Origin of the sequence: Bacteroides muris (ex Fokt et al. 2023), assembly GCF_024704895.1 — a bacterium.
Taxonomy (GTDB): domain Bacteria; phylum Bacteroidota; class Bacteroidia; order Bacteroidales; family Bacteroidaceae; genus Bacteroides; species Bacteroides muris.
In genome coordinates, this window is the sequence record NZ_JAMZEE010000009.1 from 1 (window position 1) to 111132 (window position 111132).

Genomic DNA, 111132 nt, shown 5'->3' on the forward strand with positions numbered 1-111132 from the left:
CTACCAAAAGAATCGGCAACTTTTTCAAGCTGCCGATTCAACTGTTTCATGGCGTTCCTTATCCCGAACTCACGTTATAAGGGTAGGCTTTGGGGCTGTGAACATAGAGTACTTTCCCTTCGTATGAGTTTGTTTGGTTCTCTTCAATCACCACATTGCCGTCTTTGTCCGTCACGGTAATGTCGGCTTCGTATAGGGGGAATGGAAAAACGATTTGTAGGTAGTTTTCGTCACCAGTGACTTCTATAGTATAGTCTATGGGAACACGGGTGGTGACTTTGGAGCGACTTGTTTCTTTGTATATTTTGATTTGTCTCTTCTTGTGATGGGTAGTAATGGAACCATTAATAGGTAGGATAAATAGTAAGGCTCCTAAAATCATTAATAACTTTGCTTTCATTCCTTTTAATTTTTATTGGTTTAACAGCGGCAAAGTTAGAGGATAATGATGAGATGGAGGCATAAAATGAATCACACTATAAAAATGCAATATGCAGATTTATAGTGTGATATGATTTTGATAAGTCACAATTGGGTTATTTGCTTCCGTTCATGCGCTCTTTCATGCGGTATTTTCTTTGAGAGACTATATGTGCGTCGGTATTGCCGAAGCAAAGGGCGATGGTTTGATTGGAGAAGCCGACTTTTTCTAAACAGAGGCAGAGCAAGTCTTCGTCTGTCAGTAGAGGATATTGAGTTTTTGTATCAGATATATGGTCGGCATAGAGTTCCATGACAATTTCTTTAAGAACTTTCTGTTCGTGGTTTGCCAGTACGGTGAGTTCTTTTTTACTGGTTGCTTTTTGTTTGGACAGCTTTTCTACTTTTTGATAGATGCTGCTTTGCTTGAACAGCCAGGTGCGCAGGCTTTCCTTTTCTGTTTTCAGTTTTTCGATGGCGGTTTCCCGTTCGGTTATTTCTTGTTTGTACTTTTCTGCCTCTTGCGAAAAGCCGGATTGTTCTTTCCGTAGCAGAGTGATGATGCGCTGGCTTTCGTTGATGGAGTACTTCAGGTTGTTGTATTTCTCTTGGGCTTGCGCTAATTTTTGTTCGTTGATGGCTCGTTGTTTGTCTCGTTTATTGATACGATATTGGAAAAATACAATAAGAACAAGGCAGAGAATAAGGAAAATTCCGATTACGTTTTTCAACAGATACTTGCTTCTCCTTTGTTCTTGGTCAACCTTTTGCTTGATGTCGTATTGGTGAATCAATTGCCGTATTTTGGTGGATTGTTCACTGAAATAAGTGGAGTCTGCAATCTCTATGAATTGATACAGTAGTTCGGTAGTTGCTTGGTAGTCTTTTTGCTCTTCTTTGATATTAGCTAAATCAAATAGGATGCTTGCTTTTTCTTTTGATTGGAAATATATGCTGTCTTTCAGACTCTTATTGATATAATATTCTGCAGAGTCCAAATTGTCTTTACAGTAGAAAATATGTCCTATATCGCTATAAAGCATATATCTTTTTGCATTTTCAGGAAGCCATTGCAGAGACTTTTTTGCATAGTACAGAGCTGTGTCATATTTTTCTTTCCAACAATATTCTCTACTCAGACTACCTGCATACATTTCGATGATGGTGGAATCACCTGATATTTGGGCATAATCTAAAGCCTTTTTTCTATAAAAAAGCGCAGAGTCTTCTTTTTCAATTATAGAATAGTAGGAACCGAGTCCGCTCAATGCTATTGCCTTATCCTTATCCGTAAAGCAGTACTCGTACAATTCATTATATGCCTTTTTTGCCTTCTCATACAGCTGTGCATCATAATATTCGTTCCCCAATGAGCTGAGCAGATGCCTTTTTGTCTCTACATCTTCCGGAAACTTTTCAATGATATCCAGTCCTTCCAGTAAGAACCCGATAGCCCGTTCGCTTTGTTCCATTTCCACCTCCAGCCTGCCTTTATAGAGCAGTGCCACCGCTCGTTCGCGCTCGTCATCGTCATAATAATCCAATGCTACATCCAGCAGCGAGTCGCAGGGTAGCAGAGGTTTTTCGCATTTGTCTGTGGCTTGTGCCAACAGCAGGGCATATCGGGCGGACTCCTGACGTGTAAGTTCGATGGTTGCAGGCAGTGCCTCCAGCAGCCGCAGGGCGCTGTCGGGATTTGCTGTCAGCAATGAGTCGGCGTTGCTCAATAAAGCTTCTGCCCGTCCGTCTGTCCGGTGGCAAGCAGCCGATAGCAGGAACAGGGCGACGAGGGGGAACAATGCCAGGCGTTGTATAGCGTTTCTCATTGACTTCTTGTTGATAGTGGGGGGCAAAGGTACGGAATATTTGTGTCAATGGCCGTAACTCATGGGCGGAAAGTTGCTGCACGCTTGCTGCAAAGTTACTGCAAGCCTTTTGCAGCGCCACTGCAAAAAGGATGCAGTGTCTTTGCAGTGGGAAGTCTCTGTGTATCAATAATGAATGAAACGGTTCTGCAAAGTGTCATTCTCCGCGGCGTTGGCATATTTCCACTCCTGCCGTCTCTATGTCCGCGCCCATCGGCGGATTGCGCTTTGCCAGCTTGAGGGTTATTTCCTCTATCTGCGGGAAGTCGCGGAACAGTCGGTTCGTGATTCGCCCGCATACATGTTCCAACAGTTGGGAAGGAATGTCCATTTCTGCTTTCACGGCCTCGTGCACATCTGCATAGCTCACGGTGTCGGCTACGTCGTCCGTCTCCGCCGCGCGCCGGATGTCGACTTGCAGGCGCAGGCTGACGGTAAACTCGTTGCCTACCAGGGTTTCTTGTCCGCCCACCCCGTGATGGGCGAAGAAGCGGAGGTTGTCGAGAAAAATGTAACTGGTCATCGCTTATGGATTGTTTGCTGCAAACTTACTGATATTTTGTGGGACGGGCAAATCAGAATCCGATTGTTGTGGCTTTTTGTGTGAATTGTATTCTGCAGGACACAAAAATGCGGAGGAATTGTTTCTTGGAGTATACAATGGAACATGAAGAAGCGGCGGAAAGTCATTATGCTTTCCGCCGCTTCTTCATGTTTTGAGTTACTCAAATCTTTGTTATCTTCCGGTACTTTCTATCATGCTTCTGATTTTCTCGTTCAGGCTTTCCGCCTTCATCAGTTGTTCCAGTGTCAGGTGCATGCGCCAGCGCCAGTAGTGCCGCGGGTTGGCAGGAATGTTGATGCGTTCTTCCTGCACGTTCGGGTTACGCCATTTGCCGTCCATGGACATCCAGTCTTGCAGGGAGAGGATGCAGAGGATGGAGTTGCTGCAGAGGTGGTTGCGAACCACTTCTTCGCAGAGTTCCGGCGTGGCCGTTGTCGGTGCGGTGCCATAGTGCCCAAGCATGGTGTTGTAGTAACGTTGTGTCTGCTGGAAGTCCTCTTCCCACCAGCCGCGCAGGGTAGACATGTCGTGCGTGGAGATGGTGCAGACTGAACGGTAGGGGTACCAGTCGGGGTGTCCGAATTCTTGTTGCGGGTCTTTCGGCATGCGTTGTATCTCCAGAGAAAGGATACGCAGGTCGTTCATCACCCATGCCACGCAGTCGGGAATCATGCCCAAGTCTTCACCGCATACCAGCATGCGCGTGGACTGCATGAGTTGCGGCAGTTTCTTCATGGCTTGCCGGCCCCAAAAGTCGTTGTGGCGATGATAGTAGTACTGGTCATACAGCCGGTTGAAGGCGGCCTTCTCCCAGTCGTTCAGTGCGCGGTAGATGTAGTCGTGCTGCACGCCGATGCGCGGATGGTATTCGTGCGGATTGTTGCGGTCGGGCACGAACAGCACATCGCTGATAAGGGCGTAAAGCCCGTCGCGAATCCAGATGCTGTCATCGTCCGTCTTTCCGGCAAAGTAGGCTTCCACCTTGCGCTGGGTGTCGAACTCGGGACGCATGCGGTAAACCTCCCACGTGTCTGTCGGCTCTATGAAGGTCTGCTTCACATGGTCTGTATGCGGGCCGAAGATTTGTCCGAGGAAGTACTCATGGATATAGGGCTTCAGGAAGAAGTCTTCGCGGAATGCCAGCCCGTAGCTCTCTATCTCCTCGCGCGTCATGGGCAGGGCGGGGACGAATTGTCCCAACAGGCCGTGTACGGCGTGCATCGGTATCTCCCAGATGCGGAAGAAGCCGAGGATGTGGTCTATGCGGTAGGCATCGAAGTATTCCGACATTTTGCGGAAACGCTTCATCCACCAGGCATAGCCGTCTTTCTCCATGACATCCCAGTTGTAGGTGGGAAGGCCCCAGTTCTGCCCGTTCACGGAGAAGTTGTCGGGTGGTGCGCCGGCCTGGCCGTTCAGGTTGAAGTAGTGGGGTTCCTTCCAGGCTTCCACACTGTTGCGGCTGATGCCGATGGGAATGTCGCCTTTCAGCACTACGCCGTTGGCGCGCGCATGCTCGGTGGCGGCAAGCAGTTGCAGGTGCAGGTTGAACTGGATGTAATAATAGATGGCTATGTGCGGATAGTCGGCGGAGTCCGGCCGGCACAATGTCTCTATCTCTTTGGCATCGTAGGTGGCATACTTGGGCCACTCGCGGAAATTTGGGGTCTTGTAGGCGTCACGCAGGTAGCTGAAGACGGCATACGGCTGCAGCCATTCTTTGTTGGCTTCGTAGAAGTTGCGGAAAGCATCCGATGCCAGTACTTTTTCCCCTTCTTGCCTGAAGATGAGGTGGAAATATTCCCACTTTGCCTTGTTCACAGCCTCGTAGTCTACGGCAGGCAGCGCGTTTAGCTCTTTCCGGCGTTTGTCGAATTCGGCCATCGCCTTCTTGTCCTTCAGGCTGCCCAACTGCTTCAGGTCGGTGTACATGGGGTGGAAGGCATAGATGGAGATGCTGCTGTAAGGGTAGGAGTCTGTCCAGGTATGCGTCATGGTAGTGTCGTTGATGGGCAGAATCTGCACCGCCTTCTGGTTGGTGGCAACTGCCCAGTCAATCATGCGCTTCAGGTCGCCGAAATCGCCTACACCGAAACTTTTCTCGGAGCGCAGGGAGAATACGGGAACGGCTACTCCGGCACCTTTCCATGCAGGAAGGTCGAAATATACATGACGGTCGCCGATGGCCAGCGTTTCGTTGGCGGCTATCTGCGGGTCGGCCATGTAGCGGTTGGGGTTGTTTTCCCAAGCCACGGCGCGGTGTTCTTTTTTATTGTAAAGGACGAACTTGTATTCCAGTGGGAAGCTGATTTTGCCGGCATCCACTTCCGCTTGCCATTCGGGGAAGTCGGCGTCGCTCATGAGGGCGGCTTTGTCCGGGTTCCAGTTGCCCAGTGCTTTCTGGTTTCCGCAAAGTGCCAGACAATGGTCTTCGTCTATGCAGGGGGCATACGCCTTTATCAGCAAGCCCTTCTTGTAGCTTTTAGGGGCGGTATCGCGTTCGCGATGCGCCAGCAGTGATTCAGTGAAGGCGGATGTATAAAAATACTGCTGTTCGGGCAGATTCTTCCAGCAATCTTCTATGCGGTAGGCTTTCTTCGGATTGTCTGCCACATGCAGGATGCGCGGCAGGCTGTTCCATTCCGTCCGTATGGTTTTCCCGTCTCGATAGATGTGGTAACTGTACTCGACGATTTCATTGCCGGGAATCTGAATATCCACTTCTGCAGTCCAGTGGATGCCGTCTACGGTATGCAAGGGGGTGGCTTTATCGGGTCGGTTGTTGCCAAGTTCCGGGATGGAACCCAAGACTCTGACCTCTTCACCCCAGCTGGTGCGATACTCGATATTGAATAATAGTGTCATATTATATTAGATTTAGAAATAGCAATAGCTGCAATGATTATGCAAGTATAGAAATTATTCTTCACAATCATGCAGCTACCGTTATCTAACTCATTTAAATTACTATGCAAACGTTTGTGCTTGCCGTGGGGCTATCCGCAACGGGAAGTTCCGCACGTTGTGCAGATGAGGCAACCTTCCTGGTAGACTAGTGTCTCGTTGCCGCAGTTCGGGCATTTCTTGCCTTTGGCTTCCGTACCGTCCTGAACGTATTTCTTCAGGGCACGTTCCACACCGTTCTTCCAGGTGTTGATGTTTTCGCGGTCCAGTTGCAGTGAACCTACCAGCTTGATGACTTGCTCGATAGGCATGCGATAGCGCAATACACCGGAAATCAGTTTGGCATAGTTCCAATACTCCTTGTTGAACTTCTCGGACAGACCCTCGATGGTGACTTTGTATCCGCGCTTGTTCTCGAACTGGAAGTCGTAACGCTTGTTTCCGTGCTCATCCACATTCTTGATGATGTGGCCTGACACCACATTCTTCGGCAGGATGATGCCTTCATCATCGTCCAGCACACCGGTGAATATCTCGTAGGGATGATTGTCCAGCAAGCCGACGAATGCCACCCATTTCTCCTTGTTGTTCTGGAAGCGGACAACATCTGCATCCAATATTTTGGGTCGTGTTTCAACGATTGTAGGCGGTTTGCACGGAGGAAACTCGGACTTTTTGTTGCTCTTGGTAGAGATGAGCACACCAGAACGTGACCCGTCACGGTAGACAGTGCAGCCCTTGCATCCTGATTTCCATGCTTCTACATACAAGCGGTTCACGAGGTTTTCGTCCACGTCGTTCGGCAGGTTGATGGTTACGCTGATGGAGTGGTCTACCCATTTCTGGATACGTCCCTGCATCTTGACTTTCATCAGCCAGTCCACGTCGTTGGAGGTTGCTTTATAGTAGGGTGATTTCTCTACCATGGCATCCACTTCTGCTTGCGTGTAGCGTTTGGCAGGATTGTACCCTTGTGCTTCCATCCAAGTCACGAACTTGGGGTGGAACACGATATATTCTTCAAAGGCATCTCCGGTTTCGTCGATGAAGTCCACATGAACGTTCGTATCGTTGGGATTCACTTTGCGGCGGCGCTTGTACACGGGCAGGAATACGGGCTCTATACCGGAGGTGGTTTGAGTCATCAGGCTGGTGGTGCCGGTCGGGGCGATGGTCAGACAAGCAATGTTGCGGCGTCCGTACTTCTTCATCTCCTCGTACATTTCCGGATCGGCTTCGCGCAGGCGGTTAATGAACGGGTTGTTCTTTTCGCGTTCTGTATCATATACCTCGAATGCACCGCGTTCTTTGGCCATTTCTATGGACGAGCGATAGGCGTTGAGTGCCACCGTCTTGTGTACTTTCTCCGAGAACTCGGTTGCCTCTTCAGTACCATAACGCAGTCCCAGAGCGGCAAGCATGTCGCCTTCTGCTGTGATTCCTACACCGGTACGGCGGCCTTGGGCGCTTTTCTTGTAAATCTTCTGCCACAAAACGCGTTCTGTGTGCTTCACGTCTTCGCTTTCAGGGTCGGCATCTATCTTGCTCATGATACGCTCTATCTTTTCCAGCTCAAGGTCGATGATGTCGTCCATGATGCGTTGTGCCAAAGTTACATGCTTCTTGAATAGCTCAAAGTCAAAGTAGGCGTCCGGCTTGAACGGATTAACCACGTATGAGTAAAGGTTGATGGCGAGCAGACGGCAGGAGTCGTACGGGCACAGTGGGATTTCGCCGCATGGATTGGTGGATACGGTACGGTATCCCAAATCTGCATAGCAGTCGGGCACGGATTCCTTTAATATGGTATCCCAGAACAACACACCGGGTTCTGCCGATTTCCACGCATTGTGCACAATCTTTTTCCATAATGCGGATGCGTCAATCTCTTTTTGGAATACCGGCTCTGTGGCGTCAATCGGATATTGCTGTGTATATGGTTTGCCCTCGATGGCGGCCTGCATGAAATCGTCGGTCAGTTTCACGGAAACGTTGGCTCCGGTCACCTTGCCCTCGGTCATTTTGGCATCGATGAAGGCTTCCGAGTCGGGGTGTTGGATAGATACGCTAAGCATCAGTGCGCCGCGGCGTCCATCCTGAGCTACTTCGCGTGTAGAGTTTGAATAGCGTTCCATGAAGGGAACCAAGCCGGTAGAGGTGAGTGCCGAATTCTTTACCGGTGAACCTTTCGGACGGATATGGGATAAGTCGTGTCCCACACCGCCACGGCGTTTCATCAGCTGTACTTGTTCTTCGTCTATCTTGAAGATGCCGCCATAAGAATCAGCTTCGCCGTCCACGCCGATGACAAAGCAGTTGGACAGAGAGGCTACCTGATAGTTGTTCCCGATTCCGGTCATAGGGCTTCCTTGCGGAACAATGTACTTGAAGTGGTCGAGCAAGCCGAAAAGTTCCTCTGAACTTAATGGATTGGGGTACTTGGCTTCAATGCGGGCTACCTCATTGGCTATTCGCCAATGCATGTCTTCCGGAGACTTTTCGTAAATATTTCCGAAAGAATCTTTGACCGCATATTTGTTTACCCAAACTCTGGCAGCCAATTCGTCGCCTTGGAAGTATTTTAAAGATTCTCCGTAGGCTTCGTCATAAGAATAATTTTTCTTTTCCACAATGTTGTATCTCTTAGGATTAGTAACAAAAAAGTAAAGTTGTAGAAGTTGTACTTTTTGTTAACAAATGTGAGTGCAAAGCTATGAATGTTTTTCAACTTGGCAAAATTAAAATGAATGTTTTTATTAACCGATGAACAGCTTTCTGTGAACAGGCGTTAATATGCTGGTTTATAGATTTTTGTTTTTTTTGAATGGATAGATAAGTTTTCCAAAATGGAATTTATTAACAGCTTATTAATCTGAAAGGTTGTCGGTTTTGGCAAACATGAGATTAATTTTGTCTGCCATTAAAGATGATAATTGTTCATTTCTTGTTGAAAAGATGGCTTTTCTTCAGGATATATGACAATAAAAAAAGTGTGAACTCTTGAGTGGATTGTTCATGGATTACATTATCTTTGCAAAAAAAGAAAGTATGGAAAGCTTGAAACAAAGGAGAACAATCCGAAAATATCAGCAGAAAGATATTTCTGTTGATTTGTTAAATGATTTGCTTGAAACCTCTTTCCGGGCTTCTACGGTCGGAAACATGCAGGTTTATAGCGTGATTGTGACGCGTGATGCAGAGCGTAAAGCCAAACTGGCGCCTGCACATTTCAATCAGCCGATGGTTCGGACGGCACCGGTATTGCTTACTTTCTGCATAGATTTGCGCCGTTTCAGCAAGTGGTGTAAGCTGCGTAAGGCTGAGCCGGGATATAACAACTTTGAGTGGTTTGTGACGGGGGCTATCGATACTTTGCTGGTGGCACAGACTTTTTGTGTGGCTGCCGAGAAGAAGGGACTGGGCATCTGTTATCTGGGAACTACCACTTACAACCCTCAGATGATTGTCGAAGCATTGGAATTGCCGGAATTGGTGTTTCCTATCACGACAGTCACAGTAGGATGGCCTGCCGAACAGCCGGAACAGGTGGATCGTTTGCCTCTGGAGGCTATTGTGCACGAGGAGTTTTATCACGATTATACCTCTCAGGATATTGACCGGTTGTATGCCTATAAGGAGTCGCTTTCCGAAAACAAGCAGTTTGTCTTGGAGAACAACAAGGAAACGCTGGCGCAGGTCTTTACAGATGTGCGTTATACAAAGAAAGACAATGAGGCAATGTCGGAGAATCTTTGGAAGGTAATGAAAGAGCAGGGCTTTTAGTGCCCTGCTCTTTTATTCTGTCAGGTAAATTGTATTTTCTTTTAGTTTTGCTTTTTCAGCGCAGACTGAATCTCGTCGATTTCCGCGCGGAATGATTTGTCTACCTCTTTCAGCTCCTTGATGGTTTTGCATGCATGCAATACGGTGGCATGGTCTTTATGCCCAATTAATGCACCGATTTTTGCAGTAGAGAAGTCTGTATAGTTTTTGGCTAAATACATGGCTATTTGCCGTGCTTGCACTACTTCCCGCTTTCTGGATTTTGTGTGGATGGTGGCGGTTTCCAATCCGAAATGCTTGCATACGGTGTTGATGATTTCATCGACAGTCACCGCCTTGCTTTCGCTGTTCACCACTTTGCGGACGATACGTTGCGTCAGTTCCAGGTCTATTTCTTTATTGTATATGGTGGAATGCGCCATAATGGAAATAACGATACCCTCCAGGTCACGTACGCTGTCTCCCACGTTCTCTGCAATATAGTCAATCACTTCTTGGGGGAACTGCAGCCCGTCACGGTGTATCTTGTTACGAAGAATGTTTTTGCGGAGCTCTACGGTAGGTTTTTCCAGCTCAGCCACCATTCCCCATTTGAAACGCGTAATCAGACGTTCTTCCATGCCTTGCAGCAATACCGGTGCACGGTCGGAGGTAAGGATAAGCTGCTTGCCGTTTTGATGCAGATGGTTGAAGATATGGAAGAATGTATTCTGAGTCTTGGTTACGCCGGCAAATTCCTGAATATCGTCAATAATTAGAATATCAATGGTTTGGTAGAAGTTTATGAAGTCGTTAGTCGTGTTGTTACGTACGGAATCGGTGTATTGCACTTGGAATAGGTGCGCAGATACATACAACACTCTTTTTTCCGGGTATAGTTCCTTGATTTTGGTTCCGATGGCATTGGCAAGGTGGGTCTTGCCTACACCTGATGCTCCGTATAGGAACAGCGGATTGAAGATTGTCTTAGCCGGATTGAGAGCGACAGCTTCTGCAACACTGCGTGACAGCTTGTTGCTGTAACCTTCGATGAAGGTTTCGAAGTTGTATTCTGGGTTGAGGTGCGGGTCAAGTTCAGGGACGGGAATTTGCGGAATCCTTTTGTCCATCACTTGTTTCAGTGGAATGATGGTACGCTGTGTAGACTCCAAGTCGACGGTTTTCCGTGAGCTCTTGTCTACCATTACGTTGTACATCAATTTAGTTCCCTCGCCAATGACCTTATAGAGGGTCTTGCGCAACAAATCAACAAATTTGTCCTCCAAAAACTCATAAAAGAACTGGCTGGGCACTTGTACGACCAGCGTTTTGTCTTCATATTTTAAAGGTATGATGGGAAGAAACCATGTTTTGTATGTCTGCTCCGGAACATTGTCTCTGATGATTTCAAGACAGCGATTCCACAGCCCGACATGATTTATTTCACTCATAACGGCTAAATACATTTATTAATTAAGCATAACTTCTACGATTGCAAAATTGGCAATCTTATTCGAGAAAAACAAATTCTTTTTTTTTGCGTTTTTAGGGAAAGTAATAAGGACTTTACTTTCAGCTACTTATCGGTTACTGTGGGTGTGTTCCTTATATAAGGTGTATTGCATTTTTCTAATGCTTTGTTATATAGTGTCTTATCTGGATTTGTATCTCTTGTTTCCCTTCTATGTCCGGAGCAGGAAAAAGCCCTTTTTCACTCCTTGTATAGAGCAAATGAGGGCTTTTCTTTTAATTCCTTTATTGGCTTATTATTTAGACAAAATCTATATAACATTTGTCTTTTACTTGTCTTTCTTGCCGAATAGGGAGAAATGGACATATCGTTTCGGATGCGATTTCAAGTCCTCCAATAAACTCGCCGCGTTGGCAGTTGTGGCATTCAGATTATTATATAGCGAAGGGTCGTTTAGCAAAAGTCCGACGGTATTGTCTTTCTGGTTCAACTTGTCTGTAACCATTTTTACATTGTTTAAAGTTGCGTCCACCTTTTGCATGGCGGCAGCATAATCTATCTCCTTTAAATTGTTGGAAATGAGTGCAAAGTTGTCTCCAATCGTATTGAGCTTGCCAGTCAGTTGTGGAATATCATCCTTCATTAGAGTTTGCAACTGGCGGCTTGTGGCGGCCATGCTTGCTGTTAAATCTTGTACATTATGCAGAGTTGCAGGGATGGCGGGGTCGGCCAGTATGACATTTAAGGATGCGAGGATGGAATCCAGCTTGGGCAGCATCTTTTCTACTTGCGGCATCATGGTGGCAACTTTTTCCATCATTCCGTTGTTCAGCACGCCGGGGATTGTGTCTCCAATCTGGTATTTCTCCCGTGGGTTATTGGCAAGCAGCAGGTTCATTTTCACACCGCCAAGCATTTCGGCTGCCAGTTCTGCCGTACTTCCTTTGGGAATACGCAGCTCGGGATTGACATCTATTTCGGCAACAACTTTGCCCGGTTGGGTATAATCGTAGTATAAATCGCGGACAATACCTACGCGGAAGCCGTCGGCAAAGACGGGGCTGGATTTTGTCAGTCCATTGACATTCTCGAACTTCACGTAGAAATAGCTGGAGGGCTTGAACATGTTTATGCCTTTCAGGTAGTTGATGCCGTATACCAATATGCAAAGTGCGGCTATACCTGCTATTCCTATTCTAACTTCTTTTGTAATATACTTCATGATGTATCTTTTGTTATTTATTCCTGTTCTTTTTAAATTCGTTGATGGCTGTGTTGATGTTTATCTTTTCTCCATTCTTGAATGCTATGATGAATGCGTCCTTGAATTTGTCCGTAATGCTACGTTTGCTGCGTAACACCTTGTTGTAATCGGGTGATGCACCGTACGTGTATTTGTAGATTCCGCCTTCTTTATAATAATCCACGTTTTTCAGCCCTTTCAGCCTTTTATCATTCTTGGCCAAAGGACGTGAAGATGTGAGTATCTGTATCTTAAACACAATACCACTCTGCTCTGTTTGGGAAACGGCTGCATTTTCTGACCTTTGCGGACGTTGAGCAGCTTGGCTGCTCTCTGCTTGAGGCGCATTTCTCTTTTCAGGTATAGCTGTGGTTGCGCTACCTTCTGTTTGAGCGGGCTCGGGTACATCTTCCGGAAGAATGGTGTTACTGCTTCCGTTCAACCGGATTTCCTGCTCGCGCTTATAGGTGAGGAAAGCGCGGAAGATACCGTTGGCAAGTGTGGTAGTGCCTGTTTCAGTGTTAAGGTATCGCTCCTCTTCCGGTGTGGAGATGAATCCGAGCTCTACCAGTATGCTTGGCATGGCACTGGCTTTCAGCACCAGAAAACCTGCCTGGTGTACGCCCCGGTCCGTACGTTTGCAGGTTTGACGGAAATGCTTTTGTACGAGGGATGCGAGATGCACACTCTGTGACATGTATTTGTCCTGCATGAATTCGAAGATGATGTAAGACTCTGCCGAGTTGGGATTAAAGCCGGCATACCGTGTCTTGTAATCGCTTTCGTAAAGGATAACGGCATTCTCGCGTTTGGCTACTTCCAGATTGGCATCCGATTTTGCCAGACCTAGTGTCCAGGTGGAGGCTCCTTTAGCTGTCCGGTTTTTGGCCAAGGCATTGGTATGTATGGAGATGAACAAGTCTGCTTTGGCATTATTGGCAATTTCGGCGCGTCGGTCCAGAGGAATGAATATGTCCCGGTCTCGCGTATAGATAACTTTTACGTCGGGACAGTTCTTCTTGATTTGTTTGCCAAGTTTGAGTGCGACATTCAGATTGATATTCTTCTCTTTGGAAATTTTTCCCACTGCACCCGGATCGTGTCCGCCGTGTCCGGGGTCTATAACGACAACGAAGTTTTTAGCTTCAGCGTTGCCACAGCAAGAGGGAGAGATAAGCATCCCTAAGCATATACTCATATATAATATATATCCTCTGTATAGTTTCATATAATTGTGCAAAGACAATGCTTTCTTTTTTGCTTGGCAAATGTAGTGGAAATTTATAGAAAACTAAAGGTTTATGTTCGGTTTTATTGTTCTACCTCTCATTTTTAATGGAATTAATGTCTGTGTGTGGTTCAATGTTTCGATAATATACGTAACTTTGCGGCAGATAATTAAAATAGCAAATCAAGTATGCTGGTTCGTTTTATAAAGAACTGGGCATTGCCTTTGGCAATGCTTGCCGGTACTTTGGGATATTTCTTTTTTGCAGACATTTCTTTTGTGGCGCCTGCCAAGCCTTATGTGAATGGGTTAGTGGCTTTCCTGACTCCGCTTTTGATTTTTTCCCAACTTCTGCTCACCTTCTGCAAGGTGGAGGTGCATGAACTGAAACCCAAATCGTGGCATGGATGGTTACTGCTGTTCCAGACGGTTTCTTGCTTGATTGTTGCGGTATTGTTGGTGTGTTGTCCCATGGCGGAGATTTACCGGGAAGTGTTTGAAGGTGCGATGGTCTGCCTCATTTGTCCCACTGCAACCGCTGCGGCTGTCATTACCGGTAAACTGGGTGGAAGCGCATCCAGCCTGACGACCTATACGTTGTTATCCAATCTTTTGGCGGCTGTGGCTGTTCCTTTGGTTTTCCCGTTGGTGGAGCCTCATGCTGACATTGCTTTTTTTGTTGCATTCCTGAAAATCCTGAGTAAGGTTTTTCCATTGTTGCTTTGTCCTTTCTTGCTGGCATGTTTCCTGCGCGCGTTTGTGCCGAAGGCGCATCACTGTCTGTTGGGGTTCCACGATGCCGCCTTCTATTTGTGGGCAGTGGCTCTTGCCATTGTCTCAGGGCAGACGGTGCGTTCGTTGGTCAATAGTGATGCACCGGTATTTGTTGAACTGCTGATAGCCTTGGCGGGACTGATAACCTGCTGTATACAATTCTATTTGGGAAAGAGAATCGGCGGTCATTATGGTGAGCGCATCAGCGGAGGGCAGGCGCTGGGGCAAAAGAATACGGTGCTTGCCATCTGGATGGCATATACTTATCTTAATCCGTTATCTTCTGTGGGGCCGGGTTCGTATGTGTTGTGGCAAAACATCATCAATAGTTATCAGCTGTGGAAGAAAAGGAAAAATGAGATAAAATATTAAATATGAGATGTTTATGTTTGGTATTTGTTTTGTATAATTTCCTTTTCTCTTTGTTTAGCCAATACGCTTCGCTTTTATTGATACTGGAGTCGGAAACATAGGTAGCCATCTCAAGATTTTTAATTTGTAGGTTGTTGTATTGTTGGGTGTTTAGAAGAATAATTTGCAACAAAGTAAGCCTAATAAAAATAACCCTAAAAAGCATATTGTGAGAATTATATATGCCTTAAACAGGTAGATTCGGTCAGACTGTTCTTTTTCTATGGAGTTTTTACGGATTTCTTCCATCTTTTCAATGGAGACATTGGATAAATCAGTATTTCCCCCTTTGTTTGCAAGGTATTTATGATGTTCTTTCATCCTTTGTCTATTTAGTTTGCGAAGCTCACGGTTCTCTTTGTCTCGTTGTAGCATATCATTTACACAGCCTAATGTTCCCATTCTTCCCTTTATTTAATGTTCAATCTATTTCCTCTAATTCAATTGTAGTTATTTTCTTTTTGTCAAGACTTGCTTGTATTCCTGCATAGTGATATCCCGTATTGTCCTGTCATTTCATCGGGGCTTTTAAGAAATACGCCCCACATACCAAAGTTTTGCATCCATTCCATAGTCTCTTTATACATCCTGAAACGTATATGAAGTTTCAAGGAGGTGCTGGGATTATGTCTCTTTGTTGCCCGGCATCAGCAGTTCTTCTTCATTGTAGCGCGGTCGGTCCTTCACCTCAATGTATATTTTGCCGATGTATTCGCCCACAATCCCCAGCGACACAAGTATCACGCCTCCTACCAGCCAGACGGAAATTATCAGTGATGACCATCCGGGAACGGTGTTGTGCTGTATGTATGAGTAAAGCGTCCATCCGGTGACGCACAGCGCGATAAGGATGAATATGCAACCTATCCAGAAAATCATACGGACGGGTTTTACGGAAAAGGAAGTGATGCCGTCGATGGCAAAGTTGAGCATCTTACGGAAAGGATACTTTGACTCTCCGGCAAAGCGCTTGTCGCGGTTGTAGTACACACAGTCCGTTCGGTAACCGATGAGGGGAACCAGCCCCCGAAGAAAGAGGTTGCGTTCCCGGAAACGGCATAAGTGCTGCACAGCCCTCCGGCTCATCAGGCGGTAGTCGGCATGATTATAGACGGATTTTACTCCCATTGCCTTCATCAGCCGATAAAAGACCAAAGCGGTGTTGCGTTTGAAGAAAGTGTCGGTCTTCCGTTCTTTACGTACGCCATAGACGATGTCATTGCCCGCTTCATAGCTGTTTATCATGTCCGGAATCACCCGGATGTCGTCTTGCAAGTCTGCATCAATGGAAATGGCTATCTCGCAACGGTCTTTTACGGCATTGAGTCCGGCAAGCAGGGCATTCTGGTGGCCTACGTTTCCTGCGAGGTTCAGCCCGCAGGCGTATGCGCTGCTTCCGTGTAGCTCTTTGATGATGGTCCAGGTCCGGTCGGTACTTCCGTCATTTACATATAATATGTAGCTTTCCGGGGAAATCTGTCCGGCTTGTATCATTTGGTCGAACAATTGGCTCAATCGTTTATGGGTTTCATGCAGCACTGCCTCTTCTTTGTAGCAAGGCACGACAACGGCAAGTATGGGAGGGTTTTCCATCATAGAACAAATCTTTTTGCAATATTCGCAAGAAATCGGGAGAAAAGCAAATTATCGGATAGTGAAAATAGAAATAGAAAAGTGAAATCAAGCTTGCAGCCTATCTTTTTTACTTTTACTACGAATACTTAATGATTTAATTATCTGTGTTTTGCTACTTTATTGCAAGTGTTTGTCAGGTGGGAAACCTACATCCTGTGGCAAGATTACCGCTCTTCGGCAGAAGCAACAATAAAGAGGGAGCGATTACCTGAATGGAAGAGTCGTGGATTGTTGGTTGATTTATGGGCCGTTTCAGTTGCGAATGAAAAAAAAGGAGTTATATTTGCGGAGGGAGGCATCAAAGCATCCTTGAATAACCGGAAATAATTATGGAAAACATACCGATGGTGCCTCGGGGCGGGCAACGCATCCACTTTTGGCATATCGTCATTCTTGTGACGGTTGTTGTGCTGGGTTATGGGCATATCGGTAGCTTCGATTTTCTTTATCTTTGGGATGACCAGTGGCAGGTTATCAATGACAGGACTTCGGGAGGAATCACGGGAAGCAACTTGAAAACCATCTTTGCTACTTCCGAATATGGGCAATATTCTCCTATAAACCAACTCTATTACATTGCGATTTATCTGTTCGGGGGTTACAATCCCCGTTGGTTTCATTGGGGGAGTGTGTTGCTGCATATACTCAACACTGTTTTGGTGTACTATATGGGGTATCGGCTTCTCTGCTCATTGGTCTATTCCCGCAAGGTTAGTCTGTATTGTGCACTGATAGCTTCGCTGTTGGTGGCCATTCATCCTGTGAACGTCGAAGCGGTGTGTTGGGTGAGTGCCTCCAAGGTACTGCTGGGCTGTTTTTTTTATTATCTGTCTATATTGGCGTATTGCAGATATGTATGTACCGGGCGGAAGTCTTTCTTTGTCATCGGCATTGCTTTTGCTTTCCTTTCGGCGGGCAGCAAGGAGCAGGTGGTGACACTTGCCGTCTGTCTTTTGCTGATAGACCGCTATGTATTCGGGCGTAGTTTGTCTTCTTGGAGCATTTATGCCGAAAAGCTGTATTATGTTTTGCCTGCCGTATGCATCTTTTTAGTCACGATGTGGGCAAACAGGCATGTGCCGGAAACTACTGTCGGGTATAATCTGCCGGAGCGTTTGCTGTTTGGATTTTATTCCTTGTTCGGCTATATGCAGTCGTCTCTTTTCCCCTTCCGGTTGTCCTATCTCTATCCGTTCCCCTATACGGTGGGCGAAGCTGTTCCTTTGTGGCTGTGGGTTTATCCGGGAGTGATATGCTTCGTTGGCTATTTACTCTATCAAAACAGAAATTCCCGTTTGCTTTGCTTCTGCTCCCTTTATTTTGTCTTGCAGTTGCTTCCCGTATTGCATATTGTCCCTTTGCCCAGGTATTTCATCATGGCAGACCGCTATCTGTATATGCCCTATGCGGTTGTGGCATTGCTTGTGGGGGTAGGCATATATAAGGTATATGAATCCTGCCGGAGGTGGGCATGGGTGCTGTTCGTATTCTATTTCGGCTATTTGGCTTGTTATACCCGGAGTTATTCCTTGAACTGGAGAAACTCCACTGTGCTGAAGCAGGATGTGAGTGATATTTTGAAACAAAGAGAAAAACAGCAGCTGAGGCTTGAAAATTGAGGCTGGCTGTGCTTTATAAACATTTTTAATTAACTGAAAATCTAAAGTTATGAAAACGAAGAAAATGCTCGTAGCAGCAGGTGCCCTTCTGTTGATGGGCGGAGTTGTAATGAATGTGAAGAACGCAATGGAAGGACACGGGTTGCTTACCGCTTCATTGCATCCCAGCGTGCAGGCACATGTGGGAGGAGTGAATGGAACAACGACCGGATTTGGAAAGCAGGAGCATACAGAGGTTAAATGTACCCGAAAGACTTATGTTAAGAAAGGGGATGCAAGCGGATCCGGTAGCAATATAGGAGGTTCTGCCGGTGCGGGGATTGGGATAGGTGGCTCCGGATGGGGAGCTAATTTCGGTGCGACAATTACTGCCGATACTACGAATTTCTCAGGATCTTTCAGTGAAGAGTATATTGAAGTGACTGAAGAATTTATGGCAACGAAATATTATTGTGGAGAGCCTGCTTATGTTGTTGTATGCTCCATTACTAACCCCTGTGTGCAATAACCGTTGCAAGAACTATGAGAACCGTTATTTATATATTGTTTTTGGCGACCCTTATAGGTTGCCAAAAAAGAGGTCGGAATCTTTCTGAAGAGTTGATGGAGCATGTGGAAGATACCACAGCCATAGAATTGACTATCGATCTCAATAAAATTCCGGCTGTTCCTTTTGACAGCCTGATGGATGATGTGAAGTTTGTCCGTTTGCAGACAGATGAAAGGTGCTTGATTGGTGTTATCAATCAAATGGTTTGTACGGACGATTACATTTTTGTAATGGATAGGGAAATGGCAAAGAGTGTCTTTTGCTTTGATATGCAAGGGCGCTTTGTCCGGAAAATAGGACAGGAGGGGGAAGGACTGGAAGAGTATATACGATTATGCAACATAGCTTTGTCTGCCGACAAGAAGCATCTGGTTATAGTGGATTGGGCCGCTAAGTTGCTGTACTATGATTTTGTTGGCGATTTGAAAAAGACGGTTCGTTTAGGAACGGGTACGAATCATTTTGAAGCCATTGAGGAAGTCGATGAACAGCTGATTGCAGGTTTTACTAACAGCGGTTTGAGTGAGGAAGAAACGCGTCCGATGCTGTACGTTGCCACTAATGCGGAGAAGCAGGAAATCCAGTATAGGGCACTTCCTACTCATCAGACCAAATTGTTTCGGATAAACGATGGAATGTTCCCGTTCCGAAAATATGGTGACGATGTATATTTGAAGAAACCTTGGACGGAATCATTCTATAAAGTAGGAACAAACGGTTGTACGAAACTCTATCAGCTTGATATTGTGGGAGGAGGGTATCCGGAAATAACCGAGGATATAAATGATGATACTTATATAGAACTTTTAAATAGGACAGTCACCCTTGACGATTACGTTTTCTGTAAAGATGTGTCAGTGTTCTTTTTCTCCGTTCCTAAAACCTATTGGCATCCTTTTGTCGTTCATAATCGTAAGACGGGCTCTATGCTTAGATGCTCGGGAAACTATATGAATCCGCTGTTTGAATTTTGTTTCACTCGGGATACACCCTTGGTCTGTCAGGGCGATAATACCTATGTGGTTCAGCAGCCGGCTAATACCGTTTTGTATTTGAAAAAGAAGATATATAATAGTCCGTTGATACAGGATGAAACACTGGAAAAGCTATATGACGGATTGACGGAGGATAATAATCCGGTGCTGTTTTTTTATCATTTGAGACATTGATACATGAATACATTTTATAAATGGATTGGAGGGATTGTTATTCTGTTTTTGCTGGGTACTAACGTATGGTTGGTGGGCAAACTTAGAACCTCTGCGGCATTTGTGGAGAAAGCACAGCAAAGAAGGAGGTAAGTGGAAGGATCACATATTGGTGATGGGCTCGTATGACAACAACAATGCCCTGAAGATTTTGCTGCAAAGGCTGGAGGTGCCGTTGGCTTTTTGCAATGTGCCGCAAGATGCAATCGGTTTGCCTGCCGAGCATGTGCATTTTCCTTATTGTTTCGTGCTCGAAAAGAATCTGGAAGTGAAGCATCTGTTTATTCCCGACAAGGTGGTTCCGATGCTGTCGGAAGAATATTTTAAATCAATTATTAATCATTATTATTCAGACGAATTATGAAGACGAAGAAAAGAATCATTATGAGTTGTGTTTTTATGTTGTGTAGTGTGTGCATGTTTTCACAAAATCGGCCAAAGAGGGATTACACCATGCTGATTGCCGCAACTGCCACCGAGACGCATGTTGAATCCGTGGATTTGGATGCCGTATGGAAAGACAGCTATAAGTACGTGATAGCCATGCCGGAAAATCCCAAGCTGAAGACCTACAACAAACTGCAAACCATGTTGCTGAATCCGAAGTATACCAAAGACAATACGTTGGTATTCTGTTTGGGTGGAAACTTGTCGCTGACCATGGAGGCGTGTGACGGAAGAGTGCCGGTGTACAGCTTCTTGTTCCTTGGGAACAAGGACAGCGAAATCAAGCTCTATTCCATAGAAAAACTCAAGAATGCCGATTATGATTACAGGCTTATCCCGAAAAAGATTGATTGAGTGCTTGCTGCTTGTGCCGGTGGCCGTGGCCCTTGTGTACTGCACGTCCCGCTTCATTACGGCGGGATGTGTGTTCAATGGAGATTTTCCGCTTTATCTCCGTCAGGCCTTGTGCGTGTGGCAGGGAGATGCGGAAAAAGTGCTGCATGACATGCAGCAGATGATAGATATGTCTACCTACCAACGCTATTCTCCGGTGCTTTATCCTTGGGGAGGTCCCCTTCTTCTGTCTGTACCTTTGAAATGTTTCGGGATGGACTATCAAGCGTTCAAAATCACAGAAACCGTTTTCTTTATAGGTGCGTTGGCGGTTTTCTATCTGCTGTTCAGGCAAAGGGAGAAGAATGGGCTGCTGCCTTTGGCTGCCGTCATTTTGTTGGGATTCAATACTTTCTACCTGTACTTTTGCAATTATGTATCGTGCGAACTGTTTTTCTTGTTTTTTATCGCCGCTTCGCTTTGGGGCATACATCGTTGCTATGGCAACGGGCAATGCCGTTCCGGTGCACTTCCTCTGCTGTTGGGAGTGCTGCTACTCTTTACGGCGCAGATACGCACTGAAGGATATGTCTTGTTCGCCTCCTTGATGGTGGCGCAGTTTCGGAGCGGGTGCCGCGGTCGGAGGCTTATGCTGCCATATCTCTCTGCGGCTCTGTTCTTTCTATGCTGGAACTGTTGTTTTCCCAGCGGCTATCTCAGCCACTTTCATCACTTGGAGTATGTCACACCGGCGGGGATATGGCAGAATATGCAGAGCTTCTTCTTCAATCCAGGCATATTGATGGCCTTTCCTCACTTCTCTTTTTGTATCGCTTTCTGGCTCTTCACGGGAGTGGGGCTTGCTTGCTGCATACGCCGCTATCCGGCGGAGATTGCTTATTTCCTGCCCGTATGCCTTCTCCTGATTGTGTGGCCCTATAATGAGATACGCTATTGGACACATGTCTTTCCGTTCGCCCTTCTCTTCTTCCTGAAGGGAATGGAATGGGCTGTGGAATATGGCGGAGCCTGCTGGGGGAAGCGGGCCTTTGCGGTTGTTTCGGGCCTCTTGTGTGTGAACATGCTATGCAATGTGGCGACTGTGGTCAAGGCGGAAGCGCCTGTTTATACTTCCCTTAATCCCGACATAGAATCGGAAGATGCCCGCGAGGTGTTCGGATATCTGAACCTTCATTCATCTCCCGATGATGTGGTGGCCTGTGGAGAAAGTCGCGCCATTTATCTATATACCGGACGTCTGTCGTGCAATCTGTCCGGGAAGTTGGATGATATGCAGGCTACTGCAGATTGGTATGTCGAGTTTCTTTTCCGCCAGACTTACCTGCAATATCCTCACTCCACTTTCAGAGAAAACAGGCACCGCTTCGAGAAGGTGTTGCAAAACAATACTTTTGCCGTTTACAGAATTGTAAAACCTTGAAAATAGTACCCTATGAAGAATGTGGATTTTTCTGTCGTAATGCCCTGCCTGAATGAAGAAAAGACTTTGGGCTCTTGCATAAGAAAGGCGCATGAGTTCTTCTGGAACTTATGTCATTATGGGAGATTCGGACGACAGCTATGATTTCTCCGCCCTCTCCCTGTTCACCGAAAAATTGTCGGAAGGGTACGATTTGGTGATGGGAAACCGTTTTTCCGGAGGCATAAAGCCGGATGCCATGCCTTTTCTTCACCGTTATCTGGGAAATCCGGTCCTCTCTTTCATGGGGCGTGTCTTGTTCCATATCCCGATACAGGATTTTCATTGCGGCTTGCGTGGCTTCAGAAGAAGTGCCTATGAGCAGTGGGGCGTCACTGCAACAGGAATGGAATTTGCATCCGAAATGGTGGTGAAGGCTGCGCTCTGCCGTCATTCCCTATGCGAAGTCCCCACCATATTATATCCTGACGGACGGGAACGACATCCCTACCTTCGTTCCTGGAGGGACGGGTACAGGCATTTCCGCTTATTGTCAGGATTATACTTTGAACAAAAGAATATGTCCGCCCGGCATTTTTCACGATATTTTGTCGTGGCTTTGCTGTTGGTACTGTTGATAAAGATGCTTGTCGGGGAACCTGTCAAGGTAGCTTCTTGCAGTATGTTGCCCACTCTGAAACCTCAGGAATGGATATGGTGCGACAAAGCTTCGTATGGAGCGTTGATGCCCAGAAGATTTATTGAAACTCTTTTACTGAACCTGCTCTGCTTTATACCTGGCGTGATGCAGAAAGATACCGTTAGGGACTGGGGGTATAGACGCATGGTCGAATTTAGAGAACCGGAAAGGCTGGATGTTGTTATCTTTAAGCGCGGAAAAGGGAATAACTTGTATATAAAGCGGATTATCGGTATGCCCGGAGATACTTTAAGAATGCAGGATGGAAAAGTGTACGTCAATGGGCAGGCCTTGAAAGATACCGGTTCAAAGTATTCTTCTTATGATGTTTTTTCGGATATAGTGGTTGCTCCCAAACACTATTTTGTCATGGGAGATTTCAGAAGCAATTCTTATGATAGCCGGAGGTTCGGATGCATCTGCTGGGAAGATATTGTGGGGAGAATGGCTTCCGACTAGCGGGGCTTGAAAACAAACCGCACCAGCAGGAAGTTGACCGGAATGGCAATGGCGAAAACCGGAACGGGGGCTAAGGGCTTGGGGAGCTCCATCCAGAGAAAGGCATTTAATAATCCTATGTGCAACAGATAGTTGAACAGATGTGCTCCTCCGAATCCGAACGCTTTTCTCCATGAAGGCTTGCGGCCGAAGGTAAAGTAAGCGGTCAGATAGAAATTGGCGATGAAGCTGAGGGCATATCCCAGTGTATAGGCTATATTTACATTGATAACCTGTTGCAACACAAAATACAATCCGTAGTGCAGAGTTGTTGCAAGGATGCCCACCATTACGAAGCGTACAAATTCCGGTAGTTGTTTCAGCTGCTTCATCTTGACATTAAATATCTACTCTCTGTTACTATTATCATTAGGGGAGCAAAGTTAGGTATTGTCTCCGAATTATTTGTAATTTTGCCGTATGAAATAAGTTGCATCTTAGCAAATTGCAAATAAATTTGCATCTGCTTTCGGTTTGCGCTATCTTTGCGCCCAGAAAACATAAAAAACAAATAAGGTATGTCGGACAGAAAGAAGGCGTTCTGGTTTATTGCGCTGCTGAGTGTGCTTGTGGTTGTTCCCTTTTTGGGAGAAACCATTTTTTATTCCAAGGGAGAACCGCGAGAGGCGATTGTTGCCTTTTCTATGCTGGAGAGTGGAAATTGGATACTTCCGGTGAACTATGGTACTGATATTGCTTATAAACCCCCTTTCTTCTACTGGTCAATAGCCGCCGTCTCTTCCCTTTTTGGAGAAGTGACGGAGTTTTCCGCCCGTTTCCCGTCTGCATTGGCTTTTTTAGCCATGCAGTTGGTGTTCTTTGCCTTTGTGGCAAAACGTAAAAACCTCCAAACGGCGTTTCTGACTTCTATGCTTCTTTTGTCTTCTTTCGAGGTGCATCGGGCTGCTGTCGCTTGCCGGGTCGATATGGTTCAGGTCGCCTTCATCGTTATTTCCCTTTGCCTGCTGTTCCGCTGGGATGAGAAGGGATGCCGCGGAGTGCCCTGGCTTGCGGTACTGCTGATGGGATGTGCTACGTTGACCAAAGGACCGGTAGGTTTCATATTCCCTTGTGCATGTATCGGCGTTTATCAGTTGTTGCGCGGACGTTCCTTCTGGAAAGCGTTTTTCTCGTTGGCAGGTATCGGCCTGCTTTCTTTTGTTCCTTATTTTGCTTGGGTATACGTAGCTTACAGACAAGGTGGACAACCGTTCCTCGATTTGGTTCTGGAGGAGAATACCGGGCGGTTTATGGGCAAAATGTCCTACGAGTCCCATGAAAATCCTATATGGTATAATTTCCTGACTTTGATTTGGGGATGGATTCCCTGGACGTTGGTCTTGGTAATTTCCTTGTTTGGCTTGAAGTGGAAAAACATGCGTTGCCTGCCGGAAGGGGAGACCCTGCTGTTGCGGTTGAAGAAGGGCTGGACTGCTTTCCGCAACCAGTCTCCGGTACAACTGTTCACGTGGTTGGTCATTCTGATAATCTTTGTCTTCTACTGCATCCCCAAGAGTAAGCGGAGTGTTTATCTACTTCCCATCTATCCGTTTATGGCAGTGCTGATAGCTGAGTATCTGTTGGCTTTAGTACAAAAGGGGGCACGGGCTCTTAGGATTTGTGCAATCATCTTTGCTTCTTTGGGCTTGTTGCTTACGCTTGTTTTTGTCGTAGTTCGTCTGGGCCTGGTTCCCGACAGTATTTTTGGAAGCGGACGCCATGCCGCTGAGAATGTAGCCTTTATGCATGCGTTGGAGGATGTGGCTTTGTCTGTTCCAAAGTGGCTCCTGGTGGCACTTCCCGTAGTAGCCACTGTCTGCACATTACGCATGGTGATAAAGCGTGCGGATAGCCGGTCATTATTATATGCTATAGCAGGATGTATGCTTTGCCTTTTCGTATCATTGGATTCGGTTTATCAGCCTACGGTGCTGGCTGTGAAATCAGATAAACATCTGGCTGAGAGGGTCAATGCGTATGTTCCGGAAGGTGTGGTCTATTCTTACTCGAAAATGAGTTTCTATGGCGTCAACTTTTATCTGAATGACCGCATGCGGCATATTGAAAAGGAACATCCGGCCAGTGGGGAGGGATATTTGTTGGTTCCCGTAAAAGAGGAGGAGAATATGTTGAAAGAGTTGGAGCAGGCGTATAATCTGGAAAAGATATTCCGTACAGACAGACGCAGTTGTGATATACGTAATGAAATCTGCATGTATAAATTCAGGGCGTTTGATAATTGACGATTTATAACTCATAATTACAACTTATAATTTAAAATGAATCCGATAGATATCATTAATAAATATTATCTGGAAGAGAATGAGTTGCGGCATATACTGTTGACGCACAGCCGTTCCGTAGCCGACAAGTCGTTGTGGATTGCCAATCGCCATCCGGAACTTTCATTGGATAAGGATTTTCTGTATGAGGCTGCCATGTTGCACGATATAGGCATTTTTCTTACAGATGCGCCAGGCATTTATTGTTTTGGTGACAAGCCTTATATTTGTCACGGTTATTTGGGAGCCGACTTGATGCGTGGTGAAGGCTATCCCCGCCATGCTTTGGTTTGTGAACGTCATACGGGTGCCGGACTTTCATTGGAGGGAATCATTGCACAGGATTTACCTGTGCCGCATCGCGAAATGGTTCCGGTTAGTTTGGAAGAACAAGTTATCTGTTTTGCCGATAAGTTTTATTCAAAAACTCATTTGGAAAAGGAGAAAAGTGTGGAAAAAGCCCGTAAAAGTTTGGAACGTTATGGTGAAGAAGGGGTACGTCGCTTTGATAATTGGTGCGAACTGTTCTTGTAGCAATCTAAATTTCTTTAAAAAGGGAAATTATCCGTATAAATTACGTACTTTTGCCCCTCCAAGCGTAAACTATTAGTTAATGACGCCATTGAAAGCAAATACATTCATATCATTCATACTACTATTCGTCTTACTTCTTTTCTCCGGTGGGGCTGTTTCTCAGCATCGTAGAGGGAAGGTAGTCCTTCCGAATATTCAGCGGACAGATACGTTGCAAGTAGGGGATAGTTTGCAGATGGGAGACTCCCTGCAAGGGGGAAAGGGGCTTCCTGCCGATTCGTTGCAACAAGATACGGTAGCGGCTGAGCCTCCCAAGAAGGATGCATTGGATGCTCCCGTAGCCTATGAAGCCAATGACTCCATTGTATTTACACAGAGTGGGTTTGCCCATCTTTACGGCCAGGGAAAGGTTAGCTATCCGGGTGCTGACCTGGAGGCTGATGTCATCTCCATGGATATGGACAACAGTACGGTTTTTGCCCGTGGCGTGGTCGATTCTGTAGGAACAGCCAAGGGAAGACCGGTCTTCAAAGACGGAGACACCTCCTACGAAACCGATACTATCCGCTATAACTTCAAGAGTAAAAGAGGTCTTATCAGCAATGTTGTCAGCCAGCAGGGCGAGGGATATGTGACCGGTAATAATGCCAAGAAGGGGAATAATGATGAACTCTATATGAAAAGCGGTCGTTATACGACTTGTGACCATCATGACCACCCCCACTTTTATATGCAGATGACATACGCCAAGGTACGTCCGAAAAAGAATGTGGTGACGGGACCAGCCTATTTGGTAGTAGAGGATGTACCCCTTCCTCTTGCCGTGCCGTTTTTCTTTTTCCCTTTCTCGAGCAGTTACCAGTCCGGTTTTCTGATGCCTACCTATATGGATGATTCCAATCGTGGCTTCGGTCTGACGGATGGCGGATACTACTTCGCCATCAGTGACCAAATGGATTTGAAACTGAGGGCGGACATCTTTACGAAAGGTTCTTGGGCGCTGAATATGGAGTCGAACTATGCGAAGCGTTACAAATATTCCGGTTTGCTACAGGCAAGCTATCAGGTGACCAAGACAGGTGACAAAGGCTTGCCCGACTACTCCGTTGCCAAAGACTTCAAGGTGGTGTGGTCTCATCGGCAGGATCCGAAAGCGAGCCCCAATTCTACTTTTTCCGCCAGTGTCAACTTTGCTACCAGTAGTTATGAGCGTACCAATATCGGCAATATGTACAACTCCCAGGCAATGTCACAGAATACCAAGACTTCCAGTGTCAGCTATTCGCGTAACTTTCCCGACCAGCATCTGAGCATCTCCGCTTCAGGTAATATTGCCCAGACCATGCGTGACTCTTCTATCGCGGTGACTCTGCCGGACATGACCATTTCCTTGAGTACCATTTTCCCTTTCAAGCGTAAGCATGCAGTGGGAGATGAAAAGTGGTATGAGAAGATTTCCGTTCGCTATACCGGCCGTGTGAAGAACAGCATCAAGACGAAGGACAATCTGTTGTTCAAGAAGAACCTGATACGCGATTGGGAGAACGGTATGCAGCATGAGATTCCGGTAAGTGCCACATTTACCTTGTTCAAGTACTTCAATGTGACACCTACCGTAAACTATACGGAGCGTTGGTACACCCGCAAGGTGAAGAAGGACTGGGACGGTGAGCAAGGCAAGGAGGTGAATGATACAACCTACGGCTTTCACCGTGTATACGACTACAGTGCCAGTCTGGGCATCAATACCAAAGTTTATGGTATGTACAAGCCATTGTTTATGAAGAAGAAGGAGATACAGATACGTCACGTCATCACTCCCTCCGTCAGTTTCAGCGCTGCGCCCGATTTCACTTCCTCCCGTTTTGGCTATTATGACTCTTATATAAAAGATCAGAACGGTATTCGTGATACCGTGCAGTATTCCTATTATGCTGGTCAGGTGTTCAGTCCGCCAAGTGGGGGAAAGCAGGGGCTTATCAGCTTCAATGTTTCCAACAACCTTGAAATGAAGTTCAAGGATAAGAATGACTCTATCCGCAAGGTGAGTCTGATTGACGATTTGAGTATGGGCATCAGTTACAACACGGCCGCCCAGGTGCGTCCTTGGAGTGACTTGAGTTTTAATCTCCGTCTGAAGTTGAGCAAGAGCTATACGTTGAGCATGAGCTCTACCTTTGCTACCTATGCTTACGAGTTTGACGAGAACGGAAGGGTAGTGCCCGGTAACCGTACGGAATGGTCTTATGGTCGTTTTGGCCGTTGGTCTGGATATGGTACGTCGTTCAGTTGGACTGTGAACAATGATTCGTGGAAGAAAATAAGGAACTTCTTCACCGGTCAGAAGGATGACGAGGAGCAGGACCAAGACCAGAATGCCTCGGCGGAGGGAGACAGTGACATGGAGGGAGAAACTACTGAAGATGGCACTCCGAAGAAGAAGAAGGAAAAGGCTGCTGCCGATGCTGATGGCTATCAGGTGTTCAAGATGCCTTGGTCAATCAATTTCAGTACCGGTTTCAATATTACGGAAGATACTAGTAAGCCCATTAATCGTAAGAACATGCGCTATCCGTACAAATTCAGCCTGAACTCCCTTAATATAAACGGTAACGTCAAGCTTACCAACAAATGGGCTGTCAGCTTCAATTCCGGTTATGACTTCAATGCGAAGGAGATAACGCAGACCGCTTTCAACATCACACGTGACCTGCACTGTTTCAGTATGACGGCTGCCCTATCACCTTTCGGACGCTGGAAGTACTATAACTTTACTATCCGTGCCAATGCAAGCATTCTGCAGGATTTGAAATGGGAACAGAGAAGTCAGACTCAAAGTAACATTCAATGGTATTAATCCTTACCAAACGATTTCCTTTTCTCCGTGCTCTCTCAGGTAGTCATTTGTTTTGCTGAAATGCTTGTTCCCGAAGAAACCGTTATAGGCGGATAGGGGAGACGGATGTGCGGAGGTAAGTACCAGATGTCTGTTGCGGTCGATGAATGCTCCTTTGCGTTGGGCATAGGCCCCCCAAAGAATGAATACAAGATGCTCTTTTTCTTCGGCGAGAATGCGGATGGCCGCATCTGTAAATGTTTCCCAACCGCGGTTTTGATGAGAACCGGCCTGGTGTGCACGTACTGTGAGGGTAGCATTGAGCAGCAATATGCCTTGCTCTGCCCAGCGTGTCAGATTGCCGGTAGTGGGGGCATCAGTGCCAATGTCATTTTTTATTTCCTTGAAAATATTGAGTAGGGAAGGTGGGAAGGGGACACCGTCATTTACGGAGAAACAAAGTCCGTGTGCTTGTCCCGGACCATGATAGGGGTCTTGACCGATTATTACGACTTTCACTTTGTCGAAAGGGCATAGATTGAATGCGTTGAATATCAGCTTTCCCGGAGGATATATTGCATATTTTCCATATTCGTCCCGTACAAAATCAGTCAATGTACGGAAATAATCTTTCTCAAATTCTGATTGCAGATGTGCTTTCCAGCTTTCTTCTATTTGAACATTCATAATTGGAACTGTTAGTAGTTTAGGATGCTAAAGTACAAAATAAAAAATAAAGTCCAACCTTTTGACGGGTTGAACTTTACATTATATGACGGGATAAATGCATATCAAATCAGATGTATATTGTGTTCTTTGCACTCTTTGCGCATATCCTCCGGCCAGATACTGGCTTGTATTTCACCTATATGCGCCTTGCGCAGATAGAACATGCAGAGGCGGGACTGTCCTATACCGCCACCGATGGAAAGCGGCAGTGTATCATTCATCAGGCGTTTGTGGAAGTAAAGTTCCAGGCGTTCCTCTTCTCCTTCCTCTTTGAGCTGGCGAAGCAAGGCTTCCTTGTCTACACGGATACCCATGGAGGAAAGTTCGATGCTGCGTTGCAGGATGTGGTCCCATAGCAAGAGGTCGCCATTCAGCCCGGGCAGGTCGTTCAGACCTTTGCTGGTATAATCGTCGTAGTCCGGAGCACGTCCGTCATGCTTCTTTCCGTCGCTCAGCTTGCATCCGATACCGATGATGAACACTGCACCGTATTTTCTGCAAATGGCATGTTCGCGGCATTTGGGTTTCAAGTCCGGATACAATTGGCGCAGTTCTTCGGCATGAATGAAGTGAAGTTTCCGGGGCAGGCAAGGCTTGATTTGCGGATACATTTCATATACCATATATTCTGTGCGCACCATGGCTGCATAGATGCGGTTTACCATCTCCTTGAGGAATTCTACATTGCGGTCTTCGGCAGTAATGACGCGTTCCCAGTCCCACTGGTCTACATAAAGGGAATGCAGATTGCCCAGTTCTTCATCGGCACGGATGGCATTCATGTCTGTATATATGCCATATCCCGGTTCGATATGATATTCGGCAAGCGTGAGGCGTTTCCATTTGGCGAGAGAGTGCACCACTTCAGCCTTGGCGTCGCCCAAATCTTTGATAGGGAAAGTCACAGCACGTTCCACTCCATTGAGGTCGTCATTGATACCCATTCCTTTCAATACGAACAGTGGAGCTGTCACGCGTCGCAAACGCAGTTCGGAAGAAAGGTTCAATTGGAAGAACTCTTTAATTTGTTTAATCCCTAATTCAGTCTGTTTTAAGTCCAATAAAGGTTTGTAACCTTCAGGTGTTATCAGGTAACTCATAAATTTATTTAGTGTAACTTCTGTTAAATTGTTTGGCAAAGATAGAAATAATATTGATACTTGTTTTTATTTTGCGGAAAAAAAGAACAAAATGTTTGTATAATTGCGGTTACTCTTCTCAAAGTAATAATGAAGATATTCCTTGATTTGATATAAAAAGCGTTTGAATGTTAGGAATTAGCTAATTTTTTTATACTTTTGCATCCACATTTGGCTCCGTAGCTTAGTGAATAGAGCGTCAGATTCCGGTTCTGAAGGTCGTGCGTTTGAATCGCACCGGGGTCACACAAGAAAGGAACTCCCTTTGCATGAATACTTTGCAAAGGGAGTTCTTTTTTATACAATACATCCAGAAAAGTCAACCATACGGTTCTCTTTCTTGTTATAATTTCCATAGAGTTAGAGGTATGAAACAAATAGAAGGTGTGGAGGCTACTCAGGTGGGATATGTCAATGGAAATATAGCCAATCCTACCTATCAGCAGGTATGTACCGGCACCACGGACTTTGCCGAAACCGTAAAAGTGCAGTATGACGCCGATAAGGTGGACTTGCCTTTCCTTATCGACCTTTATTTCAAAACGATTGACCCTACCAACCTCAATAAGCAAGGAGGTGATAGAGGCACACAGTATCGCACGGATATCTATTATACGGATACCGCCGACCTGCCCGTTGTTCGTGAAACCGTTGACCGGCTGGCTGCCAACTACTCCCGTCCGTTGGTTGTAGAGATAGAGCCTTTGAAGAACTTCTATCCCGCCGAAGATTATCATCAAGACTATCTGGACAAAAATCCGGGTGGATATTGCCACATTAACCCCGCCTTGTTCGACTTGGCGCGTAAAGCGAAGATGAAGAAAGAAGGAGATGGCGAGTATTTAAATCTGGAAAAGTAACGGACAATGGATATACTGTTAATAAGTAATGAAGATACGTGCCGCAGCCGTATCGCGCAGGAACTCCTGCATGCATTTGATTTTTACGGAAAGCCTTCAACCGTGAGAATACCTAAAAATAGGGATAGGTAGTCAACTTATTTTTTGCGAACTTTGCAGACTGAAAAAAGAATTGAAATGAGAAGCCTGCATATTCTGTTCATATGGGTAGTTGTTACTTGGCTCGGTTTTCCGCTGAGAGCGCAAGAAGCTATTTCTATCGGAACCTGCCACACTTTGTTTTCGCATGTCTTGAATGAGGCTAGAGAATATTGGGTGTATGTACCTGCAACCCGCCCGGGTGAAAAAGAGGAAAGTTATCCGGTTCTTTATTTGCTGGACGGTGATTCTTTTTTTCATTCGGTGGTAGGTTTTACTCGCTTGTTTTCCACCTCCAAAGTTTCTTCCTTACCGCCCTGTATCGTTGTGGCTGTCCTGAATACAAACAGAACCAGAGACTTAACGCCAACCTGTTCTGCTGCCCGGCGTGACGGAACTGTCCGTCCGGGCGATAAACCGGAAGGGGGTGGGGCAGGACAATTTTGCCGTTTTCTGACGGAGGAGCTACGCCCCGCAGTGGAACAAAACTTGCCGGTGAATGGACAACACTTGTTGGCCGGACATTCTTATGCCGGGTTGTTCACGCTGCATGTTTTGCTGAATTATCCCGGTGCATTTGATACATACATTGCCATAGACCCCAGTTTATGGTGGGATAAAGGATATTTTCAGAAACAGGTAGAACGGCAGGTAGATAAGGTTGACTTTTCAGGAAAGCAACTGTATGTTGCGTTTGCCACTCAGCCGCGTCCTGATAGGAAGCTGATTCACTTTCCCCTGACAGATGATTTATAGGGAGTGCACTTCCTCGTATGGAGAAGCGGCATTTGCGGGTGGTATCAAAAAAGTTCCCGGAAGAGACGCATGGAACGGTTGCTCTTCCGGGATTTTATGACGGACTGAAAACGTTGTTCTTCCGTTCTGCGGTTGGAATTTCTCTGCCAAACAAACCTCTCTGAAAAAAACTCTATTTTTCAGTAAGCTGAATGATATGCGCCATTCTACTAAGAGGACTACCTATACCATGGTGAGGTCTGCCAAAATCCTGAAAGCGTCATAGCCTGAGTCGCCTTCCGGCAGGAAGCGCCGTTTCCTTATAAATCAGTATTTTCAGCTCCGGAGAAGGTTGAGCGTCCTTCTCCGGACACACTGATTAAAAAACTGCAAAAGTGCAGCCGGGGCTTCGTTGACTCCGGGCAATTGAAATATAGTACAGCCACTGTTTTCAGCTTCTTGATACTTTATAATCTACATATTCTAAATCTTTCTTGTCATCAATCGTCAATGTCAATCACCCTCATTTTAGAGTCAAATGTAATTTCCCAACGATTAGACAACTTTATCTCATACTCATTGTCATCGTACTCAATCTGAAGAATTCTTGCATCCGGATAATTGGTCTTTACATAGTTACGTATCGCTTCCGGTACAATCTGTGCAGGAACTCCACTTTGTCTGCATCGTACCTCCTTCCATTCTCCCGATTTATCAAATTCTACCTTCTCCCCATTCGTAAACACCACATCATAGCTTTTATAAAACATTCCCGACTCCAATTTAGCCATTGCCACCTTATGGTCTTTAAAGTAAGTCTTGATAAATGTCTGCGCCTTCGCCGGTAACTGGCTCACCTCTATCGGCTTATCATTATCCGCCATTACCATTGTGTGCACTGCAAACATGCAAACCAACATCATAACTAACTTTTTCATACTTCTCTATTTTTTTAATAATAAATACTTTATTTGTTTTCTGCATTGTAAAGATAGGAAGAGAATTTGGAAAGAATTGGGAAAAGCCTTATTAATTTTTATGGTAGAGGCTATTGCTGGCATCTAATGCGGTTTGCAACCTTTCCCAGTTGTCACAAAGCGCCTGCATGGACGGAAACAATAAATCTGCTCCGGCATCCAGTAATACCTGCTTGTCCAGCGGACCGGTATTGACCGCCACAGTGAATATGCCGGCAGCTGTTCCGGCTTGTACTCCGATAGGTGCATTTTCCACAACTATAGCTTCGTTGGCTTGTACTCCGGCTTTTTCCAGTCCCATCAGATAAGGCTCAGGATGAGGCTTCCCGTATTTCACATCAAAGGCGGTCACCATGTGATTGTGCTGAAACATTCCGGGGAAGTTGTGGGCAAGACGGTTCAGCAGGGAGTGCTGGCCCGAACCGGTGACAAGTACCGGAATCAGTCCTGCCGCTTTTACCTTTTGCAGCACTTCCCAAGCACCCGGCATACGTTCCGGTTCCGGGTGGGTACTGAATTCGGTACTTTTCTCCGCATAGATGCTTTCTATCATCTCGGGAGTGGCATCCTTGCCATACTGGCGTTGATAAACGATGTTGATGGTGGAGGCTCCGGTACGTCCCTCGTGCATGTATGCCTCTTCACGGCTCAAGTGCAGGCCATGGCGTTCCATTACTTTATGCCAGGCGTCGGCATGATAGGGCATGGAGTTGAACAGTACACCGTCCATGTCAAAAAGAACTGCTTTCAATTGGATGTTGGAGTGCCTGTGCTTTTCCAGATAACGGGCGATAGAGTTTTCGAACACTTGGTAGATTGAGGATTGAAAATTAACAATTAAGAAATGCGGGGTAAATAAATAGAGAGTTGAGAATAGAGAAACAGCTTTTCATTGCGCTTGTTGCAAAGCCATTTCTTAATTCTCAACTCTCTATTCTTGATTTATCAAAGTCTTGCCTGGATAGCTTTGGACTCTTCTTCGTAGCCGGGCTTGTTCAGCAGTGCGAACATATTCTTCTTGTATGCTTCCACACCCGGTTGGTTGAACGGATTGACTCCCAGAATATAACCGCTGATGCCGCAAGCTATTTCAAAGAAGTAGAGCAGACCTCCGATGCTTTCTTCATTCAGCGCAGGGATAACGATGCGCATGTTGGGCACACCGCCGTCAACGTGGGCAAGCTGTGTTCCCAATTCGGCCATCTTGTTCACTTCGTCCACGTGCTTGCCTGCCAGGAAGTTCAGTCCGTCAAGATTCGCTTCATCCGAAGGTACCTGCAAGGAGTGCTGTGTCTTCTCTACGGAGATGACAGTTTCGTAGATGGTACGTTCGCCTTCCTGAATCCATTGTCCCATGGAGTGCAGGTCGGTAGAGAAGTCTACGGCAGCAGGGAAGATACCCTTGTTTTCCTTACCTTCGGATTCACCGTAAAGCTGCTTCCACCATTCGCTTACGTAGTGCAGTTTGGGGTTGTAGTTGACGAGGATTTCAATCTTCTTGCCATTCTTGTATAGTTCATTACGCGTGGCCGCATAGATGGCAGCGGGGTTTTCTGCAAACGGAACATCTTTTCCGCAGGTCTTTTCCATCCCGACTGCACCTGCAACCAGTTTCTCAATGTCGAAACCGGCTATTGCGATGGGCAACAAGCCTACCGGAGTCAGTACGGAGAAACGTCCGCCTACGTTATCGGGGATGATGAAGGATTTGTAGCCTTCGTTGTCTGCCGTCACGCGGGCAGCACCTTTCTTGGCATCGGTGATGGCAACGATTACCTTCTTTGCCATCTCCTTGCCACGTTGGTCTTCGCATTGCTTCTTCAGCAGACGGAAGGCCAGGGCTGTTTCGGTGGTAGTACCGGATTTGGAGATATTGATAACACCGAATTTCTTGTCTTTCAAGTATTCGGTAAGTTCATATAGATAATCTTCACCGATATTGTGTCCTGCATACAGAATGACCGGAGCCGTTTTCTTGTCTTGCAACCAGGTGAAGCTGTTTGACAAAGCCTCTATCACCGCACGTGCACCGAGGTAACTTCCGCCAATACCGGCAACTACTACTACCTCGCAGTTGTCACGCAATGTTTGTGCGGTAGCCTTCAGGTCGGCCAGGTGCTCTTTAGTAATGGAGGAGGGGAGGTGCAGCCAGCCCAAGAAGTCGTTGCCCTTACCGGTACCATTCTCTAATGCTTCCTGTGCAGCCTTTACTTGGGCTTCATAGGCGAAAACATTTTCTTTGGAGATGAATCCAAGAGTCTTTTCAATGTTCAAACTAATCATAATATTCTAGGTTTTAAATTCAGTATTTCGTTTAATTTTTTTTCGCATTTACCGGAATGAGTCGGTAAGCAGCTTGATTTCAATTGTCGGCGAGATACGCTCATACAGAATGTTGTATACTGCATCTACAATAGGCATGTTGACATGATAATGCTTGTTGATTTCCTTGATGCATTTTGTACCGTAATATCCCTCAGCAATCATTTCCATTTCAATCTGTGCGCTTTTCACGGAGTAGCCCTTGCCAATCATCGTACCGAATGTGCGGTTACGGCTGAAATTGGAATATCCCGTCACCAGCAGGTCGCCTAAATAAACGGAATCATTCACGTTTCTGTTCAACGGATGTACCGTTTGCAGGAATCTGTTCATTTCTTGTACGGCATTGGACATGAGTACGGCCTGAAAGTTGTCTCCATATTTCAGGCCACTGCAGATACCGGCTGCAATGGCATATACATTCTTCAGTACCGAACTGTATTCAATGCCGGCAACATCGTTGCTGACGGATGTCTTGATGAATGAACTGGCCAGTTTGCGGGCAATGGTGTAGGCCTTGTCGGTGTCGGGACAGGCAATGGTCAAATAAGAAAGGCGTTCCAGAGCCACTTCTTCCGCATGGCAGGGACCTGCCAATACTGCGATATTCTCAGCCGGGACGCCATATTCCTTAGTGAAATACTCCGATACAATCATGTTGTCATCGGGTACGATGCCTTTGATGGCGGTGATGATGAATTTATCCTTAATCTTGGTCTTCAGCTTCTTCAGATGAGCCTTCAGATAAGGGGAAGGTGTAACGAAGATGAGCGTATCGGATTCTTTCACGACATCATTGATGTTGGAGTTGAAGTTGATGCGCTTGGTATCAAATTTGACGCCCGTCAGGTAGGCAGGGTTATGGCCAAGTCGTTTGAAGTCGGCGATACGGTCGTCTCGCCGCATATACCAGTTTATCGACTCTGCTTGCGACAGAACCATTTTTGCAATGGCTGTAGCCCAACTTCCTCCGCCCATGATGGCTATCTTACCGGGTAGTTTCATATCGAAATTAATAATTAAAAACTAAAAATTAAAAGGGGGTGAAGTTAGTGCCTTCACCTTCCTCCTATCTTTAATTTTGCCTATTTAATTCTTTAATTTTTAATTCTTAATTCTTCCGACCCAGTCAGCAACTTCGTTTACGGTCGGGTTTGTCAATTCCAATTTATATTTCTTGTTGATGCCGCAGATGTCCATGTGGAGTTTTTGCGGATTCACATCTTTCATGTCGCTCACCTGGTTGTAGCCGGCCTTCTGAATCACAGCCACCCAATCTTCGGGTATACCCAGTTCTGTGTATCGTGCGGGAGCGTCTTTGGGGGTAACTTTCTCCGGACGCATCTGCGGGAAGAAAAGCACTTCCTGGATGAATGATTCACCCGTCATCAACATCGTCAGGCGGTCGATACCGATACCGATGCCCGACGTGGGAGGCATACCGTATTGCAATGCTTTCAGGAAATCCTGGTCGATGAACATGGCCTCGTCGTCTCCCTTTTCACTTAAGCGCAACTGGTCTTTGAAACGTTCTTCCTGGTCTATCGGGTCGTTCAGCTCGCTGTAGGCATTGGCAAGTTCCTTGCCGTTCACCATCAGTTCGAAGCGTTCGGTCAGCCCCGGTTTGCTGCGGTGCATCTTGGTCAGCGGACTCATCTCTACGGGATAGTCGGTGATGAAGGTGGGCTGTATGAAAGTTCCTTCGCAGAATTCGCCGAAGATTTCATCAATCAGCTTACCCTTGCCCATGGTGTCGTCAATCTCCATGTTCAGTTCCTTGCACACCTGGCGGATTTCGTCCTCGCTCTTGCCTTCCAGGTCATGGCCGGTTTTTTCCTTGATGGCTTCCAGAATGGGCAGACGGCGGTAAGGGGCTTTGAAGCTGATGGTCTTGCCGTCTATTTCGGTCTCTGTACATCCGTTCACGGCGATGCAGATACGTTCCAGCAATTTCTCCGTAAAGCTCATCATCCAGTTATAGTCCTTGTACTGTACGTACAGTTCCATGCAGGTGAATTCCGGGTTGTGGTTCTTGTCCATACCCTCGTTACGGAAGTTCTTGCCTATTTCGTATACGCCTTCGAATCCGCCCACAATCAGTCGTTTCAGATACAGTTCGGTAGCGATGCGCAGGTAGAGGTCCATGTCCAGTGAGTTGTGGTGGGTGATGAAGGGGCGGGCGCTTGCTCCACCGGGGATAGATTGAAGAATCGGGGTCTCCACTTCCGTGTAGCCGGCTTCGTCCAGTACGGCACGCATGGTCTTGATGACAGCGGCACGCTTCAGGAATTTTTCTTTTACACCGTCGTTCACGATAAGGTCTACATAGCGCTGGCGGTAGCGGAGTTCGGGGTCTTCGAAAGAGTCGTAAGCCACGCCGTCCTTATATTTCACGATAGGCAGGGGCTTGATGCTCTTTGCAAGTACGGTCAGCTTCTTGGCATGGATGCTGATTTCGCCCATCTGGGTACGGAATACGAATCCTTCGATGCCGATAAAGTCGCCTAAGTCGAGCAAACGTTTGAACACGGTGTTGTACATCTCCTTGTTCTCGTCCGGACAGATGTCATCGCGGGTGATGTATACCTGGATGCGCCCTTTGGAGTCCTGCAATTCGATGAAAGATGCTTTGCCCATGATGCGGCGGCTCATGATACGTCCGGCAACGGACACTTGGCGAGGCTCTGCATCGTCTTTGAATTCAGTTTTAATATCGGTAGAGAAAGCATTTGTTACATACTCTGCTGCGGGATAAGGCTCGATGCCCATCGCGCGAAGTTCATTCATGCTGTTGCGACGAATGATTTCCTGTTCACTTAGTTCTAATACGTTCATTTCGCTATATTTCACTCAATTTGGGTACAAAAATACGAAACATTTTTCAGATAGCGAATCTTTTTATTAAATAAAGCACTCTGCGCCGTCGCGGTTCTTTCATTTAAGGGAGTTAAAGGGGGCTGGAAGTAGTTGTCGTCTTTCGTGCTCGGGAGTTAAAAGCCCCTGGTATTGTTGGGGTTATAGCAATTCCGGCTCCCTTGAATGAAAGAGTCATGCCTTGGCGTGTCGGGTATTTGCTGTGAGGCAGTATGGTATAAGGGATGAGGCAGGTTCAGTCTGCTTGCAGGGATGTTTCGGCCCGGTTTTAAACTTTATCTTCAGGCTGGATATTTACATCTTTAAGTTGCAGATTTATATCTTAAGGTTGAATATGTAAATCTTCAGGCTGAAGATATACTTTGTGATAAGGGGCTTGCCTCTTTTCCTCCTATATGAGCGAAGGACTTGTCCGGCTTTCAGTTGCCTCTTCACTAATGGTTGGCCGATTGCTTGCTCGCTTTCCGAAAATTGAGTACTTTTGTGCTCTGTAAAAAGTAATAGGTATAGTATATGGCAGGACAAAAGACTCCCACGGCGCTGGGAACGGAAAGTATAGGAAAACTCTTGATGCAATATGCCGTTCCGGCAATCATCGCAATGACCGCATCTTCTTTGTATAATATGGTAGACAGCATCTTCATCGGTCACGGAGTGGGCACGATGGCTATTTCGGGATTGGCGCTGACTTTCCCGTTGATGAATCTGGCTGCGGCTTTCGGCTCGCTGGTGGGTGTGGGGGCTTCCACACTGATTTCCGTCAAACTGGGGCAGAAGGATTATGACACGGCACAGCGTGTGCTGGGCAATGTTTTTGTTCTGAACGTGGTGCTGGGAGTGGCCTTCACTGTCATTGTCATGCTCTTTCTCGATTCGATTCTCTATTTCTTCGGAGGCAGTGACCAGACGATAGGCTATGCCAGGGATTATATGCAGATTATTCTTTTGGGAAATGCCGTTACGCACCTCTATCTGGGGCTGAATGCAGTGCTGCGCTCTTCCGGACATCCGCAGAAGGCGATGTATGCCACCGTTGCTACGGTGGTTGTCAATACGGTTCTTGACCCGGTATTTATTTATGGTTTCGGTTGGGGCATCCGGGGGGCTGCCGTCGCTACCATTGTGGCACAGGTGCTGTCGCTGGCATGGCAGTTCAGGCTGTTCAGCAACAAGGATGAACTGTTGCATTTTCATCGGGGGATATTCCGTCTGAAACGTAAGATCGTATTCGATTCGCTGGCTATCGGCATGTCTCCTTTCCTGATGAACCTGGCTGCCTGCTTCATTGTGATTCTCATCAATCAGGGGCTGAAGAAACATGGCGGTGACTTGGCCATCGGGGCTTTCGGCATAGTGAACCGTCTGGTCTTCATCGTCGTGATGATTGTGATGGGATTGAACCAGGGGATGCAGCCCATTGCCGGATATAATTTCGGGGCAAAGCTGTATGGACGGGTGAACAAGGTGCTGAAACTGACCATAGTCTATGCCACGGCGGTGACCACTTTCGGCTTTCTGGTAGGCATGCTGCTTCCGGACCTTGTGGTGAGCATCTTTACATCGGATGCGGAACTGACGGAACTTTCGGCTACTGGATTGCGTATTACAGTCATGTTCTTTCCCATTATCGGTTTCCAGATGGTGACTTCCAACTTTTTCCAGAGCATAGGCATGGCGGGTAAGGCGATATTCCTTTCCCTTACCCGGCAGATGCTGATTCTGCTTCCTTGCCTGCTCATTCTGCCTCGATTCTTCGGAGCGGCAGGGGTGTGGTATAGTATGCCGGTTTCCGACTTGCTGGCAAGTTTGATAGCGCTGGTGATGCTGGTTTGCCAATTCCGCAAGTTTAAGGCGGCTGCGGCACGTTGAGATGAAATTTTCTTATGCTTTCTGCAGATATTCCGTAAGAATATTTATATTTGCTATCGGCAAACCAATAGATGAACAAGTGTATGGATAATAATTTTATAGTCAATATAGGCCGTCAGCTTGGTAGTGGCGGACGGGAAATAGGCGAGAAGCTGGCTGCCTGTCTGGGTATTGATTTTTATGACAAGGAGCTGATCAGGCTGGCTTCCGAGGAGAGTGGACTGTGTTGTGAGTTTTTTGAAAAAGCTGATGAGAAAGCCTCGCAAGGCATTATCGGAGGACTCTTCGGCATGCGTTTTCCTTTTGTCAGCGACGGGGCTATCCCGGTCACGAATTGCCTGAGCAATGATGCTCTGTTCAAAGTGCAAAGCGATGTGATACGCAGGTTGGCGGAGGAGAAGTCCTGCCTGTTTGTGGGGCGTTGTGCCGACTATATTCTGCGGGACAATCCACGCTGTGTCAATGTTTTTATTTCCTGCTCCAATGAGGAGCGCGTCAAACGCCTCTGCCAGATTCATTCCATTTCTGAGCATGAAGCGGAAGAAATGATGAACAAAGCGGATAAGAAGCGTGCCGAATACTATAATTATTATAGCTACAAGAAATGGGGGGCTGCCGAAACATACCACTTGTGTGTCGATTCTTCCGTATTGGGTATTGATGCTACAGTGGACTTTATAGAAGAGTTCGTCAAGAAGAAGCTGAGACTTTAGGAATCTCCGGAGAAAGATGAAAGATAAAAGGCTGCGCAGTCGGGTTTAAACCAACATTGCGCAGCCTTTCTTGTTCTTCAGTGAATGATGTCATCACATCATTGTCAACAATATCATCTGCCCTGCCAGAATACGCAGGAACATGGTCAACGGATATACCGTAGAGTAGCCCACTGCCGGAGCGTCGTTGCCTGCCGTCTGGTTGGAGTAAGCCAGTGCGGGAGGGTCTGTATTGCTACCTGCAATCAATCCCATCAAAGTAAAATAGTTCACCTTGCAGTAGAAACGGGCTATCATGCCGATTACCAACAAAGGAATGACGGTTATCAAGAATCCGTAGCCTACGTATAGCAATCCGTTGCCTTCCACTACCGTCTGCACAAAATGCTCACCGGCCTCTATGCCGACACTGGCAAGGAAAAGCACGATACCGATTTCGCGCAACATCAAGTTGGCACTCATGGTGGTGTACGTCACAAGATGCATTTTGTGGCCGAAACGGCCGATGAGAATGGCTACTACCAGCGGTCCACCTGCCAGACCCAGTTTTACCGGTGTCGGCATACCCGGGAATGCGATAGGCAGGCTACCCAGCAAGATTCCCAAGAAGATTCCCACGAAAATAGTTACAATATTCGGAGTATCCAAACGTTTCAACTGGTTGCCCAGCACGCGTGCTACACGCTCTACGGCATCCTGCTGGCCTACTACCATTACGCGGTCGCCCACTTGCAGCACCAGATTAGGATCGGCAAAGAGGTCCATACCCGAACGGTTGATACGGGTGATGTTTACGCCATACATGCTGCGGAAATGCATGTCGCCCAGCTTCTTGCCGTTGATTTCCGATTTCGTTACCAGGATGCGGCGCGATACCATCGGGGTGTCTTGCTTTTCCCAGTCCATTTGTATTTCCTTGCCGATGAAAGCTTTTACAGCTTCGGCGTCTTCTTCGGAGCAGACGATGAAGATTTGGTCGCCCGTATGGAAGATGGTCTTGTGGTCGGGAATGCTGACGTGGCCTTCGTGGCGTATGCGTGAGCAGACAAAAGCACGTCCGAGGAATTCCTTTACCTGGATAAGCGTCTTTCCGGAGATGGACTCGTTGCGGACTTCGAGGCTCATGATGTGTGGCTGGTGCTTATTGTCGGCTTCCTGACTGCTGAGCTCCTCTTCGTCTTTCTTGAGGTTGACCCGGCAAATGTAGCGGATGGCGATGATGGAGCCGATGATGCCTACTACACCGAGGGGGTAGGCGCAGGCATAACCCAGCGCAATAGGGTCGCCCGTGTAGTGAAGCTGATTCAGCGCTTCGTTGGCGGCACCGAGTCCGGGAGTGTTGGTCACGGCACCGTAGAGGATGCCGACCATCATGGGCAGGTCGATGCTGCCGTCAAGGAAGTAGATGCTCAATGCCACAGTAATGTTCAGCAGGACGATGCCTACGGCCAGTGCGTTGAGCCGCATACCTCCCTTCTTGAAGGAGGAGAAAAAGGATGGACCGACCTGCAAGCCGATGCAGAATACAAACAGAATCAAACCAAACTCGCGGATGAAATGCAGGATGTGTGTTTCGCCCGTGAAACCAAAATGCCCCATCAAGATACCTGCGAAGAGAACAAATGTAACTCCCAACGATACCCCGAAAATTTTAATCTTACCCAGCAATACGCCCACAGATATTACGAATGCATACAAACAAACGATGTGAGCGACAGATGAAGGGTCCCATAGCAAACTTTCTAACCAATTCATTGTACCTATTAATATGTCGTTGTTTAAAATTCGCGCAAAATTACTTAATAAAAAGGAGGTGGCAAAAGCTTTGTGGCACTTTTTGCCATATCAGCTTTGCAAAAGTATGGTATTCATCCGGCAAATGCTCAAAATCAGTATAGGCATAAAGTCATCGGAGAGTGCAATTTTCCCTAAAAAAATATTTTGTTCTAAGTATTTCCTTATATTTGCAAGTCTCTTGATGACAAAATGAATAGTATTCATCTATTTTAATTTTAAATAAACTATGGCAGACAGTAAAGAAAAACTCTTCTCCGACTTTTCTCCCGTTTCCACCGAACAGTGGATGGAGAAAGTTACCGCAGACCTGAAAGGGGCGGATTTCGAGAAGAAGCTCGTTTGGAAGACAAACGAAGGATTTAAGGTGAAACCTTTCTACCGTATGGAAGATCTCGAAGGTTTAAAGACGACAGATGCCCTTCCCGGCGAGTTCCCTTATTTCAGAGGTACCAAGAAAGACAACAATGAATGGCTTGTTCGTCAGGAAATCAAAGTGCAATGCCCCAAAGAGGCTAATGTCAAGGCATTGGACATTTTGAATAAAGGCGTGGATTCACTTTCCTTCCATGTAAAGGCCAAGGAACTGAGTGCGGAGTATATTGAAACCTTGTTGAAAGATATCTGCGCGGAATGTGTCGAGTTGAACTTCTCTACCTGCCAGGGGCATGTGGTGGAACTTGCGGAACTTCTTGTCGCTTATTTCCGGAAAAAGGATTATGACTTGACGAAGTTGCAGGGCTCCATCAACTATGACTACTTCAACAAGATGCTGGCCAAAGGTAAAGAGAAAGGTGATATGGTGGCAACGGCCAAGGCGCTGCTCGAGGCTACCGCTTCCCTGCCGAAATACCGTGTACTGAATGTGAATGCATTGACATTAAACAATGCAGGTTCTTATATCTTCCAGGAACTGGGCTATGCTTTGGCTTGGGGTAATGAATATATGAATCAGTTGGTCGATGCCGGCCTGCCTGCCGCAATGGTAGCCAAGAAGATTAAGTTCAATTTCGGTATCAGCTCCAATTACTTCCTTGAAATAGCCAAATTCCGCGCTGCGCGTATGCTGTGGGCGAATATTGTAGCTTCCTACAGTCCGGAATGTCTGCGTGACTGTGAAAATAAGGGCGAGAAAAACGAATGCCGCTGTGCTGCCAAGATGAAGATTCATGCGGAAACTTCTTCATTCAACCTGACTCTGTTTGACGCACACGTAAACTTGTTGCGTACGCAGACTGAGGCGATGAGTGCAGCCCTTGCCGGCGTTGACTCGATGACGGTTACTCCGTTCGACAAGGCATATGATGCTCCTAATGAGTTCTCTGAGCGTATGGCGCGTAACCAACAATTGCTGTTGAAAGAAGAATCGCACTTCGATAAGGTTATTGACCCGGCTGCAGGTTCCTATTATATCGAGAACCTGACCGTCTCTATTGCCAAGCAAGCCTGGGAACTCTTCCTCGCTGTAGAAGAAGACGGTGGTTTCTATGCTTCTGTAAAAGCCGGAAAAGTGCAGGCTGCCGTAAACGAGAGCAACAAGGCGCGTCATGCCGCAGTTGCCAAGCGCAAGGAAGTGCTGTTGGGTACTAACCAGTTCCCTAATTTCACTGAAAAGGCCGGAGACAAGAAACCGGTTGAGGCTACTTGCTGTTGCGGCGGAGGGCATACGTGCGAAAAAGATGTTCCGACATTGAACTTTGACCGTGCTGCCAGCGAATTCGAGGCGTTGCGCCTTGAAACGGAGGCTTCCGGCAAACGTCCGAAAGCGTTTATGCTGACTATCGGTAATTTGGCCATGCGCCAGGCACGTGCGCAGTATTCTTGCAACTTCCTGGCTTGTGCCGGATATGAAGTTGTAGACAACCTCGGTTTCTCCACCGTAGAAGAAGGCATAGAGGCTGCAATGGCTGCCAAGGCTGACATTGTGGTATTGTGTTCAAGTGATGATGAATATGCGGAATATGCTGTTCCGGCCTTCAAGGCTTTGGACGCCCGTGCCATGTTTATCGTAGCCGGTGCTCCTGCCTGCATGGACGACCTGAAGGCTGCCGGTATCGAGAACTTTATCCATGTCCGTGTCAACGTGCTGGAAACATTAAAGGAATACAACGCTAAACTTTTGAAGTAAGATGAGAAAAGATTTTAAAAACTTAGATATATATGCCGCTTTCCAGCCCGTCAACGGTGCTGAGTGGCAAAAGGCTAACGGCATCCACGCTGATTGGAAAACGCCGGAACACATTGAAGTGAAGCCTGTTTATACAAAAGAAGACCTCGAAGGGATGGAGCATCTTGACTATGCAGCCGGACTTCCTCCTTATTTACGCGGCCCGTACTCTGTGATGTATACGTTGCGTCCCTGGACCATCCGTCAGTATGCTGGTTTTTCCACAGCCGAAGAATCAAATGCCTTCTACCGCCGTAATCTGGCATCCGGACAGAAAGGTTTGTCCGTGGCTTTCGACCTGGCCACTCACCGTGGCTACGACCCCGACCACGAACGCGTAGTGGGTGATGTCGGCAAGGCGGGTGTATCCATCTGCTCACTGGAAAACATGAAGGTGTTGTTCGACGGTATTCCTTTGAACAAGATGTCCGTGTCCATGACTATGAACGGTGCCGTGTTGCCGGTCATGGCATTCTATATCAATGCAGGTCTGGAGCAAGGTGCCAAGCTGGAAGAAATGGCAGGTACTATCCAAAACGATATCTTGAAGGAATTCATGGTGCGTAATACCTATATTTATCCGCCTGCATTCTCTATGAAGATTATCTCCGACATCTTTGAATATACTTCTCAAAAGATGCCCAAGTTCAACTCCATTTCCATTTCCGGTTACCACATGCAGGAAGCCGGTGCTACGGCGGATATTGAATTGGCTTATACGTTGGCTGACGGTCTGGAATATCTCCGTGCCGGTGTTGCCGCAGGCATTGACATCGATGCTTTCGCACCGCGTCTCTCTTTCTTCTGGGCCATTGGGACGAACCATTTCATGGAAATTGCCAAGATGCGTGCCGCGCGTATGTTGTGGGCAAAAATTGTGAAGCAGTTCAACCCGAAGAATCCGAAGTCGCTGGCTTTGCGTACGCACTCCCAGACTTCCGGTTGGTCATTGACAGAGCAAGACCCGTTCAACAATGTGGGCCGTACTTGTATCGAGGCGATGGCTGCTGCATTGGGACATACCCAGTCATTGCATACCAATGCTCTTGACGAGGCTATTGCCTTGCCGACGGATTTCTCTGCACGTATTGCACGTAATACGCAGATTTATATTCAGGAAGAAACTTACATTTGCAAGAATGTAGACCCATGGGGAGGTTCTTATTATGTGGAGAGTCTGACTAATGAGCTGGCTCACAAGGCTTGGGAGCTGATTCAGGAAGTAGAGAAGCTGGGCGGTATGGCAAAAGCCATCGAAACCGGTATTCCCAAGATGCGTATCGAAGAGGCTGCCGCACGTACGCAGGCCCGTATCGATAGTGGTTCACAGACCATTGTCGGTGTGAACAAGTATCGTCTGGAGAAAGAAGCTCCGATTGATATTCTTGAAATCGACAATACGGCTGTTCGCCAGGAACAGATTGCCAATTTGAAGACTTTGAAGGAGGGACGTGACGAGGCAGCTGTACAGAGAGCGTTGGAGGCCATCACGAAGTGTGTGGAAACGAAAGAGGGTAACTTGCTGGAGCTGGCGGTAGAGGCGGCTCGCGTGCGTGCCACCTTGGGAGAAATCTCTTACGCATGCGAAAAGATTGTAGGACGTTATAAAGCAGTAATCAGAACTATATCAGGCGTGTATTCATCAGAAAGTAAGAATGACAGCGACTTCCACCGTGCTTGTGAGTTGGCGGAGAAGTTTGCGAAGAAAGAGGGACGTCAGCCTCGTATCATGGTAGCCAAGATGGGGCAGGACGGTCACGACCGCGGTGCCAAGGTTGTTGCAACCGGCTATGCCGACTGTGGCTTCGACGTGGATATGGGACCCTTGTTCCAGACACCGGCCGAGGCTGCCCGCGAAGCGGTCGAGAACGACGTTCATGTAGTGGGAGTTTCTTCATTGGCTGCCGGACACAAGACATTGGTTCCGCAGATTATCGAAGAACTCAAGAAGTTGGGACGTGAGGACATCGTAGTGATTGCCGGTGGTGTAATCCCCGCACAAGACTATGACTTCCTTTACAAGGCAGGCGTAGCTGCCATCTTCGGCCCCGGCACTCCGGTTGCCAAGGCTGCTTGCCAGATATTGGAAATCTTGTTGGATGAAGAATAATCCGACATGTTAAATGTTAAAAAAGGACGGTGTGCGTTTGCATATCCGTCCTTTTTTCTTAATCTGTGTTATAAAACATGTCTTTTCTCTTGGATAATTTGCAGATTTATCAGAAGTCCGTATCTTTGCAATGTGTTTTTCATAGTATTAGATTTAAGGTTAACAAAGGTTGGAGTACAGCGGTACTCCTTTTTTTATGTCCGTATCTTTCGTTTCTTCCCCTTTTTTTTATGAAACAAAAAAATCCGCTACCTCCGCATCAAGCATTGGTAACGGATTCATCCCTGCCAAACAATCTGATTACTTATTTAAGTTTTGGTATCTTTGCAAAGCTTCGAGATAATAATAGTCTGCATAGTTTAGTGGTACGTCTATCTCCGAACCGTGGGGCAGTGAGCCGGTGGAGTGCATCAGTACAAATCCCTGATTGCTTCCTTTGGTTGCCAGATAGCTGTTGCTTGAAAGATTCTTCAGGATGGTTTCTACTCATTGTGCGGGTGCAGATTGTTTATTTGACCATCAATTCTGTGCAAATTTTCTTTTTTCAGCTTGTTTGCACTATCTTTGCCTCCTTAAAAGATGAAATAAATGATAGTTTGTATTGCCGAAAAGCCCTCTGTGGCGCGTGACATAGCTGATGTACTGGGAGCGAGAGAAAAGAAAGACGGATACATCGAAGGAAACGGATACCAGGTGACCTGGACATTCGGTCATCTTTGTACGTTGAAGGAGCCGCATGAATATACCCCTAATTGGAAGTCATGGAGTTTGGGAAGTCTGCCCATGATACCTCCCCGTTTCGGCATTAAGCTGATTAGCAATCCCACATACGAACGCCAGTTCCATACGATAGAGAACCTTATGCAACATGCCGATATGATTATAAACTGCGGTGATGCCGGGCAGGAGGGAGAATTGATACAGCGCTGGGTGATGCAGAAGGCCGGGGCGCGTTGCCCGGTGAAACGCCTTTGGATATCTTCATTGACGGAAGAGGCTATCCGCGAGGGCTTTGCCAAGCTGCGCGATGCGTCGGATTTCCAGCCTTTGTACGAAGCCGGACTCTCTCGTGCCATTGGCGACTGGTTGCTGGGGATGAATGCCACCCGCCTCTACACCATGAAGTATGGGCAGAACCGACAGGTACTTTCTATCGGCCGTGTGCAGACGCCGACACTGGCACTGATTGTAAACCGTCAGTTGGAAATACAGCATTTTGTTCCCAAGCAATACTGGGAACTGAAAACCGTCTATCGAGATACTACTTTCTCTGCCATTATCCGGAAAAGTGAGGAGGAGCTGGTACTGGAAGCCGAGAAGCAGAAAGAGGCCATAGCTGCCGGCAAGAAACCTAAAAAAGAAGAAGAGAATCGAGGTATCGACCCCATTACCGACCACGAGCGTGGGCTTGCTTTGCTGGCGCAGATTAAGAATTCTCCTTTTACAGTGACAAGTGTCACCAAGAAGGAGGGGAGGGAGGCACCGCTCCGCTTGTTTGACTTGACTTCTTTGCAAGTGGAATGTAACAAGAAATTTGCCTATTCCGCTGATGAAACGCTGAAAATTATCCAGTCCTTGTATGAGAAGAAAGTGGCTACCTATCCACGTGTAGACACTACCTATTTGAGTGATGATATCTATCCCAAATGCCCCGGAATTTTGAAAGGTCTGCGCGATTACGAGACATTTACAGCCCCTTTGGCAGGAACTGCATTGTTGAAATCCAAAAAGGTTTTCGATAACTCCAAGGTGACAGATCACCATGCCATTATTCCTACCGGCCAGCATCCGCAGAATCTGACGGATATGGAGCGTCGTGTATTCGATTTGATAGCACGCCGTTTCATTGCTGTATTCTACCCCGATTGTAAGTTTGCCACTACCACCGTATTTGGCGAGGTAGAAAGCATCGAGTTCAAGGCCACCGGCAAGCAGATTCTGGAACCGGGTTGGCGTGTTATTTTCGGCACTCCCTCGGCACAATCGCAGGAGGAGAGAGAGGAGAAGGGAGAAGAGGAGGGTGTGCTTCCGGCTTTTGTGAAAGGAGAAAGTGGGCCGCACGTCCCCGATTTGTATGAGAAGTGGACGCAGCCGCCCCGGCCTTATACGGAAGCCACCCTGCTGCGTGCTATGGAGACAGCGGGCAAGCTGGTGGATAACGACGAGCTGCGTGATGCGCTGAAGGAAAACGGCATCGGTCGTCCGTCTACCCGTGCAGCCATCATCGAGACACTGTTCAAGCGGAACTATATCCGCAAGGAAAAGAAGAATCTGATAGCCACTCCTACCGGTGTGGAGCTGATACAGATTATCCATGAGGAGCTGTTGAAATCGGCGGAACTGACTGGTATTTGGGAAAAGAAACTGCGTGAGATTGAAAAACGGACTTACAATGCCGGACAATTCTTGGAAGAACTGAAACAGATGGTATCGGAGGTCGTGATGAGTGTACTTTCTGATAACAGCAACCGCCACATCACCATCCAAGCGCCTGCTCCCGAAAAGAGCAGTAAGGCTTCTGCCAAGGCAGAGGCTGCCGATAAACCGAAAAAGGAGCCGAAGAAAAGAGCACCGAGAAAGTCTGCCGCCGCAAGCAAAAAGACGGAGCAGGCTTCGGGCACTGTGGCAACTTCAAGTACGGAGGCTTCCGTACAAGCTGACGATTTCGTCGGTCAGACTTGTCCGCTTTGCGGAAAAGGTACTGTTATCAAGGGGAAAACGGCTTACGGTTGTTCCGAATGGAAATCCGGATGTACATTCCGCAAGCCGTTTGAATAGGGTTGATATCTTGGTTATTCGTGGCTTTGTAGCCCGTCACCCGTAGTTTATGGTTCGTTTTCTGCTATGCACCCCAGTTGGGATATTCCCATAATGGTAAAATGGACTATATTTTAAACAGCATTCCCCCGATATTATCTGTCGTAGCTCCCGTCACCGAGGCGAGGCATCCGGGTTCGTCCGCTATATAGAGGGCACCCAGGAAAGCGAAGATTAGGGCTTCCTTGTACTCTATGATTTGTCGGTCGGGAATGACTATTTCGCACGGGCAGAGTGCTCCTATCCGTTCTATCAGGAATTTATTGAAAGCCCCTCCACCGGTAATCAGCAGTTTGCTGTTGCCACCGGGAAGCGGATGGATGCTGATGACGCGCGATATTTGCCAGGCTGCATGTTCATAGAACGTGCGAAGCATGTCTTCCAAACTCAGGCCATAACGCTCGAGCATGGGATATACCAGCGTTTCCACCCACTCTCGTCCCAAAGATTTCGGTCCGGACTGATGGTAGAAGTCCATTCCGTTCAGTTCGTCCAGCAGTTCCTGGCAGATGTTTCCTTGCCGCGCTATCTTGCCGTCGCGGTCAAACTCCAATCCTATTTGCCGGCAGTAATGGTTGATGACGTAATTCACCGGGCTGATATCGAAAGCGATACGCCGTCCGTCTTGCTCGAATGAAATGTTGGAGAAGCCGCCGATATTCAAACAAAAGTTATAGTCGGCAAAAAGCAACCGGTCGCCAATGGGTACGAGTGGAGCACCCTGCCCACCCAGCATGATGTCCAGTCGCCGGAAATCCGAAACGGTAGGTATACGGGTTTCGGCGGCAATGGCGGCTCCGTCGCCTATCTGGTACATGACTCTCTTATGTGGCTCATGGAAGATAGTATGTCCGTGAGAGGCTATAATATCGGGGCGGACTCCAAATTCCTGCATGAACTCGTTGACACGTTCACCGAGAAACTTTCCATAGGAGCTGTGGAAAGTGATGAACTCCAAAGCACTCATTGTCTGTGCACCGGTACCCAATATCTGCTTCATGGCGTCGGGATAGCTATAGCCTTTCGCACAGTCTATATGGAAAGACCATTTTCCGGCTTGCCGCCGGAAAGTGCAGCAACATACGTCCAGCCCGTCAAGGGAGGTACCGGACATCAGTCCGATAGCCTGAATTTGGAAGTCTTTCATCCTGATTTTCTTATTTTATTTGTAATTGAGGTAGAATTCGACAACGGCTTCTATTCCTTTACGGAAGATGTCCAATGGTATATTCTCATTGGGTGAGTGTATGGCATTGGATTCGAGCCCGAAGCCCATCAGAACGGTTTTGATACCCAGCACTTGTTCGAAGGTGGAGATAATGGGAATACTTCCACCCCGGCGCACTGCCAGCGGTTTCTTTCCGAAGGCTTTTTCAAAACCTTTTTCGGCGGCTTGGTAGGCGGGCAGGGTGATGGGACATACGTATCCTTGTCCTCCGTGCATCGGAGTGACTCTTACCTGCACTGAATCCGGTGCTATGTCTAAGATGTAGTCGGCAAACAGTTTGGATATTTTATGGTGGTCTTGGTGGGGAACCAATCGGCAGGACACCTTGGCATATGCCTTGGATGGGAGCACTGTCTTGGACCCTTCACCCGTATATCCGCCCCAGATGCCGCATACATCGAAAGAAGGGCGGCAACTGTTGCGTTCCAGCGTACTGTAGCCTTTCTCTCCGAAAAGTGCTTTTACATTGATGGCCTTTTTGTATTTCTCTTCGTCGAAAGGAATGCGGGCTATCATGTCGCGCTCGGCTTGAGGGACTTCTTCCACGTCGTCGTAGAATCCCGGCACAGTAATACGTCCGTCCGCATCCGTTACTTTGCTGATAATCTGGCAAAGCACATTGATGGGGTTGGCAACGGCACCGCCGAAGTGACCGCTGTGCAGGTCGCGGTTGGGGCCGGTCACCTCTATTTCCCAATAGGCCAGTCCGCGAAGCCCGGTAGTCAGTGAAGGCAGGTCGGCGCCAAGCATGCTGGTGTCCGAAACCAGAATGACGTCTGCTTTCAGCAACTCTTTGTGCTCTTGGCAAAAGCTTTCTAAGCTGGGCGAACCGATTTCTTCTTCTCCTTCGAAGATGAATTTTACGTTGGTTTGCAGCAGTCCGTTGCGTACGAGGTATTCAAAAGCTTTCACTTGTATGAAAGATTGCCCTTTGTCATCATCTGCACCACGCGCCCAGATGTGTCCGTCGCGTATTTCGGGTTCAAACGGTTTGCTGTTCCAAAGTTCCAGAGGTTCGGCAGGCATCACGTCGTAGTGTGCATATACCAATACGGTCTTGGCGTTCGGGTCTACGATTTTCTGTCCGAAAACAATCGGGTTGCCTTTGGAGGGCATTACGAGGGCTTCGTCCGCTCCGGCTTCGAGCAACAACTGTGCCCAACGTTCGGCGCAGGCAAGCATGTCGTCGTGATGTTCGGGTTTGGCACTGATGCTTGGAATACGGATGAGGCTGAACAAGTCTTCCAGCATCTTAGGCTCGTTCTCGGTGATGTATTTCTTTATTTCCATGGGTGAATATTATAGTTGTGTTGTTCTGTCAATCAGGTAATAATCCAGCAATGTCATTGCTGTCATTGCTTCCACGATGGGTACTGCGCGTGGCAACACGCACGGATCATGGCGTCCGCGGGCTTTCAGGGTGGTGTCTACACCGTCAATGTTCACGGTGTGTTGTTCCATCAGTACGGTTGCCACGGGTTTGAAGGCTACGCGGAAATAGATGTCTTGTCCGTTGCTGATTCCGCCTTGTATACCGCCCGAATGGTTGGTGCGGGTCTCGATACGTCCGTTATTGTTGTAGAACACATCATTCTGCTCCGAGCCTTTCTGCTTTAATCCCTTGAAACCGTCTCCATACTCGAATGCTTTTGCTGCATTGATGCTGAGCATGGCTGCTCCGAGTGCCGCATGGAGCTTGCCGAATACGGGTTGTCCCAGTCCGATGGGGCATCCTTTGACGACACAGGTCACCACTCCTCCGATGGTATCTCCTTCTTCCTTTATCTTGAAGATGAGTTCTTCCATTTCTTTCGCTTTCGCCGGGTCGGGGCAGCGGACCGGATTGGTCTCTATCAGGTCGAGATCGTATGCGGTATAGTTTTCTTCAAGGCGGATGGGGCCTACTTGTGAGGTGTACGCTGTGATGTGTATGCCCAACTGTTTTAGTGCCAATTTGGCCAGGGTACCCGCCACTACACGCGAGATCGTTTCACGGGCGGATGAGCGTCCTCCCCCCCGGTGGTCGCGGATGCCGTATTTCACCTTATAAGTATAGTCGGCATGTGAAGGGCGATAGACTTCTTTCAGATTATTGTAATCGTCGGAATGCTGGTTTTGGTTCCACACGATGAATCCTATGGGGCAGCCCGTGGATTTTCCTTCGAAGATGCCGGAGAGGAACTCCACTTTATCACCTTCTTTCCGGGCGGTAGTGATACGTGACTGTCCGGGGCGGCGTCGGTCGAGCTCTGCCTGGACGAAATCCATATCAATGACTATTCCTGCAGGGAATCCGTCTATAACTCCTCCCACACCCTTACCGTGCGATTCCCCAAAACTGGTAAGACGGAGAATATTTCCAAATGAGTTGAACATATCAAATGCTTTAAAGGTTTATATATGAGGCTCATGCGCCAATATCTCTCTTATGAAAATACTTTTCACTTTATAAAGGTAACAACTTTTTTTGGGATTCGTTTGAATGAAAAGCATTTTTTTGCATTAAGACTGCATGGCTTTCATTTAAGGGAGTTGAGGGCATATGCGATAAAGAAGTGAAAACCAAGCTTGCGGATAGGTGTCCCAAAGTTGGGGATATGCGTTCCAAGGTTGGGCATGTCTATCCCAAGGCTTGGGATAGAACTTGCGACATGTCTTTGGCATTTTTACAACAAATACTTAAGAACTTTATTATATGTATCTTGCAACTTTTTTGCAAATGTCTATTGGGCGGGAAACTTATGTCCTGTGGCAGGATTGCCGTTCTTTGGCAGAGCAACAATGAAGAGGGAGCGATTCTCGATAATTTCTCTGACTCTTTTGAATGAACCCTTCAAATGAAGAGCCGTGATTAATACTACCACCGTTGCTGCATTTAAATATGGAGAGCATTAAAAATAGAACATCCTTTTTTTAGAAAAGACCTTGTACTGTAACCTTAAAAGGTGTTACTTTGCACCCTTGATTTTAAAATAGGAAATTGATGGCTTCTAGGGAAGCCTTTTATTAACTAAACAAGTACTCAAAAAAGTATGAAAAAGAATTTATTTTATTTGTTTGCATTGATTTGTTCAATGAGTTTGTTTACGGCTTGTAGTGATGATGACGATGAAGTTAAGTCACTTCCGGAAGTAAATGCTTCTTATGTATCGTCGGAGCTGGAACTTACTTATGGTGGTGAAGTGCTTTTGGGAAAGAAGGTCACTTTCAATACGGCAGATGGGAAAAGTGCCGACATTACATTAGAGGGTGCTGATATTGCGTTGACTAAAGAGACTATGGCATCCGGACTGGTAAATCCGGGCGTGATACCGGGCGAACCTAAGGTTACGTTTTCAGCGGCTTTGCAACCGGCAGAAAGTGGCTATACTTTTGCAGGTGAACATGTTGCCGATAATTATAGCATGAAATATGAAGGTGCTGTAGAGAAAGGCAAATTGAATCTGGCCTTGGAAGTAAAGTTGGCCGGTGACAATGCGTTGGCTGGAAACACATGGAATCTTTTCTCTTATGACCCTTATGCGGAGAAAAATCCGTTGCATGTTGTTTGGAACTCGGAGAAACCGTTCTCTGTAGTTCTGTTCCCTTTTCCTGGTGCTCAGCCTGTTGAACTTCAACCGGGTGCGTTTATCACTTTGATGTCTGCCATGGGTATTATACCGGTAGGAGACAAAAAGATGGGAGTGAATGAGATATTGTCTTGTTTGTTACAGAGCGTTACTTTCAGGGAAGATGGCAATATTGTAGCTTCTTATTCTGATGTGGCCGATATAGTTTCACCAAAATTCCAGAATTCTCCGTTGAATATGGTACAGTATGCGGTGAAAAATGAGAAACTGTATTTATACTTGAATGTGGATGCCATCATAGGTGCTGTGCAGAAAATGACTACCAAGGGGCTGGATATGGAAACTGTCCTTCCGGTTGTGTTGCCCAAATTGATGGAATTGATTCCGATGCTTTCCAGCGGAATTCCTTTGGGCTATTCGGTTAATGAAGAAGGCAATGAACTGGCTGTTTATATTGACAAAGAGTTGGGATCGAAACTTATTGATATTCTGTTGTCTTTATTAGAGAATGAAGAAATTGTAGCCGCCATTAAAGAAGCTGCTACAAGTAATCCGGACTTCGCTATGTTTGCAGGTGTTGTAGAAGCTATATTGGAACAAGCACCGGAAGTGTTTGCCAAAACAAATGAGATGGAACTTGGATTGAACTTTGTGAAATGAGATAACTGTTTCAAATAATACATCCGTGTTTTTCTTGAAGAGACCGAACTCTGTTGTAAAATAGGAGTTCGGTCTCTTTTTATTTTAGTTTTTTTTCTACATTTGCAGTATCGATAATTAAATAATTAAGACGGATATGACGGAGACAGAACGACAGCAAATCATCTCATTGGTCAAGCGTGAAGTAATTCCTGCTATTGGTTGTACAGAACCTATTGCAGTGGCGTTATGTGTGGCGAAAGCTGCGGAAGTATTGAACAAGCGCCCGGAGAAAGTAACGGTGCTTTTAAGTGCCAATATCTTGAAGAATGCGATGGGCGTAGGCATTCCGGGTACGGGAATGATTGGACTGCCCATTGCCGTGGCGTTGGGCGCTTTGATAGGCAAGTCCGAATATCAGTTGGAAGTCTTGAAAGACAGTACGCCGGAAGCAGTGGAGGCAGGAAAGCGTTTTATTGACGAAAAGCGTATTCATATATCCTTAAAAAACGATATAGAAGAGAAACTCTATATAGAAGTGTGTTGCGAGGCCGGAGGAGATAAGGCGACCGCTATTATTGCCGGTGGGCATACCACCTTTATATATGTGGCGCGCAACAGCGAAGTGTTGTTGAATAAGCAAGCTGTCGCAAGCACGGAAGCAGAGGGGAATACTTTGGATTTGTCTCTCCGTAAAGTCTATGACTTCGCATTGACCGCCCCGCTGGACGAAATCCGTTTTATCCTCGAAACTGCCCGTCTGAACAAGGCCGCCGCCGAGCGTTCTTTCGAGGGCAATTACGGGCATGGCCTGGGAAAAATCCTTCGTGGCACGTACGAACATCGTGTGATGGGCGACAGTGTCTTTTCACATATCCTTTCTTATACCTCGGGTGCGTGCGACGCCCGTATGGCAGGTGCCATGATTCCGGTGATGAGTAATTCCGGCAGCGGTAACCAAGGTATATCCGCTACATTGCCGGTCCTGATTTATGCCGAGGAAAATGGAAAATCGGAGGAAGAGATTGTCCGTGCCCTTATGTTGAGCCATTTGACAGTGATTTATATCAAGCAGAGTTTGGGACGTTTGTCCGCCTTATGCGGTTGTGTGGTTGCTGCCACGGGGTCCAGTTGCGGTATAACCTGGCTGATGGGCGGTGCATACGAGCAGGTGTCATACGCAGTTCAGAATATGATTGCCAATCTTACCGGAATGATTTGTGATGGTGCCAAACCCAGTTGTGCATTGAAAGTCACCACCGGGGTTTCCACCGCAGTGCTTTCGGCCATCATGGCCATGGAAAACCGTTGTGTAACTTCCGTGGAAGGTATTATTGATAAGGATGTGGACCGGAGTATCCGCAATCTGACAAAGATAGGCTCCAAAGGCATGAACGAAACAGACAAGCTTGTGCTCGAAATCATGACAAGTAAATGACAAGATATGAAATAAGGGTATCTTTATTCTGAAATGATAACCCCTGCTTCACATTGCTGTGGCAGGGGTCGAATGTTTGAAATAGGTTCTGATACTGTATTCAGTCTTCAGGGAGTCATTAGTGGCATCCTCCGCATCCGCAGTCATCGCCGCAGTCTCCGCCTCCGCAATCTCCGCCGCCACAGCTGCCGCAACCGCAACCGCCGCTTGCCATGCGTATCAGTTCTGACACTTCTTCGTTGGTGGCAGGACGGTTTGTCACTACTTCACCCGTAAAATTCAGGTCGCAACCTGCCAGCGGGTGATTCATGTCCATCACCACGACATCTTCTTTCACTTCTACCACGCTTCCGTTTATGCGTTGTCCTTCATTGGTCATCAAGGGAACTACCGCTCCTTCCACGATGCGTTCGCTGTCGAATTTTCCGTCGATGACAAAAATCTCTTTGGGCAGGTCGATGACGTGGTCTTCATCATATTCACCGTATGCTTCGGCGGCAGGAATGATGAAATCGAACTTGTCACCACTTTGCAAATCTTTTATTTGCGCTTCAAAAGGCTCAAGCGTCAGTCCCAGTCCGGAGATAAACTGGAAGGGATGTTCGGCGGGAGCTTCTTCGGTGAATTCTTTTTCTCCGTTTTCTATCGTGTATAGCTTGTATGCTACGGTGATGTACTTGTTTTCTACTGTTTCCATTCTCTTTATTTTATTAATTGTTTATTTATTGGTGGACGAAGATACGAATATTTTGTGTGACTGGTGAATGTGTGCCTGGTTTTTAACTCCATTTCGTTTCAGATTCTTGTTTCAGAACTTGGCGCGATACGCCTTGGTAGCTCCTGCCTGAATGCCGCTATTCTTGAAACAGCAATGAACGGTTGCCGTCTTCTTGCTCGACGTTGGCAGGCGGAGGCTGACTTGGATGTCTTCCTGCGTCTGGCCTGGGTCGGCAATGTGGAAGCTGCCGTCTTCTTTGACGAGGAGTGTGCAAGGATGGTCTACGGTTATTTGAAGCTCTTTATGCTTGAACGTGCCTGCAGTGTAGAACACCATTCCCCACAGCTTCAATTCCTTGTTGCGTACCACCTGCATTTCGGGGGTATTGCTGACGATGCTGACGGGGCAGTGCTTCCTGTATTCCTCCACTTCATCGGCAGTGTGCTTGCCGGGTACCACGATGTAGGCGTATGTGGCTCCCGAAGGCTGCATGCCGTGGTCGAAGTTCAAAGTGAAGACGTCCTGATGTACGGTGTCTTTAGGAGCAGTATGGTTGATGTCATACCACGTGCCGCTTTGTGTCTGTTTGGATACAGATATCTGCCCGCCGTTCGGGAAGAGATAGGCCACATCCTTGTGGAGCACCCACTGCGGAGAACGGTAGCCGGCTACGGATGCTTCCTGAGCCGTAACGCTTTTGCCGGAACGCACCAGCACTTGCTTGTCTTTTGCCGTCAGACATTGGTTGACGGTAGTATTCACTTCGGCCGAGGCGGTGGAGCGGATGTCCGTACCGAGGCACACCACTTCATTGTCGAAGAAGAACCAGGCCTTGCGGGCAGCCGTGTGCACACCGGTCAGGGTGTCGCTGTATGCGTAGGCCGATACACCGTAAAGGCTGTCCGACACGCCGCCGGCGAAAGTGGAACTACCGGGCATCTGCCAGTCATTGGGAGCCACGGGGATGGGAGAGAGTTGGGGAGCGGTGGTACCGGGTATGCGTGTCCAGTTCCATACGGGGAAGATATTGAAGTATTCGTCACCGGCAGTAGTGATGTTGGTGCAGCCGTCGGACATGAAGTAAGTCTTCAGGTTCTCACCGTTGCCGTATTCACAGCGTGCGGTGCGTGTAGATACCATGCGCACGTCAAAGGTGTAGTGCGGGCGTACATGCAGGGTATAGTCGGCGCGGTAGTAGTGCGTATGTTTCGGGCTGAGGGCATAGTCGGCATTCTCTTTTCCTTCGAGGCGGGTGATGATGGCCTTGTACTCGTCAGTGTGTGCGGTGTCCAGTTGAGCCATGCGGCGGGCAAAGAGTGCAGTCTGCGACTTGTCGGTGATTTTGGGACGGCTCACGCCACGGCCCAGCACGTCGAACAGCATGTGACGGCCCCGGATGGTGGCATAATAGGTTTCGCGCATGAACTTGCTGAGCAGTGCCAGCTTCTCTTCGGGAATGGCGAAACGGGTGCCGCGGGTGTACATGGCCACTTGGGTGATGCCTTTCAGGATTTCGTCGCCGTAGCCGCCGATGTAAAGCTGCCGTCCGTGCTGGAAGTAAGAGTTGTCGTGCTGGAATCCCTCTTTGGTGGTATAGACAATGGGATTGTAGACATTGTCGAGGGCCAGGGCGAGGTCTTCTTCGTTCTGGGTAAGGCAGGCGCGGTATATCCAGTGCAGGGCAATGTCTGTGCGGTTGGCTCCGGTCCATTTGGCAGGATGGCCTCCGTCCTTGCGTACTCGGTCCAGTGTCTTGGTTTCCAGTTCGGCGGGAATCTGTTTCTTGCCGGTGCGCAGCTGTATCAGCATGATGCCCAGGCGTTGGGGTTCGGCAATCTGGTTGTACCACCAGTTATGGCACCACGGGTTCCGGTCGTACCAGTATTCAAGCCCTTTCACTATCTTGTCAAAGAGAGCTTCGTTTCCATAATAGCTGTTTCCGGGAGTAGTATAAGCGAATGCGAAATCATACAGTCGGTCTATGTGCAGCAATGGCGGCCAGTTTGTACGCTGTATGCTCGCATAGTCCACGTCGGTGAAGGAGCCGTCGGCTTCATTGTAGGTTTTCAGTGCTTCTTCTATCTCTTTTGCCGGAGGATTGATAGCGAAGTCTTGTCTGATTTTTTCCATAAGTACTTGATACTCGTTGTTTCTTTGGGAGGAGTCGGCAGGTGCCGGTTGCTGCGCCCGTAGTTGGCTGTTTGTAGCAAGCCATGCAAGCAATAGGATTGCGAAGGTTAGAATACGGTTTTTCATTTGAATTGTTTTTATGATATATTATATAATGTGTATTCGTGTGAAGACTGCGTATGCAAAGGTATGGCTTTTATTGATAATTGAAAGGGAATCCGGTAGGGAATCGTACTTTGAAATTGATATTGAACCTGTTTTCAATATATTGGTATATAGATAATTATATGGCTTTACTGAATTTGAGTAAAAGAAATGATAAAAAGGATAAAGTGTAGTATTATAATAGGCGTAATTTTGCAACGTTAATTTTGCCTTAAATATGAAGGAAGATGTGAATGGCGGGAAGTGAACAGGAAGGCGTTGTTGGCAAAGTTAACAATTGGAAATGGAAAAGACAAAATGAAAAACATACATTATATAATATATTATTTATTAACTAATCTAATTGAAAATGAAAAAAGTGTCTTTTGATTTCTCAAGAAGGGTGCTGTTCTGTGCTGCGTTTTGCACGCTTTCGGGTGCAAGCGCGATGGCGGCTCCCGTGGGTAGTGAAAATCTTTCGGATGCTGTGCAGATTGTGGCGCAGACCGGCAAGACCGTGAAAGGTGTGGTGACGGACAACTTCGGTCCGGTGCCGGGTGCCAATGTATTGGTGAAAGGAACCACCAACGGTGTGATTACCGATATCGACGGTAACTTTACGCTGACAAACGTGCCCGAAGGTGCTGTATTGCAGGTATCTTTCATCGGATATGTGACCCAGGAGATTAAAGTGGCAGGACAGACTATTTTTAATGTGAAGCTGAGCGAGGAGGCCAAGGCTTTGGAAGAAGTGGTGGTAGTGGGCTACGGTTCGCAGAAGAAAGTGAACTTGACAGGTGCCGTTGGCCAGATTGACTCTAAAGTGCTTGAATCAAGACCTATTACCAACACGGCAAGTGCCTTGCAGGGTACCATTCCTAACTTGCAGATTACGAATACCAGCGGTGAGCCGGGACAGACCGCTTCCTTGAACGTGCGTGGTACTACTTCTATCAACGGTGGTAGCCCGTTGGTGCTGGTAGATGGTGTGGAAATGAGCCTCGATCTGGTGAACCCCAACGACATTGCCAACGTAACTGTATTGAAAGATGCTGCCGCATCGGCTATTTATGGTGTGCGTGCTGCGTTCGGTGTGGTATTGGTCACTACCAAGAGCCCGCAGAAGGCCGAAAAGGTGACGGTGAACTATAGCGGTAACTTCTCTTTTGCCAAACCGTCCATCATGCCGGAATTCATTACCAGCCAGTCACAATATGCCGAATGGATGAATCAGGCTTGTTTGAATGGTAGTACTTCTACCAAGTTCAAGCAAGAATCCATCGACAAGATGAAGGCATACGAGGCCGACTCGAGAAACAATCCTGAATATGAAGTGATTGACGGACAGTTGTACTACTATGGTTATTCCAATTTCAAGAAGATGATGATTAAGGATTCGGCTCCTACGCAACGTCACAACTTGAACATTTCCGGCGGTAACGAAAAGACCCGTTTCTATACATCGGTCGGTTACTTGGATCAGGGCGGTTTGTACAAAGTGGGTGACGACAGCTTTAAGCAGTTGAACACACGTGTGAGCGTGGAAAACCAGACCACCAAATGGTTGAAACTCGGTTTCAAGACCTTGTATAACTACAGCACGCAGGACAAACCGTTCACTTATGACGGTAAAGACGTTTGGAAGCGAGTAATCTATACGACTCCGACCGACTTCATCACCCCGTGGCAGAAAGATGCACGTTATCCTGAACTGGATCGTTTTGATGGTATGTATATGGAAAACAACGCTTATTCCTTGCTGAAAGACGGTGGAAGACAGAAGTATGACCGACATGACGTTTGGATGACAGCCAGTGCAGACCTTGATATCCTGAAAGGATGGAAAGCACATGTGGACTTTAGCTACAACCTCAATTACAAGAAATCTTCATCGCATTCCAAGCCGATTAAGTTTTTCGATGGCTCGTTTAATGAGACCTACGGTCGTACAGGTACTAATTTCTATAAGATGACGAATGAAGATAAGAATTACTATTCATTCAATGCTTATACGGACTATGAGAATACATTCGCAGATAAGCACTATCTGAAAGTGATGATCGGTTTCAATCAGGAACTTACCAAATATTCCACTTTCAATGGTCAGCGTAATGATATCTTGAATGAAAATCTGCCTTCGTTGAGCCTTGGCTCGGGCATTCATACGGTTGGTCAAAACGGTTATGAATGGGCATTGCGTGGTGGTTTCTTCCGTGTGAACTACATTTATAACGATCGCTACCTGTTCGAGGTGAACGGACGTTACGACGGTACTTCCCGATTCCCTTCAGACGGTCGCTTTGTATTCCTGCCCTCTTTCTCCGGTGCATGGCGCATCAGCGAGGAGCCGTTTATGCAGGGAACACGCTCTTGGCTGGACAACTTGAAAATTCGTGCCACTTACGGTATTTTGGGTAACCAGATGATTTCTTCCAGAGATTGGAGCGGAAATACGAAGTACTATCCGTATATTCCTTTTATGAGTAACGGTACTTCTCAGTATTGGTTGTTCGGCAATGAATATGCCACAACGATCAATCCCGGAAATTTGGTCAGTGCGGATTTGACTTGGGAGAAAGTTTCTACGCTGAATTTCGGTTTGGATGCAAGTTTCTTCAACCAACGTTTGAATACGAGCTTCGATTACTATGTACGTACCACTTCCGATATGTTGGTGAAGGCTACTCTTCCGGAATTGTTGGGTACGGATGCTCCTCCTGCCAATACTGCAGAGTTGAAGACTCGCGGCTGGGAGTTCACTATCAGTTGGAAAGACCGCATTGGAAAAGATTTCGGCTATGAACTGGGTTTTGTCTTGTCCGATTCTCAGGCAGAAGTGACCAAATTTGACAATCCTACCAAAGCGATTGCCATTAGTAACAAACCTTGGTATGAAGGCTATAAGATTGGAGACATTTGGGGATTCAAGACGGAAGGATTGTTCCAGAGCGATGAAGAGGCTGCTAACTGGCATAACCAATCTGCAATTAAGAATGTGCAATGGGGAGCCGGTGATATTAAAATCAAGGATTTGGATGGAAAGGAAGGAATCACTTATGGTGACAATACATTAGCCAACCATGGTGACCAGGCCATTATCGGTAATACGACTCCGCGCTACCAGTATGGTATCACTGCCAACTTTACTTACAAGGATTTCTATCTGAATATGTTTATGCAAGGTGTGGGCAAGCGTGATTTCTGGCCGGGCGATGAGGCTTTCTGGCCGGCGGCAACGCAGTATTACAATGCACAGAAGTGGCATGTGTACGATTCGTGGACACCGGAAAATCCGAATGCTTACTTACCGATTGCACGTGCTACAGACAACCGCAATAGAGGTGTGAAGACAGATCGCTATTTGCAGAATGCAGCTTATCTGCGTATGAAGAACCTGACTTTTGGATGGAATTTGCCGAAGCAGTGGATCAGCAAGGTGTTCTTGACCAACGCTTCTGTTTATGTGAGCGGCGAGAACTTGTTTGAATTCTCCAAGGTGAAAGGCCCGTACGACCCTGAGGCTGCCAGTGGAAACGGTGTGATGCTTTATCCTTTCATGAGAACCTATTCATTTGGTATTAATCTGACATTCTAAAAAAAGTAACTTAGTGATGAAAAAGACAATAGGAAAATATATAATGGCAGGTATGGTCGCACTGACCATGACTGCATGCAACGATTCTTTCTTGGATCGTACTCCTACCAATGACTTGAACGATGAGGCTTATTGGAAGAGTGCTGCTGATTTGGAGGCCTATACGAACGGCATATACAATGAAGCTGCAAACAATTATAATTACAAATTTATGGTAGGATTTCATAACGATGCTTGGTCTGTAAAGGTGACAGGACCTTATACCTTTGATGCTATGTCCGACAATTTTGCCACAATGGATGCTTCTCAGACTTGGGCAAGTGCAGTGGCTGCTGGAATCGAGAATAAGCCGGAGGAATATGATGACCCTTCTTATGCTGGATGGATTTGGGGATTACTGCGTCGAATTAATGTTTTTATGGCCAATTATGAAAGGGCTACGGGAGTGGCAGAAATGGTGAGAAACCGTTATGCTGGCGAGGCGCTCTTCTTCCGTGCCTGGTTCTATTTGTATATGGTGCAGAATTATGGCGATGTGCCTTTGGTGACTAGACCGCTGGGAACAAGCGATGAAGACGAATTGTATGGTGAACGTACTCCTCGCAAAGAGGTGATGAAGCAGGTGTTGGAAGATATCAATGCCGCTTGTGCCTATTTGCCGGCAGAAAATTGGGGTGCCAACCGTTTGACCAAAGGTGCCGCTTTGGCATTGAAGGCCCGTATCGGCTTGTATGAGGGTACTTACCGTAAGTATCACAACTTGGGCGATGAGGCTGAGTTCCTGAACGCTTGTGTCAGTGCTTGCGAAGAGTTGATGGGTATGGGGTATGAAATCTACAACACGGGCAATCCTGCCAAGGACTATACAGCCTTGTTTACCACCGAAGATTTGGGCACCATCAGCGAGGCTATTTTTTATAGAAAGTATGAATCCGGTTTGAAGCGTCATCGTATGTGTGGTTATACCGTTAACCTGCGTAACGGTGGAACCAAGGACTTTGTGGACGACTTCCTTTGTGTGGATGCCGACGGTGTGGCAAGACCGGTAGCGTTGAGCCACGACTACAGCAACGACACTCCGGAAGAGGAGTTCACCAACCGTGACCCTCGTCTGAGCCAGACTTTCCTTGCTCCGGGCAACGAGGCTGCGAAAGCTCTGTTTGAAGATACGAATCATGCAAAGCAGATTTTCCCCCGTATCGGTAATATGAATGTATGGCCTACGTTGACGGGCTATCACCCGATTAAATATTTCATTCGTGAGCAGGATAAGAAGGGCTTCAATGAAGAGACACACGACTATCCCTTGTTCCGCTATGCCGAAGTGCTGTTGAACTATGCAGAGGCTAAGGCCGAACTGGGTGCTTGTGACCAAGCCGTGCTCGACAAGACCATCAACGTATTGCGCGACCGTGTAGGTATGCCTCACTTGACGGTGAATCCGGCAATGGATCCGAAATATGCAGGTTACGGCATTTCAGCCTTGTTGGTGGAAATCCGTCGTGAACGTCGCGTTGAATTGAGCTTCGAGTTCTTGCGTTACCAAGACCTGATGCGTTGGGCATGGGGTGACAAACTGAAAGAACGTGTATTGGGTATTCGTCTGGAGGATGCCGACTTTGCTAATCCCCGTTATGAAGGCATTACAAAGGGCGGTTCTGCAGATGCTGGAGACAATCCGGTTTTCGTGTTCAAGGCTGCTGATGGAAAGCAATACATTGATGTTTACGAAAACACGAACTATGCAACAGCTCGTCGTTCATTTGACCCTGCCAAGGATTACTTGCGTCCGATTCCCATTTCTGTCATCAGTAAGAATCCGTCCATCGGTCAGAATCCGGGTTGGGGAGATAATTGATAAGATAAAAAATGAATTGGTAATTTAGAATAAACTGTTGAGAATCGGGATTGTTTTGAAGGTATGAACTTTTAAGGCAATCCCGATTGTGCTAATAAAAAGAATACAGCTTGCAATTTTGTATCGTGATGATTTGGCTGTGTTAGATTGAATTCTATTTTTAATTAACGGTTTACATTGTATTGGTAAACCATATTATTAATTTCTAAATAGATAGTATGAAAAACAAATTTTATTTTTTGCTGCTTTTATTGGGAATGCTGATGTGTTCCTGCGAAAATGCCATTGATGAGAACTACGTACAGAATGTAGCATCGACAGGTGTGCTTGTAACGAAAACCAATCCGATTGATGAAGTCACTATAGACGTGGTGAAGAAAGTAGCCGGTATGTATGGAAATATGCAAGGCGCACAGACAAGGGGCGGTGAAGAGAAGACCATCGAAGAAGTGGTTCCGGTGAAGAATGAGAAAGGTGATGTGCTGATGTATGTGGTTAATTACGCTGGAAACGCAGGATATGTGATTTTGTCGGGAACGAATGAGTATCAGCCGATACTGGCTTATAGCGAGACGGGAAAATTCGATATAGCAAAGTCGCAAGAAAGAGGTACTTCTGTATGGCTGCAAGAACAACAATATGCGGTGGAAAATGTGGCAGCATCACCTGATAGTGTGCGTAGGCAGAATGCGAGAGCTTGGGCTGCGTTCTTTGATGAACAAGAAAGGGTGAATCTGGTGCAGCAAGGAGTGCAAACACGGGCTGTAGATCCTAATTTGTCAAGTCAATTAGGCAACTTTATTGAGGAATCGTTGCAGAGGTGGAGTGATGAGGGATATATGGTTTATACATATTTTGTAGATGGTGATTCAGAATATTTCACTCCATATGAAATGGAAGAAATCAAAGATGCTTTGGATATGCAGGCAGATAAGCGCTTTGATGATATTTATCATACTGTTTATTTGAGGGTAAAAGAAGAGTCTTCAACAAATGCAGTGAATCCTTTATTGAAAAGTACATGGAATCAAACAGGAGGATATGCTACACATGTTTCCAATGGATATACCGGATGTGTGGCTGTGGCTGTAGGGCAGATAATGCGATATCATGAATATCCGTTGCTGTACAATTGGGGAGCAATGGCTTATAATTATGCTACGGATATGACGGCTTTATTTTTGGCAGAAGTTGGTGAGAAAGTTGGGATGAAGTATGAAGAGGGCAGTTCTACTTCAAATATAGATAAGGCTTGTAGTGCTTTAAAAGGGTATGGATATATGAAAAGCAATATCATTAAGCATAGTTCTTCGAGTGTGCAATGGTGTTTGAATCAACAAAGACCGGTTTATATGAGAGGGGTAGATCAGAATGAGGGCGGACATGCTTGGGTTTGTGACGGATATAAAGAGACGGAGCGAAGATATTATTGCGATGTAATGGCACTTGATGGAGGTGTCTGGGATCATGAAAAGAAATTTTATTATCGAAGCGTGTACTATAAGTGTGTAGATAAAAGTGATACCTACTATCACATGAACTGGGGCTGGGGAGGATCCGGAGACGGATATTTCTACGAGAACGCAGTGAATCCTTCACCATATAATTTCTCTACCGACCGTAAAGACATTGTAGATATATATCCTTTCAAGTAACGATTTGCTTTCTTCATTTGCATGCCCCTTGGGCAGAGAGACAATGTGCATGTGGCGATTATATTGGACTGACATCAAAAAGTAAGGGAAAAGTTTTGCCGTGCGAAATAAAACATTCTTCTTTGCCGGAAGAAAATGAAAGTTATGGGCTATGAATAAGAAAGAAAACTGTAATCATACAATGGAAAAATACACTTTATGGAGCAGCCTGCTCCTGACTGCTGCTGGAACGGCGGCTGCTCAAAACAAGGCAGAGAACGCAAAGCAAGCCGATGTGCAGGCGGACAAGCCCCACATCGTCCTTATTGTCGCCGACCAGCACCGGGGTGATGCCATGAACTGTATGGGAAACCATGCCGTAGTCACCCCAAATATGGATGCGCTGGCACAGGACGGCACCCTCTTTATGAACGGCTACTCCTCCACACCGAGCAGCACACCTGCACGTGCGGGACTGCTCACCGGATTCTCGCCCTGGCACCACGGCATGCTGGGCTACGGCAGGGTAGGCAGTTGCTACCGCTACGAGATGCCTGCGATGCTGAAAGAGTTGGGCTATTTCACTTTCGGCATCGGCAAGATGCACTGGTTTCCGCAGAAAGCCCTGCACGGTTTCCACGGCACACTGGTGGACGAGAGCGGACGTGTGGAGAGCGACGACTTTGTGAGCGACTACCGCCTGTGGTTCCAGATGCAGGCACCCGGAAGGAATCCGGATGCTACGGGTATCGGATGGAATGCGCATGGAGGAGGGGTGTATCGCCTGCCCGAAGCGCTCCACCCCACGGCATGGACCGGACAGATGGCATGCGAGATGATACGAAACTATGACAAGGGAAGCGGTGAACCGCTCTTCCTGAAAGTTTCCTTCGCACGTCCGCACAGCCCGTACGATCCGCCGCAAAGGCTGATGGAGCAGTACGAAGGACGCGACGTGCCCGCACCTGCCGTAGGCGAATGGTGCAAGGACAAGGAGTATGCCGCGCCTCGCGATGTGGCTATGGCCGAGAAGGATGCCGCTTTCGGCAATTTCGGCGAGGAGTATGCCAAGGAGTCGCGCAGGTACTACTATGCCAATGTGACGTTTGTGGACGAAGAGATAGGAAAGGTGGTCCGGGCGCTGAAAGAGAAAGGCATGTACGACAACGCACTTATCTGTTACGTGTCGGACCACGGAGACATGCTGGGCGACCATCACCACTGGCGCAAGACCTATCCCTATGAGGGTTCGGCGCATGTGCCCTACATCGTGAAGTGGCCTGCGGCGTGCGGCTTTGAGAAGGGAGGCAAGATAGAGGCTCCGGTAGAACTGAGGGATTTATTGCCTACTTTTCTGGACATGGCAGGAGGCAAGGTGCCGGAAGATATGGACGGTCGTTCGCTGGCGGCACTGGTGAAAGGAGGAAACGACGGATGGCGCAAGTACATAGACCTGGAGCACTCCACATGCTATAGTCCCGATAATTACTGGTGTGCGCTGACCGATGGCAAAATCAAGTATGTCTGGCGTTTCCATACGGGCGAAGAGGAACTGTTCGACCTGGCAAAAGACCCGCAGGAATTAAAGGACGTGGCGAAAGAGAAGAAATACGCTGCAAAATTGCGTGAGATGCGTGGCGAGATGGTGAAGCATCTGACGGAGCGCGGTGAGGAGTTCGTGAAAGACGGACAGTTGCAGGTGCTGAAACGTACGGTGCTTTACAGCCCGCTGTTTCCCGATGAAAATCCGGTAGATACAGGCATCTGAAAAGAGAAAAAATCAACGTATGTATGATTTGTCTAAGCGGAAGATTTTCGAATGAAAATTCCTTCCGCTTTTTTTGTTCTTTTCAAAATAGGATGGCATTCAATGATTTTTATTACCTTTAGTCCCGCATTTGAATGGCTTGTTATATTTAATCGGAGAATATCATTATGAAAAACAGAACTTTGGTCGTACTGTGTTTCTTTCTTTGTGCATGGATGGCAGTAAATGCCGCAGAAAATTATAAGTTCAGGACACTCTCGCCCGACGGGGGCTTTTATTACGATGGAGTCAAATCGATAGAGCAGGATAAGGATGGTTTTGTATGGGTAATGATGGACTACGAGTTATATCGTTTCGACGGCTACAAGTATAAGAAATATTACCCTCGTTTTGCAGAAATAGCTCCGACGAAGCGATGGATATTCATTGGTATGGACTCGGATGCAAAAGGCAACCTTTATGTAAATACCAACAACGGATTATATCGGCATGATAGGATATCGGATAAGTTCGAGCGCGTGTTCGGTAACGTCGCTTTGGTGAAGATAGACGGCAGGGACAGGCTTTGGGTGAGGAGGGACAATCTCTACGGATTGCCCGACACGATCACCGGTGAAATCAGGATACCCGAATATGACGGGAAGAAAGCGACGTATGTTAATCCGACCTTTTGTGTGCACAACAAAGACTTATATACGTTCGTCTATAGGCAGGTATACAGATACAACGAAGCGGAAAATCGCTTCGGCTTTTGCATGCGGCTGCCCGGTAAGGGCGGAAACATCCGCTTTGCGCGGGCGCGGGCGGGAACAATGTGGGTGTATGTGGATAAAGAGGGACTCTATAAGATTGATTTGTCGTCGTTTGAGATAGAAGAACACTACAAAGCCTTTACCGGGTGTGAGGAAAACGGACTCAGGGAGTTTTATGTAGACCGCAAAGGGAAAATCTGGCTGGGTACGATGGAAGGACTCTACATTTTCGATTCTGACACCGGCGCAATGATGGAATACAAACATTCGACAACAGATGCTTTCAGCCTGCCGAACAATTCCGTATGGAAGATTTATGAAGACAGGCAAGGCAATGTATGGATAGGAACCTATTCGGGGAAGCTTTGCTACGTGGATATGGAAGAGGGAAATGCTTTTCGTTCCTATCTTGCCGGAAGCAGCGGCCTGAACTATGCACCGGTCAGTGCCTTTGCCGAAGACGAAGATTATCTGTGGATAGGTACCGAAGGCGGAGGCGTGAACCGGATGGACAAGCGGACTGGCAAGTTCCGATTGCTGGCGGACGGACAAAACGTGGTGTCCAACAACATTAAATCGTTGATAATGGACGGACGGCGCAATCTTTGGGTCTCGATGTTCAGGGGCGGTATTGAGGTGTTTGATGCCGGACACCGGGAAACGGCCCATTATAAACGTGGTCGCGACGGGGCGGGAGAATTGTTGGTGAATGATGTGCGCAAGACGGTACTCGAAGGAGATTCGGGGCTGTGGGTAGCTTATCAGTATCCGGCACCGAGGATTTCTTATTTTTCTTTCAAGGAAAAGAAGTTCAGGCACATCAGTCTGGACAGTGTGGGAAATTACGATTATCTGTTTGATATTCTGAAGCAGGGCGAGCGGACGTTGTGGGCCATCAGCAACGAAGCGCTCTATCGGGTTGACACGCAGACCGGGGAGATAAGAAAAGTGCAGCCGGGAGATTCCGAATACTTGGGGCTGTTCACTTTCTGTCTGGACGACAATGGGAATATCTGGATAGGGACTATCGGTAACGGTCTGATAAAGTTCGACACCAACACCTTGGAATTCATTCCGATGAAAGACGCACTGCAGCGGGATGTATATTCCATTTACAGCATCTGTTACAGCGATGGCAAAGTGTGGATGGGAACGGACGACGGGCTATGTTGTTATGATACGGCAAGTGAACGCCTGATGAAGTTCGATAAGCGTGAGAATACACAAGGGCAGGTATATTATCCGTTGGCTGTATTGAAGGGCAAGGACGGCAAACTCTATTTCGGAGGTACCAATGGGTTTACGGTGGTAGACCCCGCACGTATATCCTATAACCGTTACAAGCCGCGGGCAGTCATATCGGAATTTTTTGTGGATCATGAGCCGGTCCATCCCAAGTATGGCGTGAGCGACTCGTTCCATACCATCATGTTGGATTACGATGAATCGAACTTCGGTTTTGAATTTTCGGCGGATAATTACCAGATTCCGGAGAAAAACATGTTCAGGTATAGGCTGAAGGGATATAACGACGGTTGGATTACAGTGGATGCAAGGCAGCGCACGGTGATGTACTCCAAAGTGGGGGCAGGAACCTATTTCTTTGAAGTATGCGCTGCAAACAACGATGGTGTGTGGGGTGAACCTACAGTCATCAAGGTAGTGAGGCGCAGGGCTCCTTGGCTAAGCGTGCCTGCCTATTTCTGTTATGCATTGGCATTGCTTGGCATGGCGTATGTGGTTTTCAGGCATTATGCCGAGAAGAAGCGCTTGAAGATGATGCTCTATCAGGAAAATGTGGAACGGGAGAAGAAGGAACAGATACATCAGGCACAGTTGCGCTTCTTTACCAACATATCACATGATTTCCGCACTCCGCTGTCGCTGATTATGGCCGCTTTGGACAAACTGAGGCGCGAGGGCCTGAAAGAGTATTATTACCGTATACTGAATGGAAACGTGCAACGGCTGTTGAATTTGGTAAATGAACTGATGGACTTCCGAACCGTGGAGAACGGGATGATGAAGTTGGAACTGGAGCAGATAGACGTGAACAGCTTCGTGAAAGGTATTGCGGGCGATTTTATGGATTATGCTGCCGAGCGGAAAATCAGTTTCAGGATAGAGTGTGACGACACATTGCCAGCAGAGGTGTATGCGGACAAGAATGTGGTGGAGAAAATCGTGATGAACTTGCTGAACAATGCTTTCAAATACACGCGCGACGGAGGGAATATCGTGTTGATGACCAAACGCGGCCAAAAGTTTGCATCGCAGTGGACCGGGCACTACAAGGTGGGCGACTGCATGGAGGATGCTTTCTCCATCGTGGTGAGCGACACGGGTGTAGGCATTTCGGGTGAGTCGATTAGCAGCGTGTTCGAGAGATTCTACAAGGTGAACACCGTGAATGCCGATTCGCATTTGGGAACGGGTATCGGGCTGGCGCTGGTGAAAAGCCTGGTGTTGTTGCAGAAAGGGTGCGTATCCATTTATAGTGAACGGGAGAAGGGGACGGATATGGTGGTTTGTCTTCCCATGGATAGCAGTGTGTTCGGCGAGTCGGATTTTGCCCGACGGAAGTCAGGTGGTATGTCCGAATCCCCCGCATTCTTGCCTGAGGCAAGCGAAACTCAGGAAGACACGAAGGAGCTGGAATCGGAGACTGTGCCTCCGAGTGCCCGGAAAATCCTGATTGTAGAGGACAACACGGATTTGAGAGTGCTCATTGCGGAAGCCTTGTCGGACGAATTCCAAGTGATGCAGGCGGGTGACGGTGTCGAGGCACTGAAACTGATGGAAGATTTGGAGTTCGATCTGGTGATAAGCGATATCATGATGCCGCGCAAGGACGGAGTATCTTTATGCAATGACATCAAAAGTAATGTGAATACTTCGCACATTCCGGTGATTCTGTTAACGGCAAAGACCAGTCTGGAGAGTAAGATTGAGGGAGCGGATTCCGGTGCAGACCTCTATTTTGAAAAACCGATAGACTTGACTTATCTGAAGCTTTCGATACAAAATGTATTTAAAAATCGGCAGCAACTGAAGGAGCATTATGCCAAAAACTATTATGCGGACAGCGGTGAGCTGGCAACCAATGAACAAGACAATAAGTTCTTGAAGCAACTGGTGGCATTTATAGACGGGCACATGGACAGGTCGGACATGGATGTGAACCTGATAGCGGAAGAACTGATGATGAGCCGGAGCAAGCTTTATACGAAAGTGAAAAGCCTGACAGGAAAATCGGTCGTGGAGTTTGTGCTGAATTGTCGGTTGCGCAAGGCGGCGAAACTGATTATAGAAGAGAACATGACCATGCGTGAGATTATGATTCAGGTAGGTATCGAGAGCCAGGCCTATTTTACGAACTCATTCAAAAAAGTATTTGGCGAAACGCCTACGTCCTTTGCTAATAAGCATAAAAAGAAGGGATAAGAGCAATTTGGATAAAAGAAATAGCGAATAGAGAAAGATGCTGAGAGCGGAAAGGGCTTCCTTTGCAAAGACTTTTAAACTTGATAGCATGAGAAAGATTTTACGGCCATTTGTTCTGTTTTTATTGTTGGCGGGAGCCGGAGCGGCGACCGCCCAAGTGCAACCACATCTTTTGCCTGCCGAGCAGGAGATTTCATTGAAGTATGGTGCCGGGCGTCTGGGCAAACGTCAGGATGCGGATATGCAAAGATTTCGCGACAATCGTCTGGGAGCTTTCATCCATTGGGGGCTTTATGCCATTCCCGGTGGTGAATGGAACGGAGAAATGTATGGAGGTGCCGCCGAATGGCTGAAAGCGTGGGCCAAGGTTCCGGCAGACGAATGGCTTAAACTCATGGAACAATGGAATCCTACGAGGTTTAATCCGAAAGCTTGGGCGAAGATGGCGAAAAAGATGGGCGTGAAGTATGTCAAGATTACAACGAAGCACCATGAGGGGTTCTGCCTCTGGCCAAGCAAATATACACAATATACGGTAGCACAAACACCTTATAAAAAAGATATATTGGGAGAAATGGTTAAAGCCTACAATGACGAAGGCATTGATGTGCATTTCTATTTCTCGGTATTGGACTGGAGTCATCCGGATTATCGGTATGACATCAAGTCGGAAGAGGATGAGATTGCTTTTGCCCGCTTTCTGGAATTCACGGACAATCAGCTGAAAGAACTTGCCACTCGTTATCCTACGGTGAAGGATTTCTGGTTTGACGGTACATGGGATGCCAGCATCAAGAAGAACGGCTGGTGGACGGCTCATGTAGAACAGATGCTGAAAGAAATGTTGCCGGGCGTGACGGTCAACAGCCGTCTGCGTGCCGATGACTATGGCAAACGCCATTTCGACAGTAACGGACACCTGATGGGAGATTATGAGTCTGCTTATGAGCGTCGCTTGCCCGATCCGGTGAAGGACCTGAAGGTGACCCGCTGGGATTGGGAGGCATGTATGACGGTGCCCGAGAATCAGTGGGGATATCACAAAGACTGGTCCTTGAGTTATGTCAAGACTCCTTTGGAGGTGCTCGAGCGCATTGTACATGCTGTTTCCATGGGTGGAAATATGGTTGTGAATTTCGGTCCTCAACCCGATGGTGATTTTCGTTCGGAGGAGAAAGAACTGGCCGATGCCGTCGGACGCTGGATGAGCGTCAACGGTGGGTGCATCTATGGCTGCGACTATGCGGGCTGGGACAAGCAGGCTTGGGGGTATTATACCCGTAAAGGCAAAGAAGTATATATGGTTGTTTTCAATTCTCCCTATTCAAGGCATCTGGTGGTGAAAACACCGAAAGATGTTAAGATAACGAAAGCTGTGGTATTGAATGGCAAGGAAGTTGGTGTGAAAGAAACCGCTCGCAATGAATATAATGTGGATATGCCTGCAAAAGATCCCGGTGCCCCTTTTGTCATCAAATTGCAAATAGAAGATAACACCAATGCTGCCGATAAGTATCGCGAAGCGTTGACGTGATTTGTTGCTTGCAGACATGATTTCTAACTTTTAATTTTTATATTTTCTATGATGAGGAAGTTGTTTCTTTTAATATCTCTCTTCTTGCTGTATGCAGTAGAGGCGGATGCTTGGAGAGTTTTTGACAAGGTTGCCGTGAAATCCGTAATGAAGCGTGTGGCCGACTGGCAGATAGCCAATCCTAATAAAGGGGCGGAACATGACGACTTGGACTGGACGCATGCAGCTTTGTATATGGGCATGGTGGACTGGGCCGAACTGACAGAGAAGGAAGATGCTGACGACTCTTATTTCCAATGGTTGCTCCGCATTGGAAAGCGTAATCATTTCCAGGTAGGGAAGTGGATGTATCATGCTGACTTTATTGCCGTAGGACAGCCTTTTATCGACCTTTATTCTAAATATGGCAATAAGAAGATGATTGCTCCCGTAATGGCTCGTGCCAACTGGGTAGTGGAAAATCCGGCTGAAGTAGCGCTGGCACTGGATTACGGTAAACTGGAAACTCTGGATCGTTGGTCTTGGTGTGATGCATTGTTTATGGCTCCCCCCGTATATGCCAAACTGTATGCGTTGACCAAGGACAAGCGTTATCTGGATTTCTTGAACAAGGAGTACAAGGCTACCTACGACCATTTATATGACAAGGAGGAACGATTGTTTTACCGCGACCGTCGGTATTTTGATAAACGCGAAGCCAATGGCAAGAAAGTGTTTTGGGGACGTGGAAACGGTTGGGTATTGGGAGGACTGGCCGAGATTTTGCAGGCACTTCCCAGAGAGGAGTCTTCGCGAGCTTTCTATCAGGAACTGTTTGTAGAATTGGCCACTCGTGTGGCTGGTTTGCAGAGTCCGGATGGTTATTGGCACGCCAGTTTGCTTGACCCTTCATCTTATCCTTCTCCGGAAACAAGCGCCACGGGCTTCATTGTTTACGCTCTTGCCTATGGTGTGAATGAAGGTCTGCTTGATAAGAAGGCATTCATGCCTGTCATCAAGAAGGGATGGAAAGCATTGGTTGATGCTGTGGAGCCGGATGGTAAACTGGGCTATGTGCAGCCTATCGGTGCCGACCCGCGCAAAGTGACGAGGGACATGACCGAAGTATATGGAGTAGGAGCATTCTTGTTGTCGGGATGCCAGATTTATAAAATGTCGGAGAAGTAAAGAACAGCATTGATTGAAATGATGAAGAAGCATTCATTTGTTATATGTGTCCTGATGTTCCTGGCCGGCATCTTCTGCAAAGTGGACGCTCGCGAAGTGACGTCGTTCAATGACGGTTGGGAATTTAAGAAAGGTCCGTTCTCCAAAGAAGCCATGCAGGCTGCCGTGAAGTGGAATGCCGGCTGGCAGGAAGTGACCCTTCCTCATACTTGGAATGCAGACGACATGCAGAAGAAGGTATCCGCCTTTTATGAAGGAGTGGGGTATTACCGGAAAAAGTGCATCTTTCCCGAAAGCATGAAGGGCAAGCGTCTCTTCCTTCGTTTCGAGGGAGTGGGTTCATGTGCGGAAGTCTACGTCAACGGCTACTTGACAGGAACGCACAAGGGGGCTTATTCCGCCTTTGTATGTGAGATTGGCTCGCAGGTTAAGTTCGGCGAGGAGAATGAAATTATAGTAAAAGCCGATAATACGGCACGTCCTGATGTTATTCCTGTCAATCATGTTCTGTTTGGTGTTTACGGAGGGATTTACCGTCCTGTATGGCTGGTGATAACGGAACCTTGCGGCATTGTTGTCAATGACTGTGCTTCGTCCGGTGTATATATCACCCAGAAGAATGTATCGAAACAGTCTGCCGAAGTGAATGTAAAAGTGAAGGTGGATAACGCAACGCTGGCTCCCGTACCGTTGGTCTTGGAGAACGTCATTTACGATGGAAGCGGCAAGTTGGTGAAAAAGCATAATCAGGCTTTTGAACTGACTCCACAGGGAGTGCAAAGTTATTCCTCACAATTTAAGTTGAGCAATCCTCATTTGTGGCAGGGACGTGAAGATCCTTATCTCTATAAGGTCGTTTCACGCCTTTTGCAGAACGGACGTGTGCTGGACGAGGTTGTCCAGCCGTTGGGACTTCGTAAGTATGAGGTGGTGGCAGGCAAGGGATTTTTCTTGAATGGAAAGAAATATCCCATGTACGGTGTGACCCGTCATCAGGATTGGTGGGGACTGGGCAGTGCCTTGACCAACAAAGAGCATGATTTTGATTTGGCACAGATTATGGATATCGGAGCGACTACCGTCCGTTTTGCGCACTATCAGCAGTCTGATTATATTTATTCACGTTGTGATACGTTGGGACTGGTTATTTGGGCGGAGATTCCTTTTGTCAACCGGGTGACCGGACAAGAGTGGGACAATGCGCATCAGCAGATGCGTGAACTGGTACGCCAGAGTTTCAATCACCCTTCTATTTATGTGTGGGGCATTCATAATGAAGTCTATCATCCACATGGTTATACGGCGGCTCTTACGCAATCCGTCCACGACCTTTGCAAGCTGGAAGACCCTGATCGTTATACCGTATCGGTGAACGGTTATGGTAACGTCGGCCATCCGGTCAATCAAAATGCGGATATACAAGGCATGAATCGTTATTTCGGCTGGTACGAAAGGAAAATACAGGATATAAAACCTTGGATAGAGAAGATGGAAAAAGAGTATCCTTGGCAACGCCTGATGTTGACGGAGTATGGCGCGGATGCCAATATCGCCCACCAGACGGAAATCTTGGGTGATGCCCTGAACTGGACAAGCCCTTTCTATCCGGAAACGTTCCAGACCAAGACCCATGAATATCAATGGAGCATTATTGCGAAGCATCCCTATATCACCGCTTCCTATTTGTGGAATATGTTCGACTTTGCGGTTCCTACTTCGAAAAGAGGCAGTGTAGATGCGCGCAACATGAAGGGGATGATGACTTTCGACCGTAAAATTAAAAAAGATTCTTATTTTTGGTATAAGGCCAATTGGAGCAAGGAACCGGTGCTTTACATGACGCAACGCCGGAATGTGCTGCGTGAGAGAAAAGAAACTTCCGTTACTGTGTATTCCAATATCGGCACTCCCAAGGTATATCTCAATGACCGGGAATTATCGGGTATTCGGAAAGGATATACTGATGTGCATTATGTCTTTGACAAGGTGTTGCTGAACGACGGTAAGAATGTGTTGCGGGCTGTTGTCACTTGGCAAGGTAGAGAATATGTGGATGAGATGGAATGGGAGTATCGCGGGGAATGTAACCGCGAAGCGGACTTCTTTGAACACAAAAAAGAACATGGGAGTTGGTAAGTCTTTGAATGAAATTGTATGATGAATTATTTTTTATTTGTATGATTTGGCTGAACGGGGTAGCCTTGCCGAACTGGGAATGTTTTCTATGGACATGTTGTTTATACAATTCCTGAAGATGAGAAGGCGGCAGAAGAAAAGACTGCAGCTTTCACCGCCAAACTGAGGGAGCAAGGAGCCAAAGAATGGGCTGAATAATCAATTCTTTCTAACCCGATTAATATATAAAGTTTAATTTTGTAGCAAGTAAATAAGCCAAGGAGTTGTCAGTCGATGCCGTGAGGTAATAGGTTGATAAGTTCTCCTTGGCTTTGTTGTATTATGTATATGTTTGGTTTCGATATTTACGATTGAAGGCTATTTTCCTTACGATTGTTTATGTTTATCTCATTTTTTTCTTTAATTTGTTTGGATATTATAAAAAAGCCCTTACCTTTGCAGCACGTTTGAATCAAAAAAGAAGAATTAAGTTATGAATTTGCATACATCTATTAACCTGGCAGTCCTGCATATTATTCGCGTCGTGGTGGTGGCATCAAGAGCGTGAGAAAGGTTATGTATGTATTTGTACGTTAGAAGATAATTTATTAAGCCTTTCTCACTATGGTGGGAGAGGCTTTTTCATTAAAAGGAGATTTGAAGATGAAGCATCAGTTACGCAGCTCGTTCAGCACACAAGGTCGCCGCATGGCGGGAGCTCGTGCATTGTGGACGGCCAATGGTATGAAGAAAGAACAGATGGGTAAGCCCATTATCGCTATAGTCAATTCGTTTACACAATTCGTCCCCGGGCATGTGCACCTGCACGAAATAGGCCAGCTTGTAAAGGGGGAGATTGAAAAGCTGGGATGTTTTGCTGCGGAGTTCAATACGATTGCCATTGACGACGGTATCGCTATGGGGCACGACGGTATGCTTTATTCCCTGCCTTCAAGGGATATTATTGCCGATAGTGTGGAGTATATGGTAAATGCCCATAAGGCAGATGCTATGGTTTGCATCAGTAACTGTGACAAGATTACTCCGGGGATGCTGATGGCGGCTATGAGGCTGAATATACCGACTGTATTTGTTTCAGGCGGTCCGATGGAAGCCGGGGAATGGAACGGACAACATTTGGATTTGATTGATGCCATGATTAAATCTGCTGATGAAAGTGTGGGCGATAAAGAGGTGGCACAGATTGAGCAACATGCCTGCCCCACTTGCGGATGCTGCTCAGGTATGTTTACCGCTAATTCCATGAACTGCCTGAATGAAGCGATTGGATTGGCACTGCCCGGTAACGGCACGATTGTAGCCACTCACGAAAATCGCAAGAAACTGTTTGAGGATGCAGCCAAGTTGATTGTAGAGAATGCCTTTAGATATTATGAAGAGGGGGATGAGAGCGTACTCCCGCGCAGTATTGCTACCCGCGAGGCATTTTTGAATGCCATGACCCTGGATATTGCTATGGGGGGGTCTACTAATACGGTACTTCATTTGCTGGCTGTGGCTCACGAAGCCGGAACAGATTTTAAGATGGACGACATTGACATGCTCTCCCGCAAGACTCCCTGCTTATGCAAGGTGGCCCCCAATACCCAAAAGTATCATGTACAGGACGTTAACCGTGCCGGTGGCATCATTGCCATCATGGATGAGCTTGCCAAGGGCGGACTGGTAGATACGAATGTACGCCGTGTGGATGGGATGACGTTGGCAGAGGCAATCAATCGGTATAGTATTACCAGCCCTGATGTATGTAAAGAAGCAATCAAGAAATACTCCAGTGCGGCAGCCGGAATGTTCAATCTGGTACTTGGTTCACAACATGCGTCTTATCAGGAACTCGATACAGACCGTGCGACCGGTTGTATCCGCGATTTGGAACATGCATACAGCAAGGATGGCGGTCTGGCGGTTTTGAAGGGAAATATAGCTCAGGACGGTTGCGTTGTCAAAACTGCCGGTGTAGACGAGAGTATCTGGAAATTTACGGGACCGGCGAAGGTTTTCGACTCACAAGATGCGGCTTGCGACGGTATTCTGGGTGGAAAGGTGGTCAGTGGAGACGTCGTCGTCATCACTCACGAGGGCCCGAAAGGCGGACCGGGTATGCAGGAGATGCTTTATCCTACTTCTTATATCAAATCCCGCCATCTGGGTAAGGAATGTGCATTGATTACCGACGGGCGTTTCAGTGGCGGTACTTCCGGACTGAGTATCGGACATGTTTCTCCCGAAGCGGCTGCCGGTGGTAATATCGGCAAGATTAAGGATGGGGATATTATCGAGATTGATATACCGAACCGTTCTATCAACGTGAAGTTGACGGATGAAGAGCTTGCTGCACGTCCTATGGCTCTGGTAACTCGTAACCGTGAAGTCTCCAAAGCATTGAAAGCGTATGCCAGTATGGTGAGCTCTGCCGACAAAGGTGCTGTGAGACTGATTTGAAACTTGTAATTTGTAAATCGTAAATACATAGATGGAAAACTTAATAACAGGCGCAGAAGCATTGATGCGCTCTCTGAAGCATCAGGGAGTAGAGACCATTTTCGGTTATCCGGGAGGGAGCATCATGCCGGTATTCGATGCCTTATACGACCACCGGAAGGAATTGAACCATATCCTGGTTCGCCATGAACAAGGGGCAACCCATGCGGCACAAGGCTTTGCACGTGTGTCGGGCGAGGTTGGCGTTTGTCTTGTTACCAGTGGACCGGGTGCTACCAATACTATCACGGGCATTGCAGATGCCATGATTGACAGTACGCCTATTGTTGTCATTGCCGGTCAGGTAGGGACGAACTTCCTGGGTACGGATGCGTTTCAGGAAGTGGACTTGGTAGGCATTACTCAGCCTATCACGAAATGGAGTTACCAGATTCGTCGTGCAGAAGATGTGGCCTGGGCAGTGGCGCGTGCTTTCTATGTGGCAAAGAGCGGACGTCCGGGACCGGTCGTACTGGACTTTGCCAAGAACGCTCAAGTGGAGAAAACTGGATATGCCCCTACTAAAGTGGATTATGTCCGTAGCTATCTTCCCGTTCCTGAAATGGATCCGGAAGCCATACGGCAGGCAGCCGAGTTGATAAATGGTGCGGAACGGCCTTTGGTGCTGGTAGGACAAGGTGTGGAACTGGGAGCGGCCCAGCAGGAGCTTCGTGCTTTCATTGAGAAAGCCGGGATGCCTGCAGGATGCACTTTATTGGGACTTTCCGCCTTGCCTACTGACCATCCTTTGAACAAAGGAATGCTCGGTATGCACGGTAATCTGGGACCCAATATCAATACCAATAAATGTGATGTCCTTATTGCCGTAGGCATGCGCTTTGATGACCGTGTGACGGGTAAACTGGAGACATATGCCAAGCAGGCGAAGATTATCCATTTCGATATTGACCCTGCCGAAATAGATAAGAATGTAAAGACCGACGTTGCTGTCCTGGGCGATTGCAAAGAAACACTGGCTGCCGTTACCCAATTGCTGGAATCCGCGAACCATCAGGAATGGATTGACAGTTTCCGGCAATACGAGGAAGTGGAAGAGGAAAAAGTAATCCGTCCGGAGTTACATCCGGTAGGAAAAGCACTGAGCATGGGCGAGGTGGTGCGTGCCGTGAGTGAGGCTACCCATAACGAGGCGGTATTGGTGACCGATGTCGGTCAGAATCAGATGATGTCTGCCCGCTATTTCAAATACAGCAAGAATCGTAGCATTGTGACTTCCGGTGGTCTGGGTACTATGGGTTTCGGCCTTCCGGCTGCTATCGGTGCCACTTTTGGATGTCCGGACCGCACGGTATGCGTATTCATGGGAGACGGCGGCTTGCAGATGAACCTGCAGGAAATGGGCACCATCATGGAACAAAAGGCTCCGGTAAAGATGATTCTGTTGAACAATAACTTCTTGGGCAATGTTCGTCAATGGCAGGCGATGTTCTTCAATCGGCGTTATTCGTTTACTCCGATGATGAATCCGGATTATATGAAGATTGCTTCGGCGTACGATATTCCTGCACGCAGGGTAATGACCCGTGAGGAGCTGGCCAAGGCGATAGACGAGATGATAGCAACCGACGGACCGTTTCTGCTCGAAGCTTGTGTGGAGGAAGAGGGGAATGTGATGCCGATGACGCCTCCGGGGGGGGCGGTCAATCAGATGTTGCTGGAATGCTGAAGTCATGCGGAATTAAAGAATTTACTCTATCTATGGATAAAAAACTATATACAATTATTGTTCATTCGGAAAACTTTGCCGGTTTGCTGAATCAGGTGACGGCTGTGTTTACTCGTCGGCAGATAAACATCGAGAGTCTGAATGTATCGGCCTCCTCCATCAAGGGGGTGCATAAATATACCATTACTGCTTGGACGGACAAGGATACCATTGAAAAGGTGACCAAGCAGATTACCAAGAAAATAGATGTGTTGCAAGCTCATTATTTCACGGATGACGAAATCTATCAGCACGAGATTGCCCTCTATAAGATAACGACCCCTACGCTGGAAGAAAAACCGGAGGTGTCCAAAGTAATTCGTAAGTACAATGCCCGTATCGTGGAGGTGAATGCTGTATTTGCTATTGTAGAGAAGAATGGCATGAGTGAGGAAATAACCAACCTTTATGAGGAGTTGCGCCGGTTGGATTGCGTACTTCAGTTCGTCCGTTCGGGTCGCGTAGCCATTACGACCAGCTGCTTTGAGCGTGTCAATGAATATCTGGCAGACCGTGAAGCAAAATATCGTCAAAGTAAACAACAGGAGTCATGATGAGCGGGAATAATAAGATAGGTACCTACAAGTTCGTTGCCGAACCGTTTCATGTCGACTTTACCGGACGGCTGACAATGGGAGTATTGGGTAACCATTTGTTGAATTGTGCGGGTTTCCATGCCAGCGACCGCGGTTTTGGCATCGCGACTCTAAACGAGGACAATTACACCTGGGTATTGTCACGCTTGGCGGTCGAACTGGATGAAATGCCTTATCAATACGAGGATTTTTCCATTCAGACTTGGGTGGAGAATGTCTATCGCCTTTTTACAGACCGTAATTTCGCTATCCTTGATAAGGAGGGCAAGAAGATTGGATACGCACGTTCCGTTTGGGCGATGATTAGCATGAATACCCGTAAGCCGGCGGATTTGTTGACTCTTCATAGTGGCAGCATTGTAGATTATGTTTGCGATGAGCCTTGCCCGATTGAAAAACCTTCGCGGATAAAGGTGGCCTCAAAAGAACCGGCCGCTGCTTTGGTGGCCAAATACAGTGATATTGACATTAACGGGCATGTGAACAGCATCCGTTACATCGAGCACATCCTTGATTTGTTTCCGATAGAGATGTATAGGGAGAAGCGCATTCGTCGTTTTGAGATGGCATATGTAGCCGAAAGCTATTACGGAGATGAGTTGACTTTGTTTATGGATGATGCCGGTGAGGGTGTTTATGATGTGGAGGTGAAAAAGAATGGCAGCGAAGTGGTCTGTCGTTCTAAAGTGATATTTACAGAGAAATAAATAAGTTTATCAACGTTGGCGTAAGCCACAAATAAAAATTAAAACAAAAAATGGCACAATTGAATTTTGGCGGTGTTATTGAGAATGTAATGACCCGCGAAGAATTTCCTTTGGAAAAAGCACGTGAGATTTTGAAAGATGAAACAATTGCAGTAATCGGTTATGGCGTACAAGGTCCGGGTCAGGCTTGCAACTTGCGTGATAATGGTTTCAATGTGATTGTAGGACAACGTCCGGGCAAGACATACGAAAAGGCTGTGGCTGACGGATGGGTGCCGGGTGAGACTTTGTTTGGCATCGAAGAGGCTTGCCAGAAGGGTACTATCGTCATGTGTCTGTTGTCTGATGCAGCTGTAATGTCTGTATGGCCGATTATCAAACCTTACTTGACTCCCGGAAAGGCTCTTTACTTCTCTCATGGTTTTGCTATTACCTGGAACGACCGCACTGGTGTGGTTCCTCCTAAAGATATTGATGTTATTATGGTTGCTCCCAAAGGTTCCGGTACTTCACTCCGTACCATGTTCCTTGAGGGGCGTGGCTTGAACTCATCATATGCCGTCTATCAGGATGCTACGGGCCAGGCTTTTGACAAGACGATTGCACTGGGTATCGGTATCGGCTCGGGATATTTGTTCGAGACAACTTTCGTCCGCGAGGCCACTTCCGACCTGACCGGTGAACGCGGTTCTTTGATGGGGGCTATTCAGGGATTACTGTTGGCCCAGTATGAAGTATTGCGCGAAAACGGTCATACTCCTTCTGAAGCATTCAATGAAACTGTGGAAGAGTTGACTCAATCTTTGATGCCATTGTTTGCCAAGAATGGTATGGACTGGATGTATGCCAACTGTTCTACTACGGCACAGCGTGGTGCGCTGGATTGGATGACTCCGTTCCACGATGCCGTCAAGCCGGTTGTACAGAAATTGTATGCAAGCGTGAAGTCGGGCAACGAAGCTCAGATTTCTATCGACAGCAACTCCAAGCCGGATTATCGTGAGAAGCTGAATGCAGAATTGAAAGCCTTGCGTGAAAGTGAAATGTGGCAGACTGCTGTTACTGTTCGCAAACTTCGTCCGGAAAACAATTAATCAGCTTTATATAATAGGTGAAATCCCCTCTTCGGTGTTGTTTCATACCGGAGGGGGGATTTCTTTATCATTGATTTCCTGTGTTTTGAATAAACTCCAACAGTTTCCGGTAAAAACCGTGATGTTTCAGTGTCTCTGCCTCTCCCAATATCACCAGTTTCATGCGTGCCCGGGTGATGGCTACGTTCATTCTCCTTAAATCATTCAGGAATCCTATCTGCCCTTCTTCGTTGGCGCGGACAAGGCTGACGAAGATAACATCGCGTTCTTGTCCCTGAAAGCCGTCCACCGTATTCACGGTGAGCAGGCTGTGATAAGGTTTGAGTGAACCGTCTGTCTTTATCTTGTTGCGAAGATATTGCACTTGTGCCTTGTAAGGGGAGATGATACCGAAGTCTATTTTTTCTTCCAGGATGCGGCTGCCACCGATACGGTTGATGTAGATTTTCAATTCTGACAGGAGCAGGTCTGCTTCTGCCTTATTGATGCGCCCGAAAGTCTCTCCCACGAATTCTTCTTTGAAATCCATTTCGGAGGTGTCAATCCAATGGATAGGCGTATCCCAGTCCAGGATGCCCCGGTAACGCACTTCGGGAGCGGCTTCCAATTCGCCATTGTAAAACCATTGGGAAGGAAATTTCATAATCTCCTCGTGCATGCGGTATTGCATTTTCAGCAAAGAGACAACGGCAGGCTTGTTGGACACCACTTTCTCCATCAATGTCCGTTCCAGACCTCCACGGGCGGCTTCGTAGCATTTTATGGTAGGCGGAAGTTGGCAGTGGTCACCCGCCAACACCACGCGGTCTGCCTTTCGGATAGCTATCCAGCAGGCGGCCTCTAAGGCCTGGGCCGCTTCATCAATGAAAAGAGTACCGAAACGACGTCCGCCTAGCAATCGGTGGTTGCTGCTTACCAGTGTGGAGGCAATGACATGTGTCTTGTCAAAAAGTTCTGCGTTGATTTGTATTTCCAATGTGGTGGCGCGGTCGCGCAAGCGGCTCATACGGCTGCGCACGCCTTCGCGTTCGTCATAACTGCCGCGGCGGGCACGGCTGCCCAGTTCACGTAGGTTTTTCCGGATGCTCCACAGTTCCGGATAAAGCGGATGATTCTCGAAACGACGCTCGTAGGTAAAGGAAAGCATCTTGTCGTTGACGCGGGTCGGATTGCCGATACGCAGGACATTGACGCCGCGGTCTACCAGTTTTTCCGAAATCCAGTCGACGGCAGTATTGCTTTGGGCACATACCAGTACCTGCGGTTCACGGTGCAGGGTCTCGTAGATGGCTTCTACTAGGGTGGTAGTTTTTCCGGTTCCCGGAGGGCCGTGCACAATGGCCACGTCGCGGGCACACAGCACTTTGTTTACAGCTGTCTCCTGCGTGGAGTTCAGCCAGGGAAACCGTACGGGATAGAGCTCTCGGAAACCGGCTTTCGAGGTTCCCAGCAATATGTCCCGCAATTGGGCCAGGCGGCTGCCTTTGGAGCGTAACGTATCTTCCAAGGCTTCGAACATGGTCCGATAGGATGTTTCGTCGAAATAAAGTTGCACGCCGAGGTGGTCTGCTTCCTGCACTTCCATAACGGCACCGGCTCCGGGCATTATCGCTACCATCCGTGTCTCGTCGGCATAGCTTACGGTAGCGGTGAAGTTCATATAGGTTATTTTCTCATCGGCAGACTGGCGGAAAAAACATATGGGACGGCCGAACTCAAAATTATGTTCTATATCTGTATTTTCTGTGTGCGTAATTTCTATTACTAATTGATTCAGTGAATTATAGTAACTTCGTCCCGGAGTGGCAGGATACCAGCAAAGTCCCCGTCTCACTTTCCGGGCAATCCCCATGTTTTCGGTTTGGCGTTTGAATTCCTCTTTTTCGTATTCGTATTCCATGCGCAGCAAAAGTTGTTGCTGCTGGAGGTGAATAATAGGACTATTTGAATCTTGTTCCTTCATGGCTGCAAAGGTAGTCATTCTTCGCTTTCAATGGAAAAAATGCTTTGTTTAGTTAAACTATTCCGCCATCTGCGGGAAATCTTCACCCGATTGTCTGGCATGGTTCGTATTGTAGGTAAGGAACGGTAAGAATTAAAGTTGCATCTTTTAAATCGTTCCCTCACGGAGAAAAAATCGTTCCATCATGGTGGAACGATTTTTTCTCCGTGAGGGAACGATATTTACTCCATGAAGGAACGATTTGATTTTCCTATCCCTGCTGCTAAATCTTCTTAGGAAAAAACGTCGGTTTTTGCATGAAAAAACAATTTTATCCGGAGAAAACGATTTGTTTGTTATGAGTTTTCTTTATCTTTGCTTCATATAAATAAAGAACTATGAATCAGGAAACTTTTCAGATATTTCTGTGGGTAATGAGTGCTGTGGCATCGGTTGTTTTTATTGCACTCTATTTTGTCGAAGCGGGCTATGGCATGTTTCGTACCGCTTCGTGGGGAATCTCCATCAATAATAAACTGGCGTGGGCGCTTATGGAAGCGCCGGTATTCGTCGTCATGTTTGGACTGTGGGGAAAGAGTGGAGCAGGATTTGCCATGCCGGCATATTCCTTCTTCCTGCTGTTTCAGTTGCACTATCTTCAGCGGGCCTTTATTTTCCCGTTCTTGATGAAAGGTAAAAGCCGGATGCCGGTAGCGATTATGGCGATGGGAATCGTCTTCAACCTTTTGAACGGGATGATGCAGGCGGGCGGTTTGTTCTATTTCGCTCCCGAAGGCTTGTATGCCGACGACTGGGCCTATTTGCTGAAACCTCATGCCTTGTTGGGAATCGTTCTGTTTTTTGCAGGTATGGTTATTAATTTGCATTCCGACTATGTGATACGTCATCTGCGTAAGCCGGGTGATACGAAGCACTATCTTCCCGAAAAAGGACTCTACCGATATGTCACTTCTGCCAATTACTTCGGTGAACTGGTGGAATGGACGGGGTTTGCCATACTCACAGCCTCTTCCGCTGCCTGGGTGTTCGTCTGGTGGACGTTTGCCAACCTTGTTCCCCGTGCCGATGCCATTCACCGCCGTTATCGGGAAGAGTTTGGTGACGAGGCGGTAGGAAAACGCAAACGCATCATCCCCTTCCTCTATTAAATGAACAATTTATAACTCATAACTCATAACGATGGAATCCAAGTTATTCACCCCCGTCACTTTCGGACCGCTGACCTTGCGCAACCGTACTATCCGTTCGGCTGCTTTCGAGAGCATGTGTCCTGGAAACGCTCCGTCGGACATGTTGCTCGACTATCATCGGTCGGTAGCGGCGGGAGGTATAGGTATGACTACTGTGGCCTATGCGGCAGTTACCCGGAGCGGCTTGTCTTTTGACCGCCAGTTGTGGATGCGTCCTGAGATTATCCCCGGACTCCGTAGGCTGACTGATGCCATACATGCGGAGGGAGCTGCGGCAGGCATCCAGTTGGGACACTGTGGCAACATGTCCCATAAAAGCATTTGCGGTTGTATGCCCGTCGGCGCATCTTCCGGTTTCAATCTTTATTCTCCTACTTTTGTGCGCGGACTTCGTGCCGATGAGCTGCCGGAGATGGCGCGTGCTTATGGACGTTCGGTGAATTTGGCACGGGAGGCCGGATTTGATTCTGTAGAGATTCATGCAGGGCATGGCTATCTCATCAGCCAGTTCTTGTCCCCGTCCACCAACCATCGGAAAGACGAGTTCGGAGGCTCGTTGCAGAACCGTATGCGGTTTATGGACATGGTGATGGAAGAAGTGATGAAGGCTGCCGGCAGTGATATGGCTGTGCTGGTGAAGATGAACATGCGCGACGGTTTCCGTGGAGGGATGGAGCCGGACGAGACGATGCAGGTGGCCCGAAGGCTGGAGCAGTCGGGAGCGCATGCGCTGGTCTTGAGCGGTGGGTTCGTCAGTAGGGCGCCGATGTATGTCATGCGGGGCGAAATGCCTATCCGCAGCATGACGCATTACATGACCTGCTGGTGGTTGAAATACGGTGTACGCATGGTAGGAAAATGGATGATACCGAGCGTACCGTTTAAGGAAGCCTATTTTCTGGAGGATGCCTTGAAATTCCGTGCCGCCTTGAAGATGCCGTTGGTTTATGTGGGCGGCCTGGTTTCCAGAGGCAAGATAGATGAGGTGCTGGATGATGGCTTCGAGGCTGTACAAATGGCGCGTGCTCTGCTCAATGAGCCGGGCTTCGTCAACCGTATGCGTGCCGAAGAGAATGCACGTTGCAACTGCCGGCATAGTAATTATTGCATTGCCCGGATGTATTCCGTCGAGATGGCATGTCATCAGCATTTGAAGGAGGAGCTTCCGCCCTGCCTGAAAAGGGAGATAGAGAGAATCGAAGCCAAAGGCTGATTTTCAGTTATTAATTTTCAATTTTTAATTATTAGAATGAATTTAGCTGTTATAACCGGAGCAGACGGTGGCATGGGCATGGAAATCACCCGCGCAGTGGCAACTGCCGGCTATCAGGTCATCATGGCATGCCGTGACCCCCAGACTGCCGAACCCAAGCGGCAACTGCTGATGCGTGAAACCGGTAATCCGCGTATTGAGACTGCTTCCGTTGATTTGGCATCTCTGGCTTCAGTGGCTGCATTTGCAGAGCATCTGTTGAAGCGGGGGGAGCCGTTGGCGTTGCTGATGAATAATGCCGGAACCATGGAAACGGAACGCCGCATTACCGAAGACGGACTGGAACGGACGGTGAGTGTCAATTATGTAGGGCCTTATCTGCTTACCCGCAAGCTGCTGCCATTGATGGGCGAGGGGAGCCGTATTGTTAATATGGTATCTTGTACGTATGCCATCGGTCGTCTTGACTTTCCGGATTTTTTCCTCCGGGGGAGAAAGGGTGACTTTTGGCGCATTCCTATATATAGCAACACGAAGCTGGCATTGACTTTGTTCACCATCGACTTGGCCAGTCGCGTCAAGCACAAAGGTATTGTTGTGAATGCGGCTGACCCGGGGATTGTGTCTACCAATATCATCACTATGCATATGTGGTTTGATCCGCTGACGGATATACTTTTCAGACCTTTTATCCGTACTCCCCGCAAGGGAGCTGCAACGGCTGTCGGCTTATTGCTGGACGAGGATGCCGGTAGGCGTACGGGTACATTGAATGCCAGTTGCCGTCCCAAGTCTCTTTCGGAGAAGTACACCCGGCATGTGCAGATGGAAGAACTGTGGAAGAGAACGGAAAATATAGTGAAGAAATGGTTGTAAAAAACAGAGAAGGCGCATATGTCGGAATATGGCGTCTTCTCTATTTATGGAGTAGCTGAACTGGCTGTCATCAGATAGACAGTTCTCTCAATACATTTACAAGATCTTTTTTTATGGGTTTGTCGTTTTTGATGGCTTTCGTGAAAGGAACGTATACCACTTCGTCGTGGTCAATGCCTATCATGACATTACGCTGACCTTCCATGATGGCGTCGATGGCGGCAGCACCCAGACGGCTGGCAAGGATACGGTCGTGCGCCGTAGGGCTGCCACCGCGTTGCAGGTGACCGAGGATGGTTACGCGTACGTCGTATTGGGGATATTCGTTCTTTACACGCTCTGCGTAGTGCATTGCACCGCCGGTCAGTTCACTCTCGGCTACCAGTACGATACTGCTGTTCTTGGATTTCCGGAAACCGTTCTTGATGAATTCTTCCAGTTGGTCTACTTCCGTGCTGAATTCCGGGATGATGGCTGCTTCCGCTCCAGAGGCGATGGCGCCGTTCAGAGCAAGGAAGCCGGCATCGCGTCCCATGACTTCTACGAAAAACAAGCGCTCATGGGAAGTGGCTGTATCACGGATTTTGTCCACGGCATCCAGTATAGTGTTCAGCGCGGTGTCGTAGCCGATAGTGGTATCTGTTCCATAAAGGTCGTTGTCAATGGTGCCCGGCAACCCGATACAAGGCACGTCAAACTCTTGTGCAAAAACACGTGCACCTGTCAACGAACCGTCTCCTCCGATGACTACCAATGCGTCAATGCCTTCTTTCTTCATATTGTCGTAGGCAATCTGACGACCTTCAGGAGTCGTGAACTCTTTGCAGCGAGCTGTCTTCAGGATAGTACCGCCCAATTGGATGATGTTACTGACATTTTGGCTTTTGAATTCTTTGATTTCACCGGTTACCAGACCTTTGTAACCTCTATATATACCTTTAACTGAAAGTCCGTTGTAAATAGCCGAACGCGTCACGGCACGTATGGCTGCGTTCATTCCCGGAGCATCACCTCCTGATGTCAAGATACCAATGCACTTAACTGTTCCCATAACAATCTTTTGTTTAGTATTAATAATCATGATGGAAAATAGATTTGAACTATTTTTCATGCTGCAAAGATACGAAAAAGCTGAGGCTGTGACTAATAAATTACGTTAATTTGCTGTTCCAAAAGGATGATAAACTGTTATTTAAGTTTGGACTTTATGGCTTTTGAAATTTCTTCCATCAGCCATTTGGGGGTGGAAGTGGCTCCGCAGACACCTATAGAGCTTGCATTTGCCAGCAAAGAGCTGTCTATCTCTTCGGCGCTGTCTATCAAGTGTGAGTTGGCGTTGACTTTTTTGCACTCGCTGAACAACATCTTGCCGTTGGAACTTTTTTTACCGCTGACAAAGAATATTAAATCATGGGAAGCGGCAAATTTTCGGATATTGGGAATCCGGTTTGCTACTTGTCGGCAGATAGTGTCGTATGATTCAAAAGTAACTTCCGGAGAGATATGCCTTTCTATGTATTTCACAATGTTTTGAAACCCGTCCAGAGACTTTGTGGTCTGGGAATAAAGACGAATGTCTTTGCTGAAATCCAGTTTCCTTGCCTCTTCCTGCTTTTCGACGACGATGGCTTTTCCCGTAGTTTGCCCTACCAGTCCCAGTACTTCGGCGTGTCCGTTTTTGCCATAGATGACAATTTGTTTGTCTCGGCTGTCTTCTCGAACATACTCTTGCTTTATCTTCTTTTGCAAGCGGAGTACGACCGGACAGGTTGCGTCAATGATTTCTATATTGTTACGACGGGCAATGTCGTAGGTTTCCGGGGGCTCTCCATGGGCACGTAGCAATACCTTGGCGTTATGGAGTTGGTTGAATTCCTCATGGTTGATGGTAATCAGCCCCATTGTTTTCAGGCGTTCCACTTCACGGCTGTTGTGCACGATGTCTCCCAGACAATAGAGGGTTTCTCCTTTCGCCAGTTCCTCTTCTGCCTTGTTTATTGCGGTGACAACTCCGAAACAAAAGCCGGATTCTTCGTCTATTTCTACTTTTGCCATGTCCGGTTCAGTTCTTCTCCTTTATAACCCGTTCGAATTGTTCGGCCAGCCATTCTTTTTGTTGGGAAATGGTCAGGTCGCTGTTGTCCAGCAATAAAGCGTCAGAAGCCTTACGTAGCGGACTTACTTCCCGGTTTTGGTCAATATAGTCCCGTTGTTTCACATTTTCCAGAATTTCGTCAAAGCTGGCTTCTTCTCCTTTGGCCTTCAGTTCGTCATAGCGGCGTTGTGCCCGTATCTCGGGGGTGGCGGTTACAAAAATTTTCAGCTCGGCATCCGGGAAAACGGTAGTGCCGATGTCTCGCCCGTCCATAACGATACCCTTGGCCTTGCCCATCTCTTGTTGCTGTGTCACCATGGCTTCGCGTACGAAATCCAATGTCGCGATGGGACTGACACATGAAGACACTTCCATGGTACGGATTTTGTTTTCTACATTTACGCCGTTCAGGTAGGTGTCCGGGCGTCCGGTTTCGGGATTCAGGCGGAAAGAAATATGTATATCCTTTATTAGGTTTTTCAGTTTTTCGGTATCTATGCGGTCATTCTGGAAAATGCCATTCTCTATACTATATAATGTTACTGCCCGATACATGGCACCGCTGTCTATGTATATGTAGCCGATTTCGCGGGCGAGGTCTTTGGCCATAGTGCTTTTTCCGCAAGAGGAAAAGCCGTCGATTGCTATTGTTATCTTTTTCATGACTTTTATACTATAGTTTTATATAGGTATGACACTTGAAAAACAGAAAATTTCAATATTTCATCTAAAATTCTTGCCAAAGATACGGTATTTTTAAAATATCTCGTTACATTTGTGGCACAAAAGCGCATGAAGGCTTTTGAAGGATTAAAAAAAATGAAAATGAAGCGTCTGTTGTGTAAAAAAAAGCAGCAGAGCATGTACATTATTGGGAAAAGTACTATATTTGCCCCAAACCCAAATGAGAAACACTAAAATTATATTATAATTATGGAAATTAAGAAATCACCTAAGGCAGACTTGGAGAGTAAGAAGTCGACTTGGCTGCTTGTCGGTTACGTAATCGTGCTCGCTTTCATGTTTGTTGCGTTCGAGTGGACAAAGCGTGACATCAAGATTGACACGAGTCAGGCTATTACCGACTTAGTATTTGAAGAGGAAATCATTCCTATTACCGAACAGCCGGAGCAGGTCACTCCTCCGCCTCCCGAAGCTCCTGCAATTGCAGAAACGTTGACTATCGTTGAGGACGATGCCGACGTGGAAGAAACCGCCATCGTATCTTCTGAAGAATTGAATCAGGCTGTGGAAATCAAATATGTTCCCGTAGCAGTGGAAGAAGAAGAGCCGGAAGAACAGACTATTTTCGAGGTGGTAGAACAGATGCCTGAATTCCCGAATGGTGGTCTGGCTGGTTTGATGCAGTATCTGAGCAAGAACATTAAATATCCTACTATTGCACAGGAAAACGGAACTCAAGGCCGTGTAACTGTACAGTTCGTGGTTAATAAGGACGGTAGTATCGTAGATGCTAAAGTTCTGAGAGGTGTTGACCCGTATCTGGACAAAGAAGCTGTCCGCGTGATTATGGGTATGCCGAAGTGGAAACCCGGTATGCAGCGTGGTAAACCTGTTCGCGTTAAGTATACCGTGCCTGTAATGTTTAGATTGCAGTAATAAAATATCTATAAGTGGAGAGAGGCTGCCGGAATGCAGCCTCTTTTCATTATCCGCTATTTCTTAAATTCTGAAAATGCCATGTTTACAGCCTCCGAGCTTTTAGAAAGAATAAATTCTCATATTGCAGAATTGCAGTTTGTCCGTACTCCTCAAGGTTTATATGCTCCCGTGACCTATGTGTTGTCCATGGGTGGCAAAAGAATCCGTCCGGTTTTGATGTTGATGGCCTACAATTTGTATCGGGAGGATATTACTCGTGTTTTAAATCCTGCAACGGCGATTGAAGTGTATCATAATTATACTCTTTTGCATGACGACTTGATGGATCGTGCAGACCTTCGCCGTGGTAAGGTGACAGTGCATAAGGTTTGGAATGACAATGCTGCCATCCTTTCGGGGGATGCAATGCTTGTATTGGCTTATCAGTTTATGGCTCAATGTCCGGTTGAACACTTGAAAGAGGTGATGGATATCTTTAGCCTGACTGCACTGGAAATCTGTGAAGGACAGCAGCTGGATATGGAGTTTGAACATCGGAATGATGTGAAGACAGAGGAATATTTGGAAATGATTCGTCTGAAAACTTCGGTATTGTTGGCTGCAAGTCTGAAGATTGGAGCTCTTTTGGGAGGGGCTTCTTCTGAAGATGCGGAGCGGTTGTATGATTTCGGTATGAATTTGGGTGTCGCTTTTCAGTTGAAAGATGATTTCTTGGATGTTTATGGCGATGCTGCCGTCTTTGGAAAGAATATAGGAGGTGATATTTTGTGCGATAAAAAGACCTATATGCTGATAAAGGCTTTTGAACATGCAGATGCGGGGCAGTTGGATTGCTTGAATGCTTGGGTGGGTGCTGTTTCATTCAATCCGGAGGAGAAGATTGCTGCGGTAACGGAACTGTATGACCGGATTGGTGTCAAGGAACTATGTGAAAAGAAAATGGAAGAGTACAGTGAACGCGCAATGGAAAGTCTGTTGGCTGTGAAGGTGGCGGATGAAAAGAAGGAAGAATTGAAGAACCTGATGGTTAACCTGATGCATCGGGAAGTATAACTTTTAATTCGGGAGAAAATGCCTTATAGAAGATTGCCTAATACGGATCAAGCAAGAATACGGGCACTGAAAGCAGTGGTTGTCAAGGGCGATATATGTAATGTGTATGATTTGGCCGTATCTTTGAAGGCGTTGACTGATGCACGGAATTTTCTTCCAAAGTTTGAAGCTGCGCAAGCTTATTATACCGAATGCTTTGAACGGCAGGCGCGAGCGGGACGTAAGCATCAAGCTAATGTGAAGACTGCCCGTCTGTATATCTCTCATTTTATCCAGGTGTTGAATTTAGCTGTCATCCGTTCTGAAGTGCGCATTGCCCATAAGGAATATTACGGTTTGGATGTAGGCAACAATAATGTGCCCGATTTAGCGACAGAGTCTGCTTTGGCAGAGTGGGGGCGTAAAGTCGTGGATGGGGAGAACAAGCGTATATCCCAGGGGGGGACTCCCATTTATAACCCTACGATTGCGAAAGTGAGGGTGCATTATGATATTTTTATGGATAGTTATGAGAAGCAAAAGAATCTTCAATCTTTAACAGCCCGTAGTTTGGAGGCCTTGGCTTCAATGCGTGCAGAGGCCGATGGATTGATTCTTGATATATGGAACCAAATTGAAAAGAGATTTGAGGAAGTCACTCCCAATGAGAAGCGTTTGGATTTATGCCGTGATTATGGAATAATCTATTATTACCGTACCGGTGAAAAACGTAAAGATTCAGTTGAAGAATGAGATTGATTGATTCACATTCCCACCTTTTTTTAGAAGAGTTTGCAGAGGATTTGCCACAAGTAATGAACCGTGCCCGTGAAGCAGGAGTCACACATGTCTTCATGCCCAATATCGACAGTACCACCATCGAGCCTATGCTTCGGGTGTGTCGTGAATATAAAGGATATTGTTATCCAATGATTGGACTACATCCTACATCTGTGGATGCAAGTTATGAAAAGGAGTTGGAAACAGTAGCCCGGGAACTGGCCTCGCCAAACGAATTTGTTGCGGTTGGCGAGATTGGAATGGACTTGTATTGGGATAAGACTTTCCTGAAAGAGCAGCAAAGGGCGTTTGACAGGCAGATTGAGTGGGCTTTGGAATACGATTTACCGGTAGTGCTCCATTGCCGGGAAGCGTTCGACCATATATATAATGTGTTGAGTCCCTATCGGCAGACTCCTTTGAAAGGTATCTTACATAGTTTTACGGGGACGTCAGAGGAGGCTCTCAGGATAATGGAATTTGCAGATTTTATGATAGGAATAAACGGTGTGGTCACTTTCAAGAAATCAACTTTACCCGAAGTCTTAAAGAATATTCCTTTGGAACGTATCGTGCTGGAAACCGATTCTCCTTATCTGACTCCGGTTCCTAATCGGGGTAAAAGGAATGAGAGTGCATATGTTAAGGATACTTTGATAAAAGTAGCCGGAATTTATGGGAAGTCTCCTGAAAAGGTGGCTCAGATAACTTCTGATAACGCTTTAAAAGTGTTCGGAATGCTCAAATAAGCTCTTTGAGATTTTAAAGTTTATTAATTTTGAGATTTTATTTAATATAAAATGGGTCGAATGAAGCAGAACAACAAAAAAAAGAATACATTTGTAGCTGAAAACGCTTGTGGTTCGCATTTTTTTTGTAATTTGCACCCGATTTCGGAAAAGGCGTTTATTGGAGAGATGCTCGAGTGGTTGAAGAGGCACGCCTGGAAAGCGTGTATACCCCTAAAGGGTATCCGGGGTTCGAATCCCCGTCTCTCCGCAGTGGAATAAAATGAAGATAAAACAACAAATTATAATAAATAAATTAATTAATTAATCTTAAAAATTAGACACACAATGAAAAAGTTATTTGCAATTGTTGCTGTGATGGGAGCCTTGACATTTGGCTCAACTCAACTTGCTCAGGCTCAAGATGCTCCTGCGGCTGAACAAACAGAACAAGTGGCTTCTGCAGCCGATGCTGCTTCTCCTGCTGTAGCAGAAGTTGAAGGTGGTATTCACAAGGAATTGAAAACAAAGTTTATTGAAGGTACCGCATCTTTCATGAGTTTGGTAGCTATCGCTTTGGTTATCGGTCTTGCTTTCTGTATTGAACGTATCATCTATTTGAGTTTAGCTGAAATTAATACAAAGAAATTTATGGCTGCTATCGAAGCTGCTTTGGAAAAAGGTGACGTTGAAGCTGCTAAAGACATCGCACGTAACACAAGGGGTCCTATCGCTTCTATCTACTATCAAGGCTTGATGAGAATTGATCAAGGCATCGATGTGGTAGAAAAGTCTGTAGTATCTTATGGTGGCGTACAAGCTGGGTACTTGGAAAAAGGTTGCTCTTGGATTACATTGTTTATCGCTATGTCTCCGTCTTTGGGATTTATGGGTACTGTAATCGGTATGGTGCAGGCATTTGATAAGATTCAACAAGTAGGTGATATCTCTCCGACGGTTGTTGCTGGTGGTATGAAGGTTGCCTTGATTACTACTATCTTCGGTTTGATTGCTGCTTTGGTTCTGCAGGTATTCTACAACTATATCCTTTCTAAGATTGAAGCTTTGACAAGCGAAATGGAAGATTCTTCTATCACCCTGTTGGATATGGTTATCAAATATGATTTGAAATACAAAAAATAATTAAGATGGCTAAGTTATCATATAAAATTTCATACTACATACTGTATGCCATGTTTGCTGTCATTTTGGTGGTAATTGGCTTGTTCTTCTTCGGTGGAGACGCTCAAGGCGATGCAGTAGTAATGGGGGTAGACCCAGAAATGTGGCAGCCGGCTTATACGGACGCATTGTTGTACTTGACTTATGCGCTCTTTGCTATTGTTTCAGTAGCAGCTGTTGTTAGCTTCTTCCATTTCTTGGTTAGTAACCCGAAAGCTTCTATGGGTTCTCTCTATGTGTTGGCTGGTTCACTCATTGTTCTCGGCATTACATGGTGTATGGGTAGCCCCGAAAAGTTGGAAATCATTAGCTATGGTGGTACAGATAACGTAGGTTTTTGGGCCCAGGCTACTGATATGTTCTTGTATTCTCTTTATACACTCTTTGTATTGGCTATCATTTGCATGCTATTGGGTGGTATTAAAAAGAAATTGTCATAATAGTTAACATAAGAGGATTCTTTTGGGAATCTTTGATAAAAGAAAAGAATAATGGCAAAAAAGAAAAGAGAAGTTCCCGAAGTCAACTCCAGTTCTACGGCGGACATTGCATTCTTGCTGCTCATCTTCTTCTTGATTACAACTTCTATGGACACAGACCGTGGTTTGGCAAGACGTTTGCCGCCTCCGCCGGAAAAAGACCAACAGGTAGATGATCAGAAGAAAAAAGAACGCAATGTATTGCAGGTCTTCTTGAATATGAACGACCAGTTGATGTGTGGTAACGATTATATTAATGTAGAGCAATTGCGTGCGAAAGCAAAAGAATTCATTGCCAATCCGTATAACGATGAAGCCAAACCCGAGAAGATGGCTAAGAATGTACAGTTCTTTGGTACGGTTCAGGTAACGGAAAATCATGTGGTTTCTTTGCGTTGTGACCGCACCTCTTCATACAAGGCATATATGGCCGTTCAAAATGAGTTGGTGGCAGCATATAATGAGTTGCGTGATGAATTGGCTCAGGAAAAGTGGCAGAAGAATTATGCAGACTTGGATGTAGAACAGCAGGATGCAATTCGTGAAATTTATCCTCAGAGAATTTCTGAGGCTGAACCTAAAAAGTACGGAGAAAAGAAGTAATGGGAAAATTTAATAAGACTGGTAAACGTGGCATGCCTGCGTTGAACACTTCTTCTCTGCCTGACCTTATCTTCACCTTGTTGTTCTTCTTTATGATTGTAACAACGATGCGTGAGGTAACATTGAAGGTTGAGTTTAAGGTTCCGCAAGCCACTGAATTGGAAAAACTTGAAAAGAAGTCTTTGGTTACGTTTATCTATGTAGGAAAACCTACTGCTGAGTTTCGTAAGAAATTAGGTAACGAAAGCCGTATTCAGTTGAACGACAGCTATGCTGAGGTGGCTGATATTCAGGATTACGTTATTGGTGAACGTGCTAGTATGAAGGAAGAAGATCAACCGCAGATGACTGTGTCGTTGAAGGTTGACCAAGATACAAAAATGGGTATCGTGACAGATATCAAAGAGGCACTTCGTCAAGCTTATGCGTTGAAAATTAACTACTCTGCGCAACCGCGTCAGTAAGAAGTTGATTAAATGAATATGATAAAGGTCGTTTCGATGAATGAAACGACCTTTATTGTTTTCAGTATATAAGTCTTTAAAATTATAACTGTTTAGAGAAACTTGAAGTTTAAGAGTGAAACTTTATACGAAAGCTTTTCTGATTGTTGTTGCAGGGTATGATAGCAAAAATTGAATAAGCCTGCATATAAGATTACAAATCTGCAAGCAGCGTTTTGGACAGTAGTTGAATTGTTATTTCACATTATATACTTCTCGATAAATACATTCTTTCACAGAATCAAAATCCTTTTCGCATTCCAGGTTTCCATAAGCCATGAGGAGCATGGGAAGATAGTTGTCTCCTACTTTATATGGTGGCTGTTGGTAGGGCTTTTCCCATAAAGAGAATCCTTGCCGTTGATAGAAGTTGATGCGGCGTTGTGCCATCTCTTCCTCAGGTATTTCCACTTCCAGGATAATGGGGTGTTTTAAAAGTTGACACAAATGGTTTAGTACGCTTTTTCCGTGCCCACCGTTACGTAGTGTAGGAGCAATAGCAAAATGCTCTATATAATGGAAATGTCCGAAATCCCAATAAGTAATGAGACCTACCGGCATGTTGTTATGAAAGATAATATTGTTATAGAAGTGCGTTTTGGTATCCGTATACTTGCGCAGTTCTTCCAGTTCCCGATATTCTTTCGAGGGGAACGATTGAATCATTAATTCCTCCATGTAGCTGTATAGGTCTGTGTCAACTGTAGTAATGCGTTGAAGCTTAATCATGATTTTTTTAAGTTTAGTTTGTTTCTATTCTGTGTAAAATTCAATGACGCGGCGGATGGCCCGTTCGCAGACAGGGCAGAAAGTAGGGTATTCATTGGTACGCATACGGCAATTATCTGCCGGACGGTATATGCCTTTGGCAGAATAACCTGCTCCTTCGTATACGCCTACGCGGTATGTTTTACTTTCAGAGGTGGGAGTGGGAACGGGAGTTTTTTGTGCGAGCATATCTTCCCATTTGGAACTGAAATCGATTCTTGTGCTGATATTCTGTTCCCAAGGTTCTACATCTAAAGGATAGGTGTCTGTCATCACATCATCGTCATAGAAGTATTCATCAGCCAGTCCTCCAAAGCTATGTCCGAACTCATGCACCACAACGGGGCGGAACATGGGATGATGGGCGGTGGTAAGAGTATAGGAATTATAGATTCCGCCACCACCGTATTCTTCCGTATTGGCAAGGATGATGATATGTTCGTATGGTATTCCCGCCAGGGCATCGTGTATGGATTTCACACGTGAGGTCGTCAGATACCGGTCTGAATAGAACGTGCTGAAGTGAGAGTTGAATGCTGTCCGTTTCCATTCTCTGAGGCGTGGTACGCTCACTCCACTGTCTTCTGAGGGGCTGGCTACGGCTACGATATTGAAACGCTTCTTCATGGACCGGAAGGGTTCGTGGGCAAACAGGCTTTCGCAGGCAATGGCGGCGTCTTCGTAGAACACAGACATTTCTTCGGGTGTATACCCTTCTGCAAGGATGGCGACATCGATGCATTTATCCGTATTGCCGCTTTGCAGCAGATATTTGTGTGGCGTGATGTGGGCAGTTCCTTTCTGATGTATCAGAATATCGTCGGGATTGACTGTATGCTTCATGCTTGCCCGTACATTTCTACGTGGGTCAAAAAGAGTTATTTCTATTTCTGCAGGACGCAGGGGATGGGGAAGGAGAAAGGTGTTTTCGAGTCCTTTGGTCACGGCTTTGGCCTCCTCTGTTTCCAGCCACTCCTGGAAGAGTGAAGAAAAGGATGTCTTGTAGATTACGTTGCCATTGGCTGCATCTCGCATAATGATTTGCCCGTTTCCTTGCAGGGGGAGTTCAGACAAATGATGTTTTCTCCCTGCCCAAGAGGGGAGACAAGACAAACCATCCAGGCATATTTCTTGTTTGGCTGCATTTCCGGTAAAGATATAGTCGACACGTAGGGTCTTATCCGCAAAATAATCGGCAAAGCGTTGAGCATGCAAGGATATTGTCGCCATCAGGCATAATAGGAATAAGGAATACTTTTTCATAACGGTTCATTATTATTGATGAGACAAAGATAATATCTTTAAAGCTCATCTGCAATTTTCCAGTCGTGCGAGATGGAATTTTGCATATGCATTTTAAAAGGTCTGATATGTGGCATTATTCTTTTTTTGCAAGAAAAGTTATAAGCCGTATTTTTTATTGGCGAAAAAATATCTAACTTTGCATGTTGCCGTATAGGTATGCGGGAGATATAGTAATTTATTAATCATTAGAATTTGAAATGGGACATCATCAATTGGATACTTTAGACGAACAGATTTTAAAACTTATAGCCGATAATGCACGCATTCCTTTTCTTGAAGTGGCCAGGGCTTGTAATGTATCGGGTGCAGCCATCCATCAGCGCATTCAAAAGCTGACAAACTTAGGTATATTGAAAGGTTCTGAATATGTGATTGATCCGGAGAAGATAGGATACGAAACATGTGCCTATATCGGTATCTATCTAAAGGATCCTGCTTCTTTTGATGCTGTGACGAGAGCATTGGAAGCTATCCCTGAGATTGTGGAATGCCATTTTACGACGGGCAAGTATGATATGTTCATAAAGCTTTATGCCCGCAACAACCATCATTTGCTGAGCATCATACATGATAAGTTGCAGCCGCTGGGATTGGCGCGTACGGAAACCTTGATTTCTTTCCACGAAGCCATCAAGCGGCAGATGCCTATAACGGTAGAAGAAGAGGAAGATTAATTCTACCGGCGGATATAATCGACGAATGCATAAGGGCAGGGATGCTTCTCATCTACGGGATGGGACTCCCTGCTTTTTTCTTGCCATATAGTCGGATTGACTTCGGGAAAGTGGGCGTCTACCTGAGGAGCTTCTGCATCTACTTCAGTCAGGTAGAGGGCATCTGCAAAGGGGAGTGCCTGGCGATAAACGCTTGCACCGCCGATGATGTAGACGTGTTCGTCGGGCCGGCAACTGTTCAGTGCTTCTTCCAGTGAGGAGAAAACTTCTGCACCGGGACAGACCAAATCTTTTTGAGTGGACAGAACAACGTTGCGGCGGTTGGGAAGCGAGCCTTTGGGGAGAGATTCAAAGGTTTTTCGGCCCATGATGATGGTATTTCCTGTGGTGAGGGCTTTAAAACGCTTCAAATCATTGGGAAGCCAGAATAGCAACCGGTTCTGATAACCGATGCCTCTCTTTCTATCTACTGCGGCAATAATATTAATCATATCTCTGTAGAATTCCTTTCTCTTTCTATCTTGTTATAGGATTTATACTGATACTTTCCCTGCAATATGCGGATGCGGGTTATAGTTGACCAGCTTGAAATCCTCGAAATTGAAGTCGAAGATGTCTTTCACATCCGGATTAATTCTCATCTGCGGCAAATCCCGCGGTTCACGAGATAGTTGTAGCTTTACCTGTTCCAAATGGTTCAGATAGATGTGGGCGTCTCCTAAAGTATGGATGAAATCTCCGGCTTTCAGTCCGGTGACTTGTGCCATCATTTGCAGGAGCAGGGCATAGGAGGCAATGTTGAAAGGCACTCCTAAGAAAATGTCCGCACTACGCTGGTACAGTTGCAGGCTCAGTTTTCCATTGGCTACATAGAACTGGAAGAAGGCATGGCAGGGAGGGAGGTTCATATTGTTCAAATCGCCTACATTCCATGCACTGACAATAATCCGGCGTGAGTCGGGATGATGCTTGATTGTTTCGACCGCTTCACTGATTTGGTCGATGAATCCCCCTTTATAGTCCGGCCAAGAGCGCCATTGATACCCGTAGATATGTCCCAGGTCGCCGTTTTCGTCTGCCCATTCGTTCCAGATACGTACGCCGTTGTCTTGAAGATATTTCACATTGGTGTTTCCTTGGAGGAACCATAGCAGTTCGTATATGATTGATTTCAGATGTAGCTTCTTGGTAGTAAGGCAGGGGAAGCCTTCGTCTATGTTGAAACGCATTTGGTGTCCGAATACGCTGATGGTGCCGGTACCCGTACGGTCGCTTTTCTCTACGCCTTCGGTCAGTACGCGGTTCAGCAGGTCTAAATATTGTTTCATGATGTTGTTCTGTTTTTATCCCAACGCAAAGGTAGGGGAATTAATCAAAGATTAATAATTAATAATTAGAAATTAGAGGAAGGGGGTCATCAAGTTTCCCACCCAGCCTACAAATTTCTTCCATCCGGAACGTTTTTTCCAGACTTCGGGAGTGAGTAGCGTACTGTTTTGCACGTCCCGTTCGAACATGGCATTCAGCTCATTGGTGGTCTTGGGGTCGAAGATGAAAGCGTTTGTCTCGTAGTCATAGCGCAGGCTGCGGCTATTAAGATTGGCAGTACCCACCGTGCAGAAAGTGCTGTCTACCATCATTATCTTGGAATGGTGGAAGCCGCCGTTGAAGAGATATATCTTGGCTCCTTTCTTCATCAGCTTGTGTGCTATGTAGAATGAGGCATCCGGCGTGAAGGCTATGTCGGACACGGCAGGTATCATGATTTCCACTTCAGTACCTTTTTTCAGTGCGTTCTTGATTGCTTTGCGGATTGATTTGGTCGGAACGAAATAAGGATTCACGATTCGGATACTCTTCTGTGCGGCTTGTATGGAAGCTGCGTATGCATGGCTGATGGAACGTGGTGTTTCGCGTGGCGTGCGGTCTACGATGGCTATTTCTTCGGCAATGCTGTCGGGCAGTTGCGGAATGTCCGGAAAATAGGCGGGACCTCCAACGTGTTCTCCCGTCTCCCGGTTCCACATGGTCAGGAAGATGCCCTGCAGATAGCGTACGGCATCTCCTTCAAGATGTATGTGCATATCGTGCCATTTACCGATTTTGGGTAATCCGTTGATGTAGTAGTCGGCGATATTCATGCCGCCGGTATAACCTATCTTGCCATCAATCACTACTATTTTCCGATGATCGCGGTGTATGGCATGATTCACCCAGGGAAAAGTGATAGGATCGAACTTGACGATTTCGATGCCTTGGGCGCAGATGAATTTCAGATGGCGTTCTTTCAATGGCTGGTTGTTGGACCAGTTGCCGAAAGCATCAAACATGGCGCGGACTTCAACCCCTTCCTTGACTTTCTCTGCCAGAAGGCTGAACAAGGCATTGGCTATGGAGTCGTTGCGGAAGTTGAAGTATTCCAGATGGATATGGTGCCGGGCATGGCGGATATTCTCGAAGAGGTCAACGAACTTGTCATGACCGGTCATCAGTAATTTCACTTCATTGTTATAAGTAACGGGAGCGCCCATTTCCTTCAAGTAATTCATGACAATGGAATCGCTTGTTGTTTGCGCTCCGATATTTACAATAGAAAAAACGAATAATATGATGAATGGTATCTTTCTCAAAACTTTCTCCTCTTATTTAGTTTTCCGAGCGAGCAAAGATACAACTTCTTGTTGATATATGTTTGTTCGTTTAAAAAAAATTAGTCCTTACCAATGGCTCTTTCATTTAACGAAAAAGCCGTGGCCCTTACCTTATTAGATAAGAGCCACTTTATTAGAAGAGCAGAGGTTGTCTTTCTCCGGGCATGGATATATATTTATGCCATAGATGCAATCTTGCGGTAACCGAAATAGAGCAATACCACTCCGGCAATGATTAACGATTTGGGGTCAAGTTCCGAAGCTCCGCTCCGGATGGCAGTATCGAAGGTTTCGCGCAAGGTGTCCAGTATCAGTTGCACTCCGTCGAGGACGACGAACAGCACGAGGGTCAGTGTAAAGCAGAATGTTGTCCATATCTGTGCCAAGTGACGGCTGCGGCCGGGCAGATGTCGTAGAACGCGGCGGCTGAATCCGTTATCGGCTATCTCCTGCCGGTGTTCGGCAAAGAATGAAGTCAGGAGTTTATCATCATTTTCCATCATAACCATTTTGTTTTAAGTAGGAAGCCATCTTGTCTTTCGCCCGCGAGAGGTGGCTTTTTACCGTTCCCGCCGGACATCCGGTGATACCTGCAATCTTTTCGATGCTTTGGTCTTCCAGGTAGAAGAGCGTGATGCAGGTGCGTTCCATTTCCCTCAGTGTGGCCAAGGCACGGTAAATGTCCATGTGCTGTCCCACGTCCTGCTGCAGTGTGCTGTATTGAGCGTCCACCCGGTACGTATCCAAATCGTCCGTTTCCTTCCGGCGGCGAATATAATCATAAAAAACATTATAAGCAATACGGTAAAGCCAGGTTGAGAAGCTGGACAGATTTTTGAACGAAGCGATGTTTGTATAGGCTTTGATAAATGTATCTTGTGCCAAGTCGTCACTCAATTCGCTGTCGCCGCAGGTCTGGTGCAGGAAGAATCGCCGCACGGGCGACTGGTATTTCCTAACCAACTGGTCGAAGGCCCTGGTGTTGTGAAACACCACGACCTGTGCGACTAACGAAATGTCCCCCATCTGGCTCATTCTTCCTCGTTGTCTTTTTTGGAGTAGCTGATTTCAGTGTTTCCCGCCTTCACGTTTCTTTTTCCGCTATTCTTGTCGTACTCTACATGGATGAAGGGACTGTTGTCTTTGCTCTGCTGGGTGTAGTAGATTACCAATTGTCCGAAACCGGTAAACATAATCAATAGGCCGATACATCCGAGACCGAATTCTCCGGTGATGGCCCAAAGGAAGATGAACAGGCCGATGCCGACGAATATGTTGTTGATGCCTTTGCTGCGGATGTCTGTTGCTGCAGCTTCTTTGAAGAAGTTTTCTGGTAGTTGCTGTCCGCTGGCCAGGGCTTGTTCCGCCAGGCGGTACTTGGCTTTCCGGTTTTTATAGCGGAAGAAGAATACTACGAATATGATGAACAGCGGCAGTCCGAATATAAAGACGATGGCTGTTACAGCAATCACGGTTTCCGAGGTCTTGCTTCCGAGGTCGAACCCGTTCCAGTCGATACCGTTGCTGTGGTGGGTTTTCCATTTTTCCGGGGTGTCGCTACTGTCGACACCGTTTTCATAAGTCATGACACTGAGTGTGTCTGTTATGGTTTCTCCATTGATGACAGTGTCTCTCAATTCGATGACTCTTTTCTTGTTTCCTTGGCCGTCGTTCTCTGTTACGGTTCTGTTTGCGCCTTGCACCAGTGTGCAGAACATCACGGCAAGCATTAATCCAAAAATGATACGTTTCATAATCTATGGTCTTTTTAATTTGTTTCTTTGTTGGTTAGACGTATCGTCACCTTTATAAAGTTGCAAAGAGAGTATCTTTTTTTCAGAAAACCGGAAATAAGGCGATATTTTTAATGAAAATGTCTTATTGTCTTTTATCTTTGCCCTCGCAAAAACAGTTCAGAGCATGGAATTACCCTCATCTTTCACCGATTATACACGCGCCCTCTTGGGTGTGGAAGAATATGAAAAGCTGGCTGCCGCCCTGGAAGGGGAGCAGCCGGTCAGTATACGACTGAATGAAGATAAGTTGTCCGAATCTTCATTCGGTCATTTTCGCTCCTCTCTTGAGCGTGTGCCTTGGTCTGCTGCCGGATACTATCTGGCCAGGCGGCTGACGTTCACTTTCGATCCGCTGTTTCATGCAGGCTGCTATTATGTACAGGAAGCTTCATCCATGTTTGTGGAGCAGGCTTTGCAGCGGTATGTTGGTCCGGAATCGGTGGTGATGCTCGACCTCTGTGCGGCTCCCGGCGGAAAATCCACGCATGCCCGTAGCGTATTGCCCGCAGGTAGTCTGTTGGTGGCCAATGAGGTAATCCGTAACCGCTCGCAGATATTGGCGGAGAATCTTACGAAGTGGGGGGATTCCGGTGTGGTGGTCACTAATAATGATCCGGCAGATTTTTCTTCGTTGACGGATTTCTTCGACGTTGTATTGACAGATGTCCCCTGTTCCGGTGAGGGGATGTTCCGTAAAGACCCCGTTGCGGTGAGTGAGTGGAGTGGGGAGAATGTGGAAATCTGCTGGCAGCGCCAGCGTCGCATCGTTACGGATATCTGGCCTTGCTTGAAGCCCGGAGGCATTCTCATCTACAGTACTTGTACTTATAATACAAAGGAAAACGAAGAGAACATCCGCTGGATACAGGATGAATTCGGGGCGGAGGTATTGCCGTTGGAAATTTCTACTGACTGGAATATTACGGGTAATCTATTGTCGGGAGAGGACTTTCCCGTCTATCGTTTCCTGCCCCATCGGACGAAAGGGGAAGGATTCTTTTTGGCAGTTCTCCGCAAACCGGGCGTGAGCGATGGGAATACCTGGGCCGGGCAGGTGAAATCCCGGGAAAAAGGAAGAAAACCCCAAGGAAAAGGAGCGAAAACTCTGGGTGTTTCCAAAGAACAGCTTTCGGCACTGCGTGAGTGGCTTGCGGCTCCGGACAATTATGAATTTATCGTCAATGACAACAACGTCAGCGCTTTCCCTAAAGCGTATCTCTCCGAACTGTCGGCTTTGCGTTCGTCACTCCGTATCGTGCAGGCTGGGGTGGATGTTGCCGAGTTGAAAGGAAAAGACTGGATGCCTGCTCATGGGCTCGCCATGAGTATAGCACTGAATCCGGATGCCTTTGCCCATGAAGAGATAGGCCGCGAGCAGGCTATCAGCTATCTGCGCAAGGAGGCTGTTGTCCTTTCGGAGACTGCTCCGCGCGGCATTGTCTTGCTCACCTACAAACAGATACCTCTAGGATTTGTCAAGAATATAGGTAACCGTGCCAATAATCTCTATCCTCAGGAATGGCGCATACGCAGCGGATATTTGCCGGAAGGGGTGCTGGAATTGGCAACGATAAACGGGTGAAATCAATCACGTCACTGCAAAGCTGTTGCAGTGCAACTGCAAATATATATGCAGTGCGACTGCAACACATATGCAGTGATGCTGCAACACATTTGCAGTGCGACTGCAAAAAATGTGCAGAGCTTTGCAGTATAGGACCCATCTGTGTTTTTTGTTTTCATTTAAGAACTTCGAACTGTTCTTTCCAGAGCTTGCAGTATAAACCGTCCTTCTGCGAAAGTTCCTCGTGTGTCCCTTCCTCTTTTACTTCACCATTGTGCAGCACAATAATCCGGTCGGCATGCTTCACGGTGCTCAGCCTATGGGCAATGACGATAACTGTCTTGCCTGCATCCTTCATCACCTGCATCACTATTTTCACCTGATTTTCGGCTATGTTGTCCAGCGAAGAGGTTGCTTCGTCCAGAATAATAATCTCCGGATTCTTGTACAAGGCACGTGCTATGGCAATCCGTTGCCGTTCGCCGCCTGAGAGGTTCACGCCGTGCTCACCAATTTGGGTCTGGTAGCCTTTGGGCTGGCGTTCGATGAACTCTTCCAGTCCGAGCATTTCCATCAAGGCCTTTATCCGTATCATCTTGGGATGCAGTTCGCCTACGGCAATGTTTTCGGCGATGGTTCCGGAGAAAAGCTCGATGTGCTGGGGCACGGTGCCGATGCGTTGGCGCAGGCTCCGGTTGTCTATTTCGGCGATGTCATGCTTGCCGATGCGGATATGTCCTCCTTGAATGGGGTAGATATGTTGCAGCAGTGACATCAGTGTGGTTTTTCCGGAACCGCTTTCACCCACGATGGCTGTCATCTTTCCCTTCTCTATCGTCAGGTTCAGTGCAGAGAAGATGTCCTTGCGCGAACCATACCTAAAGCAGACATTTTCAAAGCTGATGTCTCCTACCATCTTCTCGGTCAGTTCTATCTTCTGCTCCTCGTTCTGTTCGCATTCCAAGTCCATGATTTGGAAAAGGCGGTCGGCGGCAATCAGTGCGTCTTGTATGGTCTGGTTGGAAGAAATCAGTGAACCGATGGGCGATATGACGTATCCTACCAGCGAGTAGAATACCATCAGCGTGCCCGGCGTAAGCTCCTGGTCGATGACCAGCACACTGCCCAGCCACAGGATGGCGATTGTGATTCCGGTTGATACGAACTGTATGCCTCCTTGCGCCATGATGGAACCGTAGATGCTGCGGTAAGTGTTCTTCAGCAGATGTACGAAGCGCGTTTCCGTTTTCAGGTTGGCATATTCCTCGATGCCGAAACGCTTGATGGTGGAGATGGAGTTGAGAGATTCTACCAGTTGGGCCTCCAGGTCGGCACTGCTCTCCATGATGTGGCGCTGGTATTTGCGGTTCAGCTTGTTGAAGCTGTAGAATATCACCAGGAACAGAGGCGCGGCCAGCAGGGTAATTAGTGCTAGCTTCCACGAGTAGACGAACATCAGGCATACGGAAAACAGCAGTATCATGACGTTGACCAGCAGGTCGAGCGATACGTTGTTGATGAAGTTGCGGATTTTTACGGCATCGTTCACGCGCGATATGATTTCGCCCACCCGCATGGTGTCGAAGAACTGCTGGGGCAGTGTCAGCAGGTGCTTGTAATAGCCCAGTATCAGCGCCGCATCAATCCTTTGTCCGGTTTTCAGGGCAAGTATGCTTTTCATGGCGCCGATGAACGTGCGCAGCAACAGCAGGACGAGCATGATGACCCCCATGAGGTTGAGCAGGTTCAGGTTTCTGTCCACCAGTACATAGTCGGTGATTTTCCCGACGTAAATGGAAGTGGATAGTCCCAGAATACTGTAGATAAGTGCTCCGAAGACGGCTTGCAGCATTACGCTTTTGTGCGGTGCCATCAGCGAAAGGAATTTCTTCGTCATGCCGGTTTTCTCATTTCCGGTTTTGAAGGTTGCTTCCGGTTCCATCAGGATGAGCACTCCCGTCCACTCTATCAGGAAGTCCTCATGGTCCATTTTGTGCATCTGTCCGTCTCCGGGGTCCATGTAGACTATGTGCGTGTCCGTCACCTTGTAGATTACGATGAAGTGTTGCAGCTCCTTTTTCACTACGACATGGGCAATGGCGGGCTTGGGCACCACCTTCAATGCATCGAACTCGGCGCGTACGCCTTTGGCAGACAGCCCCAGCTTGGCGGCTGCTTCTATCATTCCCAGCACATTGGTTCCCTTCTGGTCGGTGAAGGCGTATTGACGGATGCGTGCCACGGGAAATTGCAGCCCGTAGTAGGCACATACCGAGGCGAGGCAGGCAGCCCCGCAGTCCGTAATGTCGTGTTGTTTGATTTTGATTCCTTTTCTGAGTCTCATAATTGTTTCCTTTTTTAATTGTTTCTTGCCATCATGTTTTCGCTTTCATATTGTCGCGGATTTGCCCAGTCGTCCATCTTCTGGTATAGCAGGTCGAAGAGCGAACGGCGTGTCACTATGAAATGGGCGCTGACTGTCATTCCCTTCTTCAACCGGCCTATCCGTCCGTTTTTCCGTTTCAGGTAATCGCGCTCCATTTCACATTTCACCTTGTAGAAGGAGTTGCCTTGGGCATCGGTCAGGAAGTCCGATGATATGTCTTTCACCTTTCCCGGCAGAGTTCCCCACTCGTTGTAGTTGAAGGATTCCACTTGCACATGCACCGGCATGCCTATGCTCATGAACCCTATGTTTCGTGGGGCTACGTAGACTTCCGTACACAGCGTGGAGTCGGGGCTGATTACTGCAAGCGACTGGCCTGCCTGAATGCTGCTGCCCTTGTAGATGCCCGAGAACTGGTCTACGGTACCTGCCACCGGGCTGCGTACAATGTACATGTCCTTGTCCTTCTGCTCTTGTTTCAGTGTGGTGCTCATTTCGTTGCACTGGTTGCGATAGCTGTTCAGGTCTGCTTGCCAAGTACTGATTTGGCTTTGTATCAGTGAGGCAAGTTCATTCTGATGGCTTTGATATTGAAAGTAGTAGCTGTCATATTCTTCTTCCGAAATCAGCTTTTTGTTGAACAGAATCTTTTCGCGTTCGTATTCCTTCTTGGCTTTAGTGAGGGATGTTTCCAGTTCGTTTTTCCGTTTGGTGAAGTAGGCGTACTCTTGTCGGCGCACCGGAGAACGGAAATTTGCAGGAACCTCTCCGCGTGACAGATAGGTGAGGTCTGCCAGATGCGCTTCATAGTCGTTCAGGCAGTTGGTCTGATAAGTAATCTTGTAATCGGGATTGCTGGTGCGGAATCGCAGCAGAATATCCCCTTTGTTCACTTGCTGCCCTTCGCGGACGTATACGGAATCTACCAGTTCGGTGACGGCTGCTTTGATTTCCGTCTTTTCCGTTACCGGGCGTATCACTCCGTTGCCTTGTACGGAGATGTCTATATAGATAAAGGGGAGGGAGATGAGGGCGGCGGTAACGGCTGCCAATACTACCCAATAGATGGCTTGTGATTTGGTGGTGTGCTGATAGTTGTAGACTTCAATGCTGTTTTCTATCCATTCGTTCGGTAAAAGTGACATATCTTCTTGCTTTAAGAGTTAATACTTTTGTTCTTGTTGATGGAGCAAAGGTAGGCCGATAAAGGAAGAAGATATGTTAGGGGAATGTTAGTTGTAGGTTAAAATTGAGGTTTATTGAGATAATACTTCGTTAAAATTACAGTTAATCCGTTGAAAACAAATGAGTTAGTAAATAATATTTAGTATAATAAAATAGGCCAAGTGGCTGATTTTCATTATCTTTAATGGTATCCTACCACACATTAAAGCAATGAACAAAACAGCACTTG

84 protein-coding genes, 2 tRNA genes and 2 pseudogenes are annotated in these 111132 nt (G+C 46.9%); 49 read left to right on the forward strand and 39 right to left on the reverse strand.

Annotated elements, in window-relative coordinates; translation table 11 throughout:
- Positions 1-58 precede the first annotated feature (58 nt).
- The 5 genes from M1B78_RS05190 to M1B78_RS05210 form a co-directional block, all read right to left on the reverse strand.
- Positions 59-400 (reverse strand): DUF3244 domain-containing protein, encoded by a 342-nt coding sequence (locus M1B78_RS05190; protein WP_257940084.1) that lies wholly within the window; start codon positions 398-400, stop codon positions 59-61.
- Between the two features lie 136 nt (positions 401-536).
- Positions 537-2246 carry a tetratricopeptide repeat protein gene (locus M1B78_RS05195; protein ID WP_257940085.1) on the reverse strand — a complete coding sequence of 570 codons (1710 nt, stop codon included), beginning with the start codon at positions 2244-2246 and terminating at the stop codon, positions 537-539.
- Between the two features lie 196 nt (positions 2247-2442).
- Positions 2443-2808: a dihydroneopterin aldolase gene (gene folB / locus M1B78_RS05200; RefSeq protein ID WP_257931203.1), complete on the reverse strand. Its 366-nt coding sequence runs from the start codon at positions 2806-2808 to the stop codon at positions 2443-2445.
- A gap of 213 nt (positions 2809-3021) precedes the next feature.
- On the reverse strand, positions 3022-5715 hold the full coding sequence (locus tag M1B78_RS05205; RefSeq protein ID WP_257940086.1) for a 4-alpha-glucanotransferase: 2694 nt from the start codon (positions 5713-5715) through the stop codon (positions 3022-3024).
- Between the two features lie 131 nt (positions 5716-5846).
- Positions 5847-8384, reverse strand: coding sequence for an adenosylcobalamin-dependent ribonucleoside-diphosphate reductase (locus M1B78_RS05210; RefSeq protein WP_136009005.1), 2538 nt, complete (start codon positions 8382-8384; stop codon positions 5847-5849).
- Between the two features lie 418 nt (positions 8385-8802).
- On the opposite strand from M1B78_RS05210, the gene M1B78_RS05215 reads away from it, so the two are divergent.
- Positions 8803-9537: an NADPH-dependent oxidoreductase gene (locus M1B78_RS05215; protein ID WP_176467694.1), complete on the forward strand. Its 735-nt coding sequence runs from the start codon at positions 8803-8805 to the stop codon at positions 9535-9537.
- Positions 9538-9578: 41 nt separating this feature from the next.
- On the opposite strand, the gene dnaA is transcribed toward M1B78_RS05215, so the two are convergent.
- From dnaA to M1B78_RS05230, 3 genes are all read right to left on the reverse strand, one after another.
- Positions 9579-10967: a chromosomal replication initiator protein DnaA gene (dnaA, locus tag M1B78_RS05220; RefSeq protein ID WP_136009003.1), complete on the reverse strand. Its 1389-nt coding sequence runs from the start codon at positions 10965-10967 to the stop codon at positions 9579-9581.
- A gap of 348 nt (positions 10968-11315) precedes the next feature.
- On the reverse strand, positions 11316-12209 hold the full coding sequence (locus M1B78_RS05225; RefSeq protein WP_136009002.1) for an MlaD family protein: 894 nt from the start codon (positions 12207-12209) through the stop codon (positions 11316-11318).
- Positions 12210-12222: 13 nt separating this feature from the next.
- Entirely contained in the window at positions 12223-13458 is a 1236-nt protein-coding gene (locus tag M1B78_RS05230) for an N-acetylmuramoyl-L-alanine amidase family protein (protein WP_257940087.1), read from the reverse strand.
- Between the two features lie 189 nt (positions 13459-13647).
- Here M1B78_RS05230 and M1B78_RS05235 point away from each other — a divergent pair, with 189 nt between their 5' ends.
- Entirely contained in the window at positions 13648-14604 is a 957-nt protein-coding gene (locus M1B78_RS05235) for a transporter (protein WP_257940088.1), read from the forward strand.
- Positions 14605-14754: 150 nt separating this feature from the next.
- On the opposite strand, the gene M1B78_RS05240 is transcribed toward M1B78_RS05235, so the two are convergent.
- Both M1B78_RS05240 and M1B78_RS05245 read right to left on the reverse strand, forming a co-directional pair.
- Positions 14755-15045: a hypothetical protein gene (locus M1B78_RS05240; protein WP_136008999.1), complete on the reverse strand. Its 291-nt coding sequence runs from the start codon at positions 15043-15045 to the stop codon at positions 14755-14757.
- A gap of 222 nt (positions 15046-15267) precedes the next feature.
- Positions 15268-16239 (reverse strand): glycosyltransferase family 2 protein, encoded by a 972-nt coding sequence (locus M1B78_RS05245; RefSeq protein WP_257940089.1) that lies wholly within the window; start codon positions 16237-16239, stop codon positions 15268-15270.
- Between the two features lie 368 nt (positions 16240-16607).
- Here M1B78_RS05245 and M1B78_RS05250 point away from each other — a divergent pair, with 368 nt between their 5' ends.
- The 7 genes from M1B78_RS05250 (at position 16608) to lepB (ending at position 23014) form a co-directional block, all read left to right on the forward strand.
- On the forward strand, positions 16608-17897 hold the full coding sequence (locus M1B78_RS05250; RefSeq protein ID WP_257940090.1) for a hypothetical protein: 1290 nt from the start codon (positions 16608-16610) through the stop codon (positions 17895-17897).
- 49 nt (positions 17898-17946) lie between these two features.
- Positions 17947-18405: a hypothetical protein gene (locus M1B78_RS05255; protein WP_257940091.1), complete on the forward strand. Its 459-nt coding sequence runs from the start codon at positions 17947-17949 to the stop codon at positions 18403-18405.
- A gap of 14 nt (positions 18406-18419) precedes the next feature.
- Positions 18420-19616: a 6-bladed beta-propeller gene (locus M1B78_RS05260; RefSeq protein ID WP_257940092.1), complete on the forward strand. Its 1197-nt coding sequence runs from the start codon at positions 18420-18422 to the stop codon at positions 19614-19616.
- Between the two features lie 100 nt (positions 19617-19716).
- Positions 19717-20019 (forward strand): hypothetical protein, encoded by a 303-nt coding sequence (locus M1B78_RS05265; RefSeq protein ID WP_257940093.1) that lies wholly within the window; start codon positions 19717-19719, stop codon positions 20017-20019.
- Positions 20020-20108: 89 nt separating this feature from the next.
- Positions 20109-20456, forward strand: a complete 348-nt coding sequence (locus M1B78_RS05270) for a hypothetical protein (protein ID WP_257940094.1) — start codon at positions 20109-20111, stop codon at positions 20454-20456.
- Positions 20422-21876: a hypothetical protein gene (locus M1B78_RS05275; protein WP_257940095.1), complete on the forward strand. Its 1455-nt coding sequence runs from the start codon at positions 20422-20424 to the stop codon at positions 21874-21876. The genes M1B78_RS05270 and M1B78_RS05275 overlap by 35 nt, the downstream gene beginning before the upstream one ends.
- A gap of 91 nt (positions 21877-21967) precedes the next feature.
- Positions 21968-23014, forward strand: coding sequence for a signal peptidase I (gene lepB, locus M1B78_RS05280; protein ID WP_257940096.1), 1047 nt, complete (start codon positions 21968-21970; stop codon positions 23012-23014).
- On the opposite strand, the gene M1B78_RS05285 is transcribed toward lepB, so the two are convergent.
- Positions 23011-23385: a GtrA family protein gene (locus tag M1B78_RS05285; RefSeq protein WP_257940097.1), complete on the reverse strand. Its 375-nt coding sequence runs from the start codon at positions 23383-23385 to the stop codon at positions 23011-23013. The genes lepB and M1B78_RS05285 overlap by 4 nt on opposite strands.
- A 186-nt stretch (positions 23386-23571) precedes the next feature.
- On the opposite strand from M1B78_RS05285, the gene M1B78_RS05290 reads away from it, so the two are divergent.
- The 3 genes from M1B78_RS05290 to M1B78_RS05300 all read left to right on the forward strand — a co-directional run bounded on the left by M1B78_RS05290 (position 23572) and on the right by M1B78_RS05300 (position 28726).
- Entirely contained in the window at positions 23572-25296 is a 1725-nt protein-coding gene (locus M1B78_RS05290) for an ArnT family glycosyltransferase (RefSeq protein WP_257940098.1), read from the forward strand.
- Positions 25297-25332: 36 nt separating this feature from the next.
- Complete coding sequence (locus tag M1B78_RS05295) at positions 25333-25869, forward strand: HD domain-containing protein (RefSeq protein WP_257931221.1); 537 nt, start codon at positions 25333-25335, stop codon at positions 25867-25869.
- Between the two features lie 79 nt (positions 25870-25948).
- Positions 25949-28726 (forward strand): putative LPS assembly protein LptD, encoded by a 2778-nt coding sequence (locus M1B78_RS05300; protein WP_257940099.1) that lies wholly within the window; start codon positions 25949-25951, stop codon positions 28724-28726.
- A 3-nt stretch (positions 28727-28729) separates the two neighbouring features.
- Here M1B78_RS05300 and ung read toward each other — a convergent pair whose 3' ends face one another.
- Together ung and asnA are read right to left on the reverse strand one after the other, a co-directional pair.
- Positions 28730-29392 carry a uracil-DNA glycosylase gene (ung, locus tag M1B78_RS05305; protein WP_136008987.1) on the reverse strand — a complete coding sequence of 221 codons (663 nt, stop codon included), beginning with the start codon at positions 29390-29392 and terminating at the stop codon, positions 28730-28732.
- Positions 29393-29496: 104 nt separating this feature from the next.
- A complete protein-coding gene (gene asnA / locus M1B78_RS05310; protein ID WP_257940100.1) occupies positions 29497-30534 on the reverse strand; it encodes an aspartate--ammonia ligase in 1038 nt (345 codons plus the stop codon).
- 212 nt (positions 30535-30746) lie between these two features.
- Here asnA and M1B78_RS05315 point away from each other — a divergent pair.
- The 3 genes and pseudogenes from M1B78_RS05315 to M1B78_RS05325 all read left to right on the forward strand — a co-directional run bounded on the left by M1B78_RS05315 (position 30747) and on the right by M1B78_RS05325 (position 32491).
- Positions 30747-30819 (forward strand) — tRNA-Arg (locus M1B78_RS05315).
- Between the two features lie 122 nt (positions 30820-30941).
- Positions 30942-31433, forward strand: coding sequence for a peptide-methionine (S)-S-oxide reductase MsrA (gene msrA / locus M1B78_RS05320; protein ID WP_257940101.1), 492 nt, complete (start codon positions 30942-30944; stop codon positions 31431-31433).
- Positions 31434-31610: 177 nt separating this feature from the next.
- Positions 31611-32491: pseudogene (locus M1B78_RS05325) on the forward strand (alpha/beta hydrolase).
- A gap of 315 nt (positions 32492-32806) precedes the next feature.
- Here the strand turns inward: M1B78_RS05325 and M1B78_RS05330 are convergent.
- From M1B78_RS05330 to lysS, 5 genes are all read right to left on the reverse strand, one after another.
- Positions 32807-33244: a PepSY-like domain-containing protein gene (locus tag M1B78_RS05330; RefSeq protein WP_257931225.1), complete on the reverse strand. Its 438-nt coding sequence runs from the start codon at positions 33242-33244 to the stop codon at positions 32807-32809.
- 91 nt (positions 33245-33335) lie between these two features.
- Positions 33336-34091: an HAD family hydrolase gene (locus M1B78_RS05335; RefSeq protein WP_257940102.1), complete on the reverse strand. Its 756-nt coding sequence runs from the start codon at positions 34089-34091 to the stop codon at positions 33336-33338.
- Between the two features lie 137 nt (positions 34092-34228).
- Positions 34229-35566: a glucose-6-phosphate isomerase gene (locus tag M1B78_RS05340; RefSeq protein WP_136009853.1), complete on the reverse strand. Its 1338-nt coding sequence runs from the start codon at positions 35564-35566 to the stop codon at positions 34229-34231.
- A gap of 48 nt (positions 35567-35614) precedes the next feature.
- Positions 35615-36610 carry an NAD(P)H-dependent glycerol-3-phosphate dehydrogenase gene (locus tag M1B78_RS05345; RefSeq protein WP_136009852.1) on the reverse strand — a complete coding sequence of 332 codons (996 nt, stop codon included), beginning with the start codon at positions 36608-36610 and terminating at the stop codon, positions 35615-35617.
- A 99-nt stretch (positions 36611-36709) separates the two neighbouring features.
- Positions 36710-38440, reverse strand: coding sequence for a lysine--tRNA ligase (gene lysS / locus M1B78_RS05350; protein WP_136009851.1), 1731 nt, complete (start codon positions 38438-38440; stop codon positions 36710-36712).
- A gap of 552 nt (positions 38441-38992) precedes the next feature.
- On the opposite strand from lysS, the gene M1B78_RS05355 reads away from it, so the two are divergent.
- Both M1B78_RS05355 and M1B78_RS05360 read left to right on the forward strand, forming a co-directional pair.
- A complete protein-coding gene (locus M1B78_RS05355) occupies positions 38993-40348 on the forward strand; it encodes an MATE family efflux transporter (protein WP_176468755.1) in 1356 nt (451 codons plus the stop codon).
- 83 nt (positions 40349-40431) lie between these two features.
- Positions 40432-41061: an AAA family ATPase gene (locus tag M1B78_RS05360; protein ID WP_136009849.1), complete on the forward strand. Its 630-nt coding sequence runs from the start codon at positions 40432-40434 to the stop codon at positions 41059-41061.
- 93 nt (positions 41062-41154) lie between these two features.
- On the opposite strand, the gene M1B78_RS05365 is transcribed toward M1B78_RS05360, so the two are convergent.
- Positions 41155-42816 (reverse strand): putative transporter, encoded by a 1662-nt coding sequence (locus tag M1B78_RS05365; RefSeq protein ID WP_136009848.1) that lies wholly within the window; start codon positions 42814-42816, stop codon positions 41155-41157.
- Positions 42817-43084: 268 nt separating this feature from the next.
- On the opposite strand from M1B78_RS05365, the gene mutA reads away from it, so the two are divergent.
- Both mutA and scpA read left to right on the forward strand, forming a co-directional pair.
- The gene (mutA, locus tag M1B78_RS05370; protein ID WP_257940103.1) at positions 43085-44983 is read left to right on the forward strand and encodes a methylmalonyl-CoA mutase small subunit; all 1899 of its coding nucleotides are present in this window, start codon (positions 43085-43087) and stop codon (positions 44981-44983) included.
- Position 44984: 1 nt separating this feature from the next.
- Entirely contained in the window at positions 44985-47132 is a 2148-nt protein-coding gene (gene scpA / locus M1B78_RS05375; protein ID WP_257940104.1) for a methylmalonyl-CoA mutase, read from the forward strand.
- A 300-nt stretch (positions 47133-47432) separates the two neighbouring features.
- On the opposite strand, the pseudogene M1B78_RS05380 reads toward scpA, so the two are convergent.
- Positions 47433-47615: pseudogene (locus M1B78_RS05380) on the reverse strand (DUF4995 domain-containing protein); the annotation flags it as partial.
- A gap of 105 nt (positions 47616-47720) precedes the next feature.
- Between M1B78_RS05380 and M1B78_RS05385 the strand changes: the two are divergent.
- Positions 47721-49910, forward strand: coding sequence for a DNA topoisomerase 3 (locus M1B78_RS05385; protein ID WP_257931234.1), 2190 nt, complete (start codon positions 47721-47723; stop codon positions 49908-49910).
- A gap of 106 nt (positions 49911-50016) precedes the next feature.
- Here M1B78_RS05385 and M1B78_RS05390 read toward each other — a convergent pair whose 3' ends face one another.
- From M1B78_RS05390 to aroC, 3 genes are read right to left on the reverse strand one after another with little or no spacing between them, the layout of a single operon-like run.
- The gene (locus M1B78_RS05390) at positions 50017-51096 is read right to left on the reverse strand and encodes an anhydro-N-acetylmuramic acid kinase (protein ID WP_257940105.1); all 1080 of its coding nucleotides are present in this window, start codon (positions 51094-51096) and stop codon (positions 50017-50019) included.
- A 15-nt stretch (positions 51097-51111) separates the two neighbouring features.
- Positions 51112-52467, reverse strand: coding sequence for a dipeptidase (locus M1B78_RS05395; protein ID WP_257940106.1), 1356 nt, complete (start codon positions 52465-52467; stop codon positions 51112-51114).
- Between the two features lie 9 nt (positions 52468-52476).
- Positions 52477-53553 (reverse strand): chorismate synthase, encoded by a 1077-nt coding sequence (aroC, locus tag M1B78_RS05400; RefSeq protein ID WP_257940107.1) that lies wholly within the window; start codon positions 53551-53553, stop codon positions 52477-52479.
- Positions 53554-54209: 656 nt separating this feature from the next.
- Here aroC and M1B78_RS05405 point away from each other — a divergent pair.
- Both M1B78_RS05405 and M1B78_RS05410 read left to right on the forward strand, forming a co-directional pair.
- Complete coding sequence (locus M1B78_RS05405; RefSeq protein WP_257931238.1) at positions 54210-55406, forward strand: DUF4925 domain-containing protein; 1197 nt, start codon at positions 54210-54212, stop codon at positions 55404-55406.
- A 136-nt stretch (positions 55407-55542) separates the two neighbouring features.
- Entirely contained in the window at positions 55543-56823 is a 1281-nt protein-coding gene (locus M1B78_RS05410) for a serine dehydratase subunit alpha family protein (protein WP_257940108.1), read from the forward strand.
- A 118-nt stretch (positions 56824-56941) separates the two neighbouring features.
- On the opposite strand, the gene M1B78_RS05415 is transcribed toward M1B78_RS05410, so the two are convergent.
- Together M1B78_RS05415 and M1B78_RS05420 are read right to left on the reverse strand one after the other, a co-directional pair.
- Entirely contained in the window at positions 56942-57520 is a 579-nt protein-coding gene (locus M1B78_RS05415; protein WP_257931240.1) for an FKBP-type peptidyl-prolyl cis-trans isomerase, read from the reverse strand.
- Positions 57521-57631: 111 nt separating this feature from the next.
- Positions 57632-59797, reverse strand: coding sequence for a polysaccharide lyase 8 family protein (locus M1B78_RS05420; protein ID WP_257940109.1), 2166 nt, complete (start codon positions 59795-59797; stop codon positions 57632-57634).
- Between the two features lie 388 nt (positions 59798-60185).
- Between M1B78_RS05420 and M1B78_RS05425 the strand changes: the two genes are divergently transcribed.
- The 13 genes from M1B78_RS05425 (at position 60186) to ilvC (ending at position 84307) form a co-directional block, all read left to right on the forward strand.
- Positions 60186-63410, forward strand: coding sequence for a SusC/RagA family TonB-linked outer membrane protein (locus tag M1B78_RS05425; protein ID WP_257940110.1), 3225 nt, complete (start codon positions 60186-60188; stop codon positions 63408-63410).
- Positions 63411-63426: 16 nt separating this feature from the next.
- Complete coding sequence (locus M1B78_RS05430; protein ID WP_257931243.1) at positions 63427-65268, forward strand: RagB/SusD family nutrient uptake outer membrane protein; 1842 nt, start codon at positions 63427-63429, stop codon at positions 65266-65268.
- Positions 65269-65486: 218 nt separating this feature from the next.
- Positions 65487-66923 (forward strand): C10 family peptidase, encoded by a 1437-nt coding sequence (locus M1B78_RS05435; RefSeq protein ID WP_257931244.1) that lies wholly within the window; start codon positions 65487-65489, stop codon positions 66921-66923.
- Between the two features lie 181 nt (positions 66924-67104).
- The gene (locus M1B78_RS05440; protein ID WP_257940126.1) at positions 67105-68670 is read left to right on the forward strand and encodes an arylsulfatase; all 1566 of its coding nucleotides are present in this window, start codon (positions 67105-67107) and stop codon (positions 68668-68670) included.
- Between the two features lie 167 nt (positions 68671-68837).
- Positions 68838-72866: a hybrid sensor histidine kinase/response regulator transcription factor gene (locus M1B78_RS05445; RefSeq protein ID WP_257940111.1), complete on the forward strand. Its 4029-nt coding sequence runs from the start codon at positions 68838-68840 to the stop codon at positions 72864-72866.
- A gap of 88 nt (positions 72867-72954) precedes the next feature.
- A complete protein-coding gene (locus M1B78_RS05450) occupies positions 72955-74400 on the forward strand; it encodes an alpha-L-fucosidase (RefSeq protein WP_257940112.1) in 1446 nt (481 codons plus the stop codon).
- Positions 74401-74451: 51 nt separating this feature from the next.
- Positions 74452-75567 (forward strand): glycoside hydrolase family 88/105 protein, encoded by a 1116-nt coding sequence (locus M1B78_RS05455; RefSeq protein ID WP_257940127.1) that lies wholly within the window; start codon positions 74452-74454, stop codon positions 75565-75567.
- A 21-nt stretch (positions 75568-75588) separates the two neighbouring features.
- The gene (locus M1B78_RS05460) at positions 75589-77703 is read left to right on the forward strand and encodes a glycoside hydrolase family 2 protein (protein WP_257940128.1); all 2115 of its coding nucleotides are present in this window, start codon (positions 75589-75591) and stop codon (positions 77701-77703) included.
- 642 nt (positions 77704-78345) lie between these two features.
- Positions 78346-80145: a dihydroxy-acid dehydratase gene (gene ilvD, locus M1B78_RS05470; RefSeq protein WP_257940113.1), complete on the forward strand. Its 1800-nt coding sequence runs from the start codon at positions 78346-78348 to the stop codon at positions 80143-80145.
- A gap of 31 nt (positions 80146-80176) precedes the next feature.
- Complete coding sequence (ilvB, locus tag M1B78_RS05475; RefSeq protein WP_257931248.1) at positions 80177-81871, forward strand: biosynthetic-type acetolactate synthase large subunit; 1695 nt, start codon at positions 80177-80179, stop codon at positions 81869-81871.
- Between the two features lie 32 nt (positions 81872-81903).
- Positions 81904-82464, forward strand: a complete 561-nt coding sequence (gene ilvN, locus M1B78_RS05480) for an acetolactate synthase small subunit (protein WP_176469021.1) — start codon at positions 81904-81906, stop codon at positions 82462-82464.
- Entirely contained in the window at positions 82464-83213 is a 750-nt protein-coding gene (locus M1B78_RS05485; protein WP_257940129.1) for an acyl-[acyl-carrier-protein] thioesterase, read from the forward strand. Before ilvN ends, M1B78_RS05485 begins: the two co-directional genes overlap by 1 nt.
- A 50-nt stretch (positions 83214-83263) precedes the next feature.
- Positions 83264-84307, forward strand: a complete 1044-nt coding sequence (gene ilvC / locus M1B78_RS05490; protein WP_257940114.1) for a ketol-acid reductoisomerase — start codon at positions 83264-83266, stop codon at positions 84305-84307.
- A 67-nt stretch (positions 84308-84374) separates the two neighbouring features.
- Here ilvC and M1B78_RS05495 read toward each other — a convergent pair whose 3' ends face one another.
- Entirely contained in the window at positions 84375-86270 is a 1896-nt protein-coding gene (locus M1B78_RS05495; RefSeq protein WP_257940130.1) for an AAA domain-containing protein, read from the reverse strand.
- 377 nt (positions 86271-86647) lie between these two features.
- Here M1B78_RS05495 and M1B78_RS05500 point away from each other — a divergent pair, with 377 nt between their 5' ends.
- Genes M1B78_RS05500 through M1B78_RS05510 form a run of 3 tightly spaced genes read left to right on the forward strand, consistent with a single transcriptional unit; the run spans position 86648 to position 89549 of the window.
- Complete coding sequence (locus M1B78_RS05500; RefSeq protein WP_257940115.1) at positions 86648-87418, forward strand: DUF1295 domain-containing protein; 771 nt, start codon at positions 86648-86650, stop codon at positions 87416-87418.
- Between the two features lie 31 nt (positions 87419-87449).
- The gene (locus tag M1B78_RS05505) at positions 87450-88673 is read left to right on the forward strand and encodes an NADH:flavin oxidoreductase (protein WP_257940116.1); all 1224 of its coding nucleotides are present in this window, start codon (positions 87450-87452) and stop codon (positions 88671-88673) included.
- A gap of 36 nt (positions 88674-88709) precedes the next feature.
- Positions 88710-89549, forward strand: coding sequence for an SDR family oxidoreductase (locus tag M1B78_RS05510; protein ID WP_257932186.1), 840 nt, complete (start codon positions 88710-88712; stop codon positions 89547-89549).
- Positions 89550-89619: 70 nt separating this feature from the next.
- Here M1B78_RS05510 and pfkA read toward each other — a convergent pair whose 3' ends face one another.
- The 3 genes from pfkA to cmk form a co-directional block, all read right to left on the reverse strand.
- Positions 89620-90600, reverse strand: a complete 981-nt coding sequence (gene pfkA, locus M1B78_RS05515) for a 6-phosphofructokinase (protein WP_136009815.1) — start codon at positions 90598-90600, stop codon at positions 89620-89622.
- Between the two features lie 137 nt (positions 90601-90737).
- Positions 90738-91604: a 4-hydroxy-3-methylbut-2-enyl diphosphate reductase gene (locus tag M1B78_RS05520; RefSeq protein WP_257940117.1), complete on the reverse strand. Its 867-nt coding sequence runs from the start codon at positions 91602-91604 to the stop codon at positions 90738-90740.
- A 7-nt stretch (positions 91605-91611) separates the two neighbouring features.
- Positions 91612-92307 carry a (d)CMP kinase gene (gene cmk, locus M1B78_RS05525; RefSeq protein WP_136009813.1) on the reverse strand — a complete coding sequence of 232 codons (696 nt, stop codon included), beginning with the start codon at positions 92305-92307 and terminating at the stop codon, positions 91612-91614.
- A 270-nt stretch (positions 92308-92577) separates the two neighbouring features.
- On the opposite strand from cmk, the gene M1B78_RS05530 reads away from it, so the two are divergent.
- The 9 genes from M1B78_RS05530 to M1B78_RS05570 all read left to right on the forward strand — a co-directional run bounded on the left by M1B78_RS05530 (position 92578) and on the right by M1B78_RS05570 (position 98535).
- On the forward strand, positions 92578-93264 hold the full coding sequence (locus M1B78_RS05530; RefSeq protein ID WP_257932183.1) for an energy transducer TonB: 687 nt from the start codon (positions 92578-92580) through the stop codon (positions 93262-93264).
- Between the two features lie 81 nt (positions 93265-93345).
- Positions 93346-94320 (forward strand): polyprenyl synthetase family protein, encoded by a 975-nt coding sequence (locus M1B78_RS05535; RefSeq protein ID WP_257940118.1) that lies wholly within the window; start codon positions 93346-93348, stop codon positions 94318-94320.
- A gap of 18 nt (positions 94321-94338) precedes the next feature.
- Positions 94339-95052, forward strand: coding sequence for a hypothetical protein (locus tag M1B78_RS05540; RefSeq protein WP_257940119.1), 714 nt, complete (start codon positions 94339-94341; stop codon positions 95050-95052).
- Positions 95049-95828, forward strand: a complete 780-nt coding sequence (locus M1B78_RS05545; RefSeq protein WP_257940120.1) for a TatD family hydrolase — start codon at positions 95049-95051, stop codon at positions 95826-95828. The genes M1B78_RS05540 and M1B78_RS05545 overlap by 4 nt, the downstream gene beginning before the upstream one ends.
- A gap of 162 nt (positions 95829-95990) precedes the next feature.
- Positions 95991-96078, forward strand: a tRNA-Ser gene (locus M1B78_RS05550).
- Between the two features lie 77 nt (positions 96079-96155).
- Positions 96156-96950: a MotA/TolQ/ExbB proton channel family protein gene (locus M1B78_RS05555; RefSeq protein WP_176469033.1), complete on the forward strand. Its 795-nt coding sequence runs from the start codon at positions 96156-96158 to the stop codon at positions 96948-96950.
- Between the two features lie 5 nt (positions 96951-96955).
- Complete coding sequence (locus M1B78_RS05560) at positions 96956-97429, forward strand: hypothetical protein (protein WP_136009807.1); 474 nt, start codon at positions 96956-96958, stop codon at positions 97427-97429.
- Between the two features lie 51 nt (positions 97430-97480).
- On the forward strand, positions 97481-98071 hold the full coding sequence (locus tag M1B78_RS05565) for an ExbD/TolR family protein (RefSeq protein ID WP_136009806.1): 591 nt from the start codon (positions 97481-97483) through the stop codon (positions 98069-98071).
- Positions 98071-98535: an ExbD/TolR family protein gene (locus tag M1B78_RS05570; RefSeq protein ID WP_136009805.1), complete on the forward strand. Its 465-nt coding sequence runs from the start codon at positions 98071-98073 to the stop codon at positions 98533-98535. Before M1B78_RS05565 ends, M1B78_RS05570 begins: the two co-directional genes overlap by 1 nt.
- Positions 98536-98769: 234 nt before the next feature.
- Here M1B78_RS05570 and M1B78_RS05575 read toward each other — a convergent pair whose 3' ends face one another.
- Together M1B78_RS05575 and M1B78_RS05580 are read right to left on the reverse strand one after the other, a co-directional pair.
- Positions 98770-99303, reverse strand: a complete 534-nt coding sequence (locus M1B78_RS05575; protein WP_257940121.1) for a GNAT family N-acetyltransferase — start codon at positions 99301-99303, stop codon at positions 98770-98772.
- Positions 99304-99327: 24 nt separating this feature from the next.
- Complete coding sequence (locus tag M1B78_RS05580) at positions 99328-100605, reverse strand: IgA Peptidase M64 (RefSeq protein ID WP_257932178.1); 1278 nt, start codon at positions 100603-100605, stop codon at positions 99328-99330.
- Positions 100606-100844: 239 nt separating this feature from the next.
- On the opposite strand from M1B78_RS05580, the gene M1B78_RS05585 reads away from it, so the two are divergent.
- Entirely contained in the window at positions 100845-101321 is a 477-nt protein-coding gene (locus M1B78_RS05585) for an Lrp/AsnC family transcriptional regulator (protein WP_005827104.1), read from the forward strand.
- A 2-nt stretch (positions 101322-101323) separates the two neighbouring features.
- On the opposite strand, the gene M1B78_RS05590 is transcribed toward M1B78_RS05585, so the two are convergent.
- The 6 genes from M1B78_RS05590 to M1B78_RS05615 form a co-directional block, all read right to left on the reverse strand.
- Positions 101324-101812 (reverse strand): dihydrofolate reductase, encoded by a 489-nt coding sequence (locus M1B78_RS05590; RefSeq protein ID WP_257932177.1) that lies wholly within the window; start codon positions 101810-101812, stop codon positions 101324-101326.
- A 42-nt stretch (positions 101813-101854) separates the two neighbouring features.
- Positions 101855-102649, reverse strand: coding sequence for a thymidylate synthase (locus M1B78_RS05595; protein WP_257940122.1), 795 nt, complete (start codon positions 102647-102649; stop codon positions 101855-101857).
- A 72-nt stretch (positions 102650-102721) separates the two neighbouring features.
- On the reverse strand, positions 102722-103870 hold the full coding sequence (gene cls / locus M1B78_RS05600) for a cardiolipin synthase (RefSeq protein WP_176469044.1): 1149 nt from the start codon (positions 103868-103870) through the stop codon (positions 102722-102724).
- 278 nt (positions 103871-104148) lie between these two features.
- Positions 104149-104475, reverse strand: coding sequence for a DUF5056 domain-containing protein (locus M1B78_RS05605; RefSeq protein ID WP_257932176.1), 327 nt, complete (start codon positions 104473-104475; stop codon positions 104149-104151).
- Entirely contained in the window at positions 104462-105007 is a 546-nt protein-coding gene (locus tag M1B78_RS05610; RefSeq protein ID WP_257932175.1) for an RNA polymerase sigma factor, read from the reverse strand. The genes M1B78_RS05605 and M1B78_RS05610 overlap by 14 nt, the downstream gene beginning before the upstream one ends.
- Positions 105004-105726, reverse strand: coding sequence for a DUF6249 domain-containing protein (locus M1B78_RS05615; RefSeq protein ID WP_257940123.1), 723 nt, complete (start codon positions 105724-105726; stop codon positions 105004-105006). Before M1B78_RS05615 ends, M1B78_RS05610 begins: the two co-directional genes overlap by 4 nt.
- Positions 105727-105892: 166 nt before the next feature.
- On the opposite strand from M1B78_RS05615, the gene M1B78_RS05620 reads away from it, so the two are divergent.
- The gene (locus tag M1B78_RS05620; protein ID WP_257940124.1) at positions 105893-107350 is read left to right on the forward strand and encodes an RsmB/NOP family class I SAM-dependent RNA methyltransferase; all 1458 of its coding nucleotides are present in this window, start codon (positions 105893-105895) and stop codon (positions 107348-107350) included.
- 157 nt (positions 107351-107507) lie between these two features.
- On the opposite strand, the gene M1B78_RS05625 is transcribed toward M1B78_RS05620, so the two are convergent.
- Together M1B78_RS05625 and M1B78_RS05630 are read right to left on the reverse strand one after the other, a co-directional pair.
- Positions 107508-109676: a peptidase domain-containing ABC transporter gene (locus M1B78_RS05625; protein ID WP_257940125.1), complete on the reverse strand. Its 2169-nt coding sequence runs from the start codon at positions 109674-109676 to the stop codon at positions 107508-107510.
- A gap of 14 nt (positions 109677-109690) precedes the next feature.
- On the reverse strand, positions 109691-110863 hold the full coding sequence (locus tag M1B78_RS05630; RefSeq protein ID WP_136009794.1) for an HlyD family secretion protein: 1173 nt from the start codon (positions 110861-110863) through the stop codon (positions 109691-109693).
- Between the last annotated feature and the right edge of the window lie 269 nt (positions 110864-111132).

Coding starts and splice junctions, on each gene's coding strand:
- M1B78_RS05190 (WP_257940084.1), bottom strand. CDS start 400: ATGAAAGCAAAGTTATTAATGATTTTAGGAGCCTTACTATTTATCCTA.
- M1B78_RS05195 (WP_257940085.1), bottom strand. CDS start 2,246: ATGAGAAACGCTATACAACGCCTGGCATTGTTCCCCCTCGTCGCCCTG.
- folB (WP_257931203.1), bottom strand. CDS start 2,808: ATGACCAGTTACATTTTTCTCGACAACCTCCGCTTCTTCGCCCATCAC.
- M1B78_RS05205 (WP_257940086.1), bottom strand. CDS start 5,715: ATGACACTATTATTCAATATCGAGTATCGCACCAGCTGGGGTGAAGAG.
- M1B78_RS05215 (WP_176467694.1), top strand. CDS start 8,803: ATGGAAAGCTTGAAACAAAGGAGAACAATCCGAAAATATCAGCAGAAA.
- dnaA (WP_136009003.1), bottom strand. CDS start 10,967: ATGAGTGAAATAAATCATGTCGGGCTGTGGAATCGCTGTCTTGAAATC.
- M1B78_RS05225 (WP_136009002.1), bottom strand. CDS start 12,209: ATGAAGTATATTACAAAAGAAGTTAGAATAGGAATAGCAGGTATAGCC.
- M1B78_RS05230 (WP_257940087.1), bottom strand. CDS start 13,458: ATGAAACTATACAGAGGATATATATTATATATGAGTATATGCTTAGGG.
- M1B78_RS05235 (WP_257940088.1), top strand. CDS start 13,648: ATGCTGGTTCGTTTTATAAAGAACTGGGCATTGCCTTTGGCAATGCTT.
- M1B78_RS05240 (WP_136008999.1), bottom strand. CDS start 15,045: ATGGGAACATTAGGCTGTGTAAATGATATGCTACAACGAGACAAAGAG.
- M1B78_RS05245 (WP_257940089.1), bottom strand. CDS start 16,239: ATGATGGAAAACCCTCCCATACTTGCCGTTGTCGTGCCTTGCTACAAA.
- M1B78_RS05250 (WP_257940090.1), top strand. CDS start 16,608: ATGGAAAACATACCGATGGTGCCTCGGGGCGGGCAACGCATCCACTTT.
- M1B78_RS05255 (WP_257940091.1), top strand. CDS start 17,947: ATGAAAACGAAGAAAATGCTCGTAGCAGCAGGTGCCCTTCTGTTGATG.
- M1B78_RS05260 (WP_257940092.1), top strand. CDS start 18,420: ATGAGAACCGTTATTTATATATTGTTTTTGGCGACCCTTATAGGTTGC.
- M1B78_RS05270 (WP_257940094.1), top strand. CDS start 20,109: ATGCTGATTGCCGCAACTGCCACCGAGACGCATGTTGAATCCGTGGAT.
- M1B78_RS05275 (WP_257940095.1), top strand. CDS start 20,422: ATGATTACAGGCTTATCCCGAAAAAGATTGATTGAGTGCTTGCTGCTT.
- lepB (WP_257940096.1), top strand. CDS start 21,968: ATGAGTTCTTCTGGAACTTATGTCATTATGGGAGATTCGGACGACAGC.
- M1B78_RS05285 (WP_257940097.1), bottom strand. CDS start 23,385: ATGAAGCAGCTGAAACAACTACCGGAATTTGTACGCTTCGTAATGGTG.
- M1B78_RS05290 (WP_257940098.1), top strand. CDS start 23,572: ATGTCGGACAGAAAGAAGGCGTTCTGGTTTATTGCGCTGCTGAGTGTG.
- M1B78_RS05295 (WP_257931221.1), top strand. CDS start 25,333: ATGAATCCGATAGATATCATTAATAAATATTATCTGGAAGAGAATGAG.
- M1B78_RS05300 (WP_257940099.1), top strand. CDS start 25,949: ATGACGCCATTGAAAGCAAATACATTCATATCATTCATACTACTATTC.
- ung (WP_136008987.1), bottom strand. CDS start 29,392: ATGAATGTTCAAATAGAAGAAAGCTGGAAAGCACATCTGCAATCAGAA.
- asnA (WP_257940100.1), bottom strand. CDS start 30,534: ATGAGTTACCTGATAACACCTGAAGGTTACAAACCTTTATTGGACTTA.
- msrA (WP_257940101.1), top strand. CDS start 30,942: ATGAAACAAATAGAAGGTGTGGAGGCTACTCAGGTGGGATATGTCAAT.
- M1B78_RS05330 (WP_257931225.1), bottom strand. CDS start 33,244: ATGAAAAAGTTAGTTATGATGTTGGTTTGCATGTTTGCAGTGCACACA.
- M1B78_RS05340 (WP_136009853.1), bottom strand. CDS start 35,566: ATGATTAGTTTGAACATTGAAAAGACTCTTGGATTCATCTCCAAAGAA.
- M1B78_RS05345 (WP_136009852.1), bottom strand. CDS start 36,610: ATGAAACTACCCGGTAAGATAGCCATCATGGGCGGAGGAAGTTGGGCT.
- lysS (WP_136009851.1), bottom strand. CDS start 38,440: ATGAACGTATTAGAACTAAGTGAACAGGAAATCATTCGTCGCAACAGC.
- M1B78_RS05355 (WP_176468755.1), top strand. CDS start 38,993: ATGGCAGGACAAAAGACTCCCACGGCGCTGGGAACGGAAAGTATAGGA.
- M1B78_RS05360 (WP_136009849.1), top strand. CDS start 40,432: ATGGATAATAATTTTATAGTCAATATAGGCCGTCAGCTTGGTAGTGGC.
- M1B78_RS05365 (WP_136009848.1), bottom strand. CDS start 42,816: ATGAATTGGTTAGAAAGTTTGCTATGGGACCCTTCATCTGTCGCTCAC.
- mutA (WP_257940103.1), top strand. CDS start 43,085: ATGGCAGACAGTAAAGAAAAACTCTTCTCCGACTTTTCTCCCGTTTCC.
- scpA (WP_257940104.1), top strand. CDS start 44,985: ATGAGAAAAGATTTTAAAAACTTAGATATATATGCCGCTTTCCAGCCC.
- M1B78_RS05385 (WP_257931234.1), top strand. CDS start 47,721: ATGATAGTTTGTATTGCCGAAAAGCCCTCTGTGGCGCGTGACATAGCT.
- M1B78_RS05390 (WP_257940105.1), bottom strand. CDS start 51,096: ATGAAAGACTTCCAAATTCAGGCTATCGGACTGATGTCCGGTACCTCC.
- M1B78_RS05395 (WP_257940106.1), bottom strand. CDS start 52,467: ATGGAAATAAAGAAATACATCACCGAGAACGAGCCTAAGATGCTGGAA.
- aroC (WP_257940107.1), bottom strand. CDS start 53,553: ATGTTCAACTCATTTGGAAATATTCTCCGTCTTACCAGTTTTGGGGAA.
- M1B78_RS05405 (WP_257931238.1), top strand. CDS start 54,210: ATGAAAAAGAATTTATTTTATTTGTTTGCATTGATTTGTTCAATGAGT.
- M1B78_RS05410 (WP_257940108.1), top strand. CDS start 55,543: ATGACGGAGACAGAACGACAGCAAATCATCTCATTGGTCAAGCGTGAA.
- M1B78_RS05415 (WP_257931240.1), bottom strand. CDS start 57,520: ATGGAAACAGTAGAAAACAAGTACATCACCGTAGCATACAAGCTATAC.
- M1B78_RS05420 (WP_257940109.1), bottom strand. CDS start 59,797: ATGAAAAACCGTATTCTAACCTTCGCAATCCTATTGCTTGCATGGCTT.
- M1B78_RS05425 (WP_257940110.1), top strand. CDS start 60,186: ATGAAAAAAGTGTCTTTTGATTTCTCAAGAAGGGTGCTGTTCTGTGCT.
- M1B78_RS05430 (WP_257931243.1), top strand. CDS start 63,427: ATGAAAAAGACAATAGGAAAATATATAATGGCAGGTATGGTCGCACTG.
- M1B78_RS05435 (WP_257931244.1), top strand. CDS start 65,487: ATGAAAAACAAATTTTATTTTTTGCTGCTTTTATTGGGAATGCTGATG.
- M1B78_RS05440 (WP_257940126.1), top strand. CDS start 67,105: ATGGAAAAATACACTTTATGGAGCAGCCTGCTCCTGACTGCTGCTGGA.
- M1B78_RS05445 (WP_257940111.1), top strand. CDS start 68,838: ATGAAAAACAGAACTTTGGTCGTACTGTGTTTCTTTCTTTGTGCATGG.
- M1B78_RS05450 (WP_257940112.1), top strand. CDS start 72,955: ATGAGAAAGATTTTACGGCCATTTGTTCTGTTTTTATTGTTGGCGGGA.
- M1B78_RS05455 (WP_257940127.1), top strand. CDS start 74,452: ATGAGGAAGTTGTTTCTTTTAATATCTCTCTTCTTGCTGTATGCAGTA.
- M1B78_RS05460 (WP_257940128.1), top strand. CDS start 75,589: ATGAAGAAGCATTCATTTGTTATATGTGTCCTGATGTTCCTGGCCGGC.
- ilvD (WP_257940113.1), top strand. CDS start 78,346: ATGAAGCATCAGTTACGCAGCTCGTTCAGCACACAAGGTCGCCGCATG.
- ilvB (WP_257931248.1), top strand. CDS start 80,177: ATGGAAAACTTAATAACAGGCGCAGAAGCATTGATGCGCTCTCTGAAG.
- ilvN (WP_176469021.1), top strand. CDS start 81,904: ATGGATAAAAAACTATATACAATTATTGTTCATTCGGAAAACTTTGCC.
- M1B78_RS05485 (WP_257940129.1), top strand. CDS start 82,464: ATGAGCGGGAATAATAAGATAGGTACCTACAAGTTCGTTGCCGAACCG.
- ilvC (WP_257940114.1), top strand. CDS start 83,264: ATGGCACAATTGAATTTTGGCGGTGTTATTGAGAATGTAATGACCCGC.
- M1B78_RS05495 (WP_257940130.1), bottom strand. CDS start 86,270: ATGAAGGAACAAGATTCAAATAGTCCTATTATTCACCTCCAGCAGCAA.
- M1B78_RS05500 (WP_257940115.1), top strand. CDS start 86,648: ATGAATCAGGAAACTTTTCAGATATTTCTGTGGGTAATGAGTGCTGTG.
- M1B78_RS05505 (WP_257940116.1), top strand. CDS start 87,450: ATGGAATCCAAGTTATTCACCCCCGTCACTTTCGGACCGCTGACCTTG.
- M1B78_RS05510 (WP_257932186.1), top strand. CDS start 88,710: ATGAATTTAGCTGTTATAACCGGAGCAGACGGTGGCATGGGCATGGAA.
- pfkA (WP_136009815.1), bottom strand. CDS start 90,600: ATGGGAACAGTTAAGTGCATTGGTATCTTGACATCAGGAGGTGATGCT.
- M1B78_RS05520 (WP_257940117.1), bottom strand. CDS start 91,604: ATGGCAAAAGTAGAAATAGACGAAGAATCCGGCTTTTGTTTCGGAGTT.
- cmk (WP_136009813.1), bottom strand. CDS start 92,307: ATGAAAAAGATAACAATAGCAATCGACGGCTTTTCCTCTTGCGGAAAA.
- M1B78_RS05530 (WP_257932183.1), top strand. CDS start 92,578: ATGGAAATTAAGAAATCACCTAAGGCAGACTTGGAGAGTAAGAAGTCG.
- M1B78_RS05535 (WP_257940118.1), top strand. CDS start 93,346: ATGTTTACAGCCTCCGAGCTTTTAGAAAGAATAAATTCTCATATTGCA.
- M1B78_RS05540 (WP_257940119.1), top strand. CDS start 94,339: ATGCCTTATAGAAGATTGCCTAATACGGATCAAGCAAGAATACGGGCA.
- M1B78_RS05545 (WP_257940120.1), top strand. CDS start 95,049: ATGAGATTGATTGATTCACATTCCCACCTTTTTTTAGAAGAGTTTGCA.
- M1B78_RS05555 (WP_176469033.1), top strand. CDS start 96,156: ATGAAAAAGTTATTTGCAATTGTTGCTGTGATGGGAGCCTTGACATTT.
- M1B78_RS05560 (WP_136009807.1), top strand. CDS start 96,956: ATGGCTAAGTTATCATATAAAATTTCATACTACATACTGTATGCCATG.
- M1B78_RS05565 (WP_136009806.1), top strand. CDS start 97,481: ATGGCAAAAAAGAAAAGAGAAGTTCCCGAAGTCAACTCCAGTTCTACG.
- M1B78_RS05570 (WP_136009805.1), top strand. CDS start 98,071: ATGGGAAAATTTAATAAGACTGGTAAACGTGGCATGCCTGCGTTGAAC.
- M1B78_RS05575 (WP_257940121.1), bottom strand. CDS start 99,303: ATGATTAAGCTTCAACGCATTACTACAGTTGACACAGACCTATACAGC.
- M1B78_RS05580 (WP_257932178.1), bottom strand. CDS start 100,605: ATGAAAAAGTATTCCTTATTCCTATTATGCCTGATGGCGACAATATCC.
- M1B78_RS05585 (WP_005827104.1), top strand. CDS start 100,845: ATGGGACATCATCAATTGGATACTTTAGACGAACAGATTTTAAAACTT.
- M1B78_RS05590 (WP_257932177.1), bottom strand. CDS start 101,812: ATGATTAATATTATTGCCGCAGTAGATAGAAAGAGAGGCATCGGTTAT.
- M1B78_RS05595 (WP_257940122.1), bottom strand. CDS start 102,649: ATGAAACAATATTTAGACCTGCTGAACCGCGTACTGACCGAAGGCGTA.
- cls (WP_176469044.1), bottom strand. CDS start 103,870: ATGAATTACTTGAAGGAAATGGGCGCTCCCGTTACTTATAACAATGAA.
- M1B78_RS05605 (WP_257932176.1), bottom strand. CDS start 104,475: ATGATGGAAAATGATGATAAACTCCTGACTTCATTCTTTGCCGAACAC.
- M1B78_RS05610 (WP_257932175.1), bottom strand. CDS start 105,007: ATGAGCCAGATGGGGGACATTTCGTTAGTCGCACAGGTCGTGGTGTTT.
- M1B78_RS05615 (WP_257940123.1), bottom strand. CDS start 105,726: ATGAAACGTATCATTTTTGGATTAATGCTTGCCGTGATGTTCTGCACA.
- M1B78_RS05620 (WP_257940124.1), top strand. CDS start 105,893: ATGGAATTACCCTCATCTTTCACCGATTATACACGCGCCCTCTTGGGT.
- M1B78_RS05625 (WP_257940125.1), bottom strand. CDS start 109,676: ATGAGACTCAGAAAAGGAATCAAAATCAAACAACACGACATTACGGAC.
- M1B78_RS05630 (WP_136009794.1), bottom strand. CDS start 110,863: ATGTCACTTTTACCGAACGAATGGATAGAAAACAGCATTGAAGTCTAC.